Annotated in this window: 92 protein-coding genes and 1 pseudogene (1 of these 93 running past the window's edge); all 93 read right to left on the bottom strand. The window is 41.2% G+C overall.

Going from position 1 to position 115343, the window contains the following annotated elements; all coding sequences use genetic code 11:
- On the bottom strand, nucleotides 1-1309 hold the 5' portion of the coding sequence (locus LHV68_01970) for a glycosyltransferase (protein ID MCB4790631.1). Its footprint begins 95 nt before the window's first position; the window shows 1309 of its 1404 coding nt (coding positions 1-1309); the start codon lies at nucleotides 1307-1309; its stop codon lies off the left edge, out of view.
- A 33-nt stretch (nucleotides 1310-1342) separates the two neighbouring features.
- Nucleotides 1343-3400: a hypothetical protein gene (locus LHV68_01965; GenBank protein ID MCB4790630.1), complete on the bottom strand. Its 2058-nt coding sequence runs from the start codon at nucleotides 3398-3400 to the stop codon at nucleotides 1343-1345.
- Complete coding sequence (locus tag LHV68_01960; GenBank protein ID MCB4790629.1) at nucleotides 3397-4332, bottom strand: ROK family protein; 936 nt, start codon at nucleotides 4330-4332, stop codon at nucleotides 3397-3399. The genes LHV68_01965 and LHV68_01960 overlap by 4 nt, the downstream gene beginning before the upstream one ends.
- Nucleotides 4325-5632 (bottom strand): bifunctional folylpolyglutamate synthase/dihydrofolate synthase, encoded by a 1308-nt coding sequence (locus tag LHV68_01955; GenBank protein ID MCB4790628.1) that lies wholly within the window; start codon nucleotides 5630-5632, stop codon nucleotides 4325-4327. Before LHV68_01955 ends, LHV68_01960 begins: the two co-directional genes overlap by 8 nt.
- Nucleotides 5633-5643: 11 nt before the next feature.
- Nucleotides 5644-6441 (bottom strand): acetyl-CoA carboxylase, carboxyltransferase subunit beta, encoded by a 798-nt coding sequence (accD, locus tag LHV68_01950; protein ID MCB4790627.1) that lies wholly within the window; start codon nucleotides 6439-6441, stop codon nucleotides 5644-5646.
- A gap of 57 nt (nucleotides 6442-6498) precedes the next feature.
- On the bottom strand, nucleotides 6499-7290 hold the full coding sequence (trpA, locus tag LHV68_01945; GenBank protein ID MCB4790626.1) for a tryptophan synthase subunit alpha: 792 nt from the start codon (nucleotides 7288-7290) through the stop codon (nucleotides 6499-6501).
- Between the two features lie 112 nt (nucleotides 7291-7402).
- Nucleotides 7403-8545 carry a tryptophan synthase subunit beta gene (trpB, locus tag LHV68_01940; protein ID MCB4790625.1) on the bottom strand — a complete coding sequence of 381 codons (1143 nt, stop codon included), beginning with the start codon at nucleotides 8543-8545 and terminating at the stop codon, nucleotides 7403-7405.
- A gap of 91 nt (nucleotides 8546-8636) precedes the next feature.
- Nucleotides 8637-9602 carry a KpsF/GutQ family sugar-phosphate isomerase gene (locus tag LHV68_01935; GenBank protein ID MCB4790624.1) on the bottom strand — a complete coding sequence of 322 codons (966 nt, stop codon included), beginning with the start codon at nucleotides 9600-9602 and terminating at the stop codon, nucleotides 8637-8639.
- Between the two features lie 116 nt (nucleotides 9603-9718).
- Nucleotides 9719-10357, bottom strand: coding sequence for a phosphoribosylanthranilate isomerase (locus LHV68_01930; GenBank protein ID MCB4790623.1), 639 nt, complete (start codon nucleotides 10355-10357; stop codon nucleotides 9719-9721).
- A 2-nt stretch (nucleotides 10358-10359) separates the two neighbouring features.
- A complete protein-coding gene (trpC, locus tag LHV68_01925) occupies nucleotides 10360-11148 on the bottom strand; it encodes an indole-3-glycerol phosphate synthase TrpC (GenBank protein ID MCB4790622.1) in 789 nt (262 codons plus the stop codon).
- 42 nt (nucleotides 11149-11190) lie between these two features.
- Nucleotides 11191-12252 (bottom strand): anthranilate phosphoribosyltransferase, encoded by a 1062-nt coding sequence (trpD, locus tag LHV68_01920; protein MCB4790621.1) that lies wholly within the window; start codon nucleotides 12250-12252, stop codon nucleotides 11191-11193.
- 34 nt (nucleotides 12253-12286) lie between these two features.
- Nucleotides 12287-12862 (bottom strand): aminodeoxychorismate/anthranilate synthase component II, encoded by a 576-nt coding sequence (locus tag LHV68_01915; GenBank protein MCB4790620.1) that lies wholly within the window; start codon nucleotides 12860-12862, stop codon nucleotides 12287-12289.
- A 92-nt stretch (nucleotides 12863-12954) separates the two neighbouring features.
- Entirely contained in the window at nucleotides 12955-14430 is a 1476-nt protein-coding gene (trpE, locus tag LHV68_01910) for an anthranilate synthase component I (protein MCB4790619.1), read from the bottom strand.
- A gap of 14 nt (nucleotides 14431-14444) precedes the next feature.
- Entirely contained in the window at nucleotides 14445-14984 is a 540-nt protein-coding gene (gene lepB, locus LHV68_01905; protein ID MCB4790618.1) for a signal peptidase I, read from the bottom strand.
- A 15-nt stretch (nucleotides 14985-14999) separates the two neighbouring features.
- Complete coding sequence (hisI, locus tag LHV68_01900; GenBank protein ID MCB4790617.1) at nucleotides 15000-15383, bottom strand: phosphoribosyl-AMP cyclohydrolase; 384 nt, start codon at nucleotides 15381-15383, stop codon at nucleotides 15000-15002.
- 2 nt (nucleotides 15384-15385) lie between these two features.
- The gene (gene hisF, locus LHV68_01895; protein MCB4790616.1) at nucleotides 15386-16141 is read right to left on the bottom strand and encodes an imidazole glycerol phosphate synthase subunit HisF; all 756 of its coding nucleotides are present in this window, start codon (nucleotides 16139-16141) and stop codon (nucleotides 15386-15388) included.
- 122 nt (nucleotides 16142-16263) lie between these two features.
- The gene (gene hisA, locus LHV68_01890) at nucleotides 16264-16989 is read right to left on the bottom strand and encodes a 1-(5-phosphoribosyl)-5-[(5-phosphoribosylamino)methylideneamino]imidazole-4-carboxamide isomerase (protein MCB4790615.1); all 726 of its coding nucleotides are present in this window, start codon (nucleotides 16987-16989) and stop codon (nucleotides 16264-16266) included.
- A 119-nt stretch (nucleotides 16990-17108) separates the two neighbouring features.
- Nucleotides 17109-17732 (bottom strand): imidazole glycerol phosphate synthase subunit HisH, encoded by a 624-nt coding sequence (gene hisH / locus LHV68_01885; GenBank protein MCB4790614.1) that lies wholly within the window; start codon nucleotides 17730-17732, stop codon nucleotides 17109-17111.
- A gap of 33 nt (nucleotides 17733-17765) precedes the next feature.
- Nucleotides 17766-18353: an imidazoleglycerol-phosphate dehydratase HisB gene (gene hisB, locus LHV68_01880; GenBank protein ID MCB4790613.1), complete on the bottom strand. Its 588-nt coding sequence runs from the start codon at nucleotides 18351-18353 to the stop codon at nucleotides 17766-17768.
- A gap of 82 nt (nucleotides 18354-18435) precedes the next feature.
- Complete coding sequence (locus LHV68_01875) at nucleotides 18436-18687, bottom strand: hypothetical protein (protein ID MCB4790612.1); 252 nt, start codon at nucleotides 18685-18687, stop codon at nucleotides 18436-18438.
- Between the two features lie 3 nt (nucleotides 18688-18690).
- Nucleotides 18691-19863 (bottom strand): histidinol dehydrogenase, encoded by a 1173-nt coding sequence (gene hisD / locus LHV68_01870; GenBank protein MCB4790611.1) that lies wholly within the window; start codon nucleotides 19861-19863, stop codon nucleotides 18691-18693.
- A 33-nt stretch (nucleotides 19864-19896) separates the two neighbouring features.
- Nucleotides 19897-21153: a UDP-N-acetylglucosamine 1-carboxyvinyltransferase gene (murA, locus tag LHV68_01865; GenBank protein ID MCB4790610.1), complete on the bottom strand. Its 1257-nt coding sequence runs from the start codon at nucleotides 21151-21153 to the stop codon at nucleotides 19897-19899.
- An 86-nt stretch (nucleotides 21154-21239) separates the two neighbouring features.
- A complete protein-coding gene (gene prmC, locus LHV68_01860; GenBank protein ID MCB4790609.1) occupies nucleotides 21240-22106 on the bottom strand; it encodes a peptide chain release factor N(5)-glutamine methyltransferase in 867 nt (288 codons plus the stop codon).
- Nucleotides 22106-23200, bottom strand: a complete 1095-nt coding sequence (prfA, locus tag LHV68_01855; GenBank protein MCB4790608.1) for a peptide chain release factor 1 — start codon at nucleotides 23198-23200, stop codon at nucleotides 22106-22108. Before prfA ends, prmC begins: the two co-directional genes overlap by 1 nt.
- Nucleotides 23201-23301: 101 nt before the next feature.
- Entirely contained in the window at nucleotides 23302-23655 is a 354-nt protein-coding gene (rpmE, locus tag LHV68_01850; GenBank protein ID MCB4790607.1) for a 50S ribosomal protein L31, read from the bottom strand.
- Nucleotides 23656-23931: 276 nt separating this feature from the next.
- The gene (locus LHV68_01845) at nucleotides 23932-24225 is read right to left on the bottom strand and encodes a DUF1232 domain-containing protein (protein MCB4790606.1); all 294 of its coding nucleotides are present in this window, start codon (nucleotides 24223-24225) and stop codon (nucleotides 23932-23934) included.
- Between the two features lie 123 nt (nucleotides 24226-24348).
- Nucleotides 24349-24618, bottom strand: coding sequence for a hypothetical protein (locus tag LHV68_01840; protein ID MCB4790605.1), 270 nt, complete (start codon nucleotides 24616-24618; stop codon nucleotides 24349-24351).
- Nucleotides 24619-24629: 11 nt separating this feature from the next.
- Entirely contained in the window at nucleotides 24630-25223 is a 594-nt protein-coding gene (locus tag LHV68_01835; GenBank protein MCB4790604.1) for a hypothetical protein, read from the bottom strand.
- A 263-nt stretch (nucleotides 25224-25486) separates the two neighbouring features.
- Nucleotides 25487-26740 carry a transcription termination factor Rho gene (gene rho, locus LHV68_01830; GenBank protein ID MCB4790603.1) on the bottom strand — a complete coding sequence of 418 codons (1254 nt, stop codon included), beginning with the start codon at nucleotides 26738-26740 and terminating at the stop codon, nucleotides 25487-25489.
- A 312-nt stretch (nucleotides 26741-27052) separates the two neighbouring features.
- The gene (coaE, locus tag LHV68_01825; GenBank protein MCB4790602.1) at nucleotides 27053-27736 is read right to left on the bottom strand and encodes a dephospho-CoA kinase; all 684 of its coding nucleotides are present in this window, start codon (nucleotides 27734-27736) and stop codon (nucleotides 27053-27055) included.
- Entirely contained in the window at nucleotides 27733-30450 is a 2718-nt protein-coding gene (gene polA / locus LHV68_01820) for a DNA polymerase I (GenBank protein MCB4790601.1), read from the bottom strand. The genes coaE and polA overlap by 4 nt, the downstream gene beginning before the upstream one ends.
- Before the next feature lie 858 nt (nucleotides 30451-31308).
- Complete coding sequence (locus tag LHV68_01815) at nucleotides 31309-31608, bottom strand: type II toxin-antitoxin system RelE/ParE family toxin (GenBank protein MCB4790600.1); 300 nt, start codon at nucleotides 31606-31608, stop codon at nucleotides 31309-31311.
- 7 nt (nucleotides 31609-31615) lie between these two features.
- Entirely contained in the window at nucleotides 31616-31837 is a 222-nt protein-coding gene (locus LHV68_01810; protein MCB4790599.1) for an addiction module protein, read from the bottom strand.
- Nucleotides 31838-31917: 80 nt separating this feature from the next.
- Nucleotides 31918-32865 carry a thioredoxin-disulfide reductase gene (gene trxB / locus LHV68_01805; GenBank protein ID MCB4790598.1) on the bottom strand — a complete coding sequence of 316 codons (948 nt, stop codon included), beginning with the start codon at nucleotides 32863-32865 and terminating at the stop codon, nucleotides 31918-31920.
- 22 nt (nucleotides 32866-32887) lie between these two features.
- On the bottom strand, nucleotides 32888-33211 hold the full coding sequence (gene trxA / locus LHV68_01800) for a thioredoxin (GenBank protein ID MCB4790597.1): 324 nt from the start codon (nucleotides 33209-33211) through the stop codon (nucleotides 32888-32890).
- Between the two features lie 118 nt (nucleotides 33212-33329).
- Nucleotides 33330-35753, bottom strand: coding sequence for a PAS domain S-box protein (locus LHV68_01795; GenBank protein MCB4790596.1), 2424 nt, complete (start codon nucleotides 35751-35753; stop codon nucleotides 33330-33332).
- Between the two features lie 44 nt (nucleotides 35754-35797).
- Nucleotides 35798-36547: a HEAT repeat domain-containing protein gene (locus tag LHV68_01790; GenBank protein MCB4790595.1), complete on the bottom strand. Its 750-nt coding sequence runs from the start codon at nucleotides 36545-36547 to the stop codon at nucleotides 35798-35800.
- 405 nt (nucleotides 36548-36952) lie between these two features.
- On the bottom strand, nucleotides 36953-37333 hold the full coding sequence (locus LHV68_01785; GenBank protein ID MCB4790594.1) for a response regulator: 381 nt from the start codon (nucleotides 37331-37333) through the stop codon (nucleotides 36953-36955).
- Between the two features lie 379 nt (nucleotides 37334-37712).
- Entirely contained in the window at nucleotides 37713-38087 is a 375-nt protein-coding gene (locus LHV68_01780; protein ID MCB4790593.1) for a response regulator, read from the bottom strand.
- Between the two features lie 237 nt (nucleotides 38088-38324).
- Complete coding sequence (locus LHV68_01775; GenBank protein MCB4790592.1) at nucleotides 38325-38696, bottom strand: response regulator; 372 nt, start codon at nucleotides 38694-38696, stop codon at nucleotides 38325-38327.
- Between the two features lie 3 nt (nucleotides 38697-38699).
- Nucleotides 38700-40298 carry a response regulator gene (locus LHV68_01770; GenBank protein ID MCB4790591.1) on the bottom strand — a complete coding sequence of 533 codons (1599 nt, stop codon included), beginning with the start codon at nucleotides 40296-40298 and terminating at the stop codon, nucleotides 38700-38702.
- A gap of 118 nt (nucleotides 40299-40416) precedes the next feature.
- Complete coding sequence (locus LHV68_01765) at nucleotides 40417-42183, bottom strand: hypothetical protein (GenBank protein ID MCB4790590.1); 1767 nt, start codon at nucleotides 42181-42183, stop codon at nucleotides 40417-40419.
- 4 nt (nucleotides 42184-42187) lie between these two features.
- Nucleotides 42188-43708 carry a HAMP domain-containing histidine kinase gene (locus tag LHV68_01760; protein MCB4790589.1) on the bottom strand — a complete coding sequence of 507 codons (1521 nt, stop codon included), beginning with the start codon at nucleotides 43706-43708 and terminating at the stop codon, nucleotides 42188-42190.
- A 9-nt stretch (nucleotides 43709-43717) separates the two neighbouring features.
- Complete coding sequence (locus LHV68_01755) at nucleotides 43718-44341, bottom strand: response regulator (GenBank protein ID MCB4790588.1); 624 nt, start codon at nucleotides 44339-44341, stop codon at nucleotides 43718-43720.
- Nucleotides 44342-44476: 135 nt separating this feature from the next.
- Nucleotides 44477-45574: a LarC family nickel insertion protein gene (locus tag LHV68_01750; protein MCB4790587.1), complete on the bottom strand. Its 1098-nt coding sequence runs from the start codon at nucleotides 45572-45574 to the stop codon at nucleotides 44477-44479.
- Nucleotides 45575-45653: 79 nt separating this feature from the next.
- Nucleotides 45654-46313, bottom strand: a complete 660-nt coding sequence (larB, locus tag LHV68_01745) for a nickel pincer cofactor biosynthesis protein LarB (protein MCB4790586.1) — start codon at nucleotides 46311-46313, stop codon at nucleotides 45654-45656.
- 122 nt (nucleotides 46314-46435) lie between these two features.
- Nucleotides 46436-47434, bottom strand: a complete 999-nt coding sequence (gene dusB, locus LHV68_01740; protein ID MCB4790585.1) for a tRNA dihydrouridine synthase DusB — start codon at nucleotides 47432-47434, stop codon at nucleotides 46436-46438.
- A gap of 8 nt (nucleotides 47435-47442) precedes the next feature.
- On the bottom strand, nucleotides 47443-48483 hold the full coding sequence (gene tsaD, locus LHV68_01735; GenBank protein MCB4790584.1) for a tRNA (adenosine(37)-N6)-threonylcarbamoyltransferase complex transferase subunit TsaD: 1041 nt from the start codon (nucleotides 48481-48483) through the stop codon (nucleotides 47443-47445).
- Between the two features lie 173 nt (nucleotides 48484-48656).
- Entirely contained in the window at nucleotides 48657-49775 is a 1119-nt protein-coding gene (locus LHV68_01730; protein ID MCB4790583.1) for a divergent polysaccharide deacetylase family protein, read from the bottom strand.
- Nucleotides 49776-49783: 8 nt separating this feature from the next.
- On the bottom strand, nucleotides 49784-51043 hold the full coding sequence (locus LHV68_01725; GenBank protein MCB4790582.1) for a S41 family peptidase: 1260 nt from the start codon (nucleotides 51041-51043) through the stop codon (nucleotides 49784-49786).
- 223 nt (nucleotides 51044-51266) lie between these two features.
- Nucleotides 51267-53441 carry a conjugal transfer protein TraF gene (gene traF / locus LHV68_01720; protein MCB4790581.1) on the bottom strand — a complete coding sequence of 725 codons (2175 nt, stop codon included), beginning with the start codon at nucleotides 53439-53441 and terminating at the stop codon, nucleotides 51267-51269.
- A gap of 249 nt (nucleotides 53442-53690) precedes the next feature.
- Nucleotides 53691-54827 (bottom strand): peptidoglycan DD-metalloendopeptidase family protein, encoded by a 1137-nt coding sequence (locus LHV68_01715; GenBank protein MCB4790580.1) that lies wholly within the window; start codon nucleotides 54825-54827, stop codon nucleotides 53691-53693.
- A gap of 5 nt (nucleotides 54828-54832) precedes the next feature.
- The gene (locus LHV68_01710; GenBank protein MCB4790579.1) at nucleotides 54833-55558 is read right to left on the bottom strand and encodes a permease-like cell division protein FtsX; all 726 of its coding nucleotides are present in this window, start codon (nucleotides 55556-55558) and stop codon (nucleotides 54833-54835) included.
- 740 nt (nucleotides 55559-56298) lie between these two features.
- The gene (csaB, locus tag LHV68_01705) at nucleotides 56299-57348 is read right to left on the bottom strand and encodes a polysaccharide pyruvyl transferase CsaB (GenBank protein MCB4790578.1); all 1050 of its coding nucleotides are present in this window, start codon (nucleotides 57346-57348) and stop codon (nucleotides 56299-56301) included.
- A 5-nt stretch (nucleotides 57349-57353) separates the two neighbouring features.
- Nucleotides 57354-59057, bottom strand: a complete 1704-nt coding sequence (locus LHV68_01700; protein ID MCB4790577.1) for a DUF5693 family protein — start codon at nucleotides 59055-59057, stop codon at nucleotides 57354-57356.
- Nucleotides 59058-59070: 13 nt separating this feature from the next.
- Nucleotides 59071-59793, bottom strand: coding sequence for an HAD family hydrolase (locus LHV68_01695; GenBank protein MCB4790576.1), 723 nt, complete (start codon nucleotides 59791-59793; stop codon nucleotides 59071-59073).
- 12 nt (nucleotides 59794-59805) lie between these two features.
- Entirely contained in the window at nucleotides 59806-61830 is a 2025-nt protein-coding gene (locus LHV68_01690) for an alpha-1,4-glucan--maltose-1-phosphate maltosyltransferase (GenBank protein ID MCB4790575.1), read from the bottom strand.
- Between the two features lie 89 nt (nucleotides 61831-61919).
- Nucleotides 61920-63146 carry a glycogen synthase gene (glgA, locus tag LHV68_01685; GenBank protein MCB4790574.1) on the bottom strand — a complete coding sequence of 409 codons (1227 nt, stop codon included), beginning with the start codon at nucleotides 63144-63146 and terminating at the stop codon, nucleotides 61920-61922.
- 210 nt (nucleotides 63147-63356) lie between these two features.
- Complete coding sequence (locus LHV68_01680) at nucleotides 63357-63977, bottom strand: hypothetical protein (protein MCB4790573.1); 621 nt, start codon at nucleotides 63975-63977, stop codon at nucleotides 63357-63359.
- Nucleotides 63919-64866 carry an NHL repeat-containing protein gene (locus tag LHV68_01675; GenBank protein ID MCB4790572.1) on the bottom strand — a complete coding sequence of 316 codons (948 nt, stop codon included), beginning with the start codon at nucleotides 64864-64866 and terminating at the stop codon, nucleotides 63919-63921. The genes LHV68_01680 and LHV68_01675 overlap by 59 nt, the downstream gene beginning before the upstream one ends.
- A complete protein-coding gene (locus LHV68_01670) occupies nucleotides 64829-65689 on the bottom strand; it encodes a hypothetical protein (protein ID MCB4790571.1) in 861 nt (286 codons plus the stop codon). Before LHV68_01670 ends, LHV68_01675 begins: the two co-directional genes overlap by 38 nt.
- Nucleotides 65686-66186 carry a hypothetical protein gene (locus tag LHV68_01665; protein ID MCB4790570.1) on the bottom strand — a complete coding sequence of 167 codons (501 nt, stop codon included), beginning with the start codon at nucleotides 66184-66186 and terminating at the stop codon, nucleotides 65686-65688. The genes LHV68_01670 and LHV68_01665 overlap by 4 nt, the downstream gene beginning before the upstream one ends.
- 67 nt (nucleotides 66187-66253) lie before the next feature.
- Entirely contained in the window at nucleotides 66254-68017 is a 1764-nt protein-coding gene (locus LHV68_01660) for a hypothetical protein (GenBank protein ID MCB4790569.1), read from the bottom strand.
- Nucleotides 68018-68323: 306 nt separating this feature from the next.
- Nucleotides 68324-69886 (bottom strand): hypothetical protein, encoded by a 1563-nt coding sequence (locus tag LHV68_01655; protein MCB4790568.1) that lies wholly within the window; start codon nucleotides 69884-69886, stop codon nucleotides 68324-68326.
- 215 nt (nucleotides 69887-70101) lie between these two features.
- The gene (gene galT, locus LHV68_01650) at nucleotides 70102-71097 is read right to left on the bottom strand and encodes a galactose-1-phosphate uridylyltransferase (GenBank protein ID MCB4790567.1); all 996 of its coding nucleotides are present in this window, start codon (nucleotides 71095-71097) and stop codon (nucleotides 70102-70104) included.
- Nucleotides 71098-71208: 111 nt separating this feature from the next.
- Entirely contained in the window at nucleotides 71209-72123 is a 915-nt protein-coding gene (locus tag LHV68_01645) for a sugar phosphate isomerase/epimerase (GenBank protein MCB4790566.1), read from the bottom strand.
- A gap of 2 nt (nucleotides 72124-72125) precedes the next feature.
- Entirely contained in the window at nucleotides 72126-72785 is a 660-nt protein-coding gene (gene scpB / locus LHV68_01640) for an SMC-Scp complex subunit ScpB (GenBank protein ID MCB4790565.1), read from the bottom strand.
- A gap of 2 nt (nucleotides 72786-72787) precedes the next feature.
- Nucleotides 72788-73576 (bottom strand): segregation/condensation protein A, encoded by a 789-nt coding sequence (locus LHV68_01635; GenBank protein ID MCB4790564.1) that lies wholly within the window; start codon nucleotides 73574-73576, stop codon nucleotides 72788-72790.
- Between the two features lie 148 nt (nucleotides 73577-73724).
- A complete protein-coding gene (gene trpS / locus LHV68_01630; GenBank protein ID MCB4790563.1) occupies nucleotides 73725-74708 on the bottom strand; it encodes a tryptophan--tRNA ligase in 984 nt (327 codons plus the stop codon).
- A gap of 131 nt (nucleotides 74709-74839) precedes the next feature.
- On the bottom strand, nucleotides 74840-75475 hold the full coding sequence (locus LHV68_01625; GenBank protein MCB4790562.1) for a site-2 protease family protein: 636 nt from the start codon (nucleotides 75473-75475) through the stop codon (nucleotides 74840-74842).
- 228 nt (nucleotides 75476-75703) lie between these two features.
- On the bottom strand, nucleotides 75704-76741 hold the full coding sequence (locus LHV68_01620) for a CCA tRNA nucleotidyltransferase (GenBank protein ID MCB4790561.1): 1038 nt from the start codon (nucleotides 76739-76741) through the stop codon (nucleotides 75704-75706).
- The gene (locus LHV68_01615) at nucleotides 76738-77097 is read right to left on the bottom strand and encodes a hypothetical protein (protein MCB4790560.1); all 360 of its coding nucleotides are present in this window, start codon (nucleotides 77095-77097) and stop codon (nucleotides 76738-76740) included. The genes LHV68_01620 and LHV68_01615 overlap by 4 nt, the downstream gene beginning before the upstream one ends.
- A gap of 39 nt (nucleotides 77098-77136) precedes the next feature.
- The gene (locus LHV68_01610; protein MCB4790559.1) at nucleotides 77137-77805 is read right to left on the bottom strand and encodes a CpXC domain-containing protein; all 669 of its coding nucleotides are present in this window, start codon (nucleotides 77803-77805) and stop codon (nucleotides 77137-77139) included.
- A gap of 185 nt (nucleotides 77806-77990) precedes the next feature.
- Nucleotides 77991-79547: a tetratricopeptide repeat protein gene (locus LHV68_01605; protein ID MCB4790558.1), complete on the bottom strand. Its 1557-nt coding sequence runs from the start codon at nucleotides 79545-79547 to the stop codon at nucleotides 77991-77993.
- On the bottom strand, nucleotides 79544-82786 hold the full coding sequence (locus tag LHV68_01600; protein MCB4790557.1) for a DUF4175 family protein: 3243 nt from the start codon (nucleotides 82784-82786) through the stop codon (nucleotides 79544-79546). The genes LHV68_01605 and LHV68_01600 overlap by 4 nt, the downstream gene beginning before the upstream one ends.
- A gap of 126 nt (nucleotides 82787-82912) precedes the next feature.
- Complete coding sequence (locus LHV68_01595) at nucleotides 82913-83842, bottom strand: glycosyltransferase family 2 protein (GenBank protein MCB4790556.1); 930 nt, start codon at nucleotides 83840-83842, stop codon at nucleotides 82913-82915.
- A gap of 134 nt (nucleotides 83843-83976) precedes the next feature.
- Nucleotides 83977-85011 carry a Fic family protein gene (locus LHV68_01590; GenBank protein ID MCB4790555.1) on the bottom strand — a complete coding sequence of 345 codons (1035 nt, stop codon included), beginning with the start codon at nucleotides 85009-85011 and terminating at the stop codon, nucleotides 83977-83979.
- Nucleotides 85012-85228: 217 nt separating this feature from the next.
- Nucleotides 85229-86878, bottom strand: a complete 1650-nt coding sequence (locus LHV68_01585; GenBank protein ID MCB4790554.1) for a phospholipid carrier-dependent glycosyltransferase — start codon at nucleotides 86876-86878, stop codon at nucleotides 85229-85231.
- A gap of 186 nt (nucleotides 86879-87064) precedes the next feature.
- The gene (locus LHV68_01580) at nucleotides 87065-87496 is read right to left on the bottom strand and encodes a hypothetical protein (GenBank protein ID MCB4790553.1); all 432 of its coding nucleotides are present in this window, start codon (nucleotides 87494-87496) and stop codon (nucleotides 87065-87067) included.
- Between the two features lie 68 nt (nucleotides 87497-87564).
- Nucleotides 87565-89067 carry an ATP-binding cassette domain-containing protein gene (locus LHV68_01575; protein MCB4790552.1) on the bottom strand — a complete coding sequence of 501 codons (1503 nt, stop codon included), beginning with the start codon at nucleotides 89065-89067 and terminating at the stop codon, nucleotides 87565-87567.
- Between the two features lie 116 nt (nucleotides 89068-89183).
- A complete protein-coding gene (locus tag LHV68_01570) occupies nucleotides 89184-89843 on the bottom strand; it encodes a SagB/ThcOx family dehydrogenase (GenBank protein ID MCB4790551.1) in 660 nt (219 codons plus the stop codon).
- Nucleotides 89844-89863: 20 nt separating this feature from the next.
- A complete protein-coding gene (locus LHV68_01565) occupies nucleotides 89864-90568 on the bottom strand; it encodes a protein-L-isoaspartate(D-aspartate) O-methyltransferase (protein ID MCB4790550.1) in 705 nt (234 codons plus the stop codon).
- Between the two features lie 47 nt (nucleotides 90569-90615).
- Nucleotides 90616-91146, bottom strand: a complete 531-nt coding sequence (locus tag LHV68_01560; GenBank protein ID MCB4790549.1) for a nucleotidyl transferase AbiEii/AbiGii toxin family protein — start codon at nucleotides 91144-91146, stop codon at nucleotides 90616-90618.
- Nucleotides 91147-91172: 26 nt separating this feature from the next.
- Nucleotides 91173-93317, bottom strand: coding sequence for a DUF2723 domain-containing protein (locus LHV68_01555; protein MCB4790548.1), 2145 nt, complete (start codon nucleotides 93315-93317; stop codon nucleotides 91173-91175).
- Nucleotides 93318-93442: 125 nt separating this feature from the next.
- Complete coding sequence (locus LHV68_01550) at nucleotides 93443-95461, bottom strand: DUF2723 domain-containing protein (GenBank protein MCB4790547.1); 2019 nt, start codon at nucleotides 95459-95461, stop codon at nucleotides 93443-93445.
- A 207-nt stretch (nucleotides 95462-95668) separates the two neighbouring features.
- Complete coding sequence (locus tag LHV68_01545) at nucleotides 95669-97408, bottom strand: S8 family serine peptidase (protein MCB4790546.1); 1740 nt, start codon at nucleotides 97406-97408, stop codon at nucleotides 95669-95671.
- Between the two features lie 366 nt (nucleotides 97409-97774).
- Nucleotides 97775-98449, bottom strand: a pseudogene (locus LHV68_01540) (S8 family serine peptidase).
- A gap of 245 nt (nucleotides 98450-98694) precedes the next feature.
- Complete coding sequence (locus LHV68_01535) at nucleotides 98695-100851, bottom strand: DUF2723 domain-containing protein (GenBank protein MCB4790545.1); 2157 nt, start codon at nucleotides 100849-100851, stop codon at nucleotides 98695-98697.
- A 238-nt stretch (nucleotides 100852-101089) separates the two neighbouring features.
- Entirely contained in the window at nucleotides 101090-101539 is a 450-nt protein-coding gene (locus tag LHV68_01530; protein ID MCB4790544.1) for a response regulator, read from the bottom strand.
- Nucleotides 101540-101613: 74 nt separating this feature from the next.
- Entirely contained in the window at nucleotides 101614-102033 is a 420-nt protein-coding gene (locus LHV68_01525; GenBank protein ID MCB4790543.1) for a response regulator, read from the bottom strand.
- Between the two features lie 17 nt (nucleotides 102034-102050).
- Nucleotides 102051-103478, bottom strand: coding sequence for a HAMP domain-containing histidine kinase (locus tag LHV68_01520; GenBank protein ID MCB4790542.1), 1428 nt, complete (start codon nucleotides 103476-103478; stop codon nucleotides 102051-102053).
- A gap of 158 nt (nucleotides 103479-103636) precedes the next feature.
- Nucleotides 103637-105619, bottom strand: a complete 1983-nt coding sequence (locus LHV68_01515; GenBank protein ID MCB4790541.1) for a PorV/PorQ family protein — start codon at nucleotides 105617-105619, stop codon at nucleotides 103637-103639.
- A gap of 155 nt (nucleotides 105620-105774) precedes the next feature.
- Nucleotides 105775-115218: an Ig-like domain-containing protein gene (locus LHV68_01510; protein ID MCB4790540.1), complete on the bottom strand. Its 9444-nt coding sequence runs from the start codon at nucleotides 115216-115218 to the stop codon at nucleotides 105775-105777.
- Nucleotides 115219-115343 lie beyond the last annotated feature (125 nt).

Genomic DNA, 115343 nt, shown 5'->3' with positions numbered 1-115343 from the left:
TCGTTCCATAGGTCCTTGTCCGATATGTTATAGGCACCTCAACGATCTTCAAGTTTTGTTTTACAGCCCCAAAGATCAAATCGAAATCGCCGAACGGGTCAAAATCGCCGAAATATGAACGGTTACCCGCGATTAATTCATAATCTTTTTTTCTGATCATCTTAGTACCGCAGAGAGTATCTCTGAATCTCTGCCCCAAAAGCCACGTGAATAATATCCCAAAAAATTTATTTGCCAGCAAATTTAAAAAACGCATGGACTGCTTCTCCATAGGATAAACCAGCCTGGAACCGTTTATATATTCACCTTTACCTTCTATAAGAGCTCTGAAAAACCTTGGCAGGTCTTCCGGCGGAGCGGTCAAATCTGCGTCCTGTATCACTAAGACATCTCCCCTGGCAGCAGCGAAACCTTTTCTTACCGCATCTCCTTTTCCGACTCCTTCGCCTTGAGAGATCAGTCTGATGTCTTTTTGCGGGTGTTTTTTTATTTGTTCTTCAATTTCCTTAACTGTATCATCTTTACTGTTCCCTTCAACGAAGATTATTTCGGTGAATTTTCCCATATCAGGAATACGTTCGATAGCATTTTTAATATTACCTTTTTCGTTCCTGCAGGGAACTATCACGGAAACAGACAGCTCATTTTCTTTATATCTAACGGGCACAGGACGCGCAATTGTCAAATGCATAAGGTTGAAAAAACTAAAACCTGGAAGAATTGACAATACATAATTACAGATATTCGAAATAACCGGTATATATTTAGGCAATAGCATAAAAGAGTCATTGCGTACAATGTCATAGTCCGTTAAGTTAAGTAAATTTGAGATATCTTCAGGCGAAAGCCAGTTGTGGTAAGAATAAGGGCGGCGCATTTTTAAAAATGACCCTAACTCCAGCACAACTTCCCACAAATGGCTGTAATATGTAATGATTATTCTCGTTTTCTCATTAACTAATAAATGTATTTGCTCAAACACTTTTTGTATATCATGCCACTTGCCTATTGAATTGCAGATTATTATGTAATCAAATTTTTCATTAAGCTTAATATCATGAGGGTCCATGGTGAAAAATTTGTATTTTGGGAACAGATGTTTCGCAGCTTCTATCGTTTCCGGGTCTTGGTCAATACCAACACCATAATCAGGGTTTACGGCAGCCAATAAATGGCCGAAATCACAACCGACATGCAGGACTCTGCTCTTTGGACGTACAGCAAACTTGAAAATACTATTGATCCATTTATAGTAATATTCGTTTTTTTTATGCCACTTTAATAATTTATTTAATTTCTCTTGTTCCATACTTATAGCCTGAACTTTTAGGTATTAGTGCCGCTATCGCCACGGATAGAATTCCTGCTCGTGGGGCCTGTTGTATAATTCTTTTCTTTTCTTGAACGATGTTTTCAGGTCAATTGAAAGATAAACTTCTTCATAGGCAAGCCGTCTCAGGAACCTCAAGCCCAACATCCAGCAATGCAAGTCACGAGCGACTTTGAGTTCCTGGTCGTTAGTTCTGATTTCCCTGAAATCTCTTGTTTCTGTACTGTAAATATTGTATTCAACCCGCCATTTGGCGGTAGGGTTGAACCCTAAACCCACGTTAAAATCAGCCTGCGTAGGAGTAAGCCCGTTGTAGAATAAACCTAAATTAAGGTATTTATCATCCCTGTTCCCGTACATGAACAATGTCTGAACTGAATTAAGTGTATGAGGATAGATGTTCGTGGCTTCCTTAACATAAATCGTATACGAGAATGCGGGCTGCCATGTTAGCTCGTTGACCAAAGGGCTGAATTTTTGGCGCCAATCTTCTATAAAAATAGTGCGGGACCTCCTAAAGTCATAGGTAGCTGAATTCCTGACTATCACCCTTCTTGAAAGATACATGGAATTCCTGAATACCACCTGATTAGTTTCTTCGCCGTAATCATCGCCGTTCGTGTCTATATCCATAAGGTTTTTCTTTGTCCTTAACTTGTACTGGTGTAAAAGATTCCAGTCCATCGCCCTCATAACACGGTATTTTAAGTTAAAATCGCTAAGAAACCTTGATACAAAGATATTATTCAGGTCATAGTTACCGGGTATAAGAACATTTGAAGCATTCAGTTTCGGCGTCCTGTCGCTCCAGGTCTCATTCATACCCAGGCTTGGCGTAAGAGTCAATTTTCTTGTTAAATTATAGTTTTTATATATATTGAAGTTTGATGCACTGCTCCAGGTATAAAAATCATTTAAGGCTATATACTGGTTTAAAAGGTTCGTATTATACGTAAAATATAAACCCAGAAAAGTTTTTTTAGGGTACCTGGTATATTCCAGAAGCGGGAACGATATATTGTCTGCTTTAAAGTCGTTTATAATTGTGTCATAAACATCCCTTCTTGCAGTAGTCATACGGAAACTGCTCTTCGGTGTCTGCCTTGTAAATGCCAGTGAAGAATTAAGCTCTCTTGCTATCCTCATCCAATTTTCCTGGTAATAAAGGTTGTTAAATGACGCATCGCTGATAAAATCAAGTTTACTCTGCGCAGTCCAGTATGGGCTTAACTTTTGCCAATGCTCTTCTTTTAAATTCCACCTTTCGCTGCTCGTAGTAAGTCCGTTCGGGTCAGTGATCTTTTCTTTTATGTTATACCCGTAGAAAGTTCCTCTGATCTTTCCGGGTATGTCATAGTTATATTCAAGGCCAGTGCCCAGGCCGCGCTTTGCAAAATAATCCAGATAAAGTTTGGAATAGGTGTGCTCTGTTAGCGGGTGCCCGTAAATTACCCTTGCCGTGATCCCGTCAAGGTTATTATATCCTGGGTAAATTTCAAGGCTGTCCCTTTTTTTGCCCAGCCCTTGAGTAAACAAAGGCATATAAAAAACAGGCATATTACGGACAAGAAAAACCGGGTTATAGATATATATCCTCTTTCCAGTCAATATCTTAGCCCTTGAGCCATAAATATAGTAATGAGGTTTTATAAGGTCGCAGGTTGTAAATTTGGAAGTACCGGCAATATAGGTCTTATCGTTTATTTTTGTAAGGTTATTCGAATGAACGACCCACGGGCTGAAATAACATGATGACTTATTTATAGTCCCGGTCTCTGTCTTTAGATCATACGTCAGGCTATCTCCGAAAATAACATTACTGCTGTCCCTGAGAACTACATATCCGTCCGCTCGGACTTTGTCTTCATCTACCCAGAAATATATCGTATCTGCCTTAAGTAATTTGTTTTTCCAGGTGAGCGTTACGCTGTCTCTTGCTACCAGATATTTATCCTGGTCATCGTACTGCAAATACCCGGATTTTATTTCTACTTCCTCTGCATAGAGAAGCAAATTGGATAACAGGGATAATATAAGTACCGCAAGTACATAGCAGAATGCTTTTCTCATTTTGACAATAAAGCAGCTCCTACCACGCCCAGGTTCTGGTTGTATCTTGATACGATTATCTGGCATGCTTTTGCCGGTGTTCTGAAAGCACGTTTCTTAATGGTTTCTCTTAACGGTTTTAACAAAAGCTGCCCGGCCAGGCTAACCCCGCCTGCAAGCACTATCATTTCAGGATTAAGAAGGTTCACAACTCCCGCCAGTACAATGCCGAGCCTTTCTCCTGCCTGGTGCCATATTTCTCTTGACAGTTCATCTCCGAGATTGGCTGCTTCGGTCAGTATCTGCGGGGTTATCTTATCGATGTTACCTTCAGTAAGTTTTAATATTATCTTGCTTCCTCCCCGTTCGACCGCTTCTTTGGCCTGCATACTTAAATAATTCGCTCCCAAGTACCTCTCCACACAGCCCAGGCTTCCGCAATTACACCTTAAACCATAAGGTTCAAACGGCATATGCCCTATTTCTCCTGCGGAACCTTCCACTCCCCTGTATAACTGGCCGTTAAGGATTAACCCTCCCCCGATGCCTGTACCCAGAGTTACACAAATAACATTTTTTATCTTCCCGTTTGTCTCAAGCCAGTATGCTCCCCAGGCAGCAGCATTTGCATCATTATCTATCATAAGAGGTTTCGGCAGGGACGGATTAAGGAGGTTCTTTAAAGGAAGGTTTTTCCAGCCCAGGTTTGGAGAGAACCTTACCACACCCTTTGGCTGGTCTATATCTCCTGCTACACCTATACCGGTCCCGCAGAGCTTCTTGACATTTTTCATCTTATTAAAATGATAAATAATGCCTCCTACGACTTCATCGGGATCTGAAGGGCAATAATTCGGAAATGAATTTTGTTCGATAATTTTGCCTTTTTCGTTTACTATGGCCAGCTTTACTCCTGTGCCGCCGAGATCAACTCCCAAAAATAGTTTAGTCATATTTTCCATCCTTTCTTAAGATATCGCCCGTCAGGTAGAGGGAACCGATAACGATCACAATCCTATCTTTTTTCGCCTTTTCAAGGCCATCTATAACTGACTCAGCTGATTGTACCCTCTTCTTAGGCAAAAACTCTAGCCAATTCTCTTGCATCGTTCTTAAAGATAATCTTCTTTTTGATATTACCGGAACAAGAATAACATTTTTTACATAAGGGATTAAGCTCTTTATAACGCTTTTATAGTCTTTATCTTTCAGCATCCCGAATATAAATGTTCGTTTTATTTTTCCCCAGGGGCTTTTTTTGAATGTCTCCAAAAACTTCTTTACCGCTCCCGGGTTATGCGAACCGTCAAGAATAATGGTTTTATCTTTATATCGCCTTACATCGAACCTTGCCGGCCACTTCAGGTTTTTTAATGCTTGCTCAATGGCTGCATAGGTTATACTGTACCCTTTATTCCTCAATATTTCTGATGCTGCCAGGGCCAGGGAAGTGTTCTTCAGCTGATAAAAACCCAATAATGATAACTTTAAGAAATAATTTTCTTCTAATCCAGAGTATGAGAAATTCTGATACCTTTTTTCCCAATCCACTTTCTCAAGCTTCATTCTAAAATCTTTATTAAACTCAAAGATCTCCGCTTTTCTATCTTTTGCGGTCCTTTTAATTACTTTTTTGGGAGCTTCTTTTTCTACGCCGCTTATCACAATACCGCTATTTTTTATTATACCGGCTTTTTCAAAGGCTATGCTTGATAGAGTTTTTCCGAGCACTTTACAATGGTCAAAATCAACATCCGTAATTATGCTTAATTCCGGGTCATCTATCACATTAACAGCGTCAAACCGCCCGCCAAGCCCTATTTCAAGGATACCTATATCTATTTTTTTCTTTGCAAAATATATAAAGGCTATAGCCGTTATGAATTCAAAAAATGTCAAACCCAGCTTCTTGGCAAGAGGCAAATACTTCCTTGAAAGGAAAGCCAGGTCCCTTCTAATTATATTCTCTGAATTTATCTGTATCCTTTCGGCAATGTCTACAAGGTGCGGAGAAGTATAAAGGCCGGTTTTATAACCTGAGGCTTTAAGTATCTCAGAAAGTATCTTTGCGGTCGAGCCTTTGCCGTTGGTACCGGTAATAAGTATTGAACGAAACCTTTTTTGAGGGTCGCCTACCCGTGAAAGAAAATCACGTATCCTTAAAAGGCCGGGTTTCATTTCCGTATATTCGTTCAACTGCCATAATGACAGTTCAGAGTTCAGAGTTCGGAGTTCGGAGTTTAATGTATTCATATTTAAAAGAACTATTTTAAGAAGTTAAATATCTTTATCAATGTATCTTTCAGGTGCTTGCGTTCTACTATTATATCCAGCATTCCGTGGGCAAGCAGGAATTCCGACAATTGAAACCCGTCAGGAAGCTGCTGTCTTATAGTCTGCTCTATTACCCTTGGGCCTGCAAAACCTATCAGCGCCTTTGGTTCTGCGATAATAATGTCTCCGAGCATAGCAAACGATGCTGTCACGCCTCCAGTTGTCGGATCTGCCAAAATGGAAATAAACGGTACCTTGTTCTTATTTAATTTTGCTAAAGTTGCGCTGGTTTTTGCCATCTGCATTAAAGACAATATCCCTTCCTGCATCCTTGCGCCGCCGCTTGAAGAGATAATTACAAAAGGGCATTTTTTCTTTAAGGCCTGCTCGCCTGCACGCGCTATTTTTTCACCCACGACCGACCCCATACTGCCGCCCATAAAATTGAAGTCAAGCACTGCAAGCACGGTATCATGGGTGCCGATCTTGCCTTCGCCTGTTACAACAGCCTCTTTTACATTGTATGATTTTGCTCTTTTTTCATAGTCAGGGAAACTTAGCGGGTCAAGAGGGGTAAGCATTGCGTCATATTCCTTAAAAGAGTTCTTTTCCATCAGCTGTTTTATTCTTTCATGCGCGCTTAAACGGAAATAATACCCGCATTTCGGGCAGACTTTTAAATTCTCTTCCAGCTCTTTGCGGTATATTATTTGCTCGCACTTTTTACACTTGGTCCAGACACCGTGCGGGATCTCTTTTTTTCCGTTTGTTGTTTCTGAAACAGGCATTTATTCCTCCCCCGCCAAGGCGGGGCCCGCCGGAGAGGCAGGCATATTATTTTTATCCTAATCCAAGGCTTTTCTTATCTTCCCTACAAAACTAGAAACCTTATTATTCCTATCTTTTTTTGATTTACTTTCCTTGATTATATTAATTATCGCAGACGCTACAATTATTCCGTCGACATAAGGCTTGACCTGATGCACGTGTTCCGGTTTTGAAATACCAAAACCGAGGTATCTCGGAGATTTCATATTGTTTTTCGTAAGCAATAGATATTCTTTTATACCGCTTGCCAGGTTCTTTCTCTCTCCTGTAACTCCGGTAAGTGAAACTATATATGAAAAAGAACTTGCTTTTGAATCGATGAATTTAAGCCTTTCTTTCGGGGTATTAGGAGCTACTAGAGGGATAAGAGAGATATTGTTCATCTTTGCAAAACCTTCAAATTTTGAGGATTCTTCAGGGACCGTATCAGGAATTATGAGCCCGTCTGCCCTTCCTTTAAGCATTCTAAAAGCCTTTTTAAGCCCCATATTATAGATCGGGTTTAAATAACTCATAAAAACAACTGGGACGTTCACTGCTTTCCTCATTTTATCTGCCAGAACAAATACCTTTTTTAAGCTTGCGCCTTTTTTCAAGGCTATCTCGGACGAATACTGTATTGTAGGCCCGTCTGCAACAGGGTCTGAAAAAGGTATGCAGAGTTCAATTATATCTGCGCCGTTATCTACAAGGATACGGGAAAGTTCTAAAGTTGAATTAATATCAGGATAACCTGCCGTAAGGCATGCCACGAACGCCTTTTTGTCACTTATTTTATAGTTTGATACCAAATCTTTGAGTTTGTTCATTTATATTTTATCAAGTTAGATTGCTTCGTCGCTTCGCTTCTCGCAATGACTAAAGAGGTGTCATTGCGAGCTGAAGGCGAAGCAATCTCTCTGTTATTGAAATCCCTATCCCTCAGGTTAAGTTCTTTATTGTCTCTACATCCTTATCCCCTCTTCCAGAAAGACATACAATGATTATTTTGTCCTTGCCGAGTTTCGGTGCCAGCTTAGGCAGATAGGCGAATGCGTGCGCAGACTCAAGAGCTGGTATTAGGCCTTCACTTTGGCATAAAAGTTTCAAGCCTTCCAAAGCTTCTTTGTCCGTTATCGGATAATATTGGGCTCTTTTTGAATCTTTATAAAAACTGTGTTCAGGCCCTACCCCGGGATAATCAAGCCCGGCTGATATCGAGTGCGTGCCTGATATCTGGCCGTTCTTGTCCTGAAGAACGTAGGTTTTCATGCCGTGTAATATACCTATTTTTCCTTTTGACAACGTGGCGGCTCCGGCTGCTTCAAGCCCTAGGAACTTCACTTTTTTATCGTTATAAAAAGGATGAAATAACCCGAGTGAATTGCTCCCTCCTCCTACACAGGCAAGCAGATAATCAGGAAGCCTGCCTTCTATATCAAGTATCTGTCTTTTCGCTTCCCTGCCAATAACCGATTGAAAATCTCTGACCATCAGCGGGTATGGATGCGCTCCCATCACAGAACCTATTATATAGAACGTATCTCTAAAACTCCCTGTCCAGTCCCTGAATGCTTCGTTTATAGCATCTTTCAGGGTCCTTGAGCCTGTTTTTACGCTTATAACACGGGTTCCGAGAAGATTCATCCTAAAAACATTCAATGCCTGCCTGTGAACGTCTTCTTCACCCATATAAACATCGCATTTTAACCCGAAAAGCGCTGCAACGGTTGCAGTAGCCACGCCATGCTGGCCTGCACCTGTTTCTGCGATAACTCTTTTCTTGCCCAATCTTTTAGCAAGCAGTATCTGCCCGAGGGTATTATTTAGCTTATGAGAACCTGTATGGCAAAGGTCTTCCCTTTTTATATATATCTTTGCACCGCCGAACAGCTTTGTAAGGTTACGGGCAAAATATAACGGTGTAGGCCTGCCAGCATAATTCTTAAGGTAATACTTCAACTCTTCATTAAAACCCTTGTCTTTTGAAGCCTTTTTATATTCTATAGCAAGGTCAGATAAAGGTTTAAAAAGAGTTTCAGGCATGAACTGCCCGCCGAATTCTCCAAAATATCCTTGTTTCATAAAAATCCTTGTCCTGGGTCATGAGTACTGAGTCTTGGGTTTTGACACATGACTCAATACTCAAGACTCATGACATTCATCATGACCGCCGTTAAACAATCCCTTCGCTCAGCAAATCCCTTTCATCAAGTACGCCTACCGGCATTCCTTTTGAATTTATGACCGGGATATTGTCAAATTTATGTTTTCTTAATATTTCCGCAGCTTCTGCAGCTAATATGTCAGGGGCTATGGTCAAAGGAGACCGTGTCATAACTTCTTTAATCGGTCGGGTAAGCAGTAATTTATCTTTCTGAAGTTTTCTTCTCAAGTCTCCATCGGTAAAAAAACCTACTAACCGGCCAGAACCATTTACTATATTTGTAGCGCCAAGCCTTGTTTTTGTCATGACAAGAAGAGCATCGTTGACACTTGCGTTTTCGCTTATCACAGGGTTATCCTTTCCTTTTTTCATTATATCCTTTACTTTTACCGTAAGCTTTTTTCCGATACCGCCTCCGGGGTGGAAGCGGGCAAGCGATTCTTTCTTAAAACCTTTTTTCTGTGCGACCGTAATAGCCAGGGCATCCCCCAGAGCAAGCATCGCAGATGTAGACGATGTAGGTGCAAGGTTAAAAGGACAGGCTTCTTTGTCGATCTTGCAGTTTATCAGGATATCTGCCTTTAACCAGGTTTTTGAAGAGGTTTTACCTGTCATAGCTATCAATTTTAAACCCAGGTTTTTTAATACAGGTAAAACTTTTTTTACTTCGTCAGATTCACCTGTATAGGAAAGTATCAATACGATATCATCATGCATGATCATGCCTATATCCCCGTGAAAGCATTCGCTCGGATGGACAAAAAAGGAAGGTGTCCCGAGAGACGACATCGTAGCCGATATCTTTCTTCCTATCAACCCTGATTTTCCTATACCCATTATGACCAGCCTGCCGTGACAGTTTGCTATTAATTCCACTGCTTTTAAAAAATCACTATTCAGGTGTTTTATCTGGCCGGTAATAGCCTGTGCTTCTATAAGCAAAGTTTTTCTTGCGCTTTCCATAATAGTAGCCATAAATTAACTCCTAAAATCGGGATAAGGTAGACGGTAAACGGTAGACGATTACTGCAAAGCCTTTTGAACCTTTGAAATCCGTCTACCTTCTACCTTTTCCCGTCTACCTATTTTATTTAAAATCCATGCCCTTTTCTGATAAAATCTTTCATTTTATCGTAATCCTTTTTTGTAGGCAGCCTCTCTACTCCCGAAGCAGTATCTACACAAAACGGATCTACTTTTTGTATCGCAGCTAAAACATTGTCAGGAGCAAGGCCGCCTGCAAGAAAGACCGGCTTACCTAATTCCTTGGCCTTCAATGCAAAATCCCAGTTAAAGGTCTCTCCTGTCCCGCCGGCAACTCCCGGCACATGGGCATCAAGTAAAAAATAATCCGCACAATCTTTGTAAGCCGCAATCTCATTTAAACTGTTTTCATCGGCTATCCTGAAAGCTTTTATTACAGGAAGGTTTGTCTGTGCTTTTATATTGGAACAATACTCGACAGATTCACTGCCATGAAGCTGAATCATTTTAAACCCGCATTTTTTTAATATCTTTGCTGCTTCAGTTATATCCTCATCTACGAAAACCGCAACACTAGTTATGAACGGAGGCATCTTTGCAAGTATATCCTTTGCCATTTTTACGGAGACTTTCCTCGGGCTTGCTTTGCAAAAATTAAGGCCAATGTAATCGGCTCCCAGGCTTGCAACCAGTACAGCATCTTTCAGGTAGGTAACGCCGCATATCTTTACTTTTGTTTTAGCCATAATCAGTTCACTCCTGATAATTCGTTTAATTTAGCTTTGATGTCATCTGCCTTCATCAGACTTTCTCCTATCAAAAAAGTATTTACTCCGAGTTTTTTATACAGCTTTACATCTTCAAAAGACTTTATGCCGCTTTCAACTATCACAGTTTTTCCTTTTGGTATTATGGGTATCAACCTTTCCGCAGTTGATCTATCAACGGTAAAATCTTCTAAATTACGGTTGTTTATCCCTAGGATCTCAACTCCGGCGGCCCCAAGTGCTATCTTTAACTCGTCCTCGTTATGCACTTCAACAAGCACGTCAAGGCCCAGGCTTTTTGAAAGGCCTACAAGCTCGCCTAAGCTGTCCTTATCAAGCAATGCTGTTATTAATAATACCGCATCAGCTCCGAAAGCCTTTGATTCATAGACCTGATAAGCGTCAAATAAAAAATCTTTCCGCAATACAGGAAGGGCTACATTTTTCCTTATATCGTTCAAATAATCTATTTTGCCTTTAAAATAACCCCTTTCAGTTAAAACGGATATTGCGGCTGCTCCGCCTGCTTCATATTCTTTTGCTATATTTACATGATCAAAATCGGGCTTTATCAAACCTAAAGACGGGCTCGCTTTTTTTACTTCTGCTATTATATTTATTTTATTTTTATTTGAAACAGCCTTATAAAAATCTCTTTTATTATTTGCTTCAGAGAGCTTCTTTTTCAGTTTTTCTAACGGAAATTTTTTTTTATTAAACTCGATTTCCTTCTTTTTACTGCTCATTATTTCATTTAGGATATTATTCACCCCGCCCTTCCTTTGCTTAGCCCTTCACAAGTTCTATATTAGTTATGAAGGGCTGGGTTCATTTGTTATTTTGATAAGCGAAACAAGTTTTTCTTTTGCTTTTCCTGAATCGATCGCAGCCTCTGCTTTTTTTATGCCTTCCTTCAAACCTTTAACATTGTCCGCAACAAACAGGCATGCCCCGGCATTGAACAGGACTATATCCCTTTTAGGGCCTTTTATTCCTGATAATATATCGGTAATGATACGGGCGTTCTCCTCTTTATTTCCGCCCCTGATATCTTCCATTTTAGCACGTTTAAGGCCGAACTCTTCCGGCGCAATAGCAAAAACCTTTACTCTGCCGAGGTTTAATTCAGCAACTTTTGTAGAGTCGGTCGTAGTTATCTCATCAAGCCCGTCTTTGCCGTGCACGATCCAGGCTTTTTTGGTCCCGAGTTTGTTCAGCACGTTTGCCAAGAGCTCAACGAGTTCCTGGCTGTAAACCCCGAGTACCTGGGCATTTGCACCTGCCGGGTTAGTCAAAGGCCCCAGGATATTAAAGACCGTCCTTATCCCGATCTGCCGCCTAGGGCCTATCGCATATTTCATAGAGCCGTGAAGTGACGGGGCAAAAAGAAAACCGATGCCTATCTTTGCTATGCATTCTTCGACTTTTTCGGGTTTTACATCAAGGTTCACTCCCAGGGTCTCTAAAACATCCGCACTCCCGCAGGCGCTTGATACAGACCTGTTCCCGTGTTTCGCTACGGATAACCCGCACGCCGAGATAACAAGGGCGGTAGCTGTAGAGATGTTAAAGGTGTTGGTCCTGTCCCCGCCCGTACCGCAGGTATCGATTATGGTTTCAGTGTCAATATTGATGTCTTCTCTGTCTATATCAACCGTTGCGCGTACCCTTATAGGTGTTGCAAACTTCCTCATTACCCTTGCAAAACCCGTTATCTCATCAACGGTCTCGCCTTTCATCCTCAGGGCTGTTATCAACGACGCTATCTGCGATTCCGTGGCTTCTCCGGTCATTATCTCTGCCATAACGCTGCCGCTTTCCTGCTCTGTAAGGTCTTGTTTTAGTACAACTTTTGCGATTGCTTCTTTTATCATCCTAACTCCAGCGATAAGCTGTAAGCAAAACGACTTACTTCTTACGGCTCATCTTTACAAAATTATTTAAAAGCTTCTTGCCTTCTTTCGTCAGTATTGACTCGGGATGGAACTGCACGCCTTCAAGGATATATTTTTTATGCCTTAAGCCCATTATCTCGCCTTCTTTTGTCCATGCTGTTATCTTAAGCTGTTGAGGCAAAGATTTTTTCTCTACTATCAATGAATGGTACCTCGTAGCTTCAAAAGGGTTTGAGAGCCCTGTGAATATATTCTTTTTATCATGCAGTATCCTGGAAGTTTTGCCATGCATAAGCCTTTTCGCCCGCACCACTTTGCCGCCAAAAGCATGAGCTATACACTGGTGCCCGAGGCATACACCGAGGATAGGAATCTTACCTGTAAACCTCTTTATTATTTCAAGCGACACCCCTGCATCTTCCGGGGTACCTGGGCCCGGCGAGATCACTATCATGTCGGGTTTTAGTTTCTCAATTTCGTCCGCAGTAATTTTATCGTTCCTGAAGACACGGAGATTCTTTTCCCACTCGCTCAAATACTGCACGAGGTTATACGTAAATGAATCGTAGTTGTCTATTACTAAAATCATTTCTCCGTCTTTCGTGACCCGTAACCCGTGACCCGGAGCTAGTGGCAAAAAAGCCTTTTCGGGTTACAGGTAACTGGTACCGGGTTACTTATTTATAAGCCTTTCTCTGCAAGGTCTATGGCTTCAAACAAAGCCTTTGCCTTATTTTTAGTTTCAAAATATTCTTTTTCTGGGACTGAGTCTGCGACTATGCCGGCTCCTGCCTGCGCATAGGCGGTCTTATCCTTTAAAACAATGGTCCTTATAGCTATCGCCATGTCCATATTGCCGGAGAAAGAAAAATACCCGACAGCCCCCGCATAGGGCCCGCGTGAAACCGGCTCAAGCTCCGCTATTATCTCCATAGCCCTTATCTTCGGAGCCCCGGAAACAGTACCCGCAGGGAAACATGCCCTTAAAAGGTCAAAACTATCCATGCCGGGTTTTAACTTTCCTATAACCGAAGAAGCTATATGTATCACGTGAGAATATTTCTCGATCTCCATCAATGTCTGGACTTTTACGGACAAAGGAAGGCATACCCTTGACAGGTCGTTCCTCCCCAGGTCAACAAGCATTATATGTTCCGCTTTTTCTTTCGGGTCGCTTAAGAGTTTATATATTAAAGAGACCTCTTCCTGTTCGTCTTTAGCTCGCGGGCAGGTTCCTGCTATCGGCCTTGTTTCAGCCAAAGAACCTTCTTTCCTAACTAGTATTTCGGGTGAAGACCCTATTATCTCAAAATCTTTCAGCTTCAGGAAATACATGTAGGGTGACGGGTTTATAAGCCTGAGGCTCCTGTAGATATCAAAGGCCGGGACTCCTGTTTTGCGCAAGAAACGCTGTGAAGGCACTACCTGTATAATGTCCCCTGCCCTTATATATTCTTTGGCTCTCCTTACTTTATCTTCGAATTGACTTTTTGAAAGGTTAGACCTGGTTTTTGCCGAAGGTCTTTTGCCGTGGCCTCTGTTGCCAAGAGGCTTCTTTATCAGAGATATTATTTTCTCGATCTCTTTTTGGGCAGTTTTGTATGCATCGATTTTGTTTTTATTATCCCTTAAATCAACACAGATCACTATCTTTACCGTATGTTTAAGATGGTCAAATATTATAATATGGTCTGTAAGCATGAACAAAGAGTCGGACAGCCCCAGGCCGTCTTTGTCCATATCCGGCAGTTTCTCAAAAAAACGCACCATGTCATAGGAAACGAACCCGACCGCACCGCCCCAGAACATGGGAAGTCCTTTTATTTCTTTCGGCTTGAATTCAGACATTATGTTTTTCAGTTCTGTTAAAGGGTCTGCCGTATTTTTCCAGACAGGCTTTTGTTTGTATCCGTAAACGGCAAACTTATCTTTTTTGCTTTCGAATATGAATTTCGGCCTGTAGGAAATAAATGAATACCTGCCCCACCTTTCCCCTCCTTCAACACTTTCAAGTAGATAGGCATAGGGTTCATTTGATGCAACTTTTAAAAAAGTTGAAACAGGGGTCTCTGTATCGGCAAGTATCTCCCTGTAGACAGGTATGATATTGGCATCTTTGGAATAGCTAGTGAATTCTTTAATACTTGGAATGATCATTTTACTTTTCCCGGCTAAAACCTTATTATTCTTCCTTTTACATTTTTATTGTCAATAAAATATATTGATTCTTTCGTTACGGGATCCTTCCAGTCCCTGCTGTCGCCTGATTCATCCCTGTTATCGCCCATAACGAAGACTTTCCCGTTTGGAACCGCCAAAGGGCCCAGGTCGTCGCCTTTTAAAAGCTCGTTCGGCCTTGTATACTGCACATAGTTTTCTTCCAAAGGGACATTATTTAAAAATACTTTTTTTCTTCTTATCTCTATATTATCGCCGCAAACTGCGATAACGCGTTTTATGAGGTCATGGTTCTTTTGTACCGGCGAAGGAAAAACTATTATATCCGACCTCTTCGGAGGGATAAATTTTATCGTCACCTTTTCAAGAATATAATGCTTATCTTTTAAAAGCGTAGGCTCCATAGAACCCGATGCCGGATAGATACCTTCGGCTATGAAACTTCTGATCAAAAGAGCGCTTATCGCAGCTGAAAAAACTAATTTTACTACCCTTACAAAAGACCGCTGTGTTAAGAATGAATCAAAATACATATATTTTTAAAAAAACTATTTATACACTTTCGTTGGGTCAAATATCCTTTTCCCGATTACCCTAGTACTTCCGGTATTTTTTACTTCACTAAAGAAACATGACCTGTAACCCGTATGGCACGCAGCTTTGCCTACCTGGTCTACCTTAAGGAGGAGGCAGTCTCCGTCGCAGTCATAATACATTCGTTTTACTTTCTGGATATTTCCTGACTGTTCTCCTTTCACCCAGAATTTCTGCCTGGAACGGCTCCAGTACGTGGCTTTCTTAGTCTTTATGGTACGCTTTACAGCTTCTTTGTTCATATATGCGACCATAAGGACCGTACCGTCCCTGTAATCCTGTACCACACAGGGTATAAGACCGTTTTGACCAAATTTAAGTTTCTTTATAAAGTTCATTTTCATATCCTTACCGGTATTTTCTTCTTTTTCAGATAACTCTTTAGGCTTGATATAGACATTTCCCTGTAATGAAAAAGCGATGCTGCAAGAAGCGCAGAAGCGCCTGCCTTATAGGCATCGTAAAAATGCTCTTTTTTCCCTGCGCCGCCGGATGCTATTACAGGGATATTTACGGCACTGCTTACGGCTTTAATCAGCTTTAAGTCATAACCGTCTTTGGTGCCGTCACAATCCATACTTGTAAGCAGTATCTCGCCGGCGCCCAGCTTTTCGGCTTTCTTTGCCCATTTTACCGCGTCGTGCTTTGTTTTTATCCTTCCGCCGTAAGTATACACGCTCCAGCTTTCATGTTTATTTTTTTTTGCATCGATCGCAACAACGATGCACTGGCTCCCGAATTTTTTGCTGGATTCCCTTACAAGGCCAGGATTTAATACAGCTGCTGTATTTAAAGATATCTTATCTGCACCGGCTTTGAGCAAAGTCCTTATGTCCTCTAATGTCCTTATGCCACCGCCTACGGTTAAAGGTATAAAAACCTGTTCTGCGGTTTTCCTTACTACATCGAGCATTATCGAACGCTTGTCACTTGAAGCTGTTATGTCAAGGAAAACTACCTCGTCAGCCATTTCCCTGTTATAGCGTTTGGCGACTTCTACCGGGTCCCCTGCATCACGCAGGTTTGTGAACCTGGTACCTTTAACTACCCGGCCTTTGTCTACATCCAAACATGGAATAATCCTAACTGATAACATAACTTACTTCAAATGCAAATTTCAAATATCAAAATGCAAAATTATTGTGTCCTCCGCTGATTCTATGGAGGACTTATTTGTTAATGTTAATTTTTCATTTTGCATTTTTCATTTTGCAATTATTAGTTCTCTCCTATCTTAATAGCTTCTTCAAGATTGATAGCATCGGTGTAAAGAGCTCTGCCGATTATTGCTCCGCTAACTCCGTCTTTTTCCAGAGCCTTTATTTTTTTTATATCTTCCAGGTTAGACATCCCGCCGGAAGCTATGATATTCAATTTACTTTGCTTTGCCATTTTACGTATACTTTCAATATTCGGGCCCTGAAGCATACCGTCTTTTTTTATGTCAGTATATATTATTTCTTTTAAACCCATTTCCTTCATCTTCTGGGCAAGCTCAATTGCATCGACTGTAGTGACCTCTTTCCAGCCTCCAATCGCAACTTTATTATCGCTTGCATCTATCCCTACCATGACCTTTGTTCCGTATTTTTCCAACGCAGCCCTTAATACGTCCGGATTATATATAGCTATGGTTCCAAGGATAATATAATCTATTCCCATATCCATGACCATATCTACACTGTTCATGCTTCTTATACCGCCGCCAAACTCTATGGGTATAGTAACTTCCTTGCGGATTTTTTCCAATATATCCGTGTTCTTTGCCGCTCCGCCGAAGGCGCCGTCAAGGTCTACGATATGGAGCCTCTTCGCTCCTTTTGCCTGCCAAAGCTTTGCGATAAAAACAGGGTCTTTGGAATAGACTGTTTCAGCGTCAATTTTGCCCTGAGAGAGCCTCACGCAATTTCCGGACCTTATATCAATCGCAGGAATGACTATCATGCAGTCGCCTCATTTATCCCGCCGCATAAAAAACCTCTCCCAGCTTTGCGGGATCAGAGTAGGAATATTATGTTGGCGGGACGTTACTTTATTCACAGTCCCGCAGTGCGGGACGGCTCTTAACAGATGAGCCCCACAAAATTTTTTAGGAGTTTCAAGCCGTTAGTCCCGCTTTTTTCCGGGTGGAACTGGCAGGCCCATATCTTGCCTTTTGTGATACTTGAACAGAAATCTATGCCGTATTCCGTAGTCGAAGAAATATAGCTATCTTCCTTAGGTTTGCCGTAATAGGAATGAACAAAATAAAAATATGATTCATTCTTTATTCCTTTGAACATTTTATTTTGGGCCGTTTCATTCTTTATTTTTACCCTGTTCCATCCCATATGCGGGACTTTCAGCTTTTTATTCGTAAAATTAAACCTGTCAACATGTCCCTGGATAACACCTAAGCCCTTATGGGTCCCGTCTTCCCTGCTAAAATCAAAAAGGAGCTGAAACCCGAGGCAAAGGCCTAAAAAAGGCTTGTTCTCAAAGACCGCTTTTCTTATTACATCGTTCAATTTATAAGAGTATATATTTTTTCTTGCCTGGCCGAAAGCGCCTACTCCCGGAAATACAGCTGCATCAGCATATAATATTCTATTGGGGCTCTTTGTCACTACAACATTTGCTCCGACAAATTCCAAAGCCTTGCCGACGCTTCTTAAATTACCCATCCCATAATCAATGATAGCTATCAACGGCTTCTTCAAGAACGGGCTCCTTTATTTTGTTTAAAGTTTCCCTTTAGTAGAAGGAATGCCTTTCTTTTTTGGGTCAGCGCCGGCCGCCTGCTCTATGGACCTGCCAAGGCCTTTGAATACCGACTCGGCGATATGGTGGTTGCTCCGGCCCTTTTTAAGGGAGATGTGGAGTGTTGTTTTTGAATTTATAGCAAAAGAATAGAAAAAATCTTCCAAAAGGCTATAATCAAATTCTGCGCTGTTGGCTTTGAACTTTACATCGTAGTCAAGAAAAGGCCTTCCTGAAATATCCAAAGATACATAGGAGAGAGCCTCATCCATTGGTATCAGGAAACTTCCGTACCTGTTTATTCCGGTTCGTTTACCCAGAGCTTTATCTAGAGCCATTCCCAAAGATATGCCTATATCTTCCACTAAATGATGGTTATCTATGTGCGTATCTCCGCAGGCATTTATTTTCAAGCTGAAATTACCGTGATAAGCAAGCAAGGTCAACATATGGTCAAGGAATCCTATCGAAGTTTTAACAACAATAGGTTTAGGTTTATCCATATTTATTTCTATCTTAATATCTGTTTCCTTGGTCTTTCTTATGATTTTTGCCTTTCTGTTCTTCAAATTATGCTCCTCTTTAACAGTTCGGAGTCAGGAGTTCGTAGTAACTAAAAAACTCCGGACTAATAACTCTGAACTTGTGCCGTTAGTGTTTGCTCTCTGATATCTGGTCCGGAAATTTTTTGTCGAGTTTATCCATGGTTTCAAGCGCCTTCTCCAGCTTTTTTATTAAAGCCAGCTCTTCAATAGAATATATAGGAGGACCGTCCAAAGAAAAATCTCCCTGGGCGGCTTCATTTATAAGTATCAGCAATAACTCTATCTCGCGTGGAGTCAGATCTATATTCATTCGCGCCTCCTTAAACCAGTATTCTCTTGCGCTTAAACCTCTTGCCATTTCTTAGCTCCTTACCATTATAGAATTCTTGTGATTTAAAAACCCTTCTGCCTGGGCCAACCTGGCTATATACTTTGAATCACTTTTTATTTTGTTTTTCGAATAACTGATAAAACTTGTTCTTTTTAAGAAAGTTAAAACAGACAACCCGCTTGAAAAACGCGCCGTGCCTCCCGTAGGAAGCACATGAGACGGGCCTGCCCAATAATCGCCGACAGCTGTCGGGGTATAACTGCCTTCAAAAACTGCGCCAGCGTTGTTTATCCTTGAAATTACATTCTTAGGGTTTTTAACGGCTATTTCCAGGTGTTCCGGCGCTATTTCATTAATTTTCTCAATCGCCTTATCTAAAGAGCATTTTATGAGTTGTATCTGCCCTGTATATTTTTTTTGTATATATCCCCTGACATGCTTGAGCAATAGATCAGAATCCGTAAATAAATATGCTTTTGCTTTTGTATCATGCTCGGCTTGAGCAAGGAGGTCATTTGCCATAAACTCAAAATTTGCGCTCCGGTCTGCCAATATAACAACTTCGCTGGGCCCTGCCAGGGAGTCTATCCCTACTTTCCCGAATAACTGCCTTTTCGCTTCATTGACATAGGCGTTCCCCGGGCCGCATATAAAATCAACCTTTGGCACGGTTTTTGTACCTAAAGCCATTGCAGCTATTGCCTGAGCTCCGCCGAGCTGGTATATATCTTTGGCACCGCATAAGTTTGCCGTAAATAGAAATTCATCTGTTATGTTTTTAGGGGGTGTTGCCAGGATTATATTCTTAACGCCTGCGATTTTTGCCGGTATAGCGGTCATAAGGATCGTGGACAAATACGGATACCTCCCCCCGGGGATATAAAGCCCCACAGTTTCCAGAGGTTTGTAGTTCTGGCCTACCCGGCTTCCTTTTTGTTTTATTGACCAAGACCTGGGAAGTTTTTGAAGTTCTTTCAAATGAAAAACTTTTACATTTTTAGCTGCTTTTTTTATGGTTTCTTTAAGCAACGGATTAAGGTTTTTAAACGGGCTCTCTACCCTTGATCTTTTTATTTTAAATTCATTTGCCTTTATTTTCAGGCCATCAAACTTAAAGGAATACATTTCAAGAGCCTTGTCACCGTCCCTAGAAACAGCGGATATTATTGAAACTACTTGATCTGTTATTTTGGTATTTGTCATAGATGAAAATTATACTAAAATATAATACATTTATCAATCAGAAATTCGTCTAATTTTTGCCCCGATTTTACTCAGTTTTTTTTCAAGATTTTCATAGCCGCGGTCAAGATGGTATATCCTCAATATCTCGGTCCTTCCTTTTGCCACAAGCCCGGCAAGAACCAATGCAGCCCCGGCCCTAAGGTCAGAAACCATGACAGGAGCGCCGGACAGTTCTTTAACTCCTTTGATCATTACCTTGTTGCCTTTGACCTTTATATCCGCACCAAGCCTCTGCAGCTCACCGACATGCGACATCCTGCTTTCAAAAACAGTCTCAAAAATGAATGAACTGCCTTTTGTAATTGACATAAGAGCCATCCACTGGGCCTGGACATCAGTAGGAAAGCCGGGATAAACGCCCGTTTTAATATTTATGGGCTTTAGAGGCTTTGCCCATTTAGCGTTTATCCTGTCTTTATTTGTAGTAATTTTTAATCCTATTTTTCTTAATTTATCAATAATAATTCCCAAAATAGACGCATCAGCATTTATCAGTGTAATATCGCTTTTAGTGATCGCTGCGGCTATCAAATATGTTGCGGTTTCTATGCGGTCGGGAATAACCTTATGCTTACACCCTTTTAGACCCTTGACGCCCTCAACTACTATAGAACTTGTTCCTGCACCCGTTATTTTAGCCCCCATCTTTGTTAACATAGCCGCAAGGTCAACTATCTCGGGTTCTTTAGCGGCATTCTCTATTACTGTTTTTCCCTGGGCAAGCACGCTGGCAAGAAGAAGGTTCTCCGTGGCACCGACGCTCGGAAACCTGAACGATATGCGGTTTCCCTTTAGGCAGTCCGCCGTCATAGTTATATATCCCCCGTCCAGTTTAATATCGGCTCCGAGTTTTGCAAAACCGTCAAGATGGATATCTATGGGCCGTGCTCCTATGGCACATCCGCCCGGAAGAGAAACAGTGACTTTGCCGACTCTTGCTATCAACGGGCCGGATACAAGGATGCTTGCGCGCATTTTCCTTACCAGGTCATACGGGACCGTTGGCACTATGCACCGTTTGCTTGAATAAACCGTTACTGTACTGCCCTTTTTTATTACTTTTTTGTTTATATGTTCCAATAGTTTTATCGTGGTATCAATATCTGCCAGAGAAGGGACATTGTAAATGACACATTTTTCGTTAGTTAAAAGCGTGGCAATAAGAACGGGCAATGCAGCGTTCTTTGACCCTGAAATCCTTATTTTCCCTTTTAACCTTTTACCGCCGTTAATTATTATTTTATCCATGTTGTTAACTTAAAACGTAGAGCGTTCAGCGTTTAGCGGATAGGAACTTTAAAGTCTTTGATTTTCTATACGCTCTACGCTATCCGCTATACGCTCGATTGAACTATCAGCACTCTATCCAGCCCTGCGTAGTCTTTTCTTATTTTTTTTATCTTAAATCCCTCATCTTTAAATATCTCTGCTATTTTTAAGCTCTTATTCGCGTTCAATTCAACAGCCATATACCCACCGGGTTTAAGGTACGGCCTTGCCTCTTTAGCAAGGCGCCTATAAAAATCAAGCCCCTCTTTTCCGCCGTCAAGAGCTATCCGCGGCTCATAGCTTAGTTCAGGTAAAAGGCTGCCAAATTCATCATGAGCTACATACGGAGGATTTGAAACGATTATATCAATTCTATTAGTGATCCCTTCGTTTTTTACAGCCTCAAAGAGATCTCCCTGTTTTATCAATATCTTGCCTGCGAGGCAATGGGCCGTAACGTTCTGCCAGCAGACAGAAAGTGCTTCAAGGCTGATATCCGTTGCATAGGCCGTTTTAACATCCGCCATTTTGGCTATACTTACTGCGATACATCCGGAACCGGTACAAACATCCAAAATAATTGCATTCTTGAGAGGCTTCATCAAAGCTACGGTTTCTTCAACCAATATCTCGGTCTCGGGCCTCGGTATAAGCGCTTTTTCATTTACTGTAAATTCCAAACCCATGAACTCATGTCTGCCGAGTATGTAAGACAGAGGTTTCCTTGTCTTTCTTGTCTTTATATAATTTCTGTAAACCCCCAGTTTTTTTTCAGGGATAACATCGTCCTTCTGAATATTCAGATCCAAACGTTTGCATTGCAGGACATGTGCTAAAAGTAGTTCTGCCTCAAGCCTAGCGCTTGAAATATCGCTCTTATTAAAATAATCCGTAGTCCAGTCAAGGACTGTTTGTACCGTCCAGGGGTTCATTATGCCTCAAAAGAATTAAGCTTTTCTTCGTTATCAGCTTTCATGAGCTGTTCTATCAACTCGTCCAGGTCGCCTTCCAATACCTTCTCCAGCCTGTATAGGCTGAAATTTATCCTGTGGTCCGTGATCCTGTTCTGCGGGAAATTATATGTCCTTATCTTTTCCGAGCGGTCGCCTGACCCTACCTGTTTTTTCCTGTCGCTCTTTATCTCTTTTTCATGTGCTATCTGCTTTTGTTCAAGCAGTTTTGACCGCAATATTTTCATTGCTTTTGCGCGGTTTTTCATCTGGGACCTTTCATCCTGGCATGTTATGACCAAGTTTGTCGGAATATGGGTTATCCGTATTGCGGATTCGGTCTTGTTTACATGCTGGCCGCCAGCTCCAGATGCCCTGTAAGTATCTATCCTCAAGTCTTCCGGCTTTACTTCTATATCAACTTCTTCTGCTTCAGGAAGAACGGCAACGCTTATAGCAGAGGTGTGTATCCTTCCGGACGCCTCGGTTTCAGGTACCCTTTGGACCCTGTGTATGCCTCTTTCATATTTGAAATATTTCCATACATTTTTCCCGTTTATAGAGAATATTACTTCTTTATACCCGCCAAGCCCTGTCGGGTGGCTGTCCATAAGCTCCACTTTCCAGCCTTTTATTTCGGCATAACGCGTATACATCCTGAACATATCTCCGCAGAAAAGCGCAGCTTCTTCCCCTCCCGTACCTGCACGGATTTCCACGATGATGTTCTTGTCATCGTTAGGGTCAGGAGGAACTAAAAACAGCTTAATTTCCTGCTCCAGGCTTTCCTTCTTTTTTAAAAGCTCCTCGCCTTCAGTTATGGCCATAGCTTTCATTTCTGGATCGTTTGATTCCTTTAACTCGCTGAGGTTTTCAATATCCTTTTTTAACTGCTTATATTGGGCATACTTAGCTACGACAAGCGAAAGCCTTGAATGTTCCTTAAGGTAATTCCTGTAATTATCTCCCTGAGCCATGACAGCAGGGTCGCTCAAGAGTGTTTCAAGCTCTAAAAACCGTTTATTTACAAGTTCGAGTTTTTGTTCTATCATAGTTTTTGCCCGTTTAAGTCCCATCCCGCCATGGCGGGACAGCTCCTGCCAGATAGGTTCCACCTAAATAAAAATGACAGAGTCATCTAAAATTATTAACTCTGTCATTTCCAATATTATCTATGCTACTTACTTTCTTTTTTTTCTTCCTTTTTCTTTTCTTCTTTCTTCTTGGGTGCGGCTGCTGCGCTTCTTCTTTTGGGAGACGTTGAAAGTATCTTTCGCTTTGGCTTTGTTTCCACCCTTCTCTTTTTAGGTTCCTTGGCAAGGGTTTTTCCTTCAGTTTTTTTAAATCTCTGTTTAAATTTTTCTACTCTTCCCGCAGTGTCAATAAGCTTCTGTTTTCCTGTAAAGAACGGATGACAGGCTGAACATATTTCTAATTTTATCACTGGTTTTGTTGACCTCGTAATAAAAGTGTTGCCGCACGCGCAGGTTACAGTCGCTTCTACATATTTCGGATGAATTCCTTCTTTCATATCAAATGCTCCTTTCTATGTCTCAGTTTATTTTAAAAAGTTGAAGCCTAATTATAGAGAAAATTAACTAAAAAGTCAAATTATTTCTGCATTAATGCGAGAATGTTTCCATTTATTTTAAAATAGACCTGATAGGACATATTTCATAAACATATCGTAATAACAATATACCATATGTCCATGTTAAAAGGCATTTAGATTATGTCCTATTGCGGAATTAAGAGGAAGGAATGTATTATAGCAAGTTTGCGGGAAAACCTAAAGACGTTAGTCAATCTACTTAGCTCCAACATCGAGATTTTCCGCTTTACGGCGGCAGTCTTCTATTACTTCATCAGGTATTAGATAAAGTGCGATATATATCAGAAGAGGCACAATAACTAGGTCATCCAAGTGGCCTATGACCGGGATAAAATCAGGTATGATATCTATCGGAGAAAGCGCATATGTAACCGCTGTGCCAAGCAAGATTTTAGATAATAAGGGTGTGCGGCTGTCTTTTAAAATCAGTTGATATACCTTTATTTCACGCTTGAAATCATTACATATAGTTTTTAGTTTTTTTATCATTTTTACCTGTTCAAAGCGAGTTAGAACCTTAAGTACTATTTCTAAAACTATTTTAGACTATATCTATTTTCTTCCCGCAATGAGGGCACACAGTATCACTTGTTCCTGTTTTATGCATCTCTTCTATAAAGCCGGCAGCAAGAATACCGGCTGGCAATCCGAACATGGCAATACCGATAAGTACTCTATCGAGAATAAAACGACAGAAAACAACTCTACAAACTGAAAAAGAGCAGAGTATCTAACAGCTATAGTTTTTTCTGTTTCAAGGACGACAACTATCACATTAAAAAGGATTAAACTTACAATGCCGCTATTTACAACAATAGAAGCAAAATCCCTATTTTTAAACTCAAGAATATTAGAAATATAATGTCTGATTTTTTGATACAATTCTATGAAACCTACCTGTAAACGATATTATCTAAATATATTACAAATCCCTGTGGATTATCTTTTTGCGAGGCGGCGAAGCAGAAACCGCCAGCTAAGCGCTTAAGGTTTGGATTAACGTCAAAGGGTATCTCATATTCTTTCCATTCTTTTGTAAGCACTACAGGGCCTATGTTGTAGAGTGCTGTATCGGGAAAATCGCCCTGCATTCCGCCTACTTTGAATTCGGATATCGTTTCCCCGCCTTTTTCACCGCGTACCCAGAAAACAAGCCTTGTTGCTCCGGTAAGGTCAAAACCGCCTTTTTCAAGTTTCGCCCAGTTGTTCGCAGGCTCCTGCCAGTAAACACCTGCCCATCTCTGGCCGCTTGCAGCTTTGGCGGTATACGTTATTTTAATACAGGACAGGCCTTCTTGAGGATTCTCTGTAGAATCTTCGATAATAGTTATATCACCGAAATCACCCATAACACCTGTCGGTACATAGTGATTCATAGGTAACCTGCCGTCCTTGTAAACATAAAACGGTTTAAACCCTTTATTGCCGCACCCTAAAAAAAATAATGCAACCATCATACTTACTGCCGCAACTTGCAATTTTTTCATATAAACTCCTTTTTTAATTTATTTTATTTCGACGGTTTATTCCTGCCCAAGGCAGAAATAAAAAACCACACCTTGATATAAGCACATAATAACAGGATTTTATCTCTTTAGCTTTGATCTGTCAATGTGTGCAGAAATAGGGCTTATTATGAGTTATGGGTTATGAGTTCGTAGAAAAGGCATTGGTAAGTATATCTGTAAGATGACTTAATTATAAATGAATACCAGAAATTAGCTGTTTTTCGCAAACTACAGATGCGTATTTAACTGGACAGTTCCATTGATTTCAGGAAATCTTTATTTGATTTTGTTGCGGATATCTTTTCTATTAAAAGCTCCATCGCCTCAATGGGGTTAAGCGGCGTAATCACCTTTCTTAAGATCCATACCTTTGCAAGCTCTTCCTCATTTAAAAGAAGCTCTTCCTTTCGGGTTCCTGAGCGGGCAATATCTATGGCAGGGAATATCCTCCTGTCCGCAAGCTTCCTGTCAAGGTAAACTTCGCAGTTTCCTGTTCCTTTAAATTCTTCAAATATAACATCATCCATACGGCTTCCTGTTTCAATAAGTGCCGTGGCTATTATCGTAAGGCTTCCGCCTTCTTCAATATTTCTTGCGGCACCGAAAAACCTTTTCGGCCGCTGAAGCGCATTTGAATCAAGGCCTCCGGAAAGCACTCTTCCACTTGACGGAGTAACGGTATTATACGCTCTTGCAAGCCTCGTGATCGAGTCAAGAAGGATCACAACGTCTTTTCCGTGTTCAACAAGCCTTTTTGCTTTTTCTATCACCATTTCAGCTACCTGAATATGGCGGTCTGCCGGTTCATCAAAGGTTGAAGATATAACCTCTCCTTTTACCGAGCGCTGCATATCCGTGACTTCTTCCGGCCTTTCATCTATCAATAGAACCATCAAAACTATTTCAGAGTGATTTTTTGTTATGGAATTGGCTATTTTCTGCAAAAACACTGTTTTTCCTGTTCTTGGCGCTGCATTTATAAGCATTCTCTGGCCTTTTCCCAACGGCGTGACCAGGTCTAAAACCCGGGTAGATACCTCGTTTCTTTCCGTTTCAAGCACTATTCTTTTGTTTGGGTATAAAGGAGTCAGGTTATCAAACAATATCCTTTCCCTTATATTCTCCAGGTCCTGCCCGTTAACGGATTTTACCTGAAGCAGAGCAAAGAACCGCTCCTGGTCTTTCGGAGGGCGGACATAACCTGCGACCGTATCTCCTTTACGAAGGGCGAATTTCTTTATCTGGGAAGGAGAAATGTATATGTCATCAGGGCCCGGTAAATAGTTATAGTTAGGAGAACGCAAAAAACCGAAACCGTCCGGCAAAACCTCAAGCACACCTTCATCATAAACAAGGTTGTTCTCCTTGGTCTGCGCTTCAAGGATCTTTGCTATCAACTCCTGTTTTCTAAGACCCGCCACTGACTCGATCTTAAGTTCCTTTGCAAGCGTGTTTAGTTCCGGGATAGTGCGGTTAGCCAGAGCAGTAACGTCCATAGATTTCTCCATTTAAAACCTCCGTTGTTATTAATTATGATTTTTATTGGATTTTAAAAGCATTAAAAAGATTTGTTAAACCTGTAAGGTATCAAAGTTTGTTGGGAATTAGTTAAATGCATTAGTTTAATGAGTTTATTTAAGATTTTCAAAGGGGTAAATAGGGTTTAAATTTATAAAACAGTATTTTAGATTATTTTATTTAGCAGGACATTTTTTTTATAGTTGGATTCAAATTTGTTTACTGGAAAGCCCCGTAAGATATGCCAAAAGTAATGTTAGAAAAGTAACTCTGTTAAGAATTATAACTAATTACTTATTTTTTGTCAAGCCCTCCCAAATATTTTTTACCTGTTCTTTTATTTTTTGGCCGGCTAACGAATTATTTATTTTGTGATCTGCAAGCTTCAGCTTTTTATTTAAAGGAATCTGGGCTTTTATCCTGGCTAATATCTCAGGTCTGTTTAGTTTATCCCTTTTTTTTATGCGAGACACCTGCACTTTAAAAGGGACCCAGACAACTATATTTTTATCCATATACCTGTCAAGACCGACTTCATAAAGGAGCGGAGCTTCAAGGATAACAAAATGTTTTTTGGGCTTGCCTAAAGACCTTATCTGCTTATTTACTATACCTATTATTCTTGGGTGGGATATGTGTTCCAGTATCTTTCTTTTCTTATTATCGTTAAAAACTATGTCTGCCAATTTTTTCCTGTCTATTTCCTTGTTCTTTTTTAATATAGCCGTGCCAAATTCCCTTACTATATCCCTATATGCATCAAAACCGGGTTTCGTTATATCCCTTGCTATCTTATCAACATCAATGACCTTTGCGCCAAGCCTTGCAAATTCTTTTGCAACAGTGGTTTTTCCGGTACCAAATCCGCCAGTCAATCCTACTAAAAACACCCCTTTGTTTTTGTTAATTCTTAGTTTGTTGTTAATTTTGCAATTTGCATTTTGCAGTTTACATTTTGCATTCGGTTTTATCATATTTTTTCCATATCCATCCAGTTGGGACCTGCTTTCAGGTCAACCGTTACAGGGACATCGAGCTTTACTGCCGTTTCCATTATTTTTTTTATTATCTGAGCATCGTGTTTGAGCCGGCCTTTTGTCAGTTCAAACAACAATTCATCATGGACCTGCAGAAGCATCTTTGTTTTTTCTTTATCTCTATCTCTGCCTATCTTCTTCTCAATCTCTACCATGGCAACTTTGATTATATCAGCTGATGTCCCCTGTATAGGAGTATTTAAAGCTATCCTTTCTGCACCAGCCCTGATTTGTCCGTTCTTTGCATTTATCTCAGGGATATAGCGTATCCTGCCAAGAAGAGTAGACACATAACCGTTCTTTTGCGCTTCTTTTACTATGCATTCCATCCATTCTTTCACGCCCTTATACCTTATAAAATAGTTGTCGATATACTCTTTTGCCTGGTGGTTCGGTATGCCCAGCTGTTGGGCAAGGCTGAATGCCGATTGTCCGTAAACTATCCCGAAATTTATGGTTTTTGCTATCCTTCTTAAATCAGGGTCTGCTTTTCCAAAAACCTCTCTTGCAGTAGTAGAGTGTACATCTTCATTGTTTTTAAAAGCGCTCATAAGAGCTTGATCCTGTGTAATATGTGCCAAAACCCTTAAATCTATCTGCGAATAGTCCGCTGAAAGAAGGATGTTATCGGGTTCACAGATAAACCCCCTGCGTATCATTTTGCCGTAATCCGATTTCACTGGGATATTCTGCAGGTTAGGGTTTGAGCTAGACAGCCTGCCGGTCGAAGTAATTGTCTGGTTAAACGAAGTATGGACCCTGTTCGTCTCTTTCTCTGAAAGCTCTATAAGCGAATCGATATAAGTAGATTTAAGTTTCTGTATCTCGCGGTACTCTATCAGTTTTTTAGGGAGTTCATGCTGGCTTGAAAGTATTTTTAAAACCTCCTCGTCAGTAGAAAACCCTGTTTTTGTCTTTCGGACAGTGGGCAACTTCAGTTTCTCAAATAAAATAAAAGAAAGCTGTTTCGGCGAATTAGGGTTAAATTCCTGGCCTGCAATTTTATATATTTCTTTTTCAAGTTCTCCAGCTATTACACTAAACTCTTTTGAAAGCTTTTTAAAATGGCTGTCATCAATTTTTATGCCGTTTTCTTCCATGGAAGCAAGTATTTCAACTAAAGGCATTTCAACGTCATTGAACAGCTTATCAAGTTTTTTGTCGGTCAGCATTTCTTTAAAAGCTTGAGCTAATCTAAACACCATCACAGCATCGGCGCAGGCATATTCTGCTGCTTTTTGTACCTCAACCTTATCCATGGTTGTCTGGTTCTTGCCTTCGCCAATCAGTTCTTCAATCCTTGTCATCTGAATTCCGAGATAATCAAGCACAATGTCTTTCAGTCCATGGTTCGTGCGTGAAGGGTTAAGGCAGTAAGAGGCCACCATAGTATCAAAATATATACCGTAAAGGCTGATACCGTTATTTTTTAAAACAATGAGGTCGTATTTTATGTTCTGGCCGTATTTTTTAATATTCTTATCTTCAAGAATATCTTTTAGTGTATTAAGAACTTGCTTTAATTCCATCTGCTCCTGAGAACCAAGATAATCATGGCCGACCGGAATATAATACCCTTGTGAACTGTCACAGGCAAAAGACAACCCTACTATTTTTGCCTTAAACGGGTTTACGTCATCAGTCTCCAAATCTAATGAAACCAGTCCTTCTTTTCTCATCTTTTTAACTAATAAATCAAGGTCTTTTTGAGAAAATATGGTATTGGAAATTACCTTATCCTGCTCTTTTAAAACAGGATCGGCAGGCACAGGGTTAAGGGCTGCACTGTCAAAGGATGCAGGGGCTGGATGAGAGAATTCTTTTACCAGGGTATGAAATTCAAGCCGTTTAAAAAACTCTGTTGCCTTTTCCGCGTTTATTTCTTTAAGCTTAGCGTCATGCCAATCAAGCCCTACCTGGACTTTCCTGTCTAAGGTTACAAGGGATCTGCTTTTTAGAGCATCTTCCTTTGAATTTGCCAAAAGCTCTTTTGTTTTCCCCTTAACAGAGTCAAGGTTTTCATATACACCGTTAAGAGAGCCATACTCCTGTATAAGCTTTGTAGCAGTTTTCTCGCCAATCCCTTTTACTCCAGGCACATTGTCGCTTGAATCCCCCATAAGAGCAAACATTTCAACAAGCTGTGATGGTTCTACTCCATACTTTTCCTTTACCTTTTCTTCCGTATATAAAACATCTTTCTGTTCGTTCCAGACATTTATCTTTTCATCCACCAGTTGAAGCGCATCCTTGTCTCCGGTGATAATGATTACCTCTGCCCCGTCATTTTTAGCGTTCTGGGCAAGGGTAGCTATAATATCATCACCCTCATAGCCTTCTTTCTCCAACAAAACGATATTAAGCGCCTTAATAGCCTCTCTTGCAAGTGGCATCTGGCTTTTTAATTCATCGTCAATCACTTTTCTATGAGCCTTATAAAGAGGGTACTCTTTATGCCTGAAGGTTTTTGCGGGGTAATCGAAACACACAACGAGGTATTCCGGTTTTTTTGAGTTTACAACTTTTAAAACCATTCTTATAAACCCATACACGGCGTTTACCATTTCTCCCTTTGATGTAGTCAAGGGTGGAAGAGCATGATAAGCCCTGTGGATATAAGCATTGCCGTCGATAAGATAAAGTTTAGACATTTTATTATTTTTCAATATTTTAAATATATAAAGACAACTTCGCGGGGCTGTTCCACCCCTGCACCACCGAGTCCATTTTCTTTGCCCGCCTCCTCTTTCGCCAAGGCTACAGAGGACAAGCAATCCTTTCACTCTACTTTGTTTTAATAAGTTGGGGCTCAGATTTATCCTTCGTAGCTTTAGCGAAGAAGGACAGTCCTCGCCGACTACCCCGGCATTCTTGGGGACGTAGTCAAATAGACAAATTAAGTTTCTCTATTTTCCCATTTTGCTACATATTGCGAACCTGCATTTGGGGACGAACCTAACTAATAAACGTAAGTGGTTCTCCTTCTTGTAGTCTTATTGTATCTTTTTTCAGATTTTCACACTGCAAGTATTGCTGGAGGGCAATTAAGCACGCTTTTAGCGGGCTTTGGTGAGTGGTGAGCGAAGTCGAACCACGAACCCTTGCAGTGTAACTATTCCCCCCACGCACAGAAGCATTCAGGGATTTTCTTTGAGCGGGTTTAATGCAACTATGAATGAGTGTTTTTCAGGAAGAAGTTGGCGAGGACTGTCTGAGGTCATTCCTGGCGAAGCTGAAGACCGAGTTCCGCAGCCACCTGAAAAATACGAATGAATGCATTATTAGCGAAAAGGAAATCTCTGAATGCTTCAAATACACCACTAACTGTTCTTAGAGCAATCGCAAATACTTGGATACTTTCCTTTTGTAAAACGTTACTTTAGCACTTTTACAAACAAAAAACCATACTTCTTTGATGCAAGCATGGTTTCACATTTTGTATAACTCTTGGGATAAGTGGCCAAGAATTATTTCAGGTTCTGGGTTTTTATATCTACAATTGAAAAGAGTTATTTCTGTTTTAATCTTGATTTCCATGAATAGGGATGTTTATGCATGTGCATTATCGCCACTATCAAAATCATATCCGTTCTTATTTGATAAATAATACCATAAGGGAACCGGTTTGTGCGACATCTCCGTGTTCGTGCAGAAAGAGGCGCCCAGGCTTCATTATAGCTTTCAATTCTTTCAAGAGTTCTTCCTACTTCTGCTGCAAATTCGTAACCGAGGCCTTCGCTTTGTTGATTATAATATGCACAAGCGTCTTTGAATTCTATTTCTGCTATCTCTAAGAATTTGATTTCCATTATAGGTTTATTTATCTATTCTTTTGAAAACGTCTTTTGCAGGAATAGCTTTCAACTTCCCTTGGTCATAAGCATTAATCCTATCTTCCGATTCCTTGATCCACTGCTTATCAACTTCTTTGCGGAATTCTTTATTAAAACTCTCAAAAATATATTCAACCAGTTCTGCTCGCTCAATCGGAGGTAAATCTAATGCTTTTTCAATAATTTTTTTTGCATTTGCGTTCATAACACCTCTCCCTTAACTCTTCTATATCAGAAAATCTTGCTATATGATTTTAGCAAATATTGACTGCTGTTTCAATTGATTTATTTGTACGATGTTCCTTTTAATTCGTCTACATATTCTTGTGCTGAGAAAGCAGCGGCTGCGCCGTCCCCTACGGCAGTTACTACCTGTTTTAACATCTTGTTTCTCACGTCTCCGCAGGCAAATATACCAGGCACAGAAGTCTTCATATCATTATCCGTTAAAACGTAACATCTTTCATCTAATTTAAGCGTATCTTTCAGGAACATAGTGTTTGGCACATAGCCTGCAAAAATAAAGACACCCGAAGCATCTGTCTGTTTTTCCTTTCCATCCACTACATTTTTGATTAATACGCCCTTCACATTTTCGTCGCCTGTTATTTTTGTTACTATAGAGTTTAAAACAATAACCATTTTAGGATTATTAAAGGCCCTGTCTTGTATTAGCTTTGCCGCGCGCAGCCTGTCCCTTCTGTGTATGAGAGTTACCTTTTTTGCAAATCTTGTAAGATAAATGGCTTCCTCTACCGCAGAATCGCCCCCACCCACCACTATAATGTCTTTTGCTTTAAAAAACGGGCCGTCACAGGTTGCACAGTAGGAAACTCCCTTTCCTAAAAACTCCTCTTCACCGGGCACTTGAAGCTTTTTAGGGTTAGCTCCAGAAGATATTATTACAGTTAATGTTTTAAATGAAGAGTTTTGGGTTTTTACGGTTTTCAGGTTATCAGTTTTTTCTATTATTAAGCCGGTTACTTCGTCGTTTATTATTTCAACGCCGAACTTCCTTGCCTGTTCTTCAAATTTTGCCGAAAGTTCAAAACCGCTTATCCCTTCTGGAAATCCAGGATAGTTTTCAATGTTGTCCGTAATTATAACCTGCCCGCCGCACCCCATTTTTTCTATGAGGAGTGTCTTTAATTTTGAACGGGTCGTATATATAGCTGCAGTCAGGCCAGCAGGGCCTCCGCCTATGATTATAACGTCATAAATATTGTCGCTCATTTTAAAAGATGTACAGGCTGGTTTAGGCTATTACCTTATCTACTATTTTTTTCAGGTCATTCTTTGATCTAAAACCTACGATTCTTTCCACAACTTTCCCGGCTTTAAAGAAAAGGAGGCAGGGTATAGAAGTTATTTGATATTTGCTTGCAACACCGAGGTTTTCGTCCGTATTGATTTTCCCTACTTTCAGTTTTCCGGCATATTCTTTGGCTATTTCTTCTACTACCGGGCCTATCATCTTGCACGGGCCGCACCATGGCGCCCAAAAATCTACTAACACAGGAACCTGTGAATTTAATACTTCTGCGTCAAAATTCTGTTCATTAATGACCATATCTGCCATATTATCCTCCGATGTCGCGTCCCGCTTTAGGCGGGACTGTCATTCCTTCTAATATTAAAAAACTGTATTTATTTTTACGTATTTTACTAAACAAGCTTAAAAAAGTCAATGAAGTAAATCATCCATTATTGTTCTCTATTATTTCTCTTACTATTTTCAATAACTCTATTTTACTAAATGGTTTTTGAAGGAATCTATACCCTTTTTCCTGTATTTCAGAAAACCGGGATTTATCATCAAGATAACCGCTGCAAACTATTACACCGATATTTTTTTTGATTAGTTTTAATCGTTCAATAGTTTCTAACCCGTTTCCATCGGATAATATCATATCAGTTATGACTAAATCAATACTTTTACTGTTTTGCCCAAAAATTTCAATTGCATTTTTTGAATTTGCTGCATTAAAAATATGATAGTTATTTCTCTCTAGTATACTTACTATATATCGAAGAACTTGTTCATCATCTTCAACAACCAGAACATGTTCACTTTTGCCTTTTAATTTAAAGGCTTTATCTTTTTCTCTATCTTTTTCTCTATCTTTTTCTCTATCTTTTTCTTTAAAAGCTTCTTCTGCTTTTATAACAGGAAGATAAATTTTAAAAACTGTTCCATCGGCAGGTTCGCTATAAACATTTATCCATCCATTGTGTGCTTTTACAATTCCGTAAACTACGGGCAACCCCATCCCACTTCCTTTTCCAAGTCCTTTTGTAGTAAAAAACGGCTCAAAAACATGTTTTAGCGTTTCTTTATCCATCCCTACGCCGTTATCTGCTATAGAAAGCCGGATATATTTTCCAGGCTGTGAGCCTTCAAGCGCCCTGCTTTGATCTTCGTTTAAAATTATACTTTCTGTCCTTATTGTTATTGTTCCGCCTTTAGGCAGCGCATCTCTTGCATTGATACAGATATTTATAACTACCTGTTCAATGTTGGATAAATCAGCTTTGATGATCTCAATATCAGGTTCTAATTCCAAATTCACTGTAATATCTTCACCAATCAGCCTTTTCAGCATTTGCAAAATGTCGTTTATTGTTTTATTTATATTTAAAGGGTAAAAACCCATAGGTTGTTTTCTGCTATAAAGCAATAACTGCATGGTAAGAGATGCAGCTTTCTCCGCAGCTAAACTTATTTCCTTAAGGTCTATGTAGGTATTACTTGTCTTATCGACTTCACCCATTATAAGATTTGTATTACCGGAAATAACGGTTAACAAGTTATTGAAATCATGCGCTATTCCGCCTGCTAAGGAACCTATGGCATCCATTTTATAGGTTTGCCGGAGCTGTTCTTCTAAATGTTTCTGCTCAGTAATATCACGGAAGTACCATACCCTGCCATAGTATTTATTATCACTGCCTAACATAGGAGCTGAATAACGGTCTAAGATCCTGCCATCTTTAAGATTGATATTCTCACGGCTTGTTTCATTCCGGTTTTGGTACAAATAATTTATCTTGCTGATAAATTCTCCAGGGCTTACTAATTTATCTTGTACTAATTGAAAAGCTTGTTCATAATATCTGGATTCTCTTGCCTCAGAAGGAATACCCCATATCTCAGCAAACCTGTGGTTGTATGATATAATGCCACCAGCTTCATTCAGCATAACTATTCCATCGATCGAAGCTTCCTGTTGAGTGCGAAGAATTACATTTTTGAATTCCTGAATCTCCTGCATCCGTTTGCGTTGCGTGATGTCGCGCGAAATATCAATCAACAGACTCTTGCCTTCGATCTCAATTTCTTTCACCGATACTTCTAAATCAAAAACCGATCCATCCTTACGGCGGTGCCTGGCCTCAAAGATATATTTCTTGTCACCAGCTATCCTGCCGGCACTTTTACTAATCAAAAATGGTGTGCTATCTGCATCAAGAAATGAAATGGGCTTGCCGATGATTTCTTCCCGCGAATAGCCATGCATCAGCATAACCGTAGCATTGGCATCCCTGATGATAGGAATCCCTTCATCCGTCAATTCTAGAAGCATGATGGAGTCACTTGCCTGGTCAATGATTTTGCGGTACTTGATCTCATTATCCCGCAGTGACTCTACCACTTTCATTTTCTCAGTGATATCCCGGGCCAAAACATTTATCCCTGCAATTTTCCCTTCCGGCGTTTTAATCGGACCCCAAATGATTTCATAGTATATGCCGGTATTTTGCTGGAACTGCTGCTCAATAAAGTTTTTTCCTTTGAGGGCACGGTCAAAACTTGCTTTAGCAAGCCGTTTTAGTTCCGGAATGGTCAGGTAATCCAGTATGCATTTCCCGATTTCTATGTCAGCGTTATATACTTTTTTCATTTCATTGCTATGGTTTTCATTAAAAGCTATATAGCAGTAATTCTTATCAAGTGCAAATATTAACATGTTTTTTTGGCTATTGATTATAGATTGTAAAAGGATATTCTGTTTAGATAACTTTTCTTCTGATTCCTTTGCAGACTCAAAAAGCCTGCGGTAACGGACTTCAGAAGTTTCAATATCTTCTTTCGTGCGGTTGTCTTCAGTTTTTTTGCCCATACTATTGTCCCATCAATTGACTGGTACCTGATCTTTTAAAATAATTAAAATATCCATTCACCGCCGGATCTCTCATTTTTTAAAATCATATTTACTTGGTCAACTTTATCTTTTTGTAATTTAACTTCGCCGTTTACTATCTTTTTTTCAAGCTCAAGAAGGCTTTTTAAAACTTCTCTTTGCACTCTGTTATCCGTATCATGGTAAAGCTTCAATAAAATAGCCACAGTCTCATCAGACGCTATCCTGTCAAGTACAGGTATGACATTCATCCTTATCAAAGGATTATTATCGTTTGAAAATTTGACAAGAAAATCCATTACTGAATCCGGGGCGCTTTCATAAAGGTTCACCGCCATCAATGATACCCAATCTCTTAAGGCATTAACAGCAGGTGATGTCACTTCTTCCACACTTATTCCTTGTATTATATTATTTGAAAGTTCCTCCTGTCCGTGTTTAAACATGGTTTCTTTGAAATTAAATTCTCCTTCTTGTTTATTGAGCATCTCAGCCCTTAGCTTCTGTTCTAAATATTTTGTACGTATATCCAGTTCTGCGCGCATCTCTTCAAATTCCCGCTTTTTTAAATCACTGAGCGCATTGCGAAGTTGTTCTACGGTGTTGTGTTCGTAACCAAGCAGTTCCTTGTTTTTCTCAAAGCCTTTATAAAACTCATCCCTTTCATCTCTTATTTTCCGGCTATTTTCCTTGGCTTCGTTAAGCAAGTCTTTTGCGTGAACGAGCTTTATCTTTTCTTTCTTATAATAAAAAAAATATCTTACAAATAACACGGTTGTTACTAGCGACCACATTAGAGTTATAAGTAGAATAAAAAACAGTGCTCTTTTACTTATTTCCTGACTGATTTGCCACGAAGAGTTTTGCTCAACGGTTTGGGCCTGATGTTCAATTGGCTTAACCGTATCTTTTTTAATGAAGGCGGGGACGTTTTTTCCACTGCTGTTTCTTTCAAATTCTGAGTTGTTATTAACACAAGAACATGGTTTATACAACACTAATAGTACTATACACACAAATAACAGTAATTTCAGAAAATAGTTAAATTTCATTATAAACCTTATTACGATCCAGCCTGGAAAGCGCAGCTCCCCATTGCGGGACTACGGACGCCTATCTGGCATTTGGGAGGTTTTAAACCGGATCATAAACCGTATGTATCGCAAATAAAAATTAATTTATTTGTTTTTAAGTATCTCTTTGATTTTATTTACGATCAATGAAACTGAAAACGGCTTTTCTAAATATGCATTTATTTTTAATTCATCTATTATTCTATCGGCCTGATTTTTTGCAATATCTTTTCCTGTCATGATAATAACCGGTATATCCGCAGTTTGGGGACTACTTTTTAGCCTCATATTCACAGAATTTCCGTCAAACTTCGGTATCATTATATCAAGCACTATCAGGTCATATTTTTCTTTTTCAATCATATCAATTGCGCTAAGGCCGTCATATGCTTCGGAAACCTTAAACCCGTTACTCTCCAAAGCTAATTTAAGAACAGTTACTATATCCTTTTCATCCTCAATAATAAGGATTTTTTTTAGACCCATAAAACCTCCTGTTTAAAATAGCGTAATGTCAAAAATTTGCTTCTTGTTATTATTTGCGCCTTAATTCATTTTTTTATTTTGCTTAATAATAAAACCTATATTTTTAAGCTGAAACCTAAAGTGATGCATTGAGTTTTATTGTATTAGCCCCTGCTGGCGCAAGCCGAGGAGCGGCAGATTCTGGGCCTGCCTTGAGTTTAAAACCGCTAAATATTAGCGCTAATGGCTCCAGGATACATTCTTTGCCGCTAATAATTGGCGAATTTTCAAATTTTCTTGTCTTTTTGGCTTCTATCTGCCTAAGATGGAGAGGCTTTCTGTAAGGCGGGATGATTTAGAGTATGGCGGACAAAGCCAATTGTTTCTTTTTGGCGCAAACTTATTCCATCAATTGAGCTAAAATGGATTTTCTTAAATATTTAAGGTCAAAGGGTTTGAAAATGCAATCATAGGCACCGAGCCTGAAGGCTTCAACAACTTTTTCTGCATCACGGTACGCAGTGATCATGATAGCTGGCAGTTCGGGTTTTATTGCCTTTACCTGCTTTAAAGCCTCTATGCCGTTTAATTCCGGCATAGCCATGTCAAGGAGTATCAGATCAACGGGATATTCTTTCACTTTCTCGACTGCCTGCTTGCCATTCTTGGCAGTCAAGACCCTGAACCCCTCATTGCTCAGAAACTCTCCCAAAATAAGCAATATATCAGGTTCATCGTCAACTATGAGTATCTGGCTTTTTTTACCGTTTTTCATTTTCACCTCCTTATCGTCGCGCCTTCGCTCAGGCTTATCCCGCCATGGCGGGATTGTTTCGGCTTCGAGCGGAATCTGCTTCGCCGAAACGCTCCCCATAGGGAAACCTAAGGTTTCCCTTCTGGCGTCCCGATTTTATCGGAACTGTCATCCCTTCCTAATAGGATTAAAACTTTATTTTGTCGCGCCTTCGCTCAGGTTCAGGTTGTCCGTCGAAACGTTCTATTTTGATTAAAGCTATGTCTTGTTAAATATATCGTTAATTGCTGTTCTTAAATCTTTAAGGTCAAAAGGCTTAAAAATACAATTCAAAGCTCCGGTTTTATAAACCTTCTTAATGACCTCGGGATTGTGATAAGCCGTTACCATGATCGCTTTCGTTCCGGGTTTAAATTCCCTCATCTTTTCTAAGACATCGATCCCGCTTAAAATCGGCATAGAGATATCAAGAATTGATAAGTCATAGTCCGTTTCACAAAATTTTGATAAGGCCTCTGTGCCGTTATTGACACAAACTACTTCGTGTCCTTCGTCGGCTAAAAAATCACCCAAAACTCCGAGTATATCCGGATCATCGTCAACTACCAGTATTTTCTTTTTATTATTCATTTTTTAAATCTTTTTTTCTTCAACGGTCTTAAGGGGCAGAACAACAAAGAACTTTGCGCCTTTTCCGGGCATTGATTCAACCCAGATTTTCCCGTTATGCGCAAGTACAGAAGACCTGACTATTGAAAGGCCTAGGCCAAAACCCGGATATTCCCTTGACATGGAACCGTCAACCTGATAAAATTGATCAAAAATATTTTTTTGTTTATCCTCTGGTATGCCTATACCTGAATCCGCCACAGTGATAAGGACGCTGTCTTTGTTTTCAAGCCTGTATCCAAGCCTTACCCAGCCTTTTTTCGGAGTAAACGTCACGGCGTTTGCAAGAAGGTTGGATAAAATCTGCTTGACTTTTTCTCTGTCCGCTGTCATCATGATTTCTTCGGTTTTGTCTATATTCTCAAATCCCAAGGAAATACCTTTTTCTTTTGCTTTAAAAGCAAAGTCCGATACAGTCTCATCCATTAACTTTCGCAGTGAAAATTTTAATAAGCTCAGCTTTGATTGTTTGGCCTCCATAGTTGAAAAATTAAGCACTTCATTAATAAGATAATTCATCCTCACGGTATTTCTTGCCATAAGTTCCATTATATCGTCCGTTTTTTTGCTGGTTGACCCTGACATGTAGCTTTGTAACAGTTCTACGGCACCGCTTATAGCCATTAACGGCGTTCTAAGTTCATGAGAAACTTTGGCCACAAATTCAGATTTTAATTTGTCAAGCTCCCTTAAAGCCTGATTATGCCTTGTCGCTGACAGCATCATAGTGGCATGGAAAGCAAATGTTTGAAGGGATTCAAGGTCATGAGAATTGAATTGGTATTTGGTACCTTGCACAAAACGGTTTAAACTAAGCACACCTAATATCATCCCCTGATCAATTAACGGAACTACCATAGAAGAAACTATTTCTTTTCTTTTCGGCAAGTCTTTGAATTGGGGCAAGTTATCTAAGCCGTTTTGAATAAGCAGCGGTTCTTTTTTTTCAGCTACCCAGCTTAGGATTTTCCCGCCATCATCTATACCTTTATCGGCTACGGGCCCGACAATAGCCAGAGGGAACAGTTTATTCTCATCACGCTTAAAAACAAAGATAGAACCTGAATCACATTTTAAGCCTTTAATAGCGCTTTCCAATACTAAATTAGCCAGATTTTCTTCAGTAAGCTGTTTTGTCACTTCCTGGGAGTGCTTATAAAAGTATATTATTTCACGAGAAATGTTTTCTTTTCTTTTCAGTTGAGCGTGGTCAAGGGCTTTCTTTACCGAATCAACAAGTTCATAAATGTTAAACGGCTTTGTTATATAGTCATAGGCACCTCTTTTCAAACACTCGATTGCAGTTTCAATAGTTGCCTGGCCTGTCATAACTAAAACTTCAGTATTTGGGTATAAGGATTTTATGTTGGTTATTATATCTAACCCGGACAACTCGCCTAATTTCAGATCGGTTAAGACAAGGTCGAACATTCCTTCAGGAATAAGCTTCAGCGCTTCTTCCCCGCTTGATACCAAAAAAACAATATATTTTTCCCTTACCAGCACTTTCCTGCAAAGCTCAAGAATTCCAGGCTCGTCGTCTACTACCAATATCTTTTCCATAAATATCCGTTTATTCTAGTCAATTTGAGACCACCGAAAAAAGCCTCATCGGCCTTGATTACAATGGTTTCAGGTATTTTAACTAAACTCTTTAAAACCGTTTATTCATTTGATTGATTTATAATTCTTTTTGCGGCTTATTTGATTCTATTGACTTCTTGTTCTTTTTCTCAAGGCTCTGGCGCAGCTGTATTTCTTTGTGCAGCTGGTCGTTAAGTTTTTCCTTTTCCAATTGCAAGAATTGATGTTTTTTCTGCCATTCTAAGTTCGCTCTTTCATATTTATCTTCCAGTATCTTTATATGATTTTCCAGCTCTTTTATATTTTCAAGCCTGCCTGAAGATTCATTCTTTTCTACATGATATTTGTTTTGGAGTTCTGATATTTGTCCGTTTAAAATGTCAGTTTCTTTTTTTAATCTTATTATTTCATTTTCCCTTGACTGGACCTGGCTGTCGGATTTTGATTTCACGTCCTCGATCTGTTTCTTTAGGAACTCCTGTTCATTCTGCAATACTATTTGCCAGTCCTTTTCCTTTAAAGACAGCTGTTCCATAAGCTTCTTTTTGTCTTCTTCAAGATACTGCAATCGCTGGCTGTCTTGATGGGTTTTCTCCTTTTCTACCTGTAAAAGCCTTTTTTGTTCTGCTAAAGCAGTTGATATTTCATTGGTGCTTCTTTGTAATCTTATTATTTCGTCATCCTTAAGCTGGCTGACGCGGTTAAACTCCGCTAATATCTCAGACTGCCGTTTTTTAAAATTATTTTGCTCATCTGCGACCACTTTTTTCCATTCGCTTACAAGCTCGTCTCTCTGGGAAATCAAACGCGCTATCTCCTGTTCTTTTTTCCCCAGTGCGGTTTCCACTTCTGCCTTTGACTTTTGTTCTTCCTGCAGCTGAAGTTCTATTATTTTAAACGATTCCTGAAGGTTCGAGAGCTGCTGCCCGGCATCTTTTGTCATTGAAGCTTCTCTTGCATCTGCTTCCATTTTATATTTTTCAAATTTCTCAATTTCCCCCTTCAAAGATTTATTCCATTCAAAACTGTTTTTTTCTTTTTCTTTTATTACCCTATCCCTGTCTTCTTCTATCTCTTTAATTTTTGCCTTCAGCTGTGACAACTGCAGTTGCAATTCATTCTCTTTCTGGATCTTTAAGTTCATTTGAGAAGTAAGGTCCTGGTATGTTTGCTCAAGACCGTTTAACTTGGCATCTTTTTTTTCGCTTGACCTGTCATAGCTTTGCCTTTCATCCTTTATTATCTGCTCAAGGCCTGCTACCTGGTCCTTTAATATATTCGATTCTTCTTCGAAATGGGCTTTTTCCGTTATCCAGGCCTGTTCTTTTTTTAAATAAGTTTCTTTTATTCCATTCAGTTCGTCTTCTTTAAGGTTTAACTCTTCTTTTAGCTTCTCTATCTGTTCATAGAACGTTTTCCTTGCCTGGCCAGCCCTGCTTTGTTCAAGCATATATTTTTTTTGCGCCGAATTCGCTTCTTCCTTGAACTTACGAACCTCATCGCTTACCTGCTCCCATCTTTCAGAGTCGGCCTGTTTTTTTAATCGCAGCTCCTTTATCTTTTCCTTCATCAACTGCATCTGGTCCTGTTTCTCCGCATCGAATTGGGCTTGAAGCTGTTTTATTCGTTCCTGATTCTCGGCCAGCTGGCTTTTTACTGAAAGCAGCTCTTGCTGTTTTTGTGCAAATAAAGTTTCCCAATTCCTTATTTCCTTCTCATATTTTTTCTTTAGCAGATACAGTGTTTCCTTTGCTATATCCTGTTCTGCCTGCATCAGGTCATTCACTATCTTTTCAGCAGAATCTAAATTAGGAGACTCCAGCTTATCAAGATAGGAATTAAATTTATTATTTTCCTTATTCATTTTATTATGTTTTTACCTTGGCAACGGCTACAGCCGATGGTTTTTTTTCAGGTATCTGTTCAGAAAAGAGTTTTGTGACCTTTTCTTTTTCGTCCGGCTGGTTATGGCTTATGGGGAGCCTTATTAGAAAACTTGCACCTTTGTTTTCACCGTCACTTTTTACGAGAATCTCTCCGTTATGCCTTTTGACTATGCTATAGCTGATGGTCAGGCCGAGCCCCGTTCCTTTTCCAATATCCTTTGTGGTAAAAAACGGGTCAAAAACATGGCCTATATTTTCCTTCTTTATGCCTAGACCTGTATCAGCAAAAGCAATTTCCAGGATATTATTTTCAACCATACTTGCAGAAATATATAACTTACCGCCGTCCGGCATTGCATGTATGGCATTATTTACTATGTTTAGAAAGACCTGCTGGATATGTCCCGGAGAGACCTGAACATACGGCATGGGGTCGGGAATATCCTTTTCGAGTACTATTTTTCTGGAATTCATTTCGCTTTTTGTGAATTCAAGGGTTTCATTTACTAATTCATTTATATCGGTCGGAATGAACTTGTAATTCTTTTCCCTTGCAAAATCAAGTAATGCCCGAACTATAGTGCGGCATCTTTGAGCGGCTATCTCTATGCGTTCCACATTGCGCCTGTAAGGGCTGTCCGGAGAAAGTTTTTCAAGAAGCAATTGAGCCTGTCCCAGGACTCCGGTTAAAGGATTATTTATCTCATGAGCGACCCCACCGGCAAGCTGTCCTATGGAAGACATCCTGTCCATCTGAACGATTTGCAGCTGCAAGTTCCGCAAATTCTCGATCATGCTGTTAAAACTTTCCGCCAGCTTGGCTATTTCATCCTTGGAATTTATCCTGATGCGGTACTCCAGGTTACCATCCCCAATCATCTTAGTGCCCTGTTGAAAGACCATTAAAGGATAGATAATGGACTTAAAGATCAGAAGGCTCATTAGACCGCTCAATAAGACCGATAAAATACTTATACCCAAGGAAGATATTATGCTTAATTTATTTATATCCATCATTGTTTTATCTAATTTGATGATCGTATCTGCATGTTTCTGTATCAATAATTCTATTTTAAATTTCAAATCCCCGTTTAACAAGGCCAGTCTTTTGGAAAGAATATCCTCGAATTGCCGGACAGGCAGGCCCTTATTGTCAGTCACTATCTTAACCAATCTTTTATACTGGCCGTGCCATTCATCAAATTCCGGAGGGTTGGATAATTCGATCATTTTTTTTGTGATCAAGGAGTCATAGAGGTAAAACTTGTTGAGATGTTCAGGCTGTCCCGTGGAGCGGTAATTATCAAGGCTTTGGGTTTGGAAATTGTAATCCTGATAGATATTCTGATATAAATACAGCTGGGAATAATTTTTCACTATTTCACTGCTGAAATTCTTGTTCATAACGCTGAATGAAACAAGCATGATACCCATGAAAATTATAAGTAAAATAAAAAAAGCAAAAGTTATAATTAACCTGAGTTTAATTGTGATTTTGTTCATATTTTTTATTTAGCTTGCTTTTTCAAGCATAGAGGTGATCTTCTCTTTTAAGGTCTGCACATCCATGGGTTTTGCCAGGTAATCATTGGCACCGCAGTCTAATATTTTTTTTCTGTTTTCTTCGGAATCATAGCCAGTTATAGCAAGTATCCTGGTGCTGTTTAAAAACTCACTGGAACGTATCTGCTGGCAAACCTCAAAACCATTTACCCCAGGAAGCATCAGGTCAAGGATTATCAAATCAGGCAGGTATTCGTTCAGCATCCTTCCGGCGCTGAACCCGTTATAGACTATCTTCACTTCGTAATCAGGGAACTGATGGTTGATAAGTTCATTTACAAGGTCGCCGAATTCAGGCTCATCGTCAATAACAAGTATTTTCTTTCTTATCTTGGAAGAAAGCATGTCCTTTTTAATATCCTCCATAGTCATACCTTTCTTATTCAAAAACTGGATCTTACTGATAGCTGTAAGAGTGGATTCCTTGTCATAAAGCCTGTGGCCGCCCTGTGTTTCGCTTGCCACCAGGATCAAGCCGATATCTGTATAATACCTTACGGTTGAGGGAAGTACGCCGGCAAGTTTAGATACTTCAGAAATCTTTAATAATTCTTTTGAACGTTTTTTCATCATTTTTACCTCTCCCCCTAATTTTACCAGCAAAATTTATAAAATTATATGAAATTTGAGTAACAAAATTACTTAAACATCACACTTCACGTTTACACTATTTTTTTAGCAGATTATATATCAAATGTCAAGTAGAACTTATAGAAGTATATTTTTTAAAGGTATTTTTCTGGCAATAGACTTTTTTTTGGCTACTTCAAACTCAAGATTTGATTTAACCTTCCCGTTTTTAAGGAAAGCTATTTTTATATCATTAATTCGTTTCCTTTTCAATATATACCTTTTGTTTTCCTGCCGTCTGATCCCCAGGGTCGTGGTTTCATTAAATATAGTATCGACTATTGTTTTCTCTTTCTCCCTTTCACACATTACGGATAAAACAATACCGGGCCTTCCTTTTTTCATTAATACCTGTTCAAGCCAGGCATCTTTTGCTCCGAGCGTTAAAAGCTTGTCTATCAAGTATGGAAATATTCTGGGGTCCATATCATCTATATTTGTGTCAAGTAATATTACTTCATCCTGGCCGTAATAAGTTAACTGTTTTTTTGTATTTTGAGCTTCCCCGATCATTACCGCAAGATAATTGTTAGCTGCTTTAATAGTCCCTGCTCCCATTCCGGACCTTTCAAGCCTGATTAACGGCATGTCGCCAAACCCTTTGGAGATATTGGAAATAATTGCAATCCCGGTCGGGGTTGCAAGCTCCAACACGGAATTATTTGAATAAACAGGTAGTTTTCTTTCTTTTATCATAGCCAACGATGCCGGCGCCGGTTTCCCGATGTTTATAAATGAAGAATACACCTCATCAATTCCCAATAGATCTAAAGCTATGGAAACCCCGACTACATCTATCATAGTATCTAATGAATTCAATTCATGGAAATGGGCCTGGTTTTTCTTGATCTTATGTGCGCTTGCTTCAGCGCTTATCAGCAAACTAAGTATTTTCAAACTAACTACCTTGGCCTTTGAAGACAGTCCGCTGTTCTTTATTAAGCCAAGCATACTGCCAGGAGAATTGAAATGCTTTTCCCCCTGAACTTTCAATTGCTTTAGCGGAATATGGTATAAAGAATCCGTAGCCTTTGTTATAAGTCTCCAATTTCCCAGTTTTAGCCCATTTTTAATGACGCTTTCCAAATGTTTTACTGATAACCCGGCATCTATCAAAGATGCCAGTATCATATCGCCTGCTATGCCGCTTGAACAATTAAAATAAGCTATTTTCATATAAATCCCTTTAAAATCAACCTTGCAAATTTAACAATATATATTTCACATTTTGCATTTTGCACTTTTCATTTTGCAATTATTCTTTGCACATAAGGCTCGCGATGACTCCGGCTCCAAAACCGTCGTCGATATTTACAACACTGACGTTTGGCGCACAGGAATTAAGCATGGTCAGCATCGCGGAAACACCTTTAAATGAGACCCCGTAGCCTATAGAGGTAGGGACACCTATTACAGGGCAACTAACCAACCCCCCTACAACGCTTGCAAGCGCTCCTTCCATACCTGCACACACCACTACGCATGAAGCATTAAGTAGTTTTTCCTTGTGCTTGTACAGCCTGTGTATCCCTGATACGCCTACATCATATATCCTTTCAACTTTTGCGCCTATAACCTCGGCAGTTAAAGCAGCTTCTTCTGCTGCAGGAATATCTCCGGTTCCGGCAGTAACTACACAAATATACTTTTTTAGGCCGTTTGGATGAAATTTATCAGGATATTTTACCACAATTAGTTTTGCCGCAGCAAAATACCGGGCTTTTTTAAATCTCTTCTTTACTGCAGAAAATACGGTCTTATCAGCCCTTGTAATGAGAACAGGCCCGTTTTTTCCGCATAACGTCTTTGTTATAGAGACTATCTGAGCAGTGGTCTTTCCCGGCGCATAAACAGCTTCGGGAAAACCCTGGCGCTCATACCTTTCCGGTTCAGGGAAATAATGGCTGTGTTTCATAATTCATCCTTAATTCTCTAGAACGTCATTTATTGCAAATTTTAACTTTTCCAATCATTGCTTGTGACTTTCAATTTGAAATTTTCATTTTTCACTTTGCAATTTGCATTAACTTTTTTTATCTATTCAAAGTACGGAGATTTCCATACGTGAGACAATAATTCGTCAAGCTGATAGAGGTTCTCGATATGATTGAACCTTTCGCGTATTCTTGTGGCGTTAGGCAAGCCTTTAAGATAGTATGGCGCCAGCTTTCTTAAACGGATGATCCCTATTTTTCCGCCATAATAATCCATTGACAATTTAGCATGTCTTTTAAGGTACTCTGCCCTGAGCTCCCAGGAAGGAGATTTTAGAACCTCTCCGTTTCTAAAATAATATTCTATCCTGTTAAAAATATGGGGATCACCTATAGCTGCCCTGCCCACCATAATACCGCTGCACCCTGTTGCATCCATGAACTCAAAGGCCGATTTTTCATCATATATACCGCCGTTCCCTATGATAGGTATCTTTGCAACTGCCACGGCTTCTTTTATTGCCTTAAGGTCAGGAGCACCCGAATGCATAAATTCCGCTGCACGCCCGTGAATTATGACTGCGCTTACACCTGTTTCCTGGCATAATTTTATTATTTGAGGCGCAAGGTTTTCATTTAACAGATTGCCTGTCCTAGTCTTTACCGTAACCGGTATTTTAACTACGGATATTACCTTTTCAAGGATGTCACACATCAATTTTTGATTTTTGAGCAAACTGGCCCCGGCGCCTGTCTTTATAACTTTATTTACAGGGCAGCCGAAGTTAATATCGACTACAGCAGCGCCGCTGTCTTCGACTATTTTTGCGGCTTCAGCCATTACTCCGGGGTTTGACCCGAATATCTGCACACTTACAGGATGTTCTTCTTCAGACAGATTTAGCATCTTCCTTGTCTTTTTATCGTTATAGGATAAGGCATTGGAAGATAACATCTCGGCACAAACAAGCCCTGCGCCGCCCTCTTTTGCCAATAACCGGAAAACCGAATCCGTTACCCCTGCCATGGGAGCCAACATCAGGTTATTCTTAAGTTCCAGTTTCCCTATTTTCAACTGTGTGCAAACCGCTGTTTTATTCATATTCTATCCTACCAACTTTGTAGTTTTAAATTAGGTTCTATCTTAGTTTCAATAACTTTTTTAATCCCCAGCCTTTTGAATTTATAATACCCGGCACAAGCTATCATGGCCGCATTATCCGTACAAAGCTCTAGCGAAGGCAAATATGCTTTTAATCCTTCTTTCCTGCATCTTTTAAGTACGGCAGAGCGAAGCTCTGAATTTGCCGAAACGCCTCCGCCCAGGACAACTGTATTCATTTTATATCTTTTTGCGGCTTTTATGGTTTTTTCAATCAGAGTTTCCACTACTGCATCTTGAAAAGATGCGGATATATCGGCTTTCTCTTTTCTACTTAAATTTTTGGCCCGCTCTTTATATCCTGAGACTGATTTAACATGGTTTACGACAGCTGTTTTAAGCCCGCTGAACGAAAAATCCCAGCTTGGCCATAAGAACGGCCTGGGGAACCTGATCCTGGAACTATTTCCTTTTTTTGAGATATTGTCTATCACCGGCCCTCCAGGATAACCTAGCCCTAGCAGTTTTGAGACCTTGTCAAAAGCTTCGCCTGCGGCATCATCCCTGGTAGCTCCGATCAGATTATATTTTCCGTAACCTTTAACTATTACAAGTTCTGTGTGACCTCCGGATGCTATTAAACACAAATAAGGAGGCCTAAGGCCCTTATGCTCCAGAAGGGCTGCATATAAATGCCCTTCCAGATGGTTTACATCAACTAGGGGCAACTTATATATGAAAGACAAGGTCTGGGCTGTTATCTGTCCGACTAAAAGAGCGCCGGCCAGCCCGGGTCCTCTAGTGTAAGATACGGCGGATATCTTCTTAGCCAGGTCTTTCTTGTTGATCTTTGCATTATTCAATGCTTCTTCAAATACCAAATTAATATTTTCAAGGTGGGCACGGCTGGCGAGTTCGGGTACTACTCCTGAATACCTGCTGTGTATATTTATCTGGGATGCTACGGCATTAGCTATTACTTTTCTTCCGTCAGAAACTACGGCGATCGACGTTTCATCGCAAGATGTCTCAATACCAAGAATTAACATAAGCAACCTTAATTGCAATTCCTAAAAACCAATTTCGAAATTCGATAAAAACTGCAACATCAAATATCTAAATTCTAAAAACATTGACTTTACGACTTACATTTTTCTTTTCTGCTATTTTGGTTATTGATTATTTTTTCGATATTCGAAATTCGGATTTGTTTTTTGCCTTTCTAAAAAAGATCTTTTAAATATACAAATTCAATGTTATTTTCTTTAAACTTCTCTAAATTCTCTTTAAGGGCCGGGATAACATATTTTCTATGGAAATGGCCTATAGCTATGCACTGGCCGTATTTTTGAGCTGTCTTCATTACCGCAGCCAGCTGCTTATTTATGGAATCCGGTTCATCTTTAACGTCAATAAAAATATCGTTCCTTAAATTTTTCAGGCCTATTTCATTAGCGGTTTTCTTGGCCTTCGAATTTTGAGAAGTATATGAATCAAGGAAAAACAAATTCTCTTTTTTTACAAGATTCAGTAATATCCCCATTTTTTCTTTGTCCGCAGTAAATGCCGAGCCCATATGGTTGCTCACGCCGGCCGCTCCTTTGAGCGAATTAAGGTCTTCATTAAATATTTTTTCTATCTCTTTGCCGTTCATCTTCAAAAGAAGAGCGAATTTTCCGGGGTTTTCGGCGGGATATTTCTCTGGTTCCATAGGCAAATGCATGATAAAAGGCATCTTTAAAGAATTCAGTTTGGCCGCTATCCTGGCTGAATATCTTTCTTTCGGCAATACTGCAAAATTGACCGGTATGCCCAGGCTTAAAAATTCCGAAAGATCTTCTTTATACCCGACGTCATCTATTACGATAGCTACTAGTTTCTTATTTCTAAAGGGTGTTTTTGATTTTTCCAAAAGGACACCTGGGCCATGAGTTTGAAGGAAGGTTACCCTTGAGAATACTTTGTCTTTTTGCTTTATTTCAAAGGTCACCGCATCCGAACTAGCCTTCAGCTGATAAAACTCTAGAGTACTTTTTTTTGCCAGGAGTTCGGTTTGCTGCCTTATTTTTGAAAGGTCGGTTTTATTATTTAATTTTATCTCTTTGTTAAACTCTATCCAGGTGTTAAAACCTGACTTTTTTTTCAGCCTTTGCTGGGATACGATGTTTGAATCATCTATACCGTTAGCCACAAGCACATCTGATAAACCGCTATCGAATTTGATGGCTCTCATGTAATAGTTCTTGGCTTTTCCCTGTAAGAACAACCATAAGACCACTCCAATGAATACAAGTATTATGCCGAAAAACAACCTGATTATACCGCCCTGGCTATCTAACATTATGTTTTTTATTGTTTAGGGGCTGCAAAGAAAATTTCCCTGGCTTTCAACAGTTCTATTGCACGTTCCAGGACAACATCCTTTATGATCTCAGTTTCTTTTACTGCAGGTTTAGGCTCTTTACCCGGTGCAAATATTTCTTCTGCCTGGGCATATAACTTTGCTTCAACTTCATTCGGTATTTCTAAAATTATATCAGGAGCTATACCCCCTTTTCCCGTTGTTTCATCTCTGTGTATGCCTCTTCCCAAAGGCGTATAATACTTTGCGGTCGTAAGCCTTAAAGCATTCCCGTCTTCGACCGGGAATACCGACTGAACGCTTGCTTTTCCGAAAGTGGTAGCACCTACTATCAACGCTCTTTTGAGGTCCTGCATCGCCCCTGCAACTATCTCAGAACCTGAAGCAGAACCCCTGTTGACAAGGACCACCATAGGTATATCCCCGTAATCCGCTTTGCCTCTTGACCGGTATTCCCTGCGGCTATCCGGGTTCCTTCCCTGGGTATAAACGATAAGTTTATCATCGCCTAAAAAATGCTTGCAGACGTCCACAGCCACATCAAGCAGGCCTCCGGGATTATTGCGCAGGTCAAATATCAAAGATTTCATGCCTTCTTCTTTAAGCTTCATTAAAGCTTTATCGAGGTCTTTGTCTGAATTTGCGTTGAATTCCGACAGATGGATATACCCGATATTGTTGGCAAGCATCTTGCTTCTTATTGTTTCGATTTTTATTATCTGCCTTACGATCGTATAATCGACAGGCTCCTTAAAACTATCCCTTGCTATGGAAATAGTCACCTTTGTCCCGGGTTTTCCGCGGAGTTTATTTACAACATCCTCTAAAGTGGAGTCTTTCGTAGATTTCCCTTCTATCTTGACAATCTTATCGTCTGGAAGCACCCCTATCCTGTAGGCTGGTGTGCCCGGCAGCGGGGTTATGACTGTAGGCCAGCCGTCTTTATACGAAAGCCTTATTCCAAGCCCTCCGAACTCCCCCTGTGTTTCTGTAGACATTTCCTTATACGCTTCCGGCTCCATGAACTGAGAGAACGGGTCAAGGGTTTTGACCATCCCTTTTATCGAGCCTACTATCAACTGTTTTGATTCCTTATTTTCCACGTAATTATCTTGTATCAAAGACATAACGTCAACCAGGAGTTTTAACTGGTCATAGGTTTTATCCTCTGCCGCAAAAACCCGGAACCTCGCCGCGCCCAAAACCACAAATACCATCATCGCACCTATCAAAACTGTCTTCTTCATTTTCTCACAACCTCCATAATTTATTTAATCTTAAATTTCGAATAATCAATCCCGAAATCCGAAAAACATCAATACTAAATATTCTAACAACAAATAAATTCAAATTTTTTCTGTTTTCTTTTTGCCTATTGATTATTTTTTCGAAATTCGAAATTGGTTGTTCGAGATTGCTTTTACTTTTTGAATTTCGGTATTCGAATTTCTAAATTGACTTTACTCCCATCTATTTTGTGATCTTTTCCACAATTTGCCGGCAAACATCCCTTAACTCATCCAGCGTCTTAGCTTTCTGATCTACGGACTTTGTGACCTTTCCGGTTTCAACGTCCACCAATGAAACTGTTATGTAATAATCTTCTGCCAGCTTTGACAGCGAACCTGTTAACACGACCTGTACGTTAAGGACCTTACCCATATTAGCTACACATTCCAAGGTTGTACAACCCGACATCTGGAATTTTTGTTCTGCCAGCAGGGTTTCCATGTTTGAGCGGTCAAGTACATTGTAATACCCGTTGCTCACCATATCAGTCCTGATAAAATCAGTTACTACAGATGCATCAGAGGCCGAAGTGCCCTTGCTTTCAAAATCAGTAATGGCTAAATTCAGTCCGCTCGATACTTTTTTAGCGGTTCCTACCGGTGGTTCATTGAGAGCCTCTTTTGGTTCTTCTTTTGGCTCTTCTTGTTTAGGTTCTTTTTTTTCTCCGCCGAAGGTCAGCCCTAACGATAGGTTTACAGCGCCTGAAGACGGAATACTCTGCCCGCTGTCTATCTCAACTGTCTCCGAAGATATCGCACCGGTTATATCGATTACAAAATGTATAAGGTTCAAGGCTATCCCGCCGGTATAGGCCATAGAAGCAGCGCTGTTTGCCAGGTTCTTCATTACACCGCCTCTTAAGGCCAGGTTAGCATAGGATTTATTGAATATATTGTATTCTAATCCGGCATTGACATACCTTGAGCTAAAACCTATGACAGGGGTCTCATTTTGGGTCAGATCGTAATCGAGGGCTAGGGTCATGGGCCTGAACGGCCAGAACGCAATACCGGCCCTTGCCTGGGTGCCTAATTTATATTTGTCGGTGACACCAGCATCAATTGCTGACTGCGGCTGGGTGAACATCGGGTTGTTCAGGTTCCTTAAAAGAAGCCCGACCCTGGTTTTATAATTTTTCTTCATATCATAAAGAAACCCTAGGTCAAGACCGAAACTCGAAGAGGTAGCCATGTCTTTTGTCATGTCTGAGACCAGGTCTTTTGAATCTCCAACATCTCCCTGAAAGACATATTGTCTAACATATCCGACCGTGCCCTGCAAATATTTCAGGTTAAACCCCAAATAGAGGTTCTTAAGTGACTCGTCTATAAATGCAGCATTCATTCCATGGCCCAACGCTATTTCGTCGTAGACTATGCCGGCCAGGGTTACATTTGAATTATTGTTGGAAAAACTTGAACTGTTCCCGCTTTGCAATATATCCTGTAAAAGCGGCTGTATAGTTACTATCGTATCTACCGTTGATTTAATATCCGCATTTGATACACCCTCATTATGTGCCACATTGACAAGAGCGTTGGCTATCTGCTGAGTAGTATAGGTCGTTCCGTTAAACGTCAAACCCACATTAGCCTGGTTAACAAGTATATCCACAGTGGCTTTCAGGTCCTGGCTTGCCGCGGCTAAGCTCCCGTCGGCTATAGTAACATTCGAGCCGGAAGGCGTAACAGTTCCCGGATCAGAAATCAAGTTCTGGATATCCTGGTTCGTAAGCGTAGTCTGGGTTCCAAAGAGTGATTGAAGATCACCGAGGTTTATCCCTCCTAAACCGCCGGCACCCCTGAGTTTATGCAGAGCATTTTTGAGAGCTATAGTGCCGAGCGAAAGGTTGACCAGTTCTACATGAGGTGTCACACCGACTGAAGCAAAATAATTCGCAGATAATCCCCAGGTGCCGTAAGCGCCGTTTAAACCGCCGTTGACGCCTAAAAGCATGCCAAGCCCGCTTTTATTAAGTTTCTGGAGGCTTTGTATCCCTTGAGCAAAAGCCTTTATCTGCTGCAGGTTTATAGCGCTGCCATTTTCCTGGGCATTATTTATGTCGGTAAACTGCTGGGCAGAGTCCGATATCTGTTTGGCTGAATCCAAAATACCGCCGGTAGCTTCAACCTGGACACCGAAAGGTAAATCAATACTTACTCCCGCATGAAGACCGAGTGCCGCCGGGTTCCAGTACTGGGTTTCGGCATTTGTATTTCCCGTACTGTCCCCTACCACAGCCACAGCTGCTCCGCCCATACCAAGGGCTCTTGAACCAAGGATCTTAAACGTATCAGCAGATACCGATCCGGCAAGCAAAAAAACTGCCATACAAACAGCTAAAACCTTTCTCATACAAACCTCCTGTTTACTAAATTCGTAATGTCAAAAATATCTGTGTTTTTATTATCTACGTAGTTGCTTTAAGGCACACAATTTCGAATATCGAAAAAAATTACAATAGCTAATATTCAAAACAGCAAAGTTACTTCAAATTCAATATTTTTGTCTTTTATTCTGTTTCTCTTTTTGCCGTTTTGTCTTATTGGTTATTTTTTCGAAATTCTGTATTCGAAATTCGAGATTGCCGTTTAGAGATTGTCATTATTTAAGCCACAGCATCGGGTCTTCTGCTACTCCGTCGGAACGAACTTCAAAATACAGCACTGCATTCTTATCTCCGTTACTGTTTAAAGTGCCGACAGGGTCGTTTGTTTTTACTTTGCCGCCTTCCTTTACGCTTATTTCACCAAGGTGCCCGTAGATCGTATAGAAACCGCCGCCGTGGTCCAATATAACCATCTGGCCGTAAGCCCGGAACTCGCCGCAGAACATTACTTCCCCGCCTGATACCGCCTTTACAACAGCGCTGTTCTGAGAAAGTATCTTTATGCCGTTGCTTATCAAGTAAGTATCAAGGTCAGGGTGCTTGTTCCTGCCGAAATTCGTTATTACCTTTCCGGTAAGCGGCCAGGGAAGCTGTTTTCTTTTTTCTTTAAAGGCCTTTTTAGCGGCAATTTCCTGCTCGCTCTTCTTTTTCTCTTTAGAGAGCTTAGATAATAATTGCTTTAGTTCCTGCTTTGAAGCCTCAAGCTCACGGATCTCATTCTCTGCCGCAACCCGCTTTCCTATCGCGGTTTCAAGTAGTTTTTCTTTCTGTTTCTTTAAATCCTTATGCTGGCTTGTTGTTTTTATAAGCTGAGTTTCAAGTTCTAAAAGTTTTTTTTGTGCCGCCTGCCATTTGCCTAAAGATATTTTATAAATGCTTTCTTTTTTTTCAGCTCTGACCATATACTCTTTTTTCTTTGAGAGCACTTCACAGTATAATTTTTCAGAGACCAGGTCTGAAAAAACCCTGAAATAACCGTAGTAATACCGGTTAAACAGGTCTGCTTCCTTATTTATGGTATCTTTCCATTTCCCCTTTTCCCAGCCTGCGAACCTTAATTCCTGTCCGATCCTTTTCAGGTTCTGCTGGGCTTTAGTTATTTCTTTTTTTAATGCCGCACCTTTTAATTTCAGGCTCGATACTTTGCTTTCTACCTCGTTCAATTCTTTTTTTGTGCTTTCTTCGTTTTTCTGGTATATTTCTTTCTGGAGCTTTTTTTCCTGAATGGTTTTTTGTACGGAGTCCAGTTCCTGGGATTTTGAATTTATTTCCTGCTTATAGTCATTTACGGATTTGCCATAAACACCGCAATTTATAAAAAGAACTACTGCAATTGTTATATAAAATTTCATTTTTACTAATCTTTCTTTATTGCCAAAGACAGAATTAATCCGTTAAGCAGGAAGTAAGCTATATATCCGCTTGGGATTTGGATAATATTGGGGGCAGAGAAATAATGGCTGAACCCCTTATAAACCAGCCAGCCAAACAAACCCGATGCCAGGCCCTGCAACAAGATGTAGACCATTTCTTTTATAAAAAGCGCCCGTTTGATAAGGAGAATAATATATTTGAAAAAAATAAACAGTCCAGCGATTATCAGCACGGCCTTCCATACAAACTTGTAGAATTGTATTATATTATCGAGCCCTTCGATCATAGAAACCAGGTTTTCATCGAACTTGACTTCTTCGACACCTTCAAAAGACATTAATTTATCTTTAAGCGCCATAATATACGACAAATTTATTATCGAAGTCTCTACGATAAAATAAGGCGAAAACGGGTTTTCGCCGAGTATCATTATGTCATTGACAATAGGTGCGACATGAGGCATGTCCTTGAGGATATCTTCAGGGCTCTTTAATTCCACTTCGCTGATACCGTTTAGATTTATGATCTTTTCTTTTATTACTTCTAAAGACTCAGTTTTATTCTGTTTTTTTATAAAAACTGCAACCTGGTTTTTCGATGAAAGCTGGGCGGAATAGCTATTCGCCAGATAATAGGCGTTTAACCCGAGTCCGGAAAGCGACAAAACAAGGGATATGATCAATAAAGTCAATATATTGTCTATTTTCATATTAGTGTATTATAGAAAAAATTTAACTAATTGTAAATGCCATGCTATATTTTTTGTGCGCGAAGGGCAATATTTTTGCAAGGGCTGAATTATTTTGCTACACTATCAAAAAGTTTAAGAAAGTGCATTAAAATGAAAGAGATTAGATATTTAAATAACTTGGAGTTATTAAGTAAAAAAATACTTGTAACCTTATTAAAGATTATTTTCGTAGTAAGTTTATTGGAAATAGGCCTGCGTTTGGATATACTCAAGTCTTTGTCATTCTAGGACATCGTCAACAAATTCTCCGCACAGCAAAAAAGCAACTACCGCATAGCATGTTTGGGAACATCGATATTGATGAGCGGCAAACATCCTTTCCCTCAACAATTGGAAGAAGTACTGAACAGAAAGAATCTTGGTTTAAAGTTCAGCGTTTTTAATCTTGGATCTCCAGAAAATACTTCTTCGATCATAGTAGAGAATTTAGAATATGTCCTTAGAACCTATAAGCCCAACATGGTGATCGTACTTATGGGAGAGAGAGGCGAACCAGGTTCTAAACCATCTCGACAAAAAGCGTCGTTCCTCTGAAGCAATAAAAACCTTTAAGAAAGCTATTGAGATAAATCCCGGCGGCAGTACGGGTTATATAAACCTGGGTAACTTTTACTACAGGCCTTCAGAAAATAATTTTAAATATCTTGATACCTTCCCAATTATGACCGGTTATTCCGAGAGCGCCTGATAAGGGAAGTTTAAAATAGCTGCATCAGGATATCGGATGTCTTTTGAGCGCGTTTTTTAATAAGGGGAAGCAGCCGGCGCATGTTGTCCTGGAATCTATCCTTATGCTCATATATGTTCAAAGCAAGGTCAAAGGCCTTATCCGGGTTTAGTCCGGTTAAAGGCAATGCCAGGCCCCCATCTATTTCCTTGGCAAAATTTATTATTTTTTCATCATCTGATATAGCGATAAAAGGTACGGCATATAAAGATGCCAAAATCAGGCCGTGCAGCCTCTGGCAGATTATTAAGTCTAATCCTGAATATATTTTAAAAACATCTTCCAGAGATTCCCATTTATATATTTTTTTATTTTGATATTTCATCGCTTTTGATACTTTATCCGCAAAACAATCATCATTCCGGCGCTGGAAAGGTATAAACATTATCTCTCCGGAAAAATGCCCGGCTAACCTGTCTGCCAGGCTTGCGAATTCCTCTGCCCGGGCACCGTTATTTCCTGTATCACGCAAAATAAAAGCTATATTCGGGCTGGATTTTAATTTGTTAAAGGCTATGTTCTCGCTTAGAAATACGGGATCTGCAGTGAGCTCGCACTTTTTCAGGCCTGCCTTCCAGCTTTCAAGGATATTTAAAGACCCTTTGTCTCTTACGGTAATTGTGTCTGCCAATTTCAGGGCTTTTGAGGCGAGTGTACTATTAAAAGCTTTAAGTTCGTTGATGTTTACGGAATAAACGAATATTTTTTTCCCGGATATTTTCGCAATAATTATGACCAGCAAATAATAATAGAGGCTCAAGCTGCTGGTTATATCCTGGAATAACCCGCCGCCGCCCAAGATTACGATATTAGAGTTTATGATATGTTTAACTATCCTGAAAGGGCACCACCTGTTTATCGAAAGGACATTGTAAAGAGATGCTGTGTCTTTTGGGTTTGCTGAAAGGACTGTTATGCCGGGATTTTTTATTTTTAAACGCAGCTCAGAAATTATGGATTTAAGTATTAATTCATCCCCAAGGTTATTAAAACCATAATAGCCGGATATAAGGACATTCATCTATATTATTTTTCTTCTATTCTAATTGCCTTTGTAAATTCAAAAACAGCTATCGCTGTCATGCCTATAAAAAAACCCAGCCAAACCCCGTGAAAAACCCTTAACAAAGAAGTAAGTACCGGTGTATGTGCGTGCATAAAAGTATTTATGATCGAAACCTGACCTAGCATACCGAGCAATATAAGACTTCTCTTCTTAAAATAAAGGCCTGCCAAAAGTAAGGGCTGGCCGAAAAGAAATTCTTTGCTTCTTGGCCTGACTATAAATACATTTTCCAGGAACTGTCTCACCTTTAATTCTAAAGGTGAAACCCCGGCCTGGTAATTTCCGCTGCGCAGGAGCATTACACCTAATACCAGGGCCGCAAGAGCAGCATATAGAATATGCCTGCCTTTTACCTGATACCTTAAGAAATTCCTCAACTCAGGCAGGTTGTACAATACAAAGACAGCTAATAGTAACGGCATTAAGATCGATAATTTTACGGAGTACGGCAAAATTATCCTTTGCATGAAAATAAGGTCATAAAAAAATGCCGCTATTAAAAGGCCTCCTGAAACTGTTATAGAGTTAATGACCGCATAGGAAACGGCCGGGTTTTGATAACTTTTCCCCTTATAAAGAGCATAGATCGGGAAGAATATCGCAATGATAAATATCAATAAACGCCTTTCAAATATCAATTTTCCCATCGGGTAAGCAGGAGGGCTTGAAGGTTCAAGATAAAAACCTTCCTGTTTTATTCTTTTTGCGGTTGACCTGAGGTATGTCATATTGTCTTCAACGGGCCTGTTCTTAAAGAAATGAAAGTAAAGGAACCTGTTCCCCCTTTCCTTCACAGCTCTTACCCAGCGTAATATATGCACAGCCGGATTTTGATTTGCATTTAATTCATCCGCAGATATAACATGGCCCGAGACCATTTTCGCAGGATTTGACCTTATAAGGGTATCTTCGCCGGCCAATTTGCAAAACTCAAGGCTAAAGTACTTAACCCCGCTTTTTATCAGGTTTTGTCCTGTTTCCTTGTCTTTGGCAGGATAGCCTGCTATTTCTTTTCCCTCCCATAAAAACCCGGATATATTATCGGGTAAGTTCTCGAACATCCATACCGGATTGCCAATATTTTGAGGCCGTAATACTACTTTTAATCCCAGGTCTTTCAATTGTTTTATTTTTTCAGGGTTAAAACCCAGGCTCAAATTGTCTGACCAGAAACCCGGCCTGTAAGAAGAATTGAATTTAAGGTTAAGTATAGTGTTTTTGCCGGCCTTATCTACGATTACGGCGAACCCGTACCTTTTTGTCAATTGCTCTGTTATCTGTTGGGCAAAGTCTTTATCCGCTGCCACTATTGTGTCGTTATTAACCTTGCCGTAACCCGAAACTACGTCAAGAAGCTGCATTCTTTTATATTCGCCCATCGAATAAAAAATGAGTTTTCCAGAATTTGCAAACGAAGATAATGTTTCTTCGCTTACTGAAAAGCTGGCCACTCCTATAGCCTGCGCTCTTTTAAGAAAATCCACAAAATCATAGTTGTTAACAAAACATAAGTCATAGGCTTCTTCAAAACTAAGGCATAGTTCCACAGCTTTATTTTCCTTTTCGCTTTTTATCCTTGAATAAAGAAGAAGGCAGGAAAGAGTGATAAGGCCCACTAAAAGAGCTGCTTTTATTGTTTTCTTGTTCAAATATTTATTCTGCATGCCAACTTCTCTCCTAAGGATTATCAATCAAATTGCAAATAACTTCAGGCAAACTACTATAATTATCGATCTTTACTTCTGCATCGGGCAGGGGCCATTTATTTTCTGCAGGTAAGTTTTGAATTTCCTTGTGTTTTATCCAGACAGCTTTCATCCCGGCTCTTTTTGCTCCTGCCACATCCTCGAACAGGTCATCTCCAACAAATACCGCATCAGCCGGCTTTACTTTCATACGGCCTAAGGCCTTTAAGAATATCTTGGGTGTGGGTTTACGGGCTTTGATGTCCGAGGAAAATAATATATATTCAAAATATTTGGCTATATCGAACCTTGCCAGTTCCGGCATTGTAAAAGACCTCTGGCTGTTTGAAACAACAGCTAACCTCACTTTTCTATGCAGAGAGTCCAGTACCTGCTTTGCATTAGGTAAAATGATCAATGACTTTGTTGTAAGTACCCTGAAAAGAAGAGTAAGCTCTTTTAAAATATCTTTTTTCTTTGTAATCCGTTCGAAAACATCTTTTATCTCAACGTCCGGATAAGGTTCTTTGCTTGAGCGCAGTTCTTCATTTATTATCTTTCTATACTGGCTTAACAACCCTCTTGGGGTGATCTTTACGCCTTTATAGGCAAGCCAGTTAGAAAGAAATTCATAAGTTTTAAAGTCATTTTCGTCTGTTTTTATTTTAATGAGGGTGTTATAGATGTCAAAAAATATGGCTTTTTTGTTTTCCATTTAGGTGCTGCACTATAAATAATAATCGAAGCTCTTTTCAGTGTGATGATACCGTCTCACCCTGAAAATATGAGCACAGGCTTTAGATGGGTCAAGTTTGACGAAATTCCTCGGGCCGTTCCATAAATAGCGCACCCCTGTCAGAAGGTCCTGCACCTGATAAGGTTTTTTATCACCGATCCCGAATTTAGACAGCGGCAGTTCGACCCAGCCTGATTGTGCCCATCTGGGGTCAAGGTTCACGATGATTATCAAAATCTCGGAAAAATCAGGGCTGTGTTTTCCGTAACACAGCAGGGAATCGTTATCTATCGGATAGAACTCCAGGTTGTCGTCATACTGCAGAGCCTCATTGTCATTTCGTATCTGGTTGATTTTTGTTATTAACGGCCTCAAGCTCTCCGTGCCGTCTCTCTTCCAAAGTTTTATCTCATACTTTTCAGAATCTAAATATTCTTCGCTGTTTACTCCCAGAGGCCTATTTACGCATAATTCGAACGCAGGGCCGTAGATACCGTAGTTTGCACCCAGAGTCGCGGCCAGGATAAAACGTATTTTAAAGGCATTCTGGCCTCCGACCTGAAGGTATTCGGTTAAGATGTCTGGAGTATTTGTCCACAGGTTTGCCCTAAAGAACTCTTTGGCTTCGGTCTTGGTCAGTTCAGTTATGAACTCAGTAAGTTCCCATTTTGTGTTGCGCCAGGGAAAATAATTATAGGATTGTGAAAAACCCAGCTTTGCCAGCCTGTACAGGAGTTTCGGCCGCGTAAAAGCCTCGGACAAAAATATAACCTCAGGATATTCCTTTTTAATGCCCGATATCATCCATTCCCAGAACGACAGGTCTTTCGTGTGCGGATTATCCACCCTGAATATCTTTACATCCTGTTTTATCCAGTATATAACGATGTTTTTTAGTTCATCCCAAAGGCCCTGCCAGTCAGCGGTTTCAAAATCAAGCGGATAGATGTCCTGATACTTTTTCGGAGGGTTTTCGGCATATTGTATGGTATTGTCCGGCCTTTTACGGAACCATTCCGGATGCTCAGTAACATAAGGATGGTCCGGAGAACACTGGTATGCTATATCCAAAGCTATCGATATCCCGAGCTTGCCTGCTTCCCTGATAAGCTCCTGAAAATCTTTTAATGTGCCCAATTGAGGGTTTATCGCATAATGCCCGCCTTCCTTGCTGCCTATGGCCCAAGGGCTTCCCACAGCACCTTTTTCGGCGTTTACAGAATTGTTCTTGCCTTTGCGAAATTGCAGCCCTACCGGATGAACAGGAGGTAAATAAAGTACGCTAAAACCCATATCAGCTATATAGGGCAGCCGCGAGATAACGTCCTTAAAAGTACCGTGTTTGCCCGGTATTGAGCCTGCTGAGCGCGGGAACATTTCATACCAGGCACTAAAACGAGCGATCTTCGGGTCAACGATAACCGTGAGCTCCCTGTATGTCACGGCATTGGCCCTATCCGGGTATTTCGCCATTATTTTTTTCAGTTCATCCGAAAGAGCAGCTTTATTGGCCTCTGCTTTATTCCTTTTATTGCTAAGTTTTCCGATAATATTGTTCAACTTTTCTTTATCTCTTGTTGAAGCTTTTTTGAGTGCGCTGTTTATCAATTCCAACCCTATTAGGATGTCGATTTCGACATTTTGTTCTGCTTCCACTCTTTTCTTAAAATCGCGCTGCCAGGATTTAAAATGGTCTATCCAGGCGCAAATAGAATATTTCCACTGTCCGATCTCGCTTACTTTGAATTCCCCCACCCACCTGTCATTGACCGAATGCTCCATAGGCGTTTCTGTCCATTTACTGTGGTCTTCCTCGCGGTAGAGTAGCACTGCGGATAATTCGTTATTCCCGTCAACGAATATGTCCGCTTCAACCTTGACCGTATCTTCGACTATCCTTTTAACAGGGAACCTGCCGCCGTTTATCTTAGGCTGGACACTTTCTATCTGGACCCGTTGTTTTATTTTCTCGTCTTCTATCGTTTCAGAGATATCTTCTACAGTTTTATCTTTCATTAACACAACTCCTATTTTTAGCGTGGAGCGTATAGCGTTTAGCGTATAGAAAAGTCAAAGACTTAAACCTATCCGCTCTACGCTAAACGCTATACGCTGTCTTTAATGACATCTTTATAGAAATCTATCGTTTTCTCTGCAATGCTTGCCCAGCTGAAATGCTCTATAACTCTCCGGCGTGCTTTTAAACCCATTTCTTTGAGGTTCTTGGGAGAAGCAAGCAGGGAATTTACTGCCTTTGCAATATCATATGCGAACTTTTCTTTATCTCGAGGCTCAACCTCTGTTGAGCTCTTCTGAGTTATCGGTACCAATATCCCTGTTTTACCGTGAACTACGACCTCAGGGATACCCCCGACTTTTGTAGCCACTACGGGAATTTTGCAGGCCATTGCCTCAAGGTTTATTATTCCGAACGGTTCATATACCGAAGGGCATATGAATACCGAGGCGCCGGAATATACAGCTATTAGGTCTTTTCTTGGAAGCATTTCGGATATCCAGATGATCCTGTTTTTTGAAACTCTCTTTGCTTTTTCTATATTTAGTTTCATCTCCAGGCCGATCTCTTTCGTATCCGGGGCACCTGCGCAAAGGACTATCTGGCAGACTGGTTTTATATGCTTTATAGCATTTACCAGATGTATGATGCCCTTCTGCCGTGTTATACGCCCCACAAACAAAATATATGGGAGTTTTTTGTCTATGCCGTATTCGCCGAGGATTTCTTTGTCTAAAACAGGACGGAACTCGTTCGTGTCTATGCCGTTATGTATCAACCTTATTTTATTTAACTCTACCCCATAAAGGTTATGGGCATCTTCCTTCATTGATTCCGATATAGCTATCACACCGTCGGCATTTTTATACGCTGTTTTTTCTATCCAGGAACTCGCCTGGTAGGCAGAGCCCAGCTGTTCGGCTTTCCACGGCCGCCGGGGTTCTAAAGAGTGGGTAGTTAATACAAGCGGTATCTGCATCAATTGTTTTGTCAAAAGCCCGGCAAAATGTGTATACCACGTATGGCAATGGACAATATCTATGCCTTCAAGTTCGCCGGACATTACTATATCTTTTTGTATCGTATCCAGGAATTTAACATGCCTTGGGTCTTTTGTATGGAAATTATATCCGGCATTAACGCCTTTTACAGACAAGTTTTTCTTATTTAACCTTTGATCCCCGAAACAAAACACTTTTACGGAATGTTTTCCGCCGTCCAGCTTAACTAATTCATTCGTTAAATATTCTACATGGACTCCGGCACCGCCATAAACATACGGAGGATATTCATTAGTAAGTATTCCTATCTTCATTTTTGCTTTTCCTTGGACTGTAGCAGTCTTTTTTATTTCTTTTTTGCTCCTGATGATAATATCCTTTCACGCCATATTAACATCCTTAAAACTGGTTGTTATATCATGTCTTTTTAGGACATTCCTATTCTGGCACATTAGGACATTGTCATTTTGGCATTACTGCTTAAAAACATCTTTAATTATCAAACTTTTCTTTATATGGCCAGCCTACCGGATTATCGCCAGTTTTTCTATTACAGTAAAAGCAGGATATCCTGCTTTTACCACGCGAACTCTATAAAGATAAATCCCGCTTGCAAGCCCTTTGACATTTACAGGAAACTCATAAGAGTATTCTCCGCCGCTTACCTGATAATCTCCACCTGAAATTGTCCCGGCTTGTACGAGTTCTCCTGCGATGTTAAATATCTTTATCTCTAAGGAATCAGCGATGCCGACCTCGGCGCATATAAACTGTCCCGGCGCGCCGCTGTTTGACCTGTATGGATTAGGATAGCAGTAAACCTGCCTTAACTTAAAATCCTGAGCGCCGGGCGCCAATTGCTCGAGTTCGAATATTTTACGAGGCGCCGCGCTGGCCGTTATTGCATCGCCGGGCAAACAGAAAACTTTTACTTCACCGTTATTTCTATCCGCAACGAACAGCAGCCCACTTTCATCGAGTAATAACCCGCCAGGGCAGCTAAACAATCCTGAGCTATTTTTTTTCTTATTCCTGCATTTTAGCATATCTGTACCGGGCAAAACCAGGCACATTACACCGTTTTTATCAAACCGGTACACCTTGTTCTCTGCCTGTGCACTTATTATAAATGCGGCCTTTTTCATCAACAAAGATAGCATCCGGGATTGCTCGGGTTTTTGCGGAAGTTGAAAGCACAACTGCCATTGAAAACGAGCCATCCACATCATACTTAAGTACCCTTGAATTCATCTGGTCTGCAACATACAAACTATCTGTGTTATCAATGAATATTGAACCAGGCCTTTCATACTTTCTTAAACTCCACCATCCCCAATGATCGTTCCAATGCTTATGTTCTTTGTCAGAAATTTCAGTGTTTATGGTTGCGGAATCTATTAAAACTCCGTCTGCTGTAAACTTTTGTATCCTGTTGTTTAACCTGTCAGCCACCCAGATATTGTTTCCGGCATCTAACGCCACTCCGGTTGGATGGTTGAAAGTTTTCTCTTTATGGCTTTTCAAGCCGCGAACTCTGTACTCCGAACTTTCTCTACAAGATCCTATCTGCATCAACACCTCACCGTTCGGGTCAAGCTTGATTATTCTGTTGAGAGAGGAATCTGCAACATAGATGTTTCCGTTTAAATCCACGGTTATCCCTTCAGGGCTCAAAAGCGGAACCCTGCCTCTCCAGTTGCCTCGCCAGATTTTTCGGTCACCCTTGTACCCGTTTGGCACAGGGCCTCCGAAAATGCTTACCACTTCGCCTGCACTATTGAACTTGATAATTCTTGAGAAATGGTTTTCCGTAACGTAAGTATTACCGTTTAAATCTCGCGCAATGTACGCGGGCTCAAACACCTTTTTATTGAGCTTTTTATTTTCGTACAAAGCCCATGAGTCGAGCTTTTCCGGTTCGCCCGAGTACACGCAAACCGTTGCGCTCGCCGAGTTTCCAACATTATCTGTGCCTTGAAGCTTTATATCATAGAAATCAATATAAAGCCCGGTTGCGTCGATTTCTGAGGTCAAAGCCCCCCCCTCCCTGAACGATGGTTCCTGATGTTACTTGAACCCAGCTCTCCGTTGAACCGCTTAAACGGTATTCAAGCGACCATTTGCCAGCTGACTGGTCGTCTGCTGAAAACTTTACAGGGATTACTTTATTGTAAATTGTTTGTACACCCTTATCATCAGGTGATGGATAGACAAATGAAATCAAGGGTGGGGTGATGTCTGGATTAGGTGCAAAAACCGCAAAAAGACAAAGTTCGGCAACTTCTACGCTTATCCAGTTTTCGTTTGTATTCCTTACCAAACCTTGCGTAAGCTGCAGCCACCCGGTAGAAGGCTCGTCCCACCTGTAAACGTACAAATCCTGCTCGGTCGTGCCTTCCGGCAGAGGTTCGTTATACCTGAACACCAGATTTGACGCGGGAGAAAACACCGCGCTGTCTGGCCCAATGTCGTAAAGCGAAGAAGCCAATAGAAGTCCGCTGCCTTCGGACTGTGCAAGGGCTACTGTTGCACGCGATGTTGTGGTTGATTCCACAACAATGCTTAACGAAACTGGCTCGCCGTTTAACGTTGCGCTTGAGTAGCTTATAGATACAAAAGTGTCCGAGCTTTCCACAACTTCCTGATAGCTGGGCGTAAAGCTGACTGTGATTGACGCATCCGCAGGGGCCGGCGGCTGATAATCGGGTGTGAAGTTTACGGCAATAAAAACTTCCTGGCTGCCGCCGGATGAAGGATAATCAGGAGTAAAGTTCACCATTATATCTGCCTGTTCAGCGGCAAACAAAACAACCGGCATCAGTATGGACATAATAGCCCTGCCAACGGTTTTTATCATTGCATTTTACCTGTTTCGATGTACAGTGGAATAATAACTTCCAGCGCCATATTGCCGCCCCTGTCTGGCGGCTGAGTTACTTTTATCAGTGTTTGAAAGCGTTTTCCGTAAAACTCTTTTTTCTTTGGAATATTAATGTAAAAACTATTGAAATATCCGCTACTTTTTGGCTCAACCGTAAGCTCAATATTCTTAATATGAAACCACTTTATCAATGCATCTTCTTCAATATCCTGATAACCCGAACTTGGCTCCACTCCGTAACTTTTGCAGCTTACCAGTTCAATCTTGAACCTACTTTCCATAATACCAGTATTTTTAACTTCCAAAAAACTTTTAGATACGCTTGAGCCTATCACTTCAAAGCTTCTGCCCGGCATAACCCATTTTGCTTTTATCACGGACGGCTCAACCAAAAACCCGGAAGAAAACAAATAGCCTGCATTCAACACCAATAGCAATGATACATAAATCAGAACCAACCCCTTTGCAATCATCTGTCACTTCCCTGCTTGAACAAGACTAAATCTTTTTTCATAAACGCATCGAATAACTTTCGGGCAATTATAATGTTCTTAAAACTTTCATTCTTAATATTGGCAAAAAAGACAATAAATAAAAAAACATTATTACAAACGTTAAATTCCTTATACCGGAATACATTGATATATACTCCCCCATCCCGCCCACTATACAGCCCAAAATATTTGAGCCAAGAGATAACGCGCTGTCTGCTGTCTTAGCGAAAGAAGACGCAAATATCACACCAGCAAAATAAACAGGCAACCCAATGATAACCATGGCAAACAATATTCTTGCAAAAACGTTATATTTAAGCATTCCCGTATGAGGCACAAGGTAATTTAACAATAACGAACTAAATAACAATAGATACCATACATAAACATTCAATTGTTCATTTTTGGTGACATAATAATTAGAAAAAAGTATAGCCACAAGTACCGCTGAAAGTACAATGGAGTTAATAATCCATGTATTCCCGAACAAAAGCGCGAACTGAGAAATGTTCTTTATTTCAAGAAGCAAAAAGCCGGCGCCTAAAAAGAAAAAATGATACTCAAGTTTCTTTACCGCACCCGGAACAGTTATCAACAATAATAAAACAGAAAATAAGAGCATAAAACCCATTATTGCCAAATATGTCATTGGTATCCTCTTCTCTTTCAGATAAAACTGCGGCCAGTCATCTGTCGCAAGCGGTATTCCGGTATTTTTTGCTAAAGTTTTTGAGTTCGTAGTCTTTCCGTTTTTTATTAAAATAAACTCTCCTTCAAAAAGTGAAGTGCTACCCAATACATTATGTCCAAATACAGTTTCTATCATTCTAATAAAACGTTCTTTTGACCATGCCATATACCAATGTTCACGGCTAAACGTAATAGCATATACACCATTTTCAGTTAAATGGTCTTTAATGCTTTTGAAGGACTCCAATGTATAAAGATAGCTGTCAAGTCTCAGGTTCGCAGACATGGCATACTGTGAATGCGAGTCTAACTGGTTTTGCACTATTAAATCATACTTTTTATTTGACCTTGCGAGATATGCTCTCGCATCATCATTAATTACATTTACAAATTTGTTTTGATATGGTTTTTGCGGGTGGTCTCTTTTGCCTAACGTAATTATTATAGGATCAATTTCAACCGCATCAATATCCTTAACTCCGTATTTTAGTGCTGCCGCTGCCTCGTTTCCTGCGCCTGCAGCTATTATCAAAACATTCTCCGGTTTTAAATACTGGTAAGGCATTATAAAATAGGTAAATATCTTACTCTTATTACTAGATAATCTATCCAGGTAGTCTTTGTCAATGTCAATTATAGTCTGATGATATTCATTATTTACAAAAATCTTTTTAGCTAAAAATCTCTTATCTTTAGATAAGATTGTATCAAAAGCTATTTTTTGATAGGGTGACCACAAATAACTTCTATCTGAAACATAAACCTGAACCAACAAAACGGAAATCACTAAAATACAACCAATAATCCATTTTATTTTATGTAGAAATATTAAACACAGAGTAAGTCCTACCAAGAACCATATATAAGGCGGCGAATGTAAAAATGACAATAATGTAAATAGCAGAACCCCAACAAGATTTCCAACAATATTTATACTATACCCTTTTAACGGCTCAAAACTCTTAAATATGTCTGCAAATGCACAACCCAACGGTAAAAACAATACAGCTACCAAGGTAAAAGTGCAGCATATAACATAAATACCTCCGCCTGTTTTTCCATGTGATTCAACTGAAAAATTAATCTTTTCATAGCTTTCATTCGGAGTTACAAAGCCCATTTTTCCGATACTTTCTTTTGATATCACTAAAGCAAACGTTGCAATAAATATCAATAAAATAAATGCTAAAATGCTCTTTTGAAAACCATACCCATATTTAATGTTAATTAGACAGCCAACACTAATCCCTAAAAAACATGCCAATAGCACTACACTTCTGAAAAAAGCTATTAAAGGAAGCTGGGTTGGTAACCATCTTATAAATAGTGTTTCAAAATATAGACATAAGAAACTTACCAAAAACAATAGCAAGACATCTTTATTAATAAGGAATAATTTGTTGTCAGTTTTCATTTATACACAATTTTATGGAGCTATATGCCGCATTCCTATATTAGAATCAACTGGTGTTGAAATTAAGTCAAAGAGTGTATTGCTTGGGATAATTACATTTACCGCACTGTCAATAGGAGTCACATTAATGTTGGTAGAATTAAATGTTACTTCCTGATCAATTGGAGGGCAAGCCCCACTATCATTTAGTTTGATTAATAATATGCTGCTATAATCTTCTTCACCAATGAAATCTGTATAACCGGCTGCTATATAACCTCCATCATTTGTTTTTCTAATTAAATTTAAGGCACCGGTTGGGTTGTATAATTTTTGCCATATTATATTACCATCAGAATCTATTTTTGTTATCAGAGGATGGGTAATACTGTTGTCTTCTCCAGATAAAATATATCCTCCATCATCTGTTTGCGTGATTGAATAACATGATCTGTATGTTTTTCCCCAAATTATGGTGCCATCAGAATTTAGATTCAACACATCTGTCGAATTTCTAGTTAGAATATATCCCCCGTTTGTTGTTTTTTGTATTGATGGCATTTGTTGGCTATAAAGACCATATGTTTTCTGCCATTCTATGCTTCCAGTGGAATTTAGCTTTAAGACTTGGGCGTTATGAATTTCTCCGTTACTTGATCCTGCTGTTATATACCCGGCATCATCTGTCTGCTGGATTGTATTAAGAAATGTTTCCAAAAATGATTTTTGCCATTCTAAGGCTCCGTTGGAATACAATTTTATTACTCTGGAACCATCAGAATTAGAACCTGCAACTATATATCCGCCATCATTAGTCTGTTGAATCGATGTAAAACCCTCAATAAATCCTTTTTGCCATAATATATTACCATTTGAATTTATTTTTAAGATAAAAGATATTTTTTCATTTAAATTCGTATTTGTTTGACCTGTTAAAACGTAGCCTCCATCATTTGTTTGTTGAATACAATTAGGGTATGTCCCGTCATACATATTTGTATATAACTTCTGCCAAATTATTAATCCTTCCGAATTTAATTTACAAACCAGAAGTTGGCTATTGTAGTCTGCAGCAAAGATAGAACCACCGTCATTAGTTTGTCGGATATCAATTATTGTCTGAGATTGTGGGATTATAGTTCCATAAGCTTTTGCCCAGGGCGTTGTCACAACAGGCACAGCCATAACCGAAAGGGTTACAACTGAACTTTGGGTATTAGTTATTATCGGATTAATCGAAGATGGAGACTGAAACCTGAAATTGAAGTTATGTGCAGTTGAAGGAGCAAGGCTCGAAACCAGATTCAGGTTGCTTGTCGAAATTGATGTCCAGTTCTGGCCCGTGCCAAACTGCATGGCAAACGTGTTGAGGCCGGGAGCCGCGCCAAGCGTCCAGCTTGATGTATTTGCCGCTCTTATCTGGACTTTCGCAGGCTCATCTCCGATGTTGGTTACTGTAATCTGCGGGCTTGTACGGGTAACTGCTCCGCCGCTTCCCGCATCCCATTGCGTTGAGTTAACCTCAATTCCCACCCCGCCGAAACAAAGACTCCCCATATTTAAACAAAGCGCCCAGGTTATCACCTTTCTAATCATTTTAAACCCTCCTATAATGAAAACGTAATATCCAAAATCCTGAAAATTAGTTTTTACTTGACAATTCCCCGCAGCTTACTGCAGGGAGGTTCAATATATATAATCTCTTGACGACAATTTTTAGCCTAAAATACTGTTTCATAGAATTATACGAACTTCCGTTACTGTTTTGCCTTTACTCCTAACTACGAACTCTGAACTCCGAACTGGTTTATTTATTCGCTTTCTCTTAAGAATTTCGCAGCTTCTTCCGGAGGAGTAGGGTTTATGTAGAACCCCGAACCCCATTCGAACCCCGCGACCTGAACAAGTTTCGGCATTATTTCGATATGCCAGTGGTAATGAGGCAATTCTGCGTCCTTCAAAGGCGAATTATGGATTATATAGTTGTACGGCGGTGTATCAAGGACATTGTCCATTTTCTTAAGCAAACCTTTCATGATGGATCCAAGCGACACGACCTGGTTCTCGTTGATATACTCAAAATGAGAGAAATGAGCTTTGGGTATAACCCAGGTTTCAAAAGGAGAACGCGAAGCATACGGGCAAAAAGCAAGAAAATCCTCATTCTCGGCCACTATTCTTTTTATAGATGACATCTCTTCTGTGACTATATCGCAGAAAACGCATCTCTCCTTTTGTTCGAAATAACTTTTTGCCCCGCTTATCTCTTCCTTTACCCGTTTCGGAACTATAGGAGTGGCTATAAGCTGTGAATGCGGATGAGCCAGGGTCGCGCCTGCAGCCGAGCCCCTGTTCTTTAAGACAAGTATATATTCGAACCTCTGGTCCCTTTTAAGGTCTGTTATCCTGTCTTTTGCCGCCCAAAAAATATCCTGAACATTTTTATCCGCCATATCAGGGATCTCTTTATTGTGGTCAGGTGTCTCGATAATTACCTCATGGGCGCCGATGCCGTTCATCTTATCGTACATGCCTTCCCCTTTTCTGTTCAAAGAACCTTCTATCGCCAAGGCAGGATATTTGTTAGCCACCACCCTTAAGCTCCAGTCTCCTGTTTTCTTGGCAGCGAGCAAATTCTTATATGTAATTATAGCACGCGGTGTCATCCCTTCATTGCCCACGCAAAAAGGGCATGGTTTATTAAGGTTATCAGACACTTCTTTCTTGAAGTCAGAAGGCCGCCTGCTCCTGTCCGTTGAAATTATAACCCATCTTCCTATTATCGGATCACGCCTGAATTCTGACATTTAAAACCTCCAAAATATTTATAGCGTTTAGCGGATAGCGTAGAGCGGATAGAACTTCAAAGTCTTTGACCTTCCTATACGCTAAACGCTATCCGCTATACGCTTTATGTATTATAAGCCGATTTTCTTAAAATAATTAAGGCTATCTTTTACTTGCTTTAAAGTTGACTGCGAATGCGCCTCGATTACTTTTATTGTGTTTTTATTCAAATAAGGCAGCAGCCTTTTAAAATCAAAATCTCCGCTTCCAGGCGCATAGTGGTCAAAAAGCCCGTGCAGGTCATGAAGGTGTACCCCCAGAAGTTTATCCTTAAAAGCTTTAAGGTAATCTTCGTGTTCTTTTACGAAACCAAGGCGGACATTTACTTCTGCATGGCCTGTATCGTGCCAGTAATAAAGGGGAGCTCCGGAGAACTCTTTAAAAAGAATTTCAAACTCCTCTATTACCGGTATCTCATGATAATATATCCGTGTTTCAAGCCCGAAAGCGACTTTACTGCCTTTAGAATTTTCTATCAAAGTGTTTATACTTTTTTTGAGATTGTCCAGATAATATTTTGACTTTTCTTTGCGCTCTTTTAATATGCTTTCTTTGTATTTAGTGAACAATTTCGCATTCTTCCCGAATTTTACCGCATATTTAAAAAGCTCTGAGCCGCTCGGCTGCGTAAGAACTTCGCCCGCATGGATGACGACAGCTTTAGCATTCAGCCTTTTTGCAAGTTCTATGGTTTCAGAAGTCAGCCTGACTGCCGTGTTCCTTTCTTCCTTGTCCGGTGATGCCAGAGAATACGCAAAAAATATCGACTTTCCCGCAGGAAGGCCTTCAAGCTTCGGACAATAATTATGAATGCTTGAAATATTTACTTCATTATTTTTTACGGAACTTTCAATGCTTTGTATCCAGGAAGAAGGTACTTCTACGTTTAATTCAACATCGTGAAAACCTAATCTTTTTATCCCGGATAAAACACCAGGCCAGGAACCGTGCTTATTGATATTATATGCAGTAGAGATCGATATCATTTCTATTCTTTTGGTTCATCTTCAGCAATATTTTCTTCACCTGTAGTTTCACTGGAGGTTTCATCGGCAGCTTGAGCCGGTTCATCGGAAACCTCTGATTCTACCCCTTCCGAACCACTGTCTGCTGCGGCTTCTTCAGGAGGGGTCAGCTCTTCCAAAGAAGGCAGTTCGCTCAAATGGCTTAAGCCAAAATGCCGCAAGAACTCCTGGGTTGTTCCGTAAAGTATAGGGCGCCCGACTGTTTCTTTTCGGCCTACGATCTTTATAAGCCTTCTTTCAAGCAGTGTCTCAAGCACACCTGTTGCCTCTACGCCTCTTATTTCCTCGACCTCCGAACGTGTTAGAGGCTGCTTATAGGCTACTATTGAAAGGGTTTCAAGCGCGGAGTTGGATAATTTCAAGGTAGTCCTGTCTTTATAAAGTTTTCTTATCCAGGGAGAATATTCCTTTTTAGTCGCAAGCTGCCAGCCGCCGGCGATGAACCGCAGTTCAACCGGGCTTTTTCTCTGGTTATATGATTCGCCTATATCCCTTACCAGCTGTTCAAGGTCGTGGCCCTGGGCTTCTTTACCCAGGACTTCCTTCAGCTGTGACAAACTTACCGGATTATCCGAAATAAATATCAAAGCTTCTATGATATCCCTTACCTGATTTGGTTCCATGGTCATTCCTTTTTTTCCTGTTCTTTTAGATTAAGTTCCTGCTGAGGCTCATCGGCTGAAACCTGATTCTGGAGGTTCTCCTGTTTTACTTCTTCCTCTTCCTTTACCTTATAGACCCGTATGGGGCCGAACAGTTCAACCTGTTTTACTATGATCTGCCGTAAACGGATGAGTTCCAATATCGCTAAAAAACTTAAGATAAGCCCCACCTTCGTTTTTTCAAGTTTCAGTATCTCTTCAAAAGACAGGTATTGTTTCCCTTCGAACATATCAAGGATCTCCCTGATCCTCTGCTCGATAGGTATCTCTTCATAAACTATCTCTTTTACGTCTTTAGGGAGTTCTCTTAAAACATTCCTGAAACCGTTCAACAGGTCGAACAAAGACACGTCAAGGACATAATCGTTCTTATCGAAAACCGGCGCCGAGCGGTAAAAAAGTTCCGAAAAATATTCTTCTCTTTTACTGAGCCTTTTTGCGACTTCTTTATATTTCTGGTACTCCATAAGTTTTGATTTCAGTTCCTCAAGAGGGTTCGGGCCTTCTTCTTCCTGCACCGCCTCTGAAGGAAGCAGCATCCTTGCCTTTATCTGCATTAAGGTAGATGCCATAACAAGGAATTCGCCCGCAATATCAAGGTTCAGGTCCTTCATTATATCCAGGTACTCAATGTATTCATGAGTTATCTGAGAGATAGGGATCTCTGCTATATCCATATCGTTCTTTTTGATAAGGTACAATAAGAGGTCAAGCGGGCCTTCGAAGATTTCAAGATGAATGTCGTACGGCATAATTTCCTTTCGAAACTACAATTTCGAATAACCAAATCCGAATCTCGAAAAAAACTGCAATATCAAATATTCAAACAACAAATAAATTCAATATTTTTCTTTTTGCCTATTTTATATTCTTTCGGATTTCGAGATTGCCTATTCGAAATTAGATTTTAATGGCTGTTCTTACTTCTTCCATGGTCTTTGCAGCCGTTTCTTTTGCTTTTTTCTGGCCTTCCAGGAGCACTTCATCTACTATTTTTTTATCCTGGCTTATTTTATTTCTTTTTTCCCTCATAGGCTCCAATGCTTTGTTAAGAAGCTCACTGACTTTAGCTTTACATGAAACACACCCTATCTTTCCAAGTCTGCAATCCTCCGTTATGTTTTTGAAATCAGGGCTGTAAAGTTCCTGGAATGCAAAAACAACGCAGCCTTCCGGATGGCCCGGGTCATTTGCACGGATTTTCTTCGGATCTGTAAACATCTGTTTTACTTTAGCCTTGACTGATTCAGGTTCTTCTGCCAGGGTTATTGCATTGCCGTAAGATTTTGACATTTTTCTTGCATCTATACCCGGCACTCTGGCAGATTTCGTAAGCAGCGCTGCAGGTTCAACTAAAACATTACCATAAAAACCGTTAAAACGCCTGGCTATCTCCCGCGTCAACTCAACGTGAGGCAGCTGGTCTTCGCCAACCGGCACTGCATTTGCCTTATATATCATGATATCAGCTGCCTGCAATACAGGGTAGCCAAGGAACCCGAAATTATGCAGGTCTTTGTTGGCAACCTCTTTTAACTGCTCTTTGTATGTAGGGCAGCGAAAAAGCCAGCCAAGAGGAGTAATCATTGAAAGAAGTAAAAAGAGTTCTGAGTGTTCTGACACTTCAGATTGCCTGAATATTATGCTTTTGGCAGGGTCGATGCCCACGGTAAGCCAGTCTATGACCATTTCCCTTGTGTTTTCCTTTATATTCGAGGTATCTGCATAGTCTGTTGTCAAGGCATGCCAGTCAGCTACCATGTAATAGCATTCATACTCATCCTGAAGTTTTACCCAATTGTCCAGAGCTCCGAAGAGGTGTCCTAAATGAAGCTGGCCCGAAGGCCGCATGCCCGATAATATTCTTTTTTTAGTTTTAGTCATAATTCCCCATAAATTAGATTAAATATAAAATTTAAAAAATTAAAGATAATGTGTTCGCTTTAGCGAACTGATTTAATCATCCCGCTTAGCGGGATACCGCAATTTTGCACTTTGCATTTTTCATTTTGATTTTAGTTGTAGTAACTTGAGCCGCCAAGGCTGACTATCAAGAAATTTATGATCGGGCCCAGGAAACGCCAGAATATACCGCTTGAAAGAAGGATTATTATGATAAAAAAACCGTAATTTTCGATTTCTGCATATCTATAAGCAAGATTTGACGGCAGCAGACCCATAAGCACTTTGCTTCCGTCTAAAGGAGGTATCGGGACCAGGTTAAATACCGGAAGTAAGACATTTATTACCAGGACTAATCTCAGGAGTTCATAAACAGATACTGAAAAAAAATGCGGCATGAATTGGAAAGTCCTTATAGCCCACATCATAAAAGCCGCTATTACAGCAAGCCCTAAATTCGAAAGCGGCCCGGCTAAAGAGACCCATATCATGTCTTTGTCAGGGTTGTTTAAACGGTAAGGGTTTACCGGTACCGGCTTTGCCCAGCCAAAAACCGGTGCTCCGGTCATGAGCGCAAGAGCCGGCAAAAGTATCGTTCCGAAAAGATCTATGTGCGGTATCGGATTAAATGTCAGGCGGCCCATAACCCGGGCTGTATCATCGCCAAACCTTTCTGCCATCCATCCATGTGCATACTCATGTACTATTATTGAAAACAAGAGTATCGGAAGCTGTATTAAAAAAACCATAAAACCCCTAGAATTATCAATTAAGACCGTTGAATCCCGCTTTGCGGGACAACGGTCACGATTACAGCGATTTAAAACCACGATTACAGTGATAATTCAACAATAATTAATCACTGCAATCATGTAGTCAATCACCTTAATCAGCGAAACACTGTTATTAGTGTTTCGCTGATTTTATCTTTTTTGAGGATAATTGTCAATTACACGCAGGTTATTCTATATTTTTTATTATTTTTTTCCGGGATAATTGTCAATTACAAATTGAAGGGCTTTTTGACGGGAAACAAAATCCTGTTTTGAGGTATTATTAAGTATCTCTTTGAATATCGGACCGGGTTTATAGCCCATTTTGATCAGGTCTTTTCCTGAAATAAGCTGTCTTTCTTTTGAAGTCTGGCTTAATCTTTCAATCTCATTTTTCAAACTTCTTTGAAGCCTTAAGTTCAGCATGGCAGAGGACCTTTCTTCTTTGGACAGGCCGGAAAAGATAATGCTAAAACGGTTTGCTAAGCCAGGTACCTTATCCAGCTTTTCTAAGGCCCTGTTAACCCGGGCTTCCGGAATAATAAAACGGAGTACTCCCCAATTTTTAAGAAAAGACAGTATTTTGAACGGTTTTTTTTCTTTTAAAATAGCCAGCAATTCTTCTCTTAAACGCTCCGGAGCGATAGCCTTAAGGTATTTAACGGCCCTCTTTACGAGTTTTAATGTGTTTTTTTCAGGTCTATACCCGCGCCCCATAAAACGGGCAAGCCTAAATAGCCTGGTTGCATCGTCTTTGAAACTTTCTTTATGCAAAACCCTTAACGTTCTATTTTCAAGGTCTTTTTGCCCCCCGTAATAATCTATTATCCGTCCTTTACAAGTACCCGAAAGGGCCAGAGCCATGGCATTTATGGTAAAATCCCGCCTGTAAAGGTCGTCTTTTAAATTACTGAACGTTACTTTCGGGAGGCTTCCGGGTTTTGGATAGGATTCTTTTCTTGCGGTCGCAAAATCTATGTGCCGCCCTTTTTTATATTTCAAAATGTAAGTGCCGAATTCCGGGTAAACTATTGTTTTGGCTTTCCATGCTTTAGAAAGTTCATTTATCAGCCCTTGCGCATCACCTTCTATTACGATATCCAGGTCAAGAACTTTCTTTTTAAGCAAAATATCCCTTAAAGCTCCGCCTACCAAATAAGCATGCTTGTTCAATTTATCCGCATAACGGCTGATCTGTTTTAGTTTCCCGCTTTCTATTCTTGAAAGGTTCATTACCCTCATATTATTTTCTCGTCTTTTTTTGAGGTCAATTTTTTTATCAGCTCAAACTCCCGTATCTCCTGTTCCCAGAAATAACCGCAGAAACAGGCTACTAACAAAAGGACCGCTACCGCCTGCCAGCCGTATTCTGCAAATATGTGCTTTAAAAATAATATGCCTTCAGGCCCTGCCAGGACAACTCCAAGGGCGAGCATGCCCCAGGACAAGGCATAGATCAATAAGCCTATACTGTAGAAAATATTCTTACGTGTTTTTTTTGCGAGATAAACGCTGCACAACATGCCCAGCCATCCGAATACCTGGTTTGTTGTAAGCAATATGATTCCGAGCGTAAGTTTGAACGATAAAATATGCATTTTTTGACTTGAGGCAGGGTTTCTAAAACAGGGCTTTTTCTATTTATTTTTTTTCTTTGGTTTTATCAATTCTTTTTTTAATGCCCAGTTAGGGTCACTCTGGATCTGGTCATAAAATTTTTTATAGCAGGTAAGCCGGTCGTTGTGTTTCAAAAGGCGTGCCAGCCCCTGAAGGGCCTCGCTTCTAATATCATCATTCTTGGATTTTAATAAAGGGATAGTTCTAGGCATGCCGTTTAACCGCGCCAGGCACGGGCGCAGTTCTATCAACGAAAGGCCTAAACTTTCAGCCGAATAGAATAATACGGCAGCTTCATCTGAAGCCTGGTCATTTTCGTGTATCAGATTGACAAGGGAATCAAGCCCGAACAGGAGCTCCGGTTTATAATCAAGCCTGTCTTCCGGGACGAATTGATCCATCACTTTTTCAAAATCCTTTTCCATTTTAGATTTCCAGTAGTCCCTTCGCTTTGAAAAGCTCAAAGGGTAAACAAAGGCGATTATCTCGTTTTGGGTATCCAGGTAAAGGATAAAATGTTCGGCGTAAAATATCTGGTGGCACTCCGGGCAGCAGACGATATTTATCTCCCCGCCTAAAAGCTGTTCTTTCAGGTCAGGGTCCTTGGCTACTTCTATAGAATTCCAGAGTTCAGCTTCGAATACTTCGCCGCAGGGGCATTTGACTTCTTCTAGTTTAGACAAAGACATAAAATACTCCAGAGCAATTCCGAAACTACAATTTCGAATCTTGAAAAAAACTACAATATCAAATATCTAAATTCCAAAAATATTAATTTCACGTTTTAAATTTTATTTTTGCTGTTTTGGTTATTTAATATTTTTTCGGATTTCGAATTTCGAAATTGTTGTCTAATATTAGCACAAATTTATTATTATTTCAACCTGTCGGCTATCACCTTTGTTTCGGCATCTGACGGGTCCAGGATAAGAGCCGTTTTAATTTCCCTGTATGCGTTAGGCATATCATTTTTTGCCATATAACACTTGTAAAGGTACTTATGGGTCAAAGGGTAAAAGGGGTTTATCCCTATGGCTTTATTAGAGACTTCTATGCAGTTATCGATATCACCGTTCTCGAAATACAGCTGGCCAAGGACCTGATAAGGGGTTACATAATGCGGATTTTTTTCTATCGCAAGTTTCAGCTTTTCCCGGGCATCATCCTTCTGGCCGAGCTTTAAGAATGCCTTTGCTATCTTTAAAAGTATGACAGGGTTTGCCGGTTCAAGTTCAAGCGCTTTGTTATACTGTATCAAAGCTGCATCAAACCTTTCTATTTCTCTCATCTTATCGCCGAGGCGGATATAGCCCCTTGCATTCGTTCCTACAAATTCATCCTCTGCCGTCTTTTTCATGTTCACTTCATCTATGATAACGCCCGGGTTTTCACGGTATTGCCTGCTTTTAATGTAAGCAAAACATTTTTTTTCAAATTGCTTCAGCGAAACCCCGAACGTTTTTTTAAATGCTTCTTTTTCGCCCGACAGGTCAAGGTTTGTGAGCAGTTTTTCAACCACATCATCACCGTATTCCTTCCTCATAAAATCAACGGCGCTTGAAACCTCGGCAAAAGCAAGGAGGATCTCATCCTGGCTCTTAAGGTAAACAAGGGAAGGAGACATGCGGGCAAACGGGATGAATAGGTCCTTATCTTTTGCCTCTTTCAGCTTTTGCTCTGCTGACGCTGAAAGGTATTCGGGTTCTTTGGCCCTCCATCTTGTCTCGTAAAACCTGGCTATTCCTTCATTCAGCCATAAAGGGCACTTCGTGCAGCTTTTCGAGTTTGCCAGCATGTGAGTGTACTCATGCGCAAGCGTATCAAGCCAGCTGTATCCCAGGGGAGTTATCTGCGGCGACAATATCATGAGCCTGTTGAATTTACAAATCCCGACCGTCCCGGTCTTGTCAAGGATATCCTCGCTCAGAGTCGACGCTAAGGAAAAATCGCGTTTATTCCCATATATCTCAACTAAGACCTTGCTCCCGGGATAGCAGTTCAATTCCCTTCCTATCTCGGTATACGCTTTTTCAAGGGCATCAAGGGCATAAGAAGCTAAAATTATATCCTGGCCCTTTGCCCTCAAACGGAAATGCTCGCTCTTAAAATCCTGAAAATCGTTCGTTATCTCTGAAACAAAATAATAGTAATTCTTGAGCTGTTCCCACCATTTCGGGGCTTCTGTATAGCCAAGAGCTGATTCTATCTCGGCATAAGCATCCCTGTATTTGCCGGTGTAAAAAGACAGCCTGCTTTTCCAGAAATATTTTTCGTAAGGCTCCCTGATATTTTCGATCTTTACAGCTGCTGCCTCGAACCTGCCTGCTTCAAGCAGCTGGCCGAGTTCTTCTGTTTCCTTTATTACAGACGCCTCTAAAAAACACAGGGCAAAAAACAGAGGTATAAAAATAAAAATTATCTTTGCGTTCATTGTGTCAGCCTTCTGTAATATTCCTTTATTATTTTTTCATACTGTAAAGGATATTTTTCTTTTAAAGCGTCTATTATCTCCTGCCTGAATTCCCTGGGAGGCTTATATTCGTCGATACCCGGCAGTTTGACCGGCACGCTGTACCAACCCGTCATCCCGCCTTTAGTGCGAATCTGTATCGGGCTTGAGACGGGCCGGCCGGCGCTCTTTCCCTGTTTTAAAAGGTTTTCCCTGCTTGACTCCAGAGCGTTCTGGCTGGTCTCGAGGTATTCGAGGGCCTTGTAACCCGAATCAATGGCATTAGAGGTGTCAAGGGCGCTCAGTTCCCCGCCTGCTTTTTCCATCTGTTTCTGGGCTCCGTACATGTTTTCGTACGTCTGAGGGTCTATGGATGAGCTGTTCCTTGAAAATTCTTCCAGAGAATGCCTCAGGTCTTTTGTTTTATCCGATATTTTTCCCTCTTCATCACTTAGGCTCTTTAATTTCTCCTTGTCCTGCTGGGAGAATATATCCTCCTGGACCGATCTTTTAAGGATCTCAAGAATATCCTGCTCTTCATTTGTTATGAACGTTATATCGCCGCAAAATTCGGTATTGGCTGGCAAAGCTGCATCAGGCGCGGTTACCCTTTTTAAACTTACCAGGTCAATTACTATATTCTCCAGATATTTTTGCGAATGATAAACCCTGCTCTGGTCAAATTCAGCCGATGTTTTTTTCATAAGGTTTAACGTTTCATCGAATTTCCACAAATACTGTTTCGCCTTTTGCGATACCTTTTCTGACCTTACAACAACCGCTCTCTGCCTTGCAGCCAGAGCTTTTAGCAGGTCCTCCTGTTTCTTGAAAAGGCTCTTCTGCCTTATTCCGTCCATACTCTCGATCTTTTTATTTAAACCTTTCTGGTCTTCAATGACACCCTTAAGTTTTGAGCTGTATTTTTCAAGCCTGTTGTTCATTTGCTCTGCCATGCTCGAAGAAAAACCTATATCTTTGCCCACATCATTGAGATTCTTCAGCATCGACGACAACTGCTCCTTTAATTCCTTTGCCAGGGACCTTGCTTTTTCCCAGTCGCCTTTAGCTATGGCATCCGAAAGCTCGGTAAGCAGGTCCTGGCTGGACTTAAGGTCGATATTCTTTATAGCAGGCGCATTTACAAAATCTTCAGGCAGTTCTTTAGGCAGTTTTGTGAGCTGTTTTGCTATCTTTTCAAGAAGTTCGCGGATATTATCTAATGAATTTTTTATATCTTCGGGTTTTGCCGGGTTTGACAATTTATCTATAAGCTCCTGGCCTGCCTTATCCATCTGGGCTCCGGCATCTACCAGGTCGCGCATTTTCTGGTACTGCCATACGTCTTCAGCCAGAAGGCTCAATTTCTCAAGGCCCGCTATTATTTCATCCTGGTTCGTTTTTGTCTCTTTCCAGTCTTTTTTTTCAACGGCACTTATCGCCTTGGCCATGGGGTTGTCTTTTATACTTTCAAGGTGGCTTTTAAGCCCCTTATATTCGCTGTAGGTGGAAGAATCCGTGTACGGGTCAGTTTCCATCCTGGACAAAAGTTTCTCAAGCATGGTAAGCGGCACTTGCATATTGTCCCTGACCGCTTTTTGCAGGTTAGTGACCGAATTATAGGTTGAAGTCGAATATTTTGTGCTTAAGGATTCAGTTTTGTCTTTTGCCACGGTCTGGTCAGCCAAAATTTTGAGCAGTTCATTTTTGAATTCTTTCAGGGAAGCTTCGATATTTTCATGCTCTTTCACATAATTGGTTATTTCAAGGCTGTACGCCTGAGACACCCCTGATTTCGGGCCGGTCACAGTATCATTATCCCAAACCTCAAGGTAGTAATAGACCTTCTGTGAAGGTTTCAGGTTCAGGGCAGATACCGCCCACCGGTACTCGTACGTGTCCTGGAATGTTTTTGCTTCATTTTTATTTATCTCGACCCGGGATCCCTCAGCCTTATCTATTTTATAATTAAGGGTTATCTTTGACACCAGGAAATCATCGCTTGCATTGAATATCAGCGGTATTTCCGAATTATCCGCTATAACAAGGTCGGTATTCGGAGATACCAGTTCAACTCTCGGCTGCCGGTCTTCGGTTGTGGCTACAAAATATTGAGGCGGTTCAGGGTCAATAGAACTGTCTTCCGCTTCTAGGAAAAAACTATAAGAGCATTCCTTGCTTACTTTAAACCTGGCAAATATCCGGTCCTTTTCCATATTAACAGGATACCTCTTACCGTCAAGTATCAATGCCGCTTTTTTCAGCCTTTTACTGGTTTTTGCATTAAGATCCACAACAGTCCCTCTAAGTGCTGATATATTGGGATTGCCTTTTATCTCAAACACGGGCAGTCCGGTATACTCAGGGTATTTGAGCGTTATGTTAAATTCACCCAGCTGAGGTGTCATGACAGGAGTAAGGGAAAAAACCTCGGTATCGATATCCGCCCAGGAAATAAAATATTCCAGCACACCCGTAAGCTTTTCTATCTGGTAGAAGTATTCGTTCTTCACACCGCTTTTCTCCGGTTCCGGCCTCTGCCAGCTGGCACCCTTTGAACGCACATAAAAAAAAGGTTTGCTATTTATGGATTGCTTGCCTGTCACAGTTATTTTTACTGCGCTTCCGTGGGGATAGCTTTTAGTTCCTGGCGCTGCGTCGAACCAGGTCTGCCACTTATTTGTTGACATTGAACTTAGAATCCTTTTTACAGGGGTCCTTAAAATATACGGGGGGATTAAGAACAAAAAGGCTGTTAAAAATAGAGTAATTAAAAGATACCTGAAAGGCTTAAAGAGATTGCTCTTAAGACGTGCCGCCTTAAGCGGAGATATATTTTTTATATCTTTTTCAACGTCTTCCACAAGTTTTGATATCAGCTCAGTTGAAACACCCTGCGGCCTGGAATAAAACAACTGCCAGGCATTTATGAGTTCATCCTTTAGCTCAGGTATCTCTTTCTGGATATAAAGTATCAGGCTGTAGTCATTCAGGTATTTTTTATTGGACAGGATGAATTCAAATATAAAAACTAAAATGCCCGCAAACACTACAAAAAAATAAGTTTTTCTGTAACCGGGCTGAAAAGTAACAAAATAGTCAAGCAGAGCCCAAAATATAAGCAATAGATACGACGACATAAGCCATAAGAGCAGGTTATGCAGAAAAGCCGATGCAAAAATATAAAGCCGAGCCTTAATGATAAATTTGTTTATAGTTTCCATAATTTTATTAGCGTACAGCGGATAGCGTTTAGCGTATAGAAACTCCAGGTTTAAGGTGTAAGGGATAAGGTCTAAGATTAAAAACTTACCCCTTACACCTTACCCCCTATCCCTATTTTTTATACGCTAAATATTGATTTTTTCCTTTGTGTGGTATGGTATTTTATCTTTAGACTCAAAGTATATGCGTATAAGGATCTCGGCCAATAGCCCCAGCAAGAGGCAGAGCACCGAAACCCCGAGAAGAAAGAAGAAAACAAATATTAAAGGGCTTATCCAGGCGCCTTCAAAAAATATTTTTCTTATAACAACTATGCCTGCGGCTAGGACAGAAAGAACAAAAGATGCCAGGCTTACGCCTCCGAAAACATAGATAGGCTTTGTCAGGTACGAGAAAAAAAACTTTGCAACGAACAGGTCAAGGATTACCTTAAATACCCTTCCAAACCCGTAATGCGATTTGCCTGACAACCGTTCATGGTGCACAACCTCCATTTCGTAAAGCTTCGCTCCCTGCCAGGACAGATATGCAGGAAGGAACCTGTGCATCTCTCCGTATATCGCAAGTTTCTGTATCAACTCCCTTTTATATACTTTAAGGGTACACCCGTAATCATGCAGTTTCACGCCCGTTATGACAGATATCAAATAGTTTGCCATTATACTCGGCAGGCTGCGGAAAAAGAATGAATCTTTCCTGTCCTTTCTCCAACCCGAAACAACATCATAGCCTTCCTTTGCTTTGGCAAGCATTTTGGGAATATCAGCGGCATCATTCTGCAGGTCAGCATCTAAAGTCGCTATCCAATCCCCTATAGCGTTCGAAAACCCGCTAAAAAGCGCCGCAGTCTGCCCGTAATTTTTCCTGTGAACTATTATTTTGACCGAAGAGTCTTTTTTTGAGATTTCTTTCAGCAGTTCAAGGCTTCCGTCCGTAGAACCATCATCCACTATTATTATTTCATAGTCCCTGATATCTACTGCTTTTAACTGCTTGTAAAGCTCCTTAAGGTTTTCTTTTTCATTGTAGACCGGAATAACGATGCTAAGTAACATGTCATGACTCCTTTTTTAGCGTATATCTTGATCTTGGTGTCGATCTTAATTCGGTGTCAGGCTTTACTTGATTATTGTTGGATTCCCGATTACTAATTTCGGGAATGACACTCTTTTTGAGTTATAATCCTCAGCTATTTCTTTAGTTTATAGTATGTTGCCCGGGCTTTTCCGAATTTTTCAATAAGGCCGCGTTCTATTAGCGTATTAAAATCTAAGCTCCTTGTTGCCTTTGCCCTGTTGGTCAGTTTTGCATAATCGCGGTCGGCAATAAATCCATGTTTTTCTATAAAAACTATGATTTTCTTGTGATAAGGCTTCAACTCTGTTTGAGGATTTATAGAAGATGCTTCTAATTCCTTTGCCACACGGTATAATTCATCTAAAATACCTTCTGTAAAATATTCGAGCCATCCGGTAAAGTCAACAGTACCTGTAATATCATAATAATTCCCCAATACTCCGACATTTTGGAAATAACGGCTGACATTCCTGTTATAGTAATTTTCAAAACTAAAAAGATTAAATGTATCAAGCCCCATATGCGCTAAAAGCGCTTTTGTTGCAAGCCGGACAGTGCGGCCATTGCCGTCAATAAAAGGATGAATTATAATAAATTGCTTATGGAATATCCCGGCAAGAAGCAAAGGGTCCATGTCCCCGGTATTGTTTTGCACATATTCAAGCAGTTCATTTAACAAAAGCGGGACATCCTTCTGGTCAGGCGGCCAATAAACTGTTTTTTTAAGCTTCGGATCATTTACAAACACCGGCTCCAACCTCAATTTCCCGCATTTAGGCTCCGGTAATAAATCTTTCATAGTGAACATGTGAATTTTGAGGATAAACGATAGGTTAAAAATTATATCTTGCTTGCTTTCAAATAACCTGTTTAATTCCAGCAGAGCTTCATTATAGTTTACAACTTCTTTTTCGCTGTCATTAAGATTTGCTGGAATGTTTTTAATGATTTTTTTTACTTCGGTTAAAGGCAGGGGATTGCCCTCAATGCTGGTGGAAGAAAACGAAGAAACTTCCCTGGCAAGCCTTTCAAATTCAACTAAGATGGTTTCAGGAAAACGGCGGGTGTTAAGCTTAGTTTTGTATTCTTCTATTTTCTTTATATTTTCAAGCACTTTTTGTGATACTGAAAATATAGGATTGAACATTATTAGCACCTCTATTTAGCCATATTATAGTCTATAATTAGACGATTGTCAACCGATAATCTGAGCTCATCCGGCAGGAGCCGGAGGCTCCTTTATTTCATTGTCAGGCTTTACTTGCTTTACTTATTGTTGGATTCCCGATAACTGTTTTCGGGAATGACACCCTTTTTTATAATTCAGGTCACACACCTTAATTCTTGTTACATATCTTGCGATATTACTTCAGCATTTCAAGGAGCTTTTCGTATTGAGCGGGGTATTTTCCCATATCATAGACCAGGATGGAATGGCCGATCATTTTTTCATACGGGATATCTTTTAACCAGGAAAAAATCTTCTTATCCGCATAATAAGTTGCCTGCAAGTTGCTCACTGATACCGCAAGCAATATCCGCGGCTCTTTAGAGAAATCTATTTTGTCCCCATCCCTGTGTCCCTTTGCATTGGGGTAGCTGATATTGTCCACGAACCCCATCGGTTCGTATTTTATGCCGTAATAATGCGGGTCTCCTATCCCAAAATAGCACAAATATATCCCGGAAACATTCTCTGCTTTCAGATATTTACCCAGCTCTTTTAAACCCTGCCCCCAATCAATATTCGAATCCGTAAGATATTTATAGCCGTTATCAGTAGAACCGATGACCTCATTAAAATAGCTTAAGTACCAGGGATATGCCTTTAAGGAACCGTAACCATACCAAAGTAATAAAAGGGCGGAGACAGCCCTGATTGTTTTTTTGTTCATATATAAAAACAAACCTGATACCCAGACTATAAGGAACGGGTATATAGGCAGAATATGCCTATGCCCTATATTGACTTTTGAATAACAGCTTGAAGCAAAATAAAAAAATGCCGGCAAAAACAGGAACAACAGGTTTTCAAGCGTCCACAGCCTGAAAATAAACAATGAGCCAAAAAAAAGAATAATAAGAGGTAACGGGGTTTTTAAGAAAAAAGTCACCGGGAAATAATATATCCAGCCGTTCGTAGAATGCTCGCCCAAAAGGAATGAAGACCTCCCCTGAGAAACCCCTGTTAAGACTTTTTTTAACCCTATCAAATAATAAATAGAAAGAGAATTGAATTGATAAACAATAAACAGCACCGCAAAAACGCTAACAATGCTCCAGAACAACAAACCCGTAACATCTTTTGTGCTGACTTTCACCTTTAACCAATATACGACAAGTATTGATCCTATCACCGGGAAAATCACAACAGCCGAATATTTAGATGCCAGCAATAACCCGAGGCTTAAGCCTGCAAGAATAGATTTATATAAAGGTACGCTTATTTCCGGGCCGGTACTTTTATACCAGCGCCAAAGCATGTATATGCTTAGGAAATAAAACAGAGTTAAAGCCATATCCGTAGTTACCAGCGTGCCGTGGGCAATAAAGACCGGAGAAAAAGACCATAAGAACATGGCGATATAAGAAGGGATTTGCCCGAATAATTCCTTGCTGAAAAAATAGATACAAAGGCCCAGAGCCAGAGAGAGCAATAGTATCATCGTCCTTCCGAAATAAAGCATCCTTTGAGGGTCTACCTTGTTTTTATAGACAAATATATCCGAAAAAGCGTACTGGTATTTCCATATTTCGCTCCAGTACGGGTGCTGCAAAGGAAATATTGGTTTTAGAAACAGCAAAGGCATTGCGGCCCACATCTCGCTAAACGGAGGATGGTCAAAGGAATTCAGGCGATAATCTCTTGTTTTAAGATAAGAATAACCCGCCGTAAGATGGACGTGTTCATCATAAGTCGGAGAAAGGAACCTCATGGAATGAACTCCCAGGAAAGCATGAGTGGATAAAAGCAATATTACTACAACAAAAGAGATACTAAGGTATTTGTTCATTTTAAATCTAATCCTGTTTTGTCTTTATCTGCCGTCACCTAACACTACTTCGTTAAGTGAGGTTTGTCATTGCGAGCCAGAGGCGAAGCAATCTCGACGTTTTGGAGATTGCCACGTCGCTTCGCTCCTCGCAAAGACACCGAAGAAGAAAGAGTGTCGTATGATATTCGACTTAACGAAGTAGTGCTAATTACTGATCTCAATATTATTTAACCCGTTATCGGAAAACTCATTGTTGTATTTCTCGTGGAATTCCTCTTCTTTTTCCAACCGTTCTTCAAGTTCCATCTTATTGATGCTTTCCACGCCGTACTTTTTTATCATATCCCTGTCGACAAGGCTGTCTTCCAATTCCTGCCAAAAAATATGATTGTTATATTCATCTATATATTCCATCATCAATTTTTCAAGCGCTTTATTCGGAAATATCCCGATGCTTAAATCATCTTTATTAAAATACTTTTCAAGCCCCTGGTCCAGGGCATATTGATAAAATTTCTGTTCAATTTCTTCAAACTCAATAAGGGATTTTTCTTTTACGCCGTTAATAACCCAATTACCGACCGCCACCATCAAAAGCAGACGTTCCAACTCCTCTTTTGCGAACATTTCTTCCATGGTTTTACCCCCTCCTAAAAAATAATAAACTCAAAATCCGAAAAAAACACCAATATCAACTTTGGTTTTTATCTGGAATAACCTTCGTCGGACCAGCCTAGATCCCGCAGGAAATCGTCATAACCGCCGGTATAGATGCTGATCCTATCGTTGTCAAAAATAATAAGCTTGGTAGCTACGCTCCTTAAATGCATTTCGTTGTGGGTGACCATGACTACCGAACCGTCAAAACCGTCAACTGCTTCTATCAGCGAATCGCACGACTGCATATCAAGATGGTTCGTGGGCTCATCGAGGAACAACAAATGGCACGGTTTTACCAGTATCTTTCCAAGCAATACCCGGCTTTTTTCCCCGCCGGACAACACGCTGATCTTCTTAAGAGCGCTGTCACCGGAGAACATGAGCCCGCCTGCGATAGTGCGTGCAGTGCCCACACTGCAATCCTTATCCGTGCTCAGTATCTCGTCAAGCACGGTTTTTTCTTCATCAAGGTCCATCTTGTTCGTTTGCCCGAAATATCCTTCTGCAAGCACAGGATGCTTTTTTACCTCGCCGCTCAGAGGCGTGAGTTCCCCGGCTAAAAGTTTCAAAAGAGTGGACTTCCCTTTTCCGTTCTTTCCTACGATACATATCCTGTCTTTTTTGCCTATCTCAAGCGAAAATTTATCTATCAAATACGGCGCCGTACCTGTATAAGAAAACGATATATTTTGAGCCTCCATCATCTTAGCCCCCGGAAAATGCGCGCTGTTAAAATACATATCCAGGTCTTCAATGACCCCCAGTTTTTCCTTCTCACCCTGTTTTTCAATCATCTTAGCTTTGGAACTGGTGCGGCTTGCAAAAGTTGCTTTTGCCTTGAACCGCGCAATGAACAGTTCCACCTGCCTGCGTTTCTTTTCTTCATTAAGCCTTGTTTTCTCGTAGATTTCTTCTTCCTGGTTTATCTGTGTATACAGCTTTTCTGTATCGCCTTCGACTTTTTTTGCCTGGTTCCGGTGCAAAGCAACGGTATGCGTTACAACGCTGTCCATAAAACTGCGGTCGTGGGTTATAAGTATAAACTCGCCCTCCCACGATCTTAAGAACCCTTCCAGCCACCTGATAGCTATGATATCAAGATAGTTATTAGGCTCATCAAGTAAGAGCATATCCGGCCGCGAAACAAGCAGTTTTGCCAGGTTTAAACGAATCTGGAACCCGCCTGAAAACTCCGAAGGGCTTCTTTGCATATCTTCTTCGGAAAATCCAAGGCCTGAAAGGATCTTTTCGGCTTTCCAGGTATCGTATTCTTCTTCCGGCCTGAGGCCCAGGCATACTTCTTCGATAACGGTCGGTTTTGTAAAATGTATATGCTGCTCGAAATAGCCGATGCGGTAATTCTTCGGCCTGGTGATACTGCCTGAATCCAGGCTTACCCTGCCCAGTATCATCTGAAACAAAGTGGTCTTACCGTTCCCGTTCCTTCCCACAAGCCCGATCTTCTCGCCACGGTTTATGCTGAAGCTCATGTCCTTGAACAGTACCTGCTGGCCGTACGCCTTGTTGACTTCGAATATTTTTATCATTTGTGGAACCTATCTTACTCCCATTAGTCTATGATATCCCGCCAATATTAACATACCCCTTGCCTTTGTGAGGTTTTATTGCGGCGGGATCATCTTTTTTATAACACCAGACAGCTCTATTCCATTGCCTTATATCCAACTGGAATAATATAAAGGGGCCGGCATTCTTTTTCTAAGCCAAGCAACCTTGCTACTTCATTATCGTCAAAAGCGCCCAGCGGCACGCTCCCAAGCCCCAGCGCCTCTGCTTCGAGGTGTATATTTTGTGCAATATGCCCCGCTTCCATATGGACATACCTTATTCCCCTGTCCTTATAACGAAACGAGGTCCGTTCATAAACAGCGCAGATCACTATTGATATTCCTGCATCTGAAACGTACCTTTGTCCGAATGCGGCGACAGATAACTGTTTTCTTAAATCTTTGCTTAAGACTTTTTCAATACTATGATCATTTTGAAGGTACTGGAATACCCCTTCAGGAGTCAGCACATACAGCTCCATGGGATATGTAGCCCCGGCTGAAGGAGCGGTTCTAAGCCCGTTTTTCCGATCAGTAATCCCCTGTCCGGCCCATAAGATTTGAGAGATTTGTCCGACTGACAGATTTTTGTTCTGGAATTTCCTTACAGAACGCCTTTTTGCTATACATTCCTCTAAAGGCTTTTTCCCGGTAATATCAGGCGCAGGCAGTTTCTTCGGCGAAGAAGCTAATTCATTACCCGATGAAAAAGCTGTTAGAGGGAAAAACATCATTAAGCATAAAAGTAATTTCATATTATCGCTCGTCGCTTATACTATTTGTCTCGGAGCATCGGCACAAACCTGACAGGCAAAACACTCTGCCTGGCCATTTTACCATTCTTTTTCCTGACCAATACGAGCTCTTGGACCGATTCTCCTACAGGAATAATTATCCTGCCGTTTTCTTTCAACTGCTCAAAAAGCGGCTCAGGTATATGATCCGGCGCACAAGTCACTATTATCCTATCAAACGGCGCATGCTCCGGCCAGCCGAGGTAACCGTCTCCGTGTTTAACAAAAACATTTTTATAGCTTTTCAGCCTCTCTTTTGCCTGTTGGGCAAGGTTTTCTATTATTTCTATCGTATAAACTTCTTTTGTAAGATAAGAAAGCACTGCAGCCTGATAGCCCGAACCCGTGCCTATTTCAAGGACCTTTTCCCCGCCTTTCAGGTTTAATAATTCAGTCATTAAGGCAACAATGTACGGCTGGGATATTGTCTGCCCGTCACCGATAGGGACAGGGTAGTCGCCGTAGGGGTCGTAGTCTGCCAGATATAAATATTCCTGCGGAATAAATTTGTGCCTTTCAACCGTCAGAAGCGTTTTAAGGACTTTAGGGTCTTTTATGCCTCTTTTTTTTATTTGTAAATCGACCATAGCTTGCCGTGCGGCAATGAAATTTTCTTTATCCATTTCTTTTGAATAGACACCGGAACATAAAACAAGAATTAATGATAAATATGCTATCAACTTCATATTTTCTCGAATTTCGTATTCAATAGTTGAGGTCTGACCCCAACATTTCATGGCGCGGGATTAATTTTATTTATCAATGGCTCCGGCAGTAATGATTTTAATTCCGGGAATGATTCAACAATGCGCATAATATCAGCCAGGTCCTTCTGGCGTTTGCTTCCCCGCCTTTCTTTATCCGAATATGCCCAGAGTTTTCCCTTTAATACATCCTCCAATGACGCAACATTCATCTGATAGCCCAGAACAGGCTTAACAGATGCCTTTTTAATGAAATCCTGATATCTTTTATCTGTCTGCAATTGTATTCTGATGTCTGAATCTTTGCTTCCAAAATTAATGCTATGCGGGAATTTCTCAATTTTGAATTTATCTTCTGCGGATTCCATTAGTTTATCTATCTTATCAATTACCACTACAATATCTAAATCAAGGCTTACGACCGGCTCTACATAGGCATTTACAGCAAGCCCGCCGATAACACAATAGTCAATATTGTTTTGTTTCATTAAATCAATGATAACCTGTATTATATCTTTTTTTCCATTTACTATCCCGTTGAAAAATTTTTTCTGATTCATTTAATTATTCCTCCATTCCTCGTTTTTCATTTTTTTGTGCTATTCATGTTTTTTTGAGCGAGCTGTAAATAATATGCGGCTTCACGGTAATTGGGGTCTATTCTCAGGGCTTTTTCCAGCTCACTTATCACCTTTTGCCAATCGCCCCTTTTCCAGTATATTACTGATTTATTATAGCAGGCTCTTGCCTGAGCCGGATAGACCTCGATAGCGTTCTGGTATGCCTTCAGGCTCTCATCATCTTTCCCTGTTTTTTCATAGCAGACGCCCAGAGAAAGATAAACTTCAGACAATTCCTTGTACAAACTAGTTTTGACATCGTTTAAGGAGTTATACTCGTTTGCCAGCCCTATTAATTCATTATATTGCTTAACATCCTCGGTATATTTTTCGCAGGCTGCGGCAAACTGTCCCTGGTCGACATAAGTAAAAGAGATGTAGTTTAAGGCAAGAGGGAACAGAGGCTTCAGCATCAAAGCCTTCTTAAAATTAGCCCTCGCTTTATCGTAATCCTTCAACCCCATGTAATACATCCCAAGAAAAAGATAGCCTTTGGAGTAATCGTCTATTAGGTCAGGGGTGAAGAACTCCCTGTAAGCGGTATAGAGGTATTTGCCCCTGTAGGGATAAATATAATTCAATAAAACATCTCCTTTTATCGCGGAATACGACATTGCCACCCGGTTTACCAAACCCTGCGGTTCTTCTATGTATTTATCGACCCTCGTATATTCAGCATCACCTGTAAAATAAACTTCGTTTTTATTATTTTCTAAAAAATACCTCCACTCTTCCTGAGACCTTAACGGGCCGATGAAAATATCCGGATGTATCTTTTTCCATGCCTCTATATACCAGAACGAACCCGACAGGCCCTGGCTTACTATTGACAGGTCGGGCCGCTGTGATTCTACGAGCTGTTTATTCCAGAGAGCAAATAACTGCACATCCTTTTTTGCTACCACTATGGCGTTCCTGGGGCTGGAACGAAAAACGTTTTTAGAGTAGTCGTAGGCTACAAAGTTATTCCGTTTATCCAATTGAGGAAAATGGCCGTACACATTGACGAATAATAATATGAGGCTCAAGCCTAAAACTGTGTTCTTTCTATACTTGTCCTTTGAAGTTTCATAAAGGAAGTATAATCCAAAAGCTATCCATAGAATAACTATCAGGTTAGGCAAGAGAAAGTGAGCTTCAAGGATAGCCAGGGCATGCGGGTTAGGCGGCATATTCGCCATGTAAATAAATAAAGGGCCGGAAATCGACCAGGCAGCCAGAAAAGAGAAAGCCAGGTTCCTGTCTTTCTTCCATAATGAATAGGCCCCCAGGACAGCTATAAAAATACCTAAATAAGCAAAGCCGTCGTAAACATGGTTTAGATAAAACAGTATCGTTGATTTGAAGTTGGCGCCGGAGGCATAGTTCGTAGAAAGGAGGTCAAGCGTACCCCCGTGTGTTTTCCTTGTAAGGCTTCCCCAGAACCTCGAAAGGTCTGCAGGGTGGTTCCAATCAAGCAAGGCGCCTGCCTGGGAGCGGACAGGAAGGAACAAAAACACGGAAAAACCGATACAAAACAAGATCGTCAAAGTAAACAAAGTTGAAAGCGACAATTGTTTTCTTTTGACATAAAATATCCAGGACAAGCCGGCTGCAAGGAGCACGAGGTCCATCCTGTTTCCCAACCCCAGGCCGAATACAAAAGCAAGAAGGAACACCTGTTTTCCAAAACCCTTATTTTTTTCCGGAATATCAACTGACGGATATGCTTTACAGATGATGTACAATACCACAGCACCAAAGAATGTATTTAATGTGTACATCTCCGAGACTAGCGAGAGGTACCACTGGAGGTAAGAGGTAGCGAACAGGAAACTTAGAACTGAAGCCAAAAAACCGTTCATCTTAAAATGAAGCAGTATCTTGTATATCATAAAAACAGTCAGGGCTCCTGCAAGCGCCGACAGAACATTTAATTTATAGCCTACATTTCCCCACGGCAATATAATTAGGAACAACTTTGATAAGAGAGCATAAAACGGGTATCCCGGCGGGTGCGCAATGCCCAGGGTAAACGCAACGCTTGTCATTTCGCCGGTATCACGGTACGGCGCAACTCCGGGGAAAAGCGTAAACAGATATAATATAAAACTAAATAGGAAAATTAGCATAATTACCTTAATGACTGATTACAGTGATTCATAACAACGATTACAGTGATACTTCAGTGATAATTAATCCCTATAATCTTGAAGTTAATCACAGTAATCAAGGTCTGCTGGATTTTTCAGCAGGCCTACTTTTGCCGCGCAAACTGCAGGTATTTCCTTGCTTCAGAATGGTTCGGGTCCAGCTTCAATACGGTTTCAAGCTCGGAAACAACCTTTCTCCAGTCTGCCTCTTTCCAGTAAAGGACAGCCAGGTTATAATGTGTCTGAACATTCTCCGGGCTATTTTCCAGTATTTTGGCGTATATATATTTTGCTTTTTTTATTTCCCCCTTGGACTCATACACCGCTCCGAGGTTAATTAAAGTTTCCAGGTTCGCTGCTCCCCTGGCAACGGAGATAGTGTAATATTTCTCGGCCAGGTCGAGCAGGCCTTTGGAGTGGAACAAGAACCCTGTGGCCGTGTTCCAAGTTCCTTTATCGTCATAGGCAGAAACCCCCTTAAAGAACCTGTCCGCATTCGCAGTATCGCCGATAGCCAGGTAGTACCTACCGAGAAGATCATAATAGGACAGCAATAAGTCGTGCTCTCTTCTATCCATATTTTCCGGCCGTCTCAAGTAATAAATTTCGTGATAGGGAAACCTTTCTTTGGGGTCTGAGGCGGGTTTCGCCCGAAACAACAGCCCCTGCTGATACCTGGGAATATTTATCATCGCAGGCTCGAACGTAGCATAAAACACAGGCCGCTTAGAGGCTGCTATTATACTTTTCTCAGTATCCTCCCTTATTTTCAGCCTTGGTTTTCCCCATATCATGTAATACCCGTCTCCGTATATGCTCTTTGTGATACCGGCATTGCAGTCTATGAACCTTATATCCGGCCTTAAGCCTTTAGAAATATTAAGGTAGCCGATTGAAAACTCCATCTCGTCTGCCCTGTCAGAGAAGAGGATAGTGTTTTTAGGGACAGTATTGATCATGTTTTTTGCATAATCATAAAAAATATAATTGTTGCGGGTGTTATAATCCGGAAAATTGCTGTACAAAAGAAAAAGCGGAAGGGCCAGCGAAAGCCTTGAAAAGGTTTTAGGCATGCTTTTCAACGCTTTTGTGATCATGAGGACAAGGAAAATGAACGGAAGAAAGAAAAACCTTTTAAGGAGCGATTCAGAACCCGGGTCCAGAGTAACATTTGCAAGTATCAAAAACCCCGGGCCGCTTCCGAGTAAAAGAAGGATAAGCGGCCAGCCTCTTGTTTTATCTTTTAAACACAAAAATCCGCCGTATAGAAAAAGAAGCAGGCCGATGACCGTGAAATTCTCTATTACAACTTTAAAGAAAAAATATATTTTATTATAAATAACGGGCAGGGCAAGCGGAGGAGCGCCTCCCTGAGCAAGGGACATAGTCCCGTAGCGGAGCCGTGCAACCACCTGCCAGAAACGTTTTAATGTCTGTGGGTCTTCCCAGCTGAACACAGGCTGAGCTTTTGCCCTTATTAAAATAAATAAGACCAGGGAAAAACCGAGAACTCCGAATAAAATGATATTCGGAAAATAATACCTGAGGGTTTTTATATGCCCTTTAAAACCCGGGTTAACACCGTGGATATAATTTAAAAAGAACCAAAGAAATATCCCTGCTATAAGAAGCCCGACCGTATAATGCGCCAATACTCCGATACCGAGGAAGTAAAATACCAAAATATAGGAAACAGGCCTTATCTTTTTGAACATGACCAGGCATATCAGGCTGGTCATAAAAGCCGCAAGCCCGTACACTTCTGTTGTATTCCCCATTGCCCAGACAAGACCTGAAAAAGAAAACAAGAGGGCAATTATAATTGATATTAAAATATCGCTGCTCAACTCCAAAGCAGCAAAAAACAAGACCGCAGCACAGACAGCAATAAATAACGAAGATAAAATATTGACACAATACACTCTGTTACCGAACGGCATCGCTGTAACCAATATCTTTCCTGCCAGGCTGTACAGCGGATAGCCGGGTGAATGACAGATCCCCAGGCAGTTCACAGTGGCCGAGAGTTCGCCCGAATCGTCTTCTGTAAGGGCAGGCACAGTCGTGTAAACCAGTACACCGAAAGTTATCGAGAATATAAGGAAAGCAGCGATGTGTTTCATAGTAGAGGCTATTGCGCCTTGAGCCATGAGTCCTGGGTCGTGAGTCTTTGACCCATAGCGCATGACACACAACTCAAGACAGAGGGCTTACCTTTGTGGAACCCCTCCGGCAAGAGCCGGAGGCTCCTTTGAACAACGTGACATCCCGCCATCATTAACATTCATCCCCCGACAAAGTCGGGGGCTTTCTGTGCGGCGGGGTAAGCCCTACTTTATTATAGAAAACTTACCGGCCTTTTTTTGTGTGGCGTCGTCCGGATTTGTAATGAAATAAATATATACTCCCGAGGCTGCGGCTGCACCATCGCTGTTTTTAGTGTCCCAGATATAGATACCGCTTGAGTCAATATCGCTTTCTTTTACTTCTTTGACAAGTTCCCCTGCGATATTGAATATCTTAAGGACCGCCTTGCCGGTCAACTTCTCAAAAACCACTCCTTTTCCCATGGCTGAATCCCCGTGGCCTGAGGTGTCACCGGGCACGTAGGGATTCGGGTATACTAAGACTTCAGACAGGTCACTGCCGGCACTTAACACTATCGCTAAAGCATAGATCGAAAAATGGCTGATATCTGCCGAGACGTTCTTCTTTACCGTGTCCAGGGCCGACCCCGGCACCTCTTCCCACAGCAGCGTGTTTTTATTTAAGGTTACGATTTTAAGAAAACCGGCTTCATTATGGAACGTTGTGTTATCAACCCTTCCGGTATTGCCTGGATCCGGATAAGAGATTATAAGTTTGAAAGGTTTCAAAAAATTCGCCGTTACTGTTGAGCCGTCCAGACTGTAAAGGCCGAGCCTTATTACAGAATTATTTATGAGCTTGCTTTTTCTGGCGGTTAATTTTGCTTCGGCGTTATCAAGGTCGCTTTTACTTATTTCGTTCGGATAATTTTGTGCGTTAGTATCGATAACTATATACCCGTTCAAACTTATCCCCCCTGGAGGGACCTGGACCTTGATGTCTCCAAGGCCCGGTCTTGTTATTTTTTGTTCCTGTGCAGCCGTTGAAGTCGAGGTCAAAATAGTTATGCTTGAAGGAAAGCTCCGGGTTTTCTGTGAAACTGCCGCATGGTTTTTGGCCGCTAGGCCATCGCCGTTAGCCGCAAAAATCCTGTAATAGTAGGATGTTGCTGGCAACAGGTTTTTATCCGTATAAGTCGTGCCTGTCACCTGGGCGCTTGTGCTTAAGATAACAGTCCGGTTTAAATTATCTGTTGATCTGTCTATAATGAAATAACTGTTCATTTCCCCGGACCAGGCAAGGTTTATATTATGCATCCCAAAAGTGCTGACTACAAGGTTAAACGGCGCATAAGTAAGCGTGTACCTGGAAACGCCGTTCGGATCGCTTTCCGAAGTGTCCGAAAAAGCCGTTATATTCCTTGAATAGTATGTATTTGTGCTTAGGTCCGCCTCTATCCAATAACTTGTATTCACGGATAATATCTTTTGTTTCTTAAGCCCGGACACCGCATCATAAACGTTATAGCCTGTTATATTTGAATTTGTAAATGTGCCTGTGGACCATTGCCAGCTTATTTGTGTCGTAGATAATGCCTTTGCAATTACCCCTGACGGGGCGGTCGGAGGCAGGTTAAGCCTCCCGTACCCGTAAATGTTATCTTTGCCTGCACTGCCCATATCGATAGCATTTGTCTGCAGATTTTTTTCCAGGTCACCCGGCTTAAGCTTGCTGTTAAAAGACAATAACAGGCAGGCAGCACCGGCCACATGAGGGGCAGCAAAAGATGTACCGAAAGAGCTTCCAGCTCCGTACGAGAATGTATCGACACCGTCAGGCGCAGCAATATCGGGTTTTATTCTTCCGTCATTGGTAGGCCCCTGGGAGCTGAAACTTTCCTGGGGACCTGTCGTATAGTTTTTGTAATCGACAGCGCCTACGGCAAAAGCGCCTGTAGAATCCGCGGGAGCAAGTATGCTCATGCTTTTTACATTATCGGAAGTAACCGTAAAACTGGACGCGCTGTCAATAAAAATACGCAGTTTATGGTTGACTGAAGAATTGACCTTTCTTATCTTCAGATAATAAAATTTGTTCTGGTCGTCCGGTATACTATAATCGATTGATTTAAAAGGTACGTCTTCCTGCAAGACAGTTTCTGACGCGGTTACCGAGCTCTGGTTCTGGTCGAACAGATACAGGTTGTAGTTATCGCTTGTTGTAGGAAACGCGTCCCAGGTCATATTTACGGACAGGAAGTTCCCTGCACCGGTTGATTTAACTTCCAGTTTATCCGTCCCGTTAGCGAACTTGCACCAGTGAATATTCTTATTGTCCACGCTGTCTTGATAAGTGCCTGTCCAGTGGACCTTCGCGTGGTTCCCGGCTGCCTGGACAAAAAATATGCCGCTATCCCTTATCTGGTTTACTATAGAACACACCTCGCCCGTACCGTCACAAAAATTATCCGCCAGCCAGCCAAGGGACATGCTTGCTACCTGGATCGAATTTGTTTTGCAATAATCTTTTGCATTCTCAAGGTCTATGATGTTGTTTATTTTTATGAGATACATCTTCGCCTCCGGGGCAATATCATATATTATCTCGGCGCAGGCAGCGCCGTGCCCGCTGGACCCGTAATCCATAGCCTCGGTATGGTTATAGTTCTGAACGACGAGAGAAGAAGGCAGTTCTCCCGAGGAGATCAGCGTTGTATAATCCATAAAATCAATGTCGATTACGGCTACGTTGACTCCCTTTCCCTTATACCCGTTCTGGTTGTATTTATCGGCATTAATAAGGTTTTTTCCCTGGGTCTCAAATGTTTCCGGAATGATCTTATGAGGCAGGTCGATGTAGCGGACGTTCTTGAGTTCTTTTACCGCGCTCTCCAGGTTATCAACGGGTATTTCCGCGTATATAAAACTCTTTGACGTCCTGTAATGAAAGGCATATTTATCAAGAACGTCCAGGTTCACAGCGCTCGCTCTATGGTTTTTCGGGTAAATTATGAGCTTTACCATATTAGAGTTATCAAGTATTTTCCTTGCAGCAGCGGACATGACCGTGCTTGGCCCGTTAACTCTGTATTCTCTTATCAGTTTGTCCAGCCTTATGTTCAGGTTTTTGTACAGTTTTTTATCATCGCCGGCAGGGTCCATTGAATAGCCTGCTTTTATAAAAACTATAGAAAACAACAACAAATAGAATAAAAAACTACTTGAACTCCGAAAGTTTGTTTTCATGACTTATCCTTTAGAGGAATCGCTTATCTATTTCTCTGCTGCATTTCATTCTTATTCATTTTAGCAATGGCTAACGGCAGGTAATACCTGGCCCTTTGATCGTCCGGCTTTACTTCAAGCATCCGTTTAAGGTTCTTAACGACCTCGCTCCAGTTTTCTTCCTTCCAGTAAAGCACTGCAAGGTTATATAAAGCATCCATATTTTTCGGGTTCATATCTAATGCCTTCCTATACCACTCTTTTGACCCGGCGAAATCCCTCTTTTTTTCTGCTATCACGCCTAAATTTACAAAAGCAGAGACCTCATCCGGGAAAAGGGAAAGGACGGCTTTATACATATTTTCCGACTCCTCCAGGAGATTCCTTTCAAAGGTCTGGAAAGCATAGTTTATTATTTCATACCTTATGTTGTCTTTGACCCACAATACATAAGCCCACCTGTTATAAATATACTTCCAAAGCATAAGTTTATCTTTACTCCGAAAAGCCTCAAAATACGGGTATACAGGCGCAAGGGCATTGCTCCTGTAATCATAATATTTCCGGCCGTAAATACCTCTTAAAGAATACATTGGCCAGGAATCCTTTCCGACCGGCTCTGCAGTAACGACTTTATATTTCGGGGGAGAGACCAGCGGCCTGTAAAGCATCCCGTCGGCAACAAGTTTTACGCCCGGAAGGACATCCCTGTTAAAGGTCGAATAGTAAATATTTCTGTTCAGATAAAATTCCTGTTCGACTTTATTCCGCCGGAGCTCCTTATCTTGTTTGGTTAAACTCCTGAAATCTGTACCGTAGATGCTTTTAAATACAAGCCCGCCCCTGTCATGGAGCTCTAGATCCTGCCGTTGCCTGTTGGCAAAACTCAAGTAGGCCATACTGTAAAACGTATCGTCCCCGCCGTCCATGAAAAAAACGGCGTTTTTCGGCAGTGTTCTTTGAATATTACGGCCGTAATCATAAGCTAAATAATAGTCCCTCCAGTTCGATGAAGAATAGCTGTTTGCTGCAAAATATATTAAACAAATAAATATCAAAGATGCAAACGAATAGACCCATTTCCTGCTTATGACAAGAGACTGCGTCAGGTCGTTGCCTTTGCCTCTGTTGAGAAGGTAATAAACTTCCATCATTATATAATCCAAAGACCACATTATCGGGAACATCCAGAATATATTCACTATCAGATAAAACCTTTCAAGTATCCCTTCCGACTGGCTGTCAAACTGCATATTTGAAAGAAGGATAAACCCGGGACCTGTCAACAAGGACAGGAAAAGCAGTGTTTTTGAGTAACCATACCTGTTTTTTACGGCAATGACCCACCCGAAGATACCCAGGAAAACCCCGGCATAAGTGAACTCTCCGGACAAAACCTTAAAAAACCTGAGCAGCTGCTGAAAAACCGTTACCAGGTTGCGCGGCAGTTTTTCTCCGACGCTTAACGAAAGGCTCCCGTAATCAGCCCTTGAGATCACGCGCCAGAGGTTATGCAAAGTCTCCGGGTGACCCCAATCCAGGGCAGGGTTTTTGGCAGACCTTACCGGCAGGTAAAGATAAACGCTGAAACCTATAAAGAAGAACAAGGTGAACAGCGCTAATGTCTTTATGTTGAACGAACGGCTCTGTTTTAAAGCGATTATAAAAAGCGGGCCGAGGAATATCAAGGTATGATGGTTCCCTAAACCCAGGCCGAAAATATAGGCACAAAGGTAATACTTTTCTTTTATGAACGAGTAGAAAAGCATGGCAACGAATAAGGCGTTCAAAGTAAATACTTCAGACTGTATGGCTGAATGCCAGAAAGCGCTTGAAACCCCGAGGTAAAGCACGCTAAAAAGAGCTATTATCTTTTCCTTTTTATTGTCTTCAGGGATCAAACCGCCCGCCAGGGCAGGCCTGTAGTTTTTACCGAGCTCCAGTAAAACTATGTATAAGATGACGAGACAAACCGAACCAAAGAAAGCGCTCATTAGATTTAGCCTGAACGCAAAACTGCCGAACGGGATAAGGAGGGTAAATACCTTGCCTAAGAGGCAGTAGAGAGGGTAGCCCGGGCTGTGAGGCAGGCCTAATATTACGCTTGAAGCGCAGAATTCGCCCGAATCCCCTACAGTAATGCTCGGCGCAAGCGTAGAGAGATATAATAAAAAACTTGAGAAAAATATTAATAGAGGCATAAATTGAAATGCAAGCCGAAGGTGTCAGACATCAGGTTTCAGGCTTCAGAAAAAACTATTTATTTTTACTGACTGCTGGTGACTGAAACCTGATGCCTCCTGATAAATTTAATTATACAACATAAAGATAGGGTTTTCAAATAAAAAAACCATTCATTTTTCAATCGTGAATGGTTTAATTTTGTTTCTATTGCAGTAGACCTTATATTTTGTAATTATTACCTGCTAAGAGGATTCCCTAGAGCTGTTGTTTGGAATCTGCTTTTACGTCCTTTATTATATTTTTGGCATCCTTAAAAATTTGTTTTGAATTTTTTCTATCAAGGCATAACTTAATATTTTCTCTCAAAGCAGCAACGTTAAGAGGTTTGCATAAGAATGAAGTGCCTTCATAGTTACGTAAAACTTCCCTGGCAAGCTCCTGGCTGGAAAAAGCCGTCATCATAATGACCCAACATTCCGGACAGGTTTCTTTTGCTTTCTTTAAGACATCCAGCCCGCTGATATCCCCCATTTGATAATCAGTCAATACGATGTCATATTGAGACATATCCAGCATCCTAACAGCTATCTCGCCGCTTGAAGCCTGCGACAATATATAACCTTCATTTCTCAGGGAAGCGATACATGCCGCACGTATGTCATCGTTATCATCAACAACCAATATTTTCGGCTTTTTGGTATCCATTTTCCTCCGTCTGGAACTGTCCCGGTGGGAGACAAAAAATGGGCTAAGCATACAGCAGCCATTGCAGCAATATCTTATTTTATATTTCTGGCATTATCTTTTGTTTCTTCTATATTCTTCTTGATTTCATTTTTCTGCAGGCACTTTCTGACCAAATCTCTTAATTCAGCGACTTGTATCGGTTTACAAAGAAAAGAAGCGCCTTTCTGGTTCCGCAAAACTTCTCTGGCAAGGTCATAGGTTGCATAAGCCGTCATAACTATTACTTCGCATTTAGGATGAGTTGACTTTGCATATTTTAAAACATCCAGGCCGCTGACTTTTCCCATTTGATAATCAGTCAGCACCATATCAACTTTATATTTATCAATAAGGTTTGTCGCCTCCTCCCCGCTCGACGCATTAAGTACCTGATATCCTTCATTTTTAAGCGCCTCAACGCACGCAAACCTCAGAGCGCTATCGTCATCTACAACCAATACAACCTGTGCCATCTATTTATCCCTTTTTGCTAAGTTTTATATTTTGGCAAAGTAAAATTAAAACTTGAGCCTTTTTTCAACTCGCTTTCCGCCCATATCTTTCCGCCGTGCAGTTCAACGAGCGCCTTAACGATAGCCAGGCCAAGGCCCGTGCCTTTGGGGCCCTTGATCTGTTCCCGGGTGCCTTTGACCTGCTCGAATTTTTCAAACACCTTCTCTATCTGGTCTTTGGGGATCCCCATTCCGGTATCGCACACACTCACCTGAATAAAGGAATCAGAGGTATCTTTTATTTTGATGGTTATCTTTCCGCCTTCAGGTGTGAATTTTACGGCATTGCTTAATAAATTCGTGATCACCTGCTGGATACGGTCGGAGTCTATGTAAACCTGGGAGATACCTTCTGGTATCTCTGCTGTAAGGGCGATCTTTTTGGCATCGGCCTGGACCTTAGCCAGCTGCATAGGACCCTCGATAGCGCTGTTAACAGCCATGGGCACCGGGCTGATCTCCATTTTCCCTCTCTCCAGCTTTGCCACGTCCAAAAGGTCATTTATGAACCTGCCGAGCCTTGATGCGTTATCGCGCATAACCCGCAAGGTATTTTTTTGCTCGTCGTTAAGCGGGCCGTAAGAACCTTCAATAAAAAGGTCAAGGTTCATTCCAATAGATGTCATAGGAGACCTGAGCTCATGGGTAACGCTTGAGACAAAGTCCTGTTTCATATGGTCCAGTTCTTTTAGCTGGTTAGCCATCAGGTTGAGGTCATCCGCCAGCTCTCCCAATTCATCTTTACTTTTTACATTTATTACGGTATTAAGTTTACCCTGCCCGATCTGGCGGGCTCCCTCGACCATTTTTTTAATAGGCCGGGTCATGATCTGTGACATTATAAATGAACCTATCAACCCGAATAAAAGAGCGACTCCCGCAACGCCGAAGATCCTGTTCCGTGTCTGGTCCAGTATCTTTTTTATTATCTCATTAAGCACGTCCTGGGAAAACCCTATCCTGGCAGTCGCAACCCGTTCGTTAGAGATGACTATCGGAAGTGCTATATCTGCGATTTCAACGTTTTTAGTGTCTCTATACATCTGGGTGATTATATCCTGATACGGTTCCTGCGCTTTTAACCCGACACTGTCTCCTATTGCACTACCTAATAAGGACATATCCGAATGAGCCATAATCTTATTCTGTGAATCTACAAGCACCAGATAGACGACACCCCTTTCTTCCTTAATGGTCCTGACATAATTAATAAGGGATATCTGGTCCTTGCTGATCAAAGATTCTTTGCTTACCTGGCCAAACCCCTTGACCATGGTAACCTGTTTCTCTTTCATCTCTTTAATTAAAAGCCTCTTTTCCGCTATGAACAGAAAGATGCTTACCCCGGCTATGACGATAATGATTAAGGTGCTTGAAAAAAGGCTGAACTTTGTACGTAACCTCATACTGGAACTCCTTTTAATGACAGGGTACAGGTGTCAGGGGATAGGGTTTAGAATGTAGTTTTATACCCTTCCCCTGTTAATATAATACCATTATTAGCTTTAATAATCAATAATGTTTGGATTATTTTGGATTATTTTTTGGACTATTTAGGTTAGCTTCATTTCTTGGGTGGTTGTTTTTTCTCAAGTTCTTTCTGTGCCCGTTTGATATTTGCTTTTGCTTCTTCATAATTCGGGCTGAAGTTCAATGCCATGCTCCAGTAATTTATAGCCGCTTCTATCTTTCCTTCAGAATAGGCAACAAGCCCCTTCTTGTTGTACTCTTCAGCCTTTGCCAGCTTTTCCTTATTAAGTACCGGATTTATCTTATCAAGGAGCTGCTGTGATTCTTTATCGTTAGGGTATACGTCCAGCGCATCGTTGCAGTATTTTGCTGCTTTCTCGAGGTCCTTGGCATTATAAAATTCCTGGGCACGTTGGTAAAGATCGGCGGCTATGCTTTTTTTGATGTTCGTGATATACTGCTGTGCCTGCTTGTTTTTAGAATCAATCTCTATAACGCCCTTGAACATACTTAAAGCTTCGTTCATCTTTTTTTGATTATACAATTCTATTGCCTGGCTTAACACAGCCTGCACTTTCTTCTCGGCCTTCCGCTGTTCTTCCTCATCCGCCTGCTGCTTTTTTAGGACTTCAAGCCGTTTTATCTTTTCGTTAGCCAGCCTGATATACTCTTTTGCTTTTTCATGCTCTGTATCGAAAGTCAAGACCTTATTCATTTCCCTGATAGTATTTTCATAATCTCCGGTTTCATAAAAAGCCACTCCCCTGCGGAACAGAGAGTCGCTTATCGCTTTAAGCTTTGCCTTTATCTTTACAATATATTCTTTTGAACCCTGGTGGCTGCGGTCTACGGCAAGTATACTTTCAAACTCCGCCTGGGCATCACTCAAATTATCCTCCATAAAATATTTTTCACCTGACACAAAATGTTCCTCGATATTCCTGGATATCTGGACCTCCTCGATCTTGAGTTCCGTTTTTGCAAGGTATTCCTGCGCTCTCTTATGCCCCGGAGCTACAAGAAGGATGTTCTTGAACCTGTGATAAGCTCCAACCATGTCGCCCTGCTTAAAACACTTCTCCCCCTCTTCGAACTCCTTATCAATCTTTTTTACGATCAGGTTATCGTCATACTTCATGCCGAACCTGAAGGTAAAGCTTATCCTCTGGCTTACGTCGAAGTCTCCCCTTGAGACAAACGCATAATCTATATCTACAGATTTGACCCTCAGGCCCAGGCCTGTCCTTAGGGAGTCCGATACGTCATCTTTTGACTGGTAGCCCGCCCTGAGGGCGATAAAATCATATACCCTGAATTCGCCTCCTAGGTTATAAAACGAGCTGTTGTCAGAGGGCATATTAAATTCACTCGCTAATATAAAAGCGCTCCCCAGCAGGTCTGTTTTCCAGGAAGCTCCGATCTTCATGTTTAAAGGCAGAGGTGAGCCTTCATTAATAAACTTCATCGGTGTGCCTATGTTTTGCACTACGAACGCAAGTCCACATGAATTATTTTTTCCGACGCTTATTTGAGACAGAAAGCCCAGGTCGGCTGAATAGGCGCTTGCAGAATATGTGTCCAGGGTTTCGGTTATAGACCTGAGGCTTACCCCGAACATAAGGTAAGGCATCATGCGGTATCCGTATCCGGCCTGTAAAGCGGTATCGTTTGCATTAAGAACGGAGGTTTTATACCCGCTCGTATCATAACCCTGTATCCCGGAGATATCGAGTTTTGAGTAACTGAATGCCAGGGTACCGCGCATTTTCCTGAACGGCTTTGCATAGGCAAGGAATTCGTATTTCATGTCTTCCCCTAATTCATGGTGGGTAAAGCTCAGTTCATTATATTTTTGTATGTTCGCAAGGCCTGCAGGGTTCCAGTACAGGGCATTTACGTCGTCACAAACAGCTCCGAACGCCCCGCCCATCCCGAGCGGCCTTGCGCCTACGCCGAACTTCAGGAAATTAGCGCTTGTAGTGCCGGGCCCGCCGGCAAAACTAACACCTGCAACCAAAAGCATGGCTGCTATGCTAAATATACTATGGAGGATGGTTTTTGCAACACAGCTTTTCATTTTATATTTCCTGTATAATACTTAAATCCAGAATTCTAAACCTTAAATAAATCCAAAAATTAAGCTTTTTGTCATTGCGAGGCGTTTTTGCCGAAGCAATCTATATTTTAACTATGCGATTGCTTCGCCTTCGGCTCGCAATGACATTTTACTGCTCATCTTATTATTACCAGTTTTCCTTTCTTCATTTCCTGTTCGTTTTTGATCAGGTACAGATAAGTGCCGCTTGCCACGGCTTCACCCTGTTCATTTTTAACGTCCCACGTGTCCTGGGCGTCTCCGGATGTATGGTTTATTGTCTTAACGAGCTCTCCTGTGACCGTATATATCTTGATAACCGCGTTTGAAGAGAGGTTAGTAAAAGTAATGCTATTGTCCTGCGCCTTGAACGGCACAGGGAACGCATAGGCGAAAGAAAGGTCCATTGCCGGTGCGCCCAGGATAGCGAATATCGAAAAATGCCTGCACGGCGCTGTCACTGTTTTATTAACCGCATCGACTTTTGAGCCGGGCAGCCTTACCCATAAATTGTGTTTTGTATCCAGGTAACTGACTACAAGGCTGGTTTCTCTTATAGGGGGGCAAGTTTTGTCGACTATCCCGTTGTTGTCGTCGTCATGGTAGGCTATGGTCAGCATTATAGGTTTTTCAAAGATCCGCTCTACAGCCTGCCCGTCCGGAGAAGTGACGATTATCTCCCTTATACAGTCTTCAAGGACAACGTTAAAAGGGTTATTAGTCTTCTTTATCTCCTGAACTGCGGCAATTATGGAGTTGCGGTCTTCTTCTTTGCAATCGCGTATAGGGTCCGTGATGACGCTTACTACACAGTCAGGCGGCAGTATGCCGGATTCTATCACTATTTTTGTGGTGTTGGTATTATCTATAATAGTACTGTCCTGCGTATTATCCAGGACAGTCGTAAAACGGGAAGTAAACCTTCCTTCAAGGCGGTTGCCTATGGTATCTGCCGCAAGCGTGGAAACCGCTACCTCGTATATACAGCTTTTAGAAAGCGGCGCTATAGGAGTAAAAGTGAGCTCTTTATTTTTAAAGTCATAGTTTTTATTTCCTGTTACCGCTGTATAGGCAGTCTGCCCGTCTTTGTCCCTTACCATATGAAGGGAAATTGAGTTTTCGGCATTATTCTTATCCATGTTCTCTGAAAATACTATCCCAATAAGGGCCTCCGGCACTACCCCTTCCTGTTTATCCTTCGGGGCTACGGAAACTATCTGCGGCGACACCTTATCTATGCCCACAAAACTGCCTGAAAGCACTATCGAACAGGCTATACCGTTTCCGGCCAGGTCCTTTATCCTTGAACCGTCAATAGTAATAGTGTCTCCGACAACAATAGAAGCCCTGTAGCTCATACTGCTGAACCGCACGGTAACCGCGTTGCCTGTTTTATTCCACTCCGCGGAACCGATATTTCCCCAGGTATGAGAGCTGGACAACACAAATACGGAATCAATGTTCGAGCTCGTAATATTGGGCTGTATCGTTTCCTCGCTGAATGTAATGACCGCGGTATCATCGCCGTCAACGCCCGGAATAAGTATGCCTCCGTCTTCGCTTATCGCCGCTGCCATTACAGGCGCAGCCTTGTCAGAACTCGGCGTTGCAGGCGAAAACTCGTTCGTATTATCGTTCATATCGCTTATCGCGCTTTCCTCGGCCTGCAGGGTGGGAGTTTTGTCGGTCGTTAAGACATTGTCCTTAAACGTAAAATATATGACCCTGTTGTTAGCCGAATCGTCGTTGGTATCGCTTGAAAACGACACATCGCTGACCCCTGCGATGTGAAACCGGTCAAATACGAGGTTTGAATCTTTTATCGGCTTAGAGAAGGTTATCTTTAGTGCGTCGATATAACCGTTCTTATTCAGGTCCATCGTTTCCCTGGACACTATCGTTGGGCGGGATACGTCAAGCCCGAAGTCTCCGCTGATCTTGAGCGAATTAAGGCTCGCATTGCCGGCTGCATCCTTGATAAGTAACCCGCTTACAGTAACGGTATCGCCTACTACAATGCTCGGCACTACAACGTTGTCCGCAAGCTTTAGCTCAAGAATGTTCGGGACAAGCCATAGAGCTGACACTATTTTCCCGGCTCCGTCTTTCCAGGTATGCCCGTTACTGAGAACAAATACATCGTCAATGTTCAGTTTTGTGATCGCAGGAGTATTTGTATTCTCACTGAACACAAGCTGCACTTTGTCGTTTGCCTGGATACCGGGCAGCCCTCCAGAAGCATCGCTTGCAGACGCCGATAACAGGACAGGTCCTACGGCGTCTATTTCAGTAATGTCCGATTCAGACACATCGCTAAGGTATGTCCCGCAAAGGTTCCTAAGGTAGCCGGTTGCTTTGGCATAGGTCAGTTCCGGTTTTGCGTTGGTATCTGCAAGCCCGCTTTCTTTAAACCTCACGTAGACCTGACTATTATTTACCGTGTCCGGATGGTTCGGCAGGCCGGAACTGACAAAAACCGCGTTTGAGTATTTCGCTACACCAAAACCCGAAGTCCCGGATTGAGCAAGGGAAGAGTCGTTAACGTTAGTGGAAAAAACTATCCGGTATGCGTCTATCTGCCCGTTTAAATTATCGTCAACCGTTTCTGCAGTTAAAATCGTCAGTGGAATATATGAATAAGTGCCTGAAGAGTTGGAAACCAAGGAAGTGTTCGATGAGTTGTCTACAGCTGCTATCGCGAAATAATAGAACTTACCGGGAGTAAGCCCAACCACGCTTTCAGAATCCCTGTTACCGCTTGCAACTGTAACGTCGCGTTCTATATACAGGCTGCTTGAATTAAAATTCGTTTCAGTGATAGGGTACTCGGCATACTTGATAATATAGCTGCTTGCTTTGCCGGCATTCCCGTTATTTCCCGGTGCAGTCCATATAAGTTCAACAGCACCGTCTGTGCTTCCGCTGGCAGCAGCCAGGTCAAGAATACGGTTTGGCGCCATTCTGTCCAGAGGACGGCTATCGTCTGAGGGCGTAACCGCAAAGTGTTCGTTGCCCGTTATATCCTGAGCCGTAACCGCAAAATAGTACGTTAAATTCCCGGATAAACCTTCTATATCGCAGGTTCCTGCATCTGGATTTGTTTGCGGCGAGTTTGAGTATAATGTCACATTGTTTTGGATTATATTGCTAAAGGTGTATGTTGCATAATAGATGTTGAAACCTTTGATATCGCTTTCCGGCCCGGTTGTCCAGGAAAGTGTAATAAGGCCGTCAAAACCTATTTTATTGATTGCCACCGGTTTTACAAGCTGTGCAGGGGCTGTACGGTCCGGTGTATAAGCAGATACAGTTGAGGTATAAAGTGTGTAGAGATTACCGTAATTTTTTGCCCGTAGCTTATAGTAATAGGTTGTCTGGTCATTTAAATTTGTATTTACATAAGCTATAGCAGAGCCTGTATAGACAACAGACGAATTGTTTAGGCAATATAATTCATATATGGTCCCTGGCGGATTAAAATTTCTTTCCCAGGAAAGTTCAACGTAACCCTTTGTTGAAGCAAGGGCATTCCCCTGGGCAACAGCGGCAGGGTTAACCGGGGTATTAGCTAAAGTATATTTTGTGGCTGTTGTACACGGGGTATTAGGCAGGCCCAGTATATTACGGGAGTTTGAATTAAATGAATAAAGTGTGTTTGGCGCAAGGCCTGAGAAAACCCGGTATGCAAGAGGCTCCTTATACCAGCCGCTTGAGCTTGAAGTTGTGATATTATATAGCGATACTCCTGAACTGCCGGATGTTATATTGGAAAATGTCCCTTGCGGCCTTACTTCGATTGAAGAAGACGTTACTGTCCCGAATTCAACTCCGCTGGCAGGTTCTATCCTCGTGTAAGTTGAAAGCACTTCGCTGTAGTTTGTCCAAACGCCGCAGGCGTTCCTGTACTTCGCCCTGTAACTGTACAGGCCGTTGGCGTTTAAACCGGAATCCGTGTAATTATATGCTCCCGGCAAAACACCTGAATTGCTCCCGCCTGCTCCGGAAGTACATTCGAACTCGCTTCCGGTGTAACCGCTAAAAGCCTGTATAGGGTTACTTACGCTTACTTGTATGTCCTGGCCGGAATTCGGTACCAACGTAATATCTGACGCATCCGGCCGGTTAAGCAATGTATAGGTTGAAACGCTTGCGCTGTAATCCGTGCTTTCCATAAATGAATTCCGGGCGCTGACTGACACATAATACGAAGTGTTTTGTAAAAGGCCGATAGTTTCAATCGTTCCATTCCATGCACTGGTAGATTTATATACCTGCGAATCGCCTAAAGTATAGTTTGGCTGCACATACTTTGTATTTCCGTTTCCAACGAACCTTATCGAGTACGCAACGTTTGCCGGGTTTAGGCCTGTATTAATTACCAGGCTCACCGATGAAGTGGATACGCCTACTATAGAAGGTGAAGGCGGCGCCTGGGCTTTTGTAGCTTTTGAATAATTTAAAGTCAAAGGATTCTCCCTACCGTTCATATTCCTTGTTCTTGAACAGAAATAATAGGTAGTGCTCGGATTAAGGCCTGACAAAACCCAGTAGTTCGATGCCTTGCGCCATCCTGAATCGCTGGACACTGTGGTTTCATATACAATCACGCCTGATTTGGAAATATTCAGGTTTGTAAACGTGCCGCTGGGAGCAACCTCTATGCTTGATGAAGTAACGCTGCCAAAGATAACCCCTGTAGGAGACTCTATACGTGTAACGGTTGAGCCTAGATTCACCCAGTCAGTCTCCCTTGCGCTGTGACTGCGGCCTTTGACCCTGAACCAGTACGTAGAGTTTGCGCTAAGCTGTGAAAAGCTATAAGACTGGGCCAATACCCAGCCTGAAGATTTTACCGGGCTAAACGGGACTACCTCCGATGCCTGGCATAAATACCGTGTGCCGCTGGGATTAGAGTTTTCCTGCCAGTGCGCTGTTAACGAAGATACCTCAACTTCGCTAAATGCTTCTGCAACAGGAGAATTAACCAGGGTTGCTGTACCGCTCAAAACAGAGTAATACGAATATACGTTATCAAGGTTTTTGGCACGGACTCTATACCAGTACGTTGTATTAAGCGCTAAACCAGGGTCCAGATAGGAATTTGAATAACCGCTTGTTTCAGGGTTCCAGCTAACGAGGGTGCTGGATACAATTAACTCATAAACAGTTGAATCTGAATTGTTGTTTTTTGACCAGCCTAGCTGGATTTGTGCTGTGTCAACAGAAGTAAAATACACAGCGCCCGGGATGGTACATAGCGTATGGGTAGTTACCTGCGAAGTATAAGAAGTGCGTACCCCGTCTAAATTCTTTGCAAGCACTTTATAATAGTAGGTAACGTTCGGCACAAGCCCGGAATGGTTATACCCTGTATTTTTACCGATATAAACAGTCCCATAAGAACTGCTGTTGTATGTAGATGCCTGAACTTCATAAAAAGTTGAGCCCGAATTATCGTTTGTATTCCAGGAAATTGAATTTGCGCTTGAGCCGGCAACAGTAAAATGAAGTTGTGCAGGTTCTTTACAGAGCGTGTGCGTACTTTTGGCAAGGGCCGGCGAGGTTTGTACTCCGTCATGGTTTGTGGCATAAACCCTGTAATAATACGTTACGTTCGGCGAAAGTGTTGTGTGGGTATAATTTTTATTTATGCCCTGGTATATATTTTTGTAATTGCCGCTTGTTCCCGAAGATGATTCAAGGGTGTACCGGGTTGAAGCCGAATTGCCGTTATCTGTCCAGTTAAGCCCTATCTGGTTTTCCAGTACAGATACAAAACTGACACTCCCTGGTGTACTGCATAAGGTATGAGTAGTAACCTGCGCCGTATACTGTGTATATAAACCGTTAAGGGCCTTGGAACGTACCTTGTAATAGTAAGTGACGTTCGGGGTAAGGCTTGAATGGATAGTACCGGAGTTTTTTCCTGCAAATATCGTTTCAAAACCCGAACCGGACGATGCGGCGACTTCATATAAAGTCTCATTGGAATTATTGTTTGTACTCCACTCTACAGAAACGCTGTTTTGGCTGGCAGTTGAAACATGCAGGTTTACCGGCTGGTTGCACACAGTAAAAGTAGTAATTACAGCAGTATAGCCGCTGTATGCGCCGTCGAGGTTCTTTGCCCTTACTTTATAGTAATAGGTAGTGTTGGCCTTTAGAGAATTATGCAGGTAGCTTACGTTATAACCTGTATAAACCACCCCATAAGTGCTGCTTGAACCCGTTGAGGCTTCAAGCTCGTAAACGGCAGAGTTTGAATTATTGTTCTTGCTCCAGGATACGGATATATTTGAAGAATTAACAGAATTAAAGGCTAAATCCGCCGGGTCGTTGCACAAAGTGTGGGTACTGAGTACGGTATTAAAACCAGTTTTAATTCCGGATAATGCCGTAGCCTGAACACGGAAATAATACGTGACGTTCGGAGAAAGTGAAGTGTGGTTATAGTTTTTATCTAATCCCTGATACATGATTTTGTAATTAGTGTTAGTTTCCGAAGATGACTCCAGCGTATACACGGTCGAGTTTGAATTGTTGTTCTCTGTCCAGCCTAGATCTATCTGCGTAGCACTTACTGAAGTAAAACTATTGACGCCGGGTACAGCGCATAAAGTGTAGGTATCAACTGGCGTTGTATAATCCGTATATACATTGTCGAGGTTTTTGGCGCGGACTTTATAATAGTAGGTGCAATTCGATGTAAGAGTGCTGTGTGTATAACTTGAGCTTTTGCCTGTATGGATCAGGCCGTAATTGCTGCTTGAGCCTGTTGAAGCTGAGAGCTCGTAAAGAGTCGAGACCGAGTTACTGCTTGTGTCCCATTGTAAAGATACGCTTGAGGTATTCGCACTGACAAAGTTTATACCCCCGGGCTGGTTACACAGCGTGTGGGTCGTGCTTGCAAGGGTATAACCCGTATAAACCATATTGGCGTTTCTTGCCCGTACTTTGTAATAATGAGTAGTGTTCGCAGCCAGGCCCGTATGCAGAAAAGAAAGGCTGGTAGTGGAAAATACCGTGCTGTAATTAGAGCCGTTAGATGAAGTTATGACTTCATAAAGAGTAGTGGGAGGATTATTGTTTGGCTGCCACTCTATTTCCAGGTTTGTGCTGCCTGCTGTTTTACAGCGTAAGTCAACCGGCCTGGAGCAGGGCGTATGAGTTGAGCCGAGGTTTACATAAGCTGTTTCTCTTCCTGCGAAATTGCGGGCTTTAACCCTTGCCCAGTAAGTGGTGTCCGGTATTAGATTTACGAAAGCAAAGGGATACGAAGTTACCCAGCCGGAATTTGCCAGAGCTGCAAACGGTGTTTGCGAAGACAGCTGGCAGAAATACTGTGTTCCGCCCGGGTTTCCGTTATCGCCCCAGAAAGCATTTATACTGCCGCTTGAAAGGGAAGACACATAACCTGTCAAAGGCTGTTTCGCCAGGGTGTAAGTTGAAAACTCTACGCTCTGGCTTGTGGCATTTCCAAGGCCGTCCCGTACCTGGTATTTAAACGTGTATTGTTTGTTCTGGCCCAGGCCAGAGCAGGTTGTGCTATTATTTACCTGCCAGGCAGTATCATAGCTGGGATCCGTAACGCAGGTGAATTTATAGAACGTGCTCCCTTCGGTTAAATCAACGAGTTTGTTCGCAACAATACTCATGCTCGCTACAGCTACTTCAGGGAACGTTATAGCCATAACCCCTTGAGGCGGGGTAGTGTCGACTTTGACTGTAACGAGGTTTGATATATCGGAATTTGCGGCTTTATCTTTGACTTTTACTTCTATAGTCTTTGATGCTGTTTCTCCTATAATTTGAGCTGTGTTTTTCCAGTCCGGCAGGCTGTTTTCGCTGTTAAAATTTATCCAGGTGCCTGCGTTAATACGGTATTGATATGTCGTAGTGCTTATCCCTGCTCCTCCGCTATCTTGTGCTGTCCCCATAAAACTTGTGATAACTACGTTGTACCAGTTATCCGTAACCGGGAAAGTAATATCTATTGCAGGCGTTGTTTTGTCGTAGCAATAAGGCCCAAAAGTTTTTTCAAGCGATGCATCCGTTTGGTTTGCTTTGTTATACGATTTTAAATGCAGGTACCACGAACCTTCTATTGCGGCTATCGTGCCTGAGCTTGACTCTACCCAGTCAATTTCCGCTCCACTAAAGGTGTGTGTTGTATTGGTATCCCAGACTATCTTGTATTTAGCAACTCCTGTGGCATTCCATCCATGTTCGTTTAAAAAAGTAAACGAAGAGCTGTTGTACCAGGTGTTGCTGCTTTTTGAGATACAGCTTACTTGCGGGATTGCTGCTCTTGTATACCCCACACCTGTACTTAAAGATAGAGATGTCCAGCCGCAGTCCGGGGAATAGCTTTTTATTTTGTAGTATACAGGCCCGAAGTTGGCTGCAAGCCCTGAATCAGAAAACGTATGCCCGGTTGGCGAAGATTTCCATGTTGAGTAGTTCCCGTTTGATGCTATAGTATCGCAGTACACACTGAACTTTGTTACCCCAGGGACACTGCTTCCTTGGTCCCAGGTGCTTAACTGGCTTGTAGCTCCACCTAAAAGGCTTTTTGACTTAACCTTGTACCAGTACGTAGCTCCGGTAATAAGCTCCCCTGACCAGCTTAAGTTAACCTGAGCCGGCTGGTTCGTGCTCGCAGTAACGTTTGAAGGAGAGGTTATGGTACCGGTAGCTGTATAATCATGAAAACTCGTTTGAGTTGAGGATGCTATTTCATAGTATGGGCCGTTAGAACCGGCTGAGGAACGGTAAAATTTATACCCATCAGGATTAATTGTATCTGCGGAATACCCGGCGTCTCCGCCGCTTGTATGAGAATAATCAGAATAAACGCTGTCCGTGGTTTTATACCTGGCCCTGTAATAGTAAACCGCACCGGAATTTACTGATGCGCCCGCTACATTTATAACTATCCCGCCTGCCGGTCCGTCGCCTGCAGAAACGCTCGTAGGCGGGTTTATAGTAGGTCTTGATGAGCCCGTAAAATCGTATACCGATGAAGTACTGCTTGAAACTTCATAATAATTTGCGCTTGTTGCGGATGTGCTGTACTCGAACTGGTAACCGTTAGTATCTACAGCTCCCTTGCAGTAGCCTGAGTTCTGGTTTGAGAACCCGCTGGCAACGCCGTCATTGGTTTTTACTTTTGCCTTATAATAGTAGACCGACCCTTGAGTTATACTTGCACCTGTAGCTGTAAGTTTTACCTTGTCGTAATATGTGCCTTCTGTCGCGCTTGTATTCGGGATGTTCAACGCCGGCGGGCTTGCATCAAAATTGTTATATATGCTCGAACTTGAGGTAGTTATGTTATATAAAGTCCCGGCAACAGTGAACGAAAAATTGTAATCGTAGCCGTTGGGGTCAATACTTCCCTGTCCCCATCCCTGGTTCGGGGCCGATTTTACGCCCTCGGCTGACCCGAACAACGCGGATACTTTATAATAATAGGTTGTACCGGAAAGGCATTTTGCATCAGCTACGTTCAATACTACCCTTGAGAAAAAATCGCCGTCTGTAGCAGAAAGCGTTCCTGTTACGATAGTGCCTGAAGCCATGGTGTCATCATAGCTGTTGTTTGTGGCTGTGGCAAGCAGGCTGTAGCCGCCGTTATAAGTAGAGCGGTATACCCACCAAGTTCAAGTTGCTAGTGCAAAATTGACATGGTTTGTAGTGGGTTTGT

The organism is Candidatus Liberimonas magnetica (assembly GCA_020523885.1).
Classification (GTDB): Bacteria; Elusimicrobiota; Endomicrobiia; order Endomicrobiales; family JAFGIL01; genus Liberimonas; species Liberimonas magnetica.
Note: the sequence above shows the minus strand (reverse complement) of the source record. Positions and strands in the feature narration are given on the sequence as shown.

Excerpts from the sequence above, each read along its gene's own strand:
- LHV68_01965 (MCB4790630.1), bottom strand. The coding sequence starts at position 3,400 with ATGAGAAAAGCATTCTGCTATGTACTTGCGGTACTTATATTATCCCTG.
- LHV68_01960 (MCB4790629.1), bottom strand. The coding sequence starts at position 4,332 with ATGACTAAACTATTTTTGGGAGTTGATCTCGGCGGCACAGGAGTAAAG.
- LHV68_01955 (MCB4790628.1), bottom strand. The coding sequence starts at position 5,632 with ATGAATACATTAAACTCCGAACTCCGAACTCTGAACTCTGAACTGTCA.
- accD (MCB4790627.1), bottom strand. The coding sequence starts at position 6,441 with ATGCCTGTTTCAGAAACAACAAACGGAAAAAAAGAGATCCCGCACGGT.
- trpA (MCB4790626.1), bottom strand. The coding sequence starts at position 7,290 with ATGAACAAACTCAAAGATTTGGTATCAAACTATAAAATAAGTGACAAA.
- trpB (MCB4790625.1), bottom strand. The coding sequence starts at position 8,545 with ATGAAACAAGGATATTTTGGAGAATTCGGCGGGCAGTTCATGCCTGAA.
- LHV68_01935 (MCB4790624.1), bottom strand. The coding sequence starts at position 9,602 with ATGGCTACTATTATGGAAAGCGCAAGAAAAACTTTGCTTATAGAAGCA.
- LHV68_01930 (MCB4790623.1), bottom strand. The coding sequence starts at position 10,357 with ATGGCTAAAACAAAAGTAAAGATATGCGGCGTTACCTACCTGAAAGAT.
- trpD (MCB4790621.1), bottom strand. The coding sequence starts at position 12,252 with ATGATAAAAGAAGCAATCGCAAAAGTTGTACTAAAACAAGACCTTACA.
- LHV68_01915 (MCB4790620.1), bottom strand. The coding sequence starts at position 12,862 with ATGATTTTAGTAATAGACAACTACGATTCATTTACGTATAACCTCGTG.
- trpE (MCB4790619.1), bottom strand. The coding sequence starts at position 14,430 with ATGATCATTCCAAGTATTAAAGAATTCACTAGCTATTCCAAAGATGCC.
- lepB (MCB4790618.1), bottom strand. The coding sequence starts at position 14,984 with ATGTATTTTGATTCATTCTTAACACAGCGGTCTTTTGTAAGGGTAGTA.
- hisI (MCB4790617.1), bottom strand. The coding sequence starts at position 15,383 with ATGAACTTTATAAAGAAACTTAAATTTGGTCAAAACGGTCTTATACCC.
- hisF (MCB4790616.1), bottom strand. The coding sequence starts at position 16,141 with ATGTTATCAGTTAGGATTATTCCATGTTTGGATGTAGACAAAGGCCGG.
- hisA (MCB4790615.1), bottom strand. The coding sequence starts at position 16,989 with ATGATAGTCATTCCTGCGATTGATATAAGGTCCGGAAATTGCGTGAGG.
- LHV68_01875 (MCB4790612.1), bottom strand. The coding sequence starts at position 18,687 with ATGGCAAGAGGTTTAAGCGCAAGAGAATACTGGTTTAAGGAGGCGCGA.
- hisD (MCB4790611.1), bottom strand. The coding sequence starts at position 19,863 with ATGACAAATACCAAAATAACAGATCAAGTAGTTTCAATAATATCCGCT.
- murA (MCB4790610.1), bottom strand. The coding sequence starts at position 21,153 with ATGGATAAAATAATAATTAACGGCGGTAAAAGGTTAAAAGGGAAAATA.
- prmC (MCB4790609.1), bottom strand. The coding sequence starts at position 22,106 with ATGAACCCCTGGACGGTACAAACAGTCCTTGACTGGACTACGGATTAT.
- prfA (MCB4790608.1), bottom strand. The coding sequence starts at position 23,200 with ATGGGACTTAAACGGGCAAAAACTATGATAGAACAAAAACTCGAACTT.
- rpmE (MCB4790607.1), bottom strand. The coding sequence starts at position 23,655 with ATGAAAGAAGGAATTCATCCGAAATATGTAGAAGCGACTGTAACCTGC.
- LHV68_01845 (MCB4790606.1), bottom strand. The coding sequence starts at position 24,225 with ATGATAAAAAAACTAAAAACTATATGTAATGATTTCAAGCGTGAAATA.
- LHV68_01835 (MCB4790604.1), bottom strand. The coding sequence starts at position 25,223 with ATGAAAAAATTGCAAGTTGCGGCAGTAAGTATGATGGTTGCATTATTT.
- rho (MCB4790603.1), bottom strand. The coding sequence starts at position 26,740 with ATGGACGTTACTGCTCTGGCTAACCGCACTATCCCGGAACTAAACACG.
- coaE (MCB4790602.1), bottom strand. The coding sequence starts at position 27,736 with ATGATAAAACCGAATGCAAAATGTAAACTGCAAAATGCAAATTGCAAA.
- polA (MCB4790601.1), bottom strand. The coding sequence starts at position 30,450 with ATGTCTAAACTTTATCTTATCGACGGCAATGCTTATATCCACAGGGCT.
- LHV68_01815 (MCB4790600.1), bottom strand. The coding sequence starts at position 31,608 with ATGGAAATCAAATTCTTAGAGATAGCAGAAATAGAATTCAAAGACGCT.
- LHV68_01810 (MCB4790599.1), bottom strand. The coding sequence starts at position 31,837 with ATGAACGCAAATGCAAAAAAAATTATTGAAAAAGCATTAGATTTACCT.
- trxB (MCB4790598.1), bottom strand. The coding sequence starts at position 32,865 with ATGAGCGACAATATTTATGACGTTATAATCATAGGCGGAGGCCCTGCT.
- trxA (MCB4790597.1), bottom strand. The coding sequence starts at position 33,211 with ATGGCAGATATGGTCATTAATGAACAGAATTTTGACGCAGAAGTATTA.
- LHV68_01795 (MCB4790596.1), bottom strand. The coding sequence starts at position 35,753 with ATGGGCAAAAAAACTGAAGACAACCGCACGAAAGAAGATATTGAAACT.
- LHV68_01785 (MCB4790594.1), bottom strand. The coding sequence starts at position 37,333 with ATGGGTCTAAAAAAAATCCTTATTATTGAGGATGAAAAGGATATAGTA.
- LHV68_01780 (MCB4790593.1), bottom strand. The coding sequence starts at position 38,087 with ATGAAAAACGGTAAAAAAAGCCAGATACTCATAGTTGACGATGAACCT.
- LHV68_01775 (MCB4790592.1), bottom strand. The coding sequence starts at position 38,696 with ATGAATAATAAAAAGAAAATACTGGTAGTTGACGATGATCCGGATATA.
- LHV68_01770 (MCB4790591.1), bottom strand. The coding sequence starts at position 40,298 with ATGGAAAAGATATTGGTAGTAGACGACGAGCCTGGAATTCTTGAGCTT.
- LHV68_01765 (MCB4790590.1), bottom strand. The coding sequence starts at position 42,183 with ATGAATAAGGAAAATAATAAATTTAATTCCTATCTTGATAAGCTGGAG.
- LHV68_01760 (MCB4790589.1), bottom strand. The coding sequence starts at position 43,708 with ATGAACAAAATCACAATTAAACTCAGGTTAATTATAACTTTTGCTTTT.
- LHV68_01755 (MCB4790588.1), bottom strand. The coding sequence starts at position 44,341 with ATGATGAAAAAACGTTCAAAAGAATTATTAAAGATTTCTGAAGTATCT.
- LHV68_01750 (MCB4790587.1), bottom strand. The coding sequence starts at position 45,574 with ATGAAAATAGCTTATTTTAATTGTTCAAGCGGCATAGCAGGCGATATG.
- larB (MCB4790586.1), bottom strand. The coding sequence starts at position 46,313 with ATGAAACACAGCCATTATTTCCCTGAACCGGAAAGGTATGAGCGCCAG.
- dusB (MCB4790585.1), bottom strand. The coding sequence starts at position 47,434 with ATGAATAAAACAGCGGTTTGCACACAGTTGAAAATAGGGAAACTGGAA.
- tsaD (MCB4790584.1), bottom strand. The coding sequence starts at position 48,483 with ATGTTAATTCTTGGTATTGAGACATCTTGCGATGAAACGTCGATCGCC.
- LHV68_01730 (MCB4790583.1), bottom strand. The coding sequence starts at position 49,775 with ATGTTAGATAGCCAGGGCGGTATAATCAGGTTGTTTTTCGGCATAATA.
- LHV68_01725 (MCB4790582.1), bottom strand. The coding sequence starts at position 51,043 with ATGAAGAAGACAGTTTTGATAGGTGCGATGATGGTATTTGTGGTTTTG.
- traF (MCB4790581.1), bottom strand. The coding sequence starts at position 53,441 with ATGAGAAAGGTTTTAGCTGTTTGTATGGCAGTTTTTTTGCTTGCCGGA.
- LHV68_01715 (MCB4790580.1), bottom strand. The coding sequence starts at position 54,827 with ATGAAATTTTATATAACAATTGCAGTAGTTCTTTTTATAAATTGCGGT.
- LHV68_01710 (MCB4790579.1), bottom strand. The coding sequence starts at position 55,558 with ATGAAAATAGACAATATATTGACTTTATTGATCATATCCCTTGTTTTG.
- csaB (MCB4790578.1), bottom strand. The coding sequence starts at position 57,348 with ATGAATGTCCTTATATCCGGCTATTATGGTTTTAATAACCTTGGGGAT.
- LHV68_01700 (MCB4790577.1), bottom strand. The coding sequence starts at position 59,057 with ATGCAGAATAAATATTTGAACAAGAAAACAATAAAAGCAGCTCTTTTA.
- LHV68_01695 (MCB4790576.1), bottom strand. The coding sequence starts at position 59,793 with ATGGAAAACAAAAAAGCCATATTTTTTGACATCTATAACACCCTCATT.
- LHV68_01690 (MCB4790575.1), bottom strand. The coding sequence starts at position 61,830 with ATGAAAGATAAAACTGTAGAAGATATCTCTGAAACGATAGAAGACGAG.
- glgA (MCB4790574.1), bottom strand. The coding sequence starts at position 63,146 with ATGAAGATAGGAATACTTACTAATGAATATCCTCCGTATGTTTATGGC.
- LHV68_01680 (MCB4790573.1), bottom strand. The coding sequence starts at position 63,977 with ATGAAAAAGGCCGCATTTATAATAAGTGCACAGGCAGAGAACAAGGTG.
- LHV68_01670 (MCB4790571.1), bottom strand. The coding sequence starts at position 65,689 with ATGATAAAAACCGTTGGCAGGGCTATTATGTCCATACTGATGCCGGTT.
- LHV68_01665 (MCB4790570.1), bottom strand. The coding sequence starts at position 66,186 with ATGATTGCAAAGGGGTTGGTTCTGATTTATGTATCATTGCTATTGGTG.
- LHV68_01660 (MCB4790569.1), bottom strand. The coding sequence starts at position 68,017 with ATGGGCTTTGTAACTCCGAATGAAAGCTATGAAAAGATTAATTTTTCA.
- LHV68_01655 (MCB4790568.1), bottom strand. The coding sequence starts at position 69,886 with ATGATTAGAAAGGTGATAACCTGGGCGCTTTGTTTAAATATGGGGAGT.
- galT (MCB4790567.1), bottom strand. The coding sequence starts at position 71,097 with ATGTCAGAATTCAGGCGTGATCCGATAATAGGAAGATGGGTTATAATT.
- LHV68_01645 (MCB4790566.1), bottom strand. The coding sequence starts at position 72,123 with ATGATATCGATCTCTACTGCATATAATATCAATAAGCACGGTTCCTGG.
- scpB (MCB4790565.1), bottom strand. The coding sequence starts at position 72,785 with ATGGAACCAAATCAGGTAAGGGATATCATAGAAGCTTTGATATTTATT.
- LHV68_01635 (MCB4790564.1), bottom strand. The coding sequence starts at position 73,576 with ATGCCGTACGACATTCATCTTGAAATCTTCGAAGGCCCGCTTGACCTC.
- trpS (MCB4790563.1), bottom strand. The coding sequence starts at position 74,708 with ATGACTAAAACTAAAAAAAGAATATTATCGGGCATGCGGCCTTCGGGC.
- LHV68_01625 (MCB4790562.1), bottom strand. The coding sequence starts at position 75,475 with ATGGTTTTTTTAATACAGCTTCCGATACTCTTGTTTTCAATAATAGTA.
- LHV68_01620 (MCB4790561.1), bottom strand. The coding sequence starts at position 76,741 with ATGAGGGTAATGAACCTTTCAAGAATAGAAAGCGGGAAACTAAAACAG.
- LHV68_01615 (MCB4790560.1), bottom strand. The coding sequence starts at position 77,097 with ATGCATATTTTATCGTTCAAACTTACGCTCGGAATCATATTGCTTACA.
- LHV68_01610 (MCB4790559.1), bottom strand. The coding sequence starts at position 77,805 with ATGTCTTTGTCTAAACTAGAAGAAGTCAAATGCCCCTGCGGCGAAGTA.
- LHV68_01605 (MCB4790558.1), bottom strand. The coding sequence starts at position 79,547 with ATGAACGCAAAGATAATTTTTATTTTTATACCTCTGTTTTTTGCCCTG.
- LHV68_01600 (MCB4790557.1), bottom strand. The coding sequence starts at position 82,786 with ATGGAAACTATAAACAAATTTATCATTAAGGCTCGGCTTTATATTTTT.
- LHV68_01595 (MCB4790556.1), bottom strand. The coding sequence starts at position 83,842 with ATGTTACTTAGCATCGTTATTCCGGTCTACAATGAAAAAGAAAACCTT.
- LHV68_01590 (MCB4790555.1), bottom strand. The coding sequence starts at position 85,011 with ATGTTCAATCCTATATTTTCAGTATCACAAAAAGTGCTTGAAAATATA.
- LHV68_01585 (MCB4790554.1), bottom strand. The coding sequence starts at position 86,878 with ATGAACAAATACCTTAGTATCTCTTTTGTTGTAGTAATATTGCTTTTA.
- LHV68_01580 (MCB4790553.1), bottom strand. The coding sequence starts at position 87,496 with ATGGAAGAAATGTTCGCAAAAGAGGAGTTGGAACGTCTGCTTTTGATG.
- LHV68_01575 (MCB4790552.1), bottom strand. The coding sequence starts at position 89,067 with ATGATAAAAATATTCGAAGTCAACAAGGCGTACGGCCAGCAGGTACTG.
- LHV68_01570 (MCB4790551.1), bottom strand. The coding sequence starts at position 89,843 with ATGAAATTACTTTTATGCTTAATGATGTTTTTCCCTCTAACAGCTTTT.
- LHV68_01565 (MCB4790550.1), bottom strand. The coding sequence starts at position 90,568 with ATGAAGTTGATAGCATATTTATCATTAATTCTTGTTTTATGTTCCGGT.
- LHV68_01560 (MCB4790549.1), bottom strand. The coding sequence starts at position 91,146 with ATGAATCAGAAAAAATTTTTCAACGGGATAGTAAATGGAAAAAAAGAT.
- LHV68_01555 (MCB4790548.1), bottom strand. The coding sequence starts at position 93,317 with ATGCTAATTTTCCTATTTAGTTTTATATTATATCTGTTTACGCTTTTC.
- LHV68_01550 (MCB4790547.1), bottom strand. The coding sequence starts at position 95,461 with ATGAAACACATCGCTGCTTTCCTTATATTCTCGATAACTTTCGGTGTA.
- LHV68_01545 (MCB4790546.1), bottom strand. The coding sequence starts at position 97,408 with ATGAGCATACTTGCTCCCGCGGATTCTACAGGCGCTTTTGCCGTAGGC.
- LHV68_01535 (MCB4790545.1), bottom strand. The coding sequence starts at position 100,851 with ATGCCTCTATTAATATTTTTCTCAAGTTTTTTATTATATCTCTCTACG.
- LHV68_01530 (MCB4790544.1), bottom strand. The coding sequence starts at position 101,539 with ATGGATACCAAAAAGCCGAAAATATTGGTTGTTGATGATAACGATGAC.
- LHV68_01525 (MCB4790543.1), bottom strand. The coding sequence starts at position 102,033 with ATGGCACAGGTTGTATTGGTTGTAGATGACGATAGCGCTCTGAGGTTT.
- LHV68_01520 (MCB4790542.1), bottom strand. The coding sequence starts at position 103,478 with ATGAGGTTACGTACAAAGTTCAGCCTTTTTTCAAGCACCTTAATCATT.
- LHV68_01515 (MCB4790541.1), bottom strand. The coding sequence starts at position 105,619 with ATGAAAAGCTGTGTTGCAAAAACCATCCTCCATAGTATATTTAGCATA.
- LHV68_01510 (MCB4790540.1), bottom strand. The coding sequence starts at position 115,218 with ATGGCTTCAGGCACTATCGTAACAGGAACGCTTTCTGCTACAGACGGC.